Source organism: Pseudomonas triclosanedens, from assembly GCF_026686735.1.
Lineage (GTDB): Bacteria > Pseudomonadota > Gammaproteobacteria > Pseudomonadales > Pseudomonadaceae > Pseudomonas > Pseudomonas triclosanedens.
This window is the reverse complement of record NZ_CP113432.1, coordinates 3,260,909-3,376,251: the sequence shown is the minus strand read 5'-3', so window position 1 is coordinate 3,376,251 and position 115,343 is coordinate 3,260,909. Positions and strand designations below refer to the sequence as shown.

Annotated in this window: 91 protein-coding genes (2 of these 91 running past the window's edge); 31 read left to right on the top strand and 60 right to left on the bottom strand. The window is 64.4% G+C overall.

The annotated features are described in order from the left end of the window. The 3 genes from OU419_RS15425 to OU419_RS15415 all read right to left on the bottom strand — a co-directional run. Positions 1–136 carry the 5' end (the start) of a GNAT family N-acetyltransferase gene (locus tag OU419_RS15425; protein ID WP_254474041.1) on the bottom strand. The gene continues 479 nt to the left of window position 1, outside the view, so 136 of the gene's 615 nt are visible here — the first part of the coding sequence; the start codon lies at positions 134–136; the stop codon falls past the left edge of the window. Positions 137–211: 75 nt separating this feature from the next. Next, on the bottom strand, positions 212–391 hold the full coding sequence (locus tag OU419_RS15420) for a hypothetical protein (RefSeq protein WP_024762799.1): 180 nt from the start codon (positions 389–391) through the stop codon (positions 212–214). A 163-nt stretch (positions 392–554) separates the two neighbouring features. Next, positions 555–968, bottom strand: coding sequence for a hypothetical protein (locus OU419_RS15415; protein WP_254474043.1), 414 nt, complete (start codon positions 966–968; stop codon positions 555–557). Positions 969–1,424: 456 nt separating this feature from the next. Here OU419_RS15415 and OU419_RS15410 point away from each other — a divergent pair, with 456 nt between their 5' ends. After that, the gene (locus OU419_RS15410; RefSeq protein WP_254474044.1) at positions 1,425–1,853 is read left to right on the top strand and encodes a nuclear transport factor 2 family protein; all 429 of its coding nucleotides are present in this window, start codon (positions 1,425–1,427) and stop codon (positions 1,851–1,853) included. Positions 1,854–1,856: 3 nt separating this feature from the next. Here the strand turns inward: OU419_RS15410 and OU419_RS15405 are convergent, their stop codons facing one another. The 9 genes from OU419_RS15405 to OU419_RS15365 all read right to left on the bottom strand — a co-directional run bounded on the left by OU419_RS15405 (position 1,857) and on the right by OU419_RS15365 (position 9,620). Continuing rightward, on the bottom strand, positions 1,857–2,087 hold the full coding sequence (locus OU419_RS15405; RefSeq protein WP_254474046.1) for a hypothetical protein: 231 nt from the start codon (positions 2,085–2,087) through the stop codon (positions 1,857–1,859). Positions 2,088–2,267: 180 nt separating this feature from the next. Then, on the bottom strand, positions 2,268–2,570 hold the full coding sequence (locus OU419_RS15400; RefSeq protein WP_254474048.1) for a DUF971 domain-containing protein: 303 nt from the start codon (positions 2,568–2,570) through the stop codon (positions 2,268–2,270). Continuing rightward, a complete protein-coding gene (locus OU419_RS15395) occupies positions 2,567–3,538 on the bottom strand; it encodes a HEAT repeat domain-containing protein (protein ID WP_254474050.1) in 972 nt (323 codons plus the stop codon). The genes OU419_RS15400 and OU419_RS15395 overlap by 4 nt, the downstream gene beginning before the upstream one ends. Beyond that, positions 3,535–4,386 (bottom strand): ABC transporter ATP-binding protein, encoded by an 852-nt coding sequence (locus OU419_RS15390; protein ID WP_254474051.1) that lies wholly within the window; start codon positions 4,384–4,386, stop codon positions 3,535–3,537. The genes OU419_RS15395 and OU419_RS15390 overlap by 4 nt, the downstream gene beginning before the upstream one ends. Then, on the bottom strand, positions 4,383–5,171 hold the full coding sequence (locus tag OU419_RS15385; RefSeq protein WP_254474054.1) for an ABC transporter permease: 789 nt from the start codon (positions 5,169–5,171) through the stop codon (positions 4,383–4,385). The genes OU419_RS15390 and OU419_RS15385 overlap by 4 nt, the downstream gene beginning before the upstream one ends. A gap of 49 nt (positions 5,172–5,220) precedes the next feature. Next, positions 5,221–6,627 (bottom strand): ABC transporter substrate-binding protein, encoded by a 1,407-nt coding sequence (locus tag OU419_RS15380; RefSeq protein WP_254474056.1) that lies wholly within the window; start codon positions 6,625–6,627, stop codon positions 5,221–5,223. A gap of 201 nt (positions 6,628–6,828) precedes the next feature. Then, positions 6,829–7,074 carry a 4Fe-4S dicluster domain-containing protein gene (locus tag OU419_RS15375; protein WP_254474058.1) on the bottom strand — a complete coding sequence of 82 codons (246 nt, stop codon included), beginning with the start codon at positions 7,072–7,074 and terminating at the stop codon, positions 6,829–6,831. A 12-nt stretch (positions 7,075–7,086) separates the two neighbouring features. Beyond that, positions 7,087–8,874 (bottom strand): fumarate reductase/succinate dehydrogenase flavoprotein subunit, encoded by a 1,788-nt coding sequence (locus OU419_RS15370; RefSeq protein WP_254474060.1) that lies wholly within the window; start codon positions 8,872–8,874, stop codon positions 7,087–7,089. Further along, positions 8,871–9,620: a GntR family transcriptional regulator gene (locus OU419_RS15365; RefSeq protein WP_254474062.1), complete on the bottom strand. Its 750-nt coding sequence runs from the start codon at positions 9,618–9,620 to the stop codon at positions 8,871–8,873. Before OU419_RS15365 ends, OU419_RS15370 begins: the two co-directional genes overlap by 4 nt. Positions 9,621–10,021: 401 nt before the next feature. Here OU419_RS15365 and mqo point away from each other — a divergent pair, with 401 nt between their 5' ends. Further along, a complete protein-coding gene (mqo, locus tag OU419_RS15360; protein ID WP_254474063.1) occupies positions 10,022–11,656 on the top strand; it encodes a malate dehydrogenase (quinone) in 1,635 nt (544 codons plus the stop codon). Positions 11,657–11,718: 62 nt separating this feature from the next. Here mqo and pdxR read toward each other — a convergent pair whose 3' ends face one another. Then, complete coding sequence (gene pdxR / locus OU419_RS15355; RefSeq protein ID WP_254474064.1) at positions 11,719–13,203, bottom strand: MocR-like pyridoxine biosynthesis transcription factor PdxR; 1,485 nt, start codon at positions 13,201–13,203, stop codon at positions 11,719–11,721. A 169-nt stretch (positions 13,204–13,372) separates the two neighbouring features. Here pdxR and OU419_RS15350 point away from each other — a divergent pair, with 169 nt between their 5' ends. Then, on the top strand, positions 13,373–13,843 hold the full coding sequence (locus OU419_RS15350) for a GNAT family N-acetyltransferase (RefSeq protein ID WP_254474066.1): 471 nt from the start codon (positions 13,373–13,375) through the stop codon (positions 13,841–13,843). A 40-nt stretch (positions 13,844–13,883) separates the two neighbouring features. Here OU419_RS15350 and OU419_RS15345 read toward each other — a convergent pair whose 3' ends face one another. The 4 genes from OU419_RS15345 to ccoN all read right to left on the bottom strand — a co-directional run bounded on the left by OU419_RS15345 (position 13,884) and on the right by ccoN (position 17,688). Further along, a complete protein-coding gene (locus OU419_RS15345) occupies positions 13,884–14,744 on the bottom strand; it encodes a LysR family transcriptional regulator (protein ID WP_254474068.1) in 861 nt (286 codons plus the stop codon). Positions 14,745–14,792: 48 nt separating this feature from the next. Continuing rightward, complete coding sequence (locus OU419_RS15340) at positions 14,793–15,932, bottom strand: HPP family protein (RefSeq protein WP_254474076.1); 1,140 nt, start codon at positions 15,930–15,932, stop codon at positions 14,793–14,795. A 104-nt stretch (positions 15,933–16,036) separates the two neighbouring features. Continuing rightward, entirely contained in the window at positions 16,037–16,243 is a 207-nt protein-coding gene (locus tag OU419_RS15335; RefSeq protein ID WP_254474084.1) for a hypothetical protein, read from the bottom strand. Between the two features lie 11 nt (positions 16,244–16,254). Then, complete coding sequence (gene ccoN, locus OU419_RS15330; RefSeq protein ID WP_254474086.1) at positions 16,255–17,688, bottom strand: cytochrome-c oxidase, cbb3-type subunit I; 1,434 nt, start codon at positions 17,686–17,688, stop codon at positions 16,255–16,257. 366 nt (positions 17,689–18,054) lie between these two features. On the opposite strand from ccoN, the gene OU419_RS15325 reads away from it, so the two are divergent. Further along, complete coding sequence (locus tag OU419_RS15325; protein ID WP_254474088.1) at positions 18,055–18,435, top strand: DUF6306 domain-containing protein; 381 nt, start codon at positions 18,055–18,057, stop codon at positions 18,433–18,435. Positions 18,436–18,507: 72 nt separating this feature from the next. Here OU419_RS15325 and OU419_RS15320 read toward each other — a convergent pair whose 3' ends face one another. Beyond that, positions 18,508–21,228: a cation-transporting P-type ATPase gene (locus OU419_RS15320; RefSeq protein WP_254474089.1), complete on the bottom strand. Its 2,721-nt coding sequence runs from the start codon at positions 21,226–21,228 to the stop codon at positions 18,508–18,510. A 304-nt stretch (positions 21,229–21,532) separates the two neighbouring features. On the opposite strand from OU419_RS15320, the gene katG reads away from it, so the two are divergent. Then, positions 21,533–23,719 carry a catalase/peroxidase HPI gene (katG, locus tag OU419_RS15315; protein WP_254474090.1) on the top strand — a complete coding sequence of 729 codons (2,187 nt, stop codon included), beginning with the start codon at positions 21,533–21,535 and terminating at the stop codon, positions 23,717–23,719. Positions 23,720–23,983: 264 nt separating this feature from the next. Here the strand turns inward: katG and OU419_RS15310 are convergent, their stop codons facing one another. Further along, entirely contained in the window at positions 23,984–24,262 is a 279-nt protein-coding gene (locus OU419_RS15310) for a carbon storage regulator (RefSeq protein ID WP_254474091.1), read from the bottom strand. An 845-nt stretch (positions 24,263–25,107) separates the two neighbouring features. Between OU419_RS15310 and OU419_RS15305 the strand changes: the two genes are divergently transcribed. Then, positions 25,108–25,431: a hypothetical protein gene (locus OU419_RS15305; protein ID WP_254474092.1), complete on the top strand. Its 324-nt coding sequence runs from the start codon at positions 25,108–25,110 to the stop codon at positions 25,429–25,431. Positions 25,432–25,499: 68 nt separating this feature from the next. On the opposite strand, the gene OU419_RS15300 is transcribed toward OU419_RS15305, so the two are convergent. The 13 genes from OU419_RS15300 to tssI all read right to left on the bottom strand — a co-directional run bounded on the left by OU419_RS15300 (position 25,500) and on the right by tssI (position 41,758). Continuing rightward, positions 25,500–25,835 carry a hypothetical protein gene (locus tag OU419_RS15300; protein WP_254474093.1) on the bottom strand — a complete coding sequence of 112 codons (336 nt, stop codon included), beginning with the start codon at positions 25,833–25,835 and terminating at the stop codon, positions 25,500–25,502. A gap of 105 nt (positions 25,836–25,940) precedes the next feature. Further along, the gene (locus OU419_RS15295) at positions 25,941–26,324 is read right to left on the bottom strand and encodes a hypothetical protein (protein ID WP_254474095.1); all 384 of its coding nucleotides are present in this window, start codon (positions 26,322–26,324) and stop codon (positions 25,941–25,943) included. 462 nt (positions 26,325–26,786) lie between these two features. Next, positions 26,787–27,095 (bottom strand): hypothetical protein, encoded by a 309-nt coding sequence (locus OU419_RS15290; RefSeq protein ID WP_254474097.1) that lies wholly within the window; start codon positions 27,093–27,095, stop codon positions 26,787–26,789. 599 nt (positions 27,096–27,694) lie between these two features. Beyond that, a complete protein-coding gene (locus OU419_RS15285) occupies positions 27,695–28,117 on the bottom strand; it encodes a hypothetical protein (protein WP_254474100.1) in 423 nt (140 codons plus the stop codon). Between the two features lie 84 nt (positions 28,118–28,201). Continuing rightward, complete coding sequence (locus tag OU419_RS15280; protein WP_254474101.1) at positions 28,202–28,450, bottom strand: MafI family immunity protein; 249 nt, start codon at positions 28,448–28,450, stop codon at positions 28,202–28,204. 127 nt (positions 28,451–28,577) lie between these two features. Then, positions 28,578–29,027, bottom strand: coding sequence for a hypothetical protein (locus tag OU419_RS15275; protein ID WP_254474102.1), 450 nt, complete (start codon positions 29,025–29,027; stop codon positions 28,578–28,580). Positions 29,028–29,452: 425 nt separating this feature from the next. Beyond that, positions 29,453–29,863 carry a hypothetical protein gene (locus OU419_RS15270; RefSeq protein WP_254474103.1) on the bottom strand — a complete coding sequence of 137 codons (411 nt, stop codon included), beginning with the start codon at positions 29,861–29,863 and terminating at the stop codon, positions 29,453–29,455. Between the two features lies 1 nt (position 29,864). Further along, on the bottom strand, positions 29,865–32,282 hold the full coding sequence (locus OU419_RS15265) for an RHS repeat-associated core domain-containing protein (protein WP_268171645.1): 2,418 nt from the start codon (positions 32,280–32,282) through the stop codon (positions 29,865–29,867). Between the two features lie 283 nt (positions 32,283–32,565). Continuing rightward, positions 32,566–32,772 (bottom strand): carbon storage regulator, encoded by a 207-nt coding sequence (locus OU419_RS29030; protein ID WP_408004897.1) that lies wholly within the window; start codon positions 32,770–32,772, stop codon positions 32,566–32,568. 82 nt (positions 32,773–32,854) lie between these two features. Beyond that, positions 32,855–33,322, bottom strand: coding sequence for a hypothetical protein (locus OU419_RS15260; protein WP_254476849.1), 468 nt, complete (start codon positions 33,320–33,322; stop codon positions 32,855–32,857). 2 nt (positions 33,323–33,324) lie between these two features. Beyond that, positions 33,325–38,298, bottom strand: a complete 4,974-nt coding sequence (locus OU419_RS15255) for a DUF6531 domain-containing protein (RefSeq protein WP_268171642.1) — start codon at positions 38,296–38,298, stop codon at positions 33,325–33,327. Beyond that, positions 38,295–39,416 (bottom strand): DUF2169 family type VI secretion system accessory protein, encoded by a 1,122-nt coding sequence (locus OU419_RS15250; protein WP_254476601.1) that lies wholly within the window; start codon positions 39,414–39,416, stop codon positions 38,295–38,297. The genes OU419_RS15255 and OU419_RS15250 overlap by 4 nt, the downstream gene beginning before the upstream one ends. Continuing rightward, positions 39,416–41,758, bottom strand: coding sequence for a type VI secretion system Vgr family protein (tssI, locus tag OU419_RS15245; RefSeq protein ID WP_254476600.1), 2,343 nt, complete (start codon positions 41,756–41,758; stop codon positions 39,416–39,418). Before tssI ends, OU419_RS15250 begins: the two co-directional genes overlap by 1 nt. 266 nt (positions 41,759–42,024) lie before the next feature. Here tssI and OU419_RS15240 point away from each other — a divergent pair, with 266 nt between their 5' ends. Beyond that, positions 42,025–42,354 (top strand): DUF2790 domain-containing protein, encoded by a 330-nt coding sequence (locus tag OU419_RS15240; protein WP_254476599.1) that lies wholly within the window; start codon positions 42,025–42,027, stop codon positions 42,352–42,354. Between the two features lie 2 nt (positions 42,355–42,356). Here the strand turns inward: OU419_RS15240 and OU419_RS15235 are convergent, their stop codons facing one another. Continuing rightward, on the bottom strand, positions 42,357–43,742 hold the full coding sequence (locus OU419_RS15235) for a heavy metal sensor histidine kinase (RefSeq protein ID WP_254476598.1): 1,386 nt from the start codon (positions 43,740–43,742) through the stop codon (positions 42,357–42,359). Next, positions 43,739–44,413: a heavy metal response regulator transcription factor gene (locus OU419_RS15230; protein ID WP_254476597.1), complete on the bottom strand. Its 675-nt coding sequence runs from the start codon at positions 44,411–44,413 to the stop codon at positions 43,739–43,741. The genes OU419_RS15235 and OU419_RS15230 overlap by 4 nt, the downstream gene beginning before the upstream one ends. A 406-nt stretch (positions 44,414–44,819) precedes the next feature. Between OU419_RS15230 and OU419_RS15225 the strand changes: the two genes are divergently transcribed. From OU419_RS15225 to OU419_RS15210, 4 genes are read left to right on the top strand one after another with little or no spacing between them, the layout of a single operon-like run. Next, the gene (locus OU419_RS15225; protein WP_326494056.1) at positions 44,820–46,079 is read left to right on the top strand and encodes a TolC family protein; all 1,260 of its coding nucleotides are present in this window, start codon (positions 44,820–44,822) and stop codon (positions 46,077–46,079) included. A 10-nt stretch (positions 46,080–46,089) separates the two neighbouring features. Continuing rightward, positions 46,090–46,224, top strand: a complete 135-nt coding sequence (locus tag OU419_RS15220) for a hypothetical protein (RefSeq protein ID WP_268171638.1) — start codon at positions 46,090–46,092, stop codon at positions 46,222–46,224. A gap of 39 nt (positions 46,225–46,263) precedes the next feature. After that, positions 46,264–47,514, top strand: coding sequence for an efflux RND transporter periplasmic adaptor subunit (locus OU419_RS15215; protein WP_254476596.1), 1,251 nt, complete (start codon positions 46,264–46,266; stop codon positions 47,512–47,514). A 12-nt stretch (positions 47,515–47,526) separates the two neighbouring features. Next, positions 47,527–50,676: a CusA/CzcA family heavy metal efflux RND transporter gene (locus OU419_RS15210; protein ID WP_254476595.1), complete on the top strand. Its 3,150-nt coding sequence runs from the start codon at positions 47,527–47,529 to the stop codon at positions 50,674–50,676. Positions 50,677–51,268: 592 nt separating this feature from the next. Here OU419_RS15210 and OU419_RS15205 read toward each other — a convergent pair. The 9 genes from OU419_RS15205 to OU419_RS15165 all read right to left on the bottom strand — a co-directional run bounded on the left by OU419_RS15205 (position 51,269) and on the right by OU419_RS15165 (position 60,769). After that, a complete protein-coding gene (locus OU419_RS15205) occupies positions 51,269–52,552 on the bottom strand; it encodes an OprD family porin (protein WP_254476606.1) in 1,284 nt (427 codons plus the stop codon). A gap of 210 nt (positions 52,553–52,762) precedes the next feature. Next, positions 52,763–54,124, bottom strand: a complete 1,362-nt coding sequence (locus OU419_RS15200; RefSeq protein ID WP_254476594.1) for a sensor histidine kinase — start codon at positions 54,122–54,124, stop codon at positions 52,763–52,765. After that, on the bottom strand, positions 54,100–54,765 hold the full coding sequence (locus tag OU419_RS15195; protein WP_254476593.1) for a response regulator transcription factor: 666 nt from the start codon (positions 54,763–54,765) through the stop codon (positions 54,100–54,102). Before OU419_RS15195 ends, OU419_RS15200 begins: the two co-directional genes overlap by 25 nt. Positions 54,766–54,861: 96 nt before the next feature. Next, positions 54,862–55,299, bottom strand: coding sequence for a hypothetical protein (locus tag OU419_RS15190; RefSeq protein WP_254476592.1), 438 nt, complete (start codon positions 55,297–55,299; stop codon positions 54,862–54,864). A gap of 10 nt (positions 55,300–55,309) precedes the next feature. Then, positions 55,310–56,095, bottom strand: coding sequence for a COG4705 family protein (locus OU419_RS15185; protein ID WP_254476591.1), 786 nt, complete (start codon positions 56,093–56,095; stop codon positions 55,310–55,312). A gap of 116 nt (positions 56,096–56,211) precedes the next feature. Beyond that, positions 56,212–57,318, bottom strand: coding sequence for an ABC transporter ATP-binding protein (locus OU419_RS15180; protein WP_254476590.1), 1,107 nt, complete (start codon positions 57,316–57,318; stop codon positions 56,212–56,214). Continuing rightward, positions 57,315–58,817 carry an ABC transporter permease gene (locus tag OU419_RS15175; protein ID WP_254476605.1) on the bottom strand — a complete coding sequence of 501 codons (1,503 nt, stop codon included), beginning with the start codon at positions 58,815–58,817 and terminating at the stop codon, positions 57,315–57,317. The genes OU419_RS15180 and OU419_RS15175 overlap by 4 nt, the downstream gene beginning before the upstream one ends. A gap of 99 nt (positions 58,818–58,916) precedes the next feature. Further along, positions 58,917–59,888: an iron ABC transporter substrate-binding protein gene (locus OU419_RS15170; RefSeq protein WP_254476604.1), complete on the bottom strand. Its 972-nt coding sequence runs from the start codon at positions 59,886–59,888 to the stop codon at positions 58,917–58,919. 221 nt (positions 59,889–60,109) lie between these two features. Beyond that, positions 60,110–60,769 carry a hypothetical protein gene (locus OU419_RS15165; protein ID WP_254476589.1) on the bottom strand — a complete coding sequence of 220 codons (660 nt, stop codon included), beginning with the start codon at positions 60,767–60,769 and terminating at the stop codon, positions 60,110–60,112. Positions 60,770–61,072: 303 nt separating this feature from the next. Here OU419_RS15165 and OU419_RS15160 point away from each other — a divergent pair, with 303 nt between their 5' ends. The 3 genes from OU419_RS15160 (at position 61,073) to OU419_RS15150 (ending at position 68,715) form a co-directional block, all read left to right on the top strand. After that, positions 61,073–63,001, top strand: a complete 1,929-nt coding sequence (locus OU419_RS15160) for an LTA synthase family protein (RefSeq protein WP_254476588.1) — start codon at positions 61,073–61,075, stop codon at positions 62,999–63,001. Between the two features lie 179 nt (positions 63,002–63,180). Then, positions 63,181–64,299 (top strand): HD-GYP domain-containing protein, encoded by a 1,119-nt coding sequence (locus OU419_RS15155; protein ID WP_254476587.1) that lies wholly within the window; start codon positions 63,181–63,183, stop codon positions 64,297–64,299. 36 nt (positions 64,300–64,335) lie between these two features. Next, positions 64,336–68,715 carry a response regulator gene (locus OU419_RS15150; protein ID WP_268171630.1) on the top strand — a complete coding sequence of 1,460 codons (4,380 nt, stop codon included), beginning with the start codon at positions 64,336–64,338 and terminating at the stop codon, positions 68,713–68,715. Between the two features lie 26 nt (positions 68,716–68,741). On the opposite strand, the gene arnT is transcribed toward OU419_RS15150, so the two are convergent. Next, the gene (gene arnT, locus OU419_RS15145; RefSeq protein WP_254476586.1) at positions 68,742–70,457 is read right to left on the bottom strand and encodes a lipid IV(A) 4-amino-4-deoxy-L-arabinosyltransferase; all 1,716 of its coding nucleotides are present in this window, start codon (positions 70,455–70,457) and stop codon (positions 68,742–68,744) included. Positions 70,458–70,824: 367 nt separating this feature from the next. After that, positions 70,825–72,093 (bottom strand): OmpP1/FadL family transporter, encoded by a 1,269-nt coding sequence (locus tag OU419_RS15140; RefSeq protein WP_254476585.1) that lies wholly within the window; start codon positions 72,091–72,093, stop codon positions 70,825–70,827. A gap of 594 nt (positions 72,094–72,687) precedes the next feature. Between OU419_RS15140 and hflK (OU419_RS15135) the strand changes: the two genes are divergently transcribed. The 5 genes from hflK (OU419_RS15135) (at position 72,688) to OU419_RS15115 (ending at position 79,213) form a co-directional block, all read left to right on the top strand. After that, positions 72,688–74,655, top strand: coding sequence for a protease modulator HflK (gene hflK, locus OU419_RS15135; protein ID WP_254476584.1), 1,968 nt, complete (start codon positions 72,688–72,690; stop codon positions 74,653–74,655). A gap of 131 nt (positions 74,656–74,786) precedes the next feature. After that, the gene (gene hflC, locus OU419_RS15130) at positions 74,787–75,695 is read left to right on the top strand and encodes a protease modulator HflC (RefSeq protein WP_254476583.1); all 909 of its coding nucleotides are present in this window, start codon (positions 74,787–74,789) and stop codon (positions 75,693–75,695) included. After that, entirely contained in the window at positions 75,688–76,731 is a 1,044-nt protein-coding gene (gene hflK, locus OU419_RS15125) for a protease modulator HflK (protein WP_254476582.1), read from the top strand. Before hflC ends, hflK (OU419_RS15125) begins: the two co-directional genes overlap by 8 nt. Before the next feature lie 58 nt (positions 76,732–76,789). Next, entirely contained in the window at positions 76,790–78,796 is a 2,007-nt protein-coding gene (locus OU419_RS15120; protein WP_254476581.1) for a heavy metal translocating P-type ATPase, read from the top strand. Positions 78,797–78,961: 165 nt separating this feature from the next. Beyond that, positions 78,962–79,213: a heavy-metal-associated domain-containing protein gene (locus OU419_RS15115; protein WP_254476580.1), complete on the top strand. Its 252-nt coding sequence runs from the start codon at positions 78,962–78,964 to the stop codon at positions 79,211–79,213. 252 nt (positions 79,214–79,465) lie between these two features. Here OU419_RS15115 and OU419_RS15110 read toward each other — a convergent pair whose 3' ends face one another. Then, on the bottom strand, positions 79,466–80,155 hold the full coding sequence (locus OU419_RS15110; RefSeq protein WP_254476579.1) for a GNAT family N-acetyltransferase: 690 nt from the start codon (positions 80,153–80,155) through the stop codon (positions 79,466–79,468). Between the two features lie 175 nt (positions 80,156–80,330). Next, positions 80,331–83,504, bottom strand: a complete 3,174-nt coding sequence (locus OU419_RS15105) for an autotransporter family protein (protein ID WP_254476578.1) — start codon at positions 83,502–83,504, stop codon at positions 80,331–80,333. 415 nt (positions 83,505–83,919) lie between these two features. Between OU419_RS15105 and OU419_RS15100 the strand changes: the two genes are divergently transcribed. Beyond that, positions 83,920–84,276, top strand: coding sequence for a hypothetical protein (locus tag OU419_RS15100; protein ID WP_254476577.1), 357 nt, complete (start codon positions 83,920–83,922; stop codon positions 84,274–84,276). A 63-nt stretch (positions 84,277–84,339) separates the two neighbouring features. Here OU419_RS15100 and arcD read toward each other — a convergent pair whose 3' ends face one another. Together arcD and OU419_RS15090 are read right to left on the bottom strand one after the other, a co-directional pair. Next, entirely contained in the window at positions 84,340–85,812 is a 1,473-nt protein-coding gene (arcD, locus tag OU419_RS15095) for an arginine-ornithine antiporter (RefSeq protein WP_254476576.1), read from the bottom strand. A gap of 43 nt (positions 85,813–85,855) precedes the next feature. After that, positions 85,856–86,935, bottom strand: a complete 1,080-nt coding sequence (locus OU419_RS15090) for an alanine/ornithine racemase family PLP-dependent enzyme (protein ID WP_254476575.1) — start codon at positions 86,933–86,935, stop codon at positions 85,856–85,858. Positions 86,936–87,319: 384 nt separating this feature from the next. On the opposite strand from OU419_RS15090, the gene OU419_RS15085 reads away from it, so the two are divergent. Next, positions 87,320–87,451: a hypothetical protein gene (locus tag OU419_RS15085; protein WP_268171625.1), complete on the top strand. Its 132-nt coding sequence runs from the start codon at positions 87,320–87,322 to the stop codon at positions 87,449–87,451. Positions 87,452–87,495: 44 nt separating this feature from the next. On the opposite strand, the gene OU419_RS15080 is transcribed toward OU419_RS15085, so the two are convergent. The 8 genes from OU419_RS15080 to OU419_RS15045 form a co-directional block, all read right to left on the bottom strand. After that, complete coding sequence (locus tag OU419_RS15080) at positions 87,496–91,314, bottom strand: autotransporter outer membrane beta-barrel domain-containing protein (protein WP_254476574.1); 3,819 nt, start codon at positions 91,312–91,314, stop codon at positions 87,496–87,498. A 258-nt stretch (positions 91,315–91,572) separates the two neighbouring features. Next, a complete protein-coding gene (locus OU419_RS15075; protein ID WP_254476573.1) occupies positions 91,573–92,928 on the bottom strand; it encodes a DUF1329 domain-containing protein in 1,356 nt (451 codons plus the stop codon). Positions 92,929–92,942: 14 nt separating this feature from the next. Then, positions 92,943–94,793, bottom strand: coding sequence for a DUF1302 domain-containing protein (locus OU419_RS15070; protein WP_254476572.1), 1,851 nt, complete (start codon positions 94,791–94,793; stop codon positions 92,943–92,945). A gap of 113 nt (positions 94,794–94,906) precedes the next feature. Next, complete coding sequence (locus OU419_RS15065; protein WP_254476571.1) at positions 94,907–95,923, bottom strand: MBL fold metallo-hydrolase; 1,017 nt, start codon at positions 95,921–95,923, stop codon at positions 94,907–94,909. A 47-nt stretch (positions 95,924–95,970) separates the two neighbouring features. Then, entirely contained in the window at positions 95,971–97,872 is a 1,902-nt protein-coding gene (locus tag OU419_RS15060; RefSeq protein WP_254476570.1) for an acyl-CoA synthetase, read from the bottom strand. After that, positions 97,872–98,825 (bottom strand): fumarylacetoacetate hydrolase family protein, encoded by a 954-nt coding sequence (locus OU419_RS15055; protein ID WP_254476569.1) that lies wholly within the window; start codon positions 98,823–98,825, stop codon positions 97,872–97,874. The genes OU419_RS15060 and OU419_RS15055 overlap by 1 nt, the downstream gene beginning before the upstream one ends. 142 nt (positions 98,826–98,967) lie before the next feature. Continuing rightward, a complete protein-coding gene (locus tag OU419_RS15050) occupies positions 98,968–100,050 on the bottom strand; it encodes a VOC family protein (RefSeq protein ID WP_254476568.1) in 1,083 nt (360 codons plus the stop codon). A 79-nt stretch (positions 100,051–100,129) separates the two neighbouring features. Then, positions 100,130–100,744, bottom strand: a complete 615-nt coding sequence (locus OU419_RS15045; RefSeq protein WP_254476567.1) for a TetR/AcrR family transcriptional regulator — start codon at positions 100,742–100,744, stop codon at positions 100,130–100,132. A 262-nt stretch (positions 100,745–101,006) separates the two neighbouring features. Between OU419_RS15045 and OU419_RS15040 the strand changes: the two genes are divergently transcribed. Genes OU419_RS15040 through OU419_RS15015 form a run of 6 tightly spaced genes read left to right on the top strand, consistent with a single transcriptional unit; the run spans position 101,007 to position 108,209 of the window. After that, a complete protein-coding gene (locus tag OU419_RS15040) occupies positions 101,007–102,629 on the top strand; it encodes a bifunctional 3-(3-hydroxy-phenyl)propionate/3-hydroxycinnamic acid hydroxylase (protein WP_254476566.1) in 1,623 nt (540 codons plus the stop codon). Continuing rightward, positions 102,626–104,272: an FAD-dependent monooxygenase gene (locus tag OU419_RS15035; RefSeq protein ID WP_254476565.1), complete on the top strand. Its 1,647-nt coding sequence runs from the start codon at positions 102,626–102,628 to the stop codon at positions 104,270–104,272. The genes OU419_RS15040 and OU419_RS15035 overlap by 4 nt, the downstream gene beginning before the upstream one ends. 2 nt (positions 104,273–104,274) lie before the next feature. Further along, positions 104,275–104,655 (top strand): hypothetical protein, encoded by a 381-nt coding sequence (locus OU419_RS15030; RefSeq protein ID WP_254476564.1) that lies wholly within the window; start codon positions 104,275–104,277, stop codon positions 104,653–104,655. A gap of 30 nt (positions 104,656–104,685) precedes the next feature. Continuing rightward, positions 104,686–105,759, top strand: a complete 1,074-nt coding sequence (locus OU419_RS15025) for an amidohydrolase family protein (protein WP_254476563.1) — start codon at positions 104,686–104,688, stop codon at positions 105,757–105,759. Between the two features lie 19 nt (positions 105,760–105,778). Beyond that, positions 105,779–106,972 (top strand): amidohydrolase family protein, encoded by a 1,194-nt coding sequence (locus tag OU419_RS15020; protein WP_254476562.1) that lies wholly within the window; start codon positions 105,779–105,781, stop codon positions 106,970–106,972. Between the two features lie 4 nt (positions 106,973–106,976). Further along, positions 106,977–108,209 (top strand): NADH:flavin oxidoreductase/NADH oxidase family protein, encoded by a 1,233-nt coding sequence (locus OU419_RS15015; protein ID WP_254476561.1) that lies wholly within the window; start codon positions 106,977–106,979, stop codon positions 108,207–108,209. A gap of 3 nt (positions 108,210–108,212) precedes the next feature. Here OU419_RS15015 and OU419_RS15010 read toward each other — a convergent pair whose 3' ends face one another. The 3 genes from OU419_RS15010 to OU419_RS15000 all read right to left on the bottom strand — a co-directional run bounded on the left by OU419_RS15010 (position 108,213) and on the right by OU419_RS15000 (position 110,801). Beyond that, entirely contained in the window at positions 108,213–108,860 is a 648-nt protein-coding gene (locus tag OU419_RS15010) for a TetR/AcrR family transcriptional regulator (RefSeq protein ID WP_254476560.1), read from the bottom strand. A 64-nt stretch (positions 108,861–108,924) separates the two neighbouring features. Further along, on the bottom strand, positions 108,925–110,505 hold the full coding sequence (locus OU419_RS15005) for a bifunctional 3-(3-hydroxy-phenyl)propionate/3-hydroxycinnamic acid hydroxylase (RefSeq protein ID WP_254476559.1): 1,581 nt from the start codon (positions 110,503–110,505) through the stop codon (positions 108,925–108,927). Further along, positions 110,502–110,801: a hypothetical protein gene (locus tag OU419_RS15000; protein ID WP_254476558.1), complete on the bottom strand. Its 300-nt coding sequence runs from the start codon at positions 110,799–110,801 to the stop codon at positions 110,502–110,504. The genes OU419_RS15005 and OU419_RS15000 overlap by 4 nt, the downstream gene beginning before the upstream one ends. A 10-nt stretch (positions 110,802–110,811) precedes the next feature. On the opposite strand from OU419_RS15000, the gene OU419_RS14995 reads away from it, so the two are divergent. The 4 genes in view from OU419_RS14995 to OU419_RS14980 are tightly spaced (at most 28 nt apart) and all read left to right on the top strand, a layout consistent with a single transcriptional unit that may run on beyond the window. Beyond that, entirely contained in the window at positions 110,812–112,956 is a 2,145-nt protein-coding gene (locus OU419_RS14995) for a type I secretion system permease/ATPase (RefSeq protein ID WP_254476557.1), read from the top strand. Between the two features lie 3 nt (positions 112,957–112,959). After that, complete coding sequence (locus tag OU419_RS14990) at positions 112,960–114,375, top strand: HlyD family type I secretion periplasmic adaptor subunit (protein WP_254476556.1); 1,416 nt, start codon at positions 112,960–112,962, stop codon at positions 114,373–114,375. Positions 114,376–114,397: 22 nt separating this feature from the next. Further along, positions 114,398–114,868 (top strand): ankyrin repeat domain-containing protein, encoded by a 471-nt coding sequence (locus OU419_RS14985; protein WP_254476555.1) that lies wholly within the window; start codon positions 114,398–114,400, stop codon positions 114,866–114,868. Positions 114,869–114,896: 28 nt separating this feature from the next. Then, positions 114,897–115,343: the 5' end (the start) of a calcium-binding protein gene (locus OU419_RS14980; RefSeq protein ID WP_268171615.1), read on the top strand. 8,157 nt of this gene lie beyond the right edge of the window; 447 of the gene's 8,604 nt are visible here — the first part of the coding sequence; the start codon lies at positions 114,897–114,899; its stop codon lies off the right edge, out of view.

Below are 115,343 nucleotides of genomic sequence, written 5' to 3'. Positions count from 1 at the left end.
CCGGAACCACCGTTACCTTCAGCTCCCACAGTCGGCCATCGGCAGCGGCCGCGAGCAACGCGGGGGCGTGCTCGGCGCGCAGGGGCTGGAGTTCGACGATATCGCCGATCAGGTGGGGGCAGGCAGGGGCGGGCATGTGGGCGGCTCTTGGCGGAATGGTCCCAGAGCGTAACGGATGCCGGGCGCTTTTCGTAGCCGCGCGACGGGAGCCCTAGCGCCCCGGCAGCATCGGCGTGAGATGCAGGATGTTCAGCAGGTGCGGGACACGCAGCGGATAGCAGGCTTGCAGACGCACGCGGGCTTCCGAGAGAGTCATCTGGCGAGAGAACGAGCGCAGCACGGTCTTGCCCAGGCAATGACCGTCCTGGAAGTGGACGAGGAATTCATTCATGGCGGAACTACGACGGGAAACACGCACGAAACGGCGCACAGGCCGCCAATGATAGCGGTTCCCGCAGTCCCGGCGTTGCCATAAATCATTCCTGGCAGGGCTGCTCCGATGGAACGGCATGTCCGGCGCCGACCGATCCGACGACTGGCGAGTCGCAAGCCGGTCAACGCTCCATCGCGTAGTCCAGGCGCATACCGAACGAGTGCATGAAGAACGCTGCCAGTTGCAGCTCCAGCATTCGTCCGTTGAGCGACGAGAGCAGGCTCGTCTGGCGGCGTGTGCGCCGGCTCACCGCGGTGAACTCTTCGTGAATGATGCCCTGGGTATGGGGATCGGCGATGAGCCGGTAACAGCTATCCGGCAGATCGTCGCGCTGCCTGGCGAGCAGACTCAGTTCGGGGTGGCCATCGGCGTTGGTAATCAGTTCCACGCTACAGCGCAAGCCTCGGTCGCGGGCGAAGCGGGAGGCTTCTTCGAACGCCGGCAGAGCCTTTTGCAGGACCTGGATCTCGAAGGCGAGGAAGAACTGATCGTCGATATCGACTTCCGGGGTATTCCGGGCTGCCTGGTTCAACATCGCCGGCATCTCCTGTGTCGATGAAGCAATGAACGTCCGGGGGGCGACGCCGAGGTCGCCGGTTCTTGCGTCTTCGTCATCGCGGCAGAGCCGGGTGCACCGTTGTGGATGCGCGGAATCGCATTGTCCGCCGGCAACGCCATTTGCCTGTATGAATCGCCATGACACTTAACCGCCGCCGGACTGTCAACGAGCATTCCTGCATATGCAGGCGCGTGGCAATAGCCAAGCGTGCTCGGCGTGGCTGTGCGGGGGCCATCGGGCGTTGCCGATGCCCGCCAGCAGGCTGTCGTTCGGACGGGCGGCAGTTCCTCAGGTGTGCAGTGCGATCAGTGATTGGTCATTTACGATCATTGAGCGCCCCGGTGCGTCTCACTATCTTGGGTCCGGACAGGGCACGCCGATGCCCGCACTTGGCGCCGCGACCGCTCGCCGACCACAGCCTGGAGCCTTCCAATGCCGGAACTCAAACTGCAACCCGCCGCCGCCCAGTCCCTGCAGCGCTGGCACGAGATGGTCGCCAATCGCGACCTCGGCGCCTTGCCCGCGCTGCTGGACCCCAAGGCCGTATTCCGTTCGCCGATGGCGCACACTCCGTACCCTGGCGCGCCGGTGGTGGCGACTATCCTCAACACCGTGATCCAGGTCTTCGAGGACTTCCGCTACCACCGCGAATTGGCGACCGGCGACGGCCTGAGCGTGGTGCTGGAGTTCAGCGCGCGCGTGGGCGACCGCGAGCTGAAGGGTATCGATCTGATCCGCTTCGACGAGCAGGGCCGTATCGTCGAGTTCGAGGTGATGGTGCGTCCGCTCAGCGGCCTGCAAGCCCTCGGCGCCGAGATGGGCCGGCGTCTTGCGCCGTACCTGGCGGCGCACAAGGGCTGAGGCTCAGGCGGTCGGCGTCAGCGTCACCATCCAGGTGATGATGCCGGCGTTGACCGCCGTGAACAGCAGTGCGCTGAGGAATACGCTGTCGGCGACGTGCATCATCAGTTGCCCGCGCCGGGTGCGATGGATGCGGTGCACGCGCAGGCTCCAGTAGGCGCAGAACGCCGACACCACGTAGAACATCATGTTGATCGCCACCAGGTCGTCGATGATCAGATCCTGCTGACGCAAGGTCAGTAGCACCCGGATGATGCCGATGACCGTCAGGCAGACCCCCGACCATCGTGGCCGAGACAGAGAAGATGTGGACGCAGATGTCATTGTCCAGCGAGGGTATTTCCGGTTCGTTCATGATGACGGCGCTCGACGGCAACAGGGACACGCAGCAAGCGTAGTTGCTGCCCGCCGCCGCTAGTTGGCGTCCGCGCGGGCCTCACCAGTGAGGCCACGCAGATACTCCCAGGGATAGATGCCGCGATCGTGGCCATCGTCGAAGACCAGTTGCACACCGTAGCCCTGCAGGTGCATGGCATCCAGGCCGACCCCGGCGGCAACCACGTCGATCCGCCCGCGCAGGCGCGCCGCCCGGCATTGCGAGCAGGGGCAGGCCCCACGCAGGCGGGCAATGGCGATGTACTGCTCGCTACCATCCTCCCACTGGATACGCAGCGTGCCTGCCGCACTGCGGCGTTGCAGGGCGACCGGCGCGTTCACACCGGTTGCCCCAGTTGCGCCAGGGCGATGCGTACCGCCTTGCGCACCTCCGGGTCGCCATCGTCCACAGCTTCGCGCAGGGCTTCGACCGCCTCGACGCAGCCCAGCTCGCCGAGTGCCAGCGCCGCTTCCTTGCGCAGGTTGCTGATGGCGTGACCGAGCACCACCTGCAAGCCCGCCAGCGCTGGCCGATGACGTAGCCGGCCCAGGGAGCGGGCCGCGCGTAGGCGGACCTGCCAGAAGTCGTCACCCAGTGCCTGGATCAGCGCCTCGCCGGCTTCCGCCAGGGCCAGCTTGCCAAGGGTGCCGGCGGCTTCCTCGCGCACCTGCCAGGCCGGGTCGACCAGTGCCGCGCGCAGTGCCGGCAGCACGCTGGCGTCGATGGCCAGGCCCAGCGCGCCGACGGCGGCGCGGCGCACGTCGGCATCCGGGTCGTCACAGGTCATGCGCGCCAGGTGTGGCAGCGCATCGGTGCGCTTGAGCCAGCCGAGAATGCCTACGGCTTCGCGGCGAACGCCGGCGTCGGGGTCTTGCAGGGCGCTCAGCGCCGGTTCGGCGGCGTCTTCCAGGCGTAGTTCGCGCAGGGCGCGCAGTGCACTGCGGCGCACGAAGCTGTCGGGGTGAGTGGTCCAGGGCAGCAGGCGCAGACCGGCTTGGCAGGTCTTGAGTTCGCTCAGACTCTGGGCTGCTGCTGCGCGCACTTCGTCGTCGCTATCGGCCAGGGCATGGCAGAGCGCGTCCACCACCTCCGGCTCTTCCCAGGCTTCCAGTAGCCGCGCGGCCTCGGTGCGGACGCTGGCGGCGTCATCGAGGTTCAGCGCGTGGGTGAGCCAGGGCAGGCCATCGGGGTCTTCCAGGTCCGCCAGCTCGATCAGAGCGATGCGCCGCACGCTGGCGTCGGCGTCCCGCAGGCGTGGCTGCAGGGCGAGGATGTCGGGGTTGTCGGTGCTGAGAGTGTGCTGGGTCATATGGCGAATCGCGGTCGGGTGTTTTCGTTGATGGGCAGGCCCAGGGGCGTCAGCCTTGGCAACTGGCGGCCTTCTTCGTGGCGCAGCAGTTCCAGGCAGTGGCGCTTGAGGCGCGAGAATTCCGGGCTGGTGAGCAGGTCGGCGTGACGCGGGCGCGGGAAGTCGAGGCGGATGTCTTCGAGGATGCGTCCGGGACGCGGGCTCATCACCAGGATGCGGTCGGCGAGGAACAACGCCTCGTCGATGTCATGGGTGACGAACAGCACGCTGGTGCGCAGACGCGTCCAGATATCCAGCAGCAGCTCCTGCATCATCATCCTCGTCTGTGCGTCCAGGGCGCCGAAAGGTTCGTCCATGAGCAGCAGGCATGGCTGGTTGATCAGTACGCGGGCGATTTCCACGCGCTGCTGCATGCCGCCGGAGAGCTGCGACGGCCAGTGCTCGGCGAAGCCGGACAGGCCGACCAGCTTGAGCAGCTCATCCGCCCGGCGGTTGCGTTCGGCGCGCGGCACGCCACGCATCTTCAGGCCGAAGGCGACGTTGTCGCGCACCCGCCGCCAGGGCAGCAGAGTGTGGTGCTGGAACACCATGCCGCGTTCCGGCGAGGGGCCGGCGACGGCACTGCCGTCCACTTCCAGATAGCCGCCGCTGGGGGCCAGATGGCCGGCAAGGGCGCCAAGCAGCGTGGACTTGCCGCAGCCGGAAGGACCGAGCACGCAGACGAACTCGCCCGGCTCAAGGTTGAAACTCAGGGACTGCACGGCCTCGAACGTCTCGTGGCCGGTTCCCAGGTGGATCGACAGGCCGTCGACGCGCACGCGCCCCGGTGCGCTGGCGGGCAGGCTCATGGCTTGCCTCCGGCCCGGCGCTGCCAGGGCGTGGCGAGGGCGCCGAGCTGGCGCACCAGCAGGCTGCTGGCCATGCCGAGCACGCCGATGAGCAGCATGCCGACGACGATATCGGGGTAGTTCTGCAAGGTGTAGGACTCCCAGGTGTAGTAGCCGATGCCCCATTGCCCGGAGATCATCTCGGCGGTCACCAGGCAGAACCACGAGGTGCCCATGCCGATGGCAAGGCCGGTGACGATGCTTGGCGCGGCGCCCGGCAGGACCACTTCGCGCAGCAGCGCCAGGCGGCCGGCACCCAGGCTGCGGGTTGAGGCGAGCAGGCGCGGGTCGAGCGCCTCGACACCGTGGATGGTGTTGAGCAGGATGGGGAACAGGGCGCCGGTGAAGGTGATGAAGATCATCGACAGCTCGGAACTGGGGAACATCAGGATCGCCAGCGGAATCCACGCCACCGCCGGGATCGGCCGCAGCACTTCCAGCGGCGGCAGCAGGCTGTCGCGCGCCCATCGGCCTCGGCCGATGAGCAGCCCGAGGAGGATGCCGGCGAAGGCAGCCAGCAGGTAGCCGGCGAGCACGCGCAACAGGCTGCTGCCCAGGTGGCGGCCGAGCTTGCTCGATTGCGCGAGGTTCCAGGCGGCGTCCAGTACCTCGCGCGGGCCGGGCACATTGGCGAAGGTGATGACGCCGAGGTTGACGTGGCGGGCGCTGAGTAGCTGCCACAGCGCAAGGCAAAGCAGCAGCGAGGCCAGGCGCAGGCTCCAGCGGGTGAGGGTAGTGGTGTTCATCGGCTTGTCTCCGCCAGCCCCGGCGCGGGCGCCGGGGCTGGTCCTCGGTTCAGCGGCTGGCCACGGCCTGCTGGCTGGCGGAGGCGAAGTCCGCTACTTCGCCACCGTGTTGGCGAGCGAAGGCGTCGGCCTGCTCGCGCAACAGGAAGGCATCCAGCGAGCCATCGCTACCGCGAACGAACCAGGCCTGGGCGGCGAGCAGCTTGATGCCGCTGTCGCTGGCCTGGGCGTACACCGCACGGATGTCCTTGCCTGCTCGCTTGAGTTCGGCCAGTTGGCCCAGCGCCTCGCTGGCCGAGGCATAGCTGCGCACCTGCGGCTCGCCGCGTACCCAGATCTGCGCCACACGGCGGCTATCGTCGATGGGCTTGCCGGTCAGCGCGTCGTTGCCCGGCAGCGGTTGCTGCGCGTAGTTCTTCAGTGCTGCCTCGTAGTTGGCGCCGGCGGCCTTGAAGGCGGCGCGGATGTAGCGGTCGTCGACGAACTGCTCGACGTTCAGCCCGCGGTCGGCCTTCTTCAGCAGCTTCAGGGTATCGATGGCGGTGGCTACCGCCTGGCGGTATTCGGGCTTCCAGGTGAGGTCGCGGGTTTGCAGGCCGAGCGGGCCGTGGAACAGATAATTGACCTCGGCGGGGATGCCGGCGACTTTCTCGATCAGCTCGCTGTACTTTTCCGGCTCGCGGGCGAGCAGTTGGTTGGCTTCGTAGGTCGCGCGCAGGTAAGCCTCGACGATTTCCGGGTAGCGCTGCGCGTAGTCGGCTTCCACCAGCGCGCCGTGGAAGGTCGGCGCCTTGGCCTGGAACCCGTCGTAGATCTTGCGGGCGAAGCCACGGCTCTCGAACAGCTCGGCGAAGGGCACGAAGTCGGCGTGGGCGGCGATCTTTCCGGCCTGCAGCGCGGAGCCGGCGACTTCCGGCGGTTGGGCGATGATGGTGACGTCCTTTTCCGGGTCCCAACCCTGGGCGGCGATGGCGCGCAGCAGCATGCCGTGGGCGGTGGAAGCGAACGGCACGGAGATGGTCTGGCCCTTGAGCTCGGCCAGCGACTGCACCCTGGACGAGGCGGGCACCACGATGCCGTTGCCGCTGCCCTGGGTGCTGCCCGAAAGCACGCTGATGAACAGGCTGCGCTTGTCGGCGGCTTCATGGGCAACGCCGTTGAGCGAGCCGGGGAAGTCGGCCATCGCGCCAAAGTCCAGCTTGCCGGCGAGCATCTCGTTGGTCAGCGGCGCGCCGCTGGTGAAGTTCTTCCATTGCACGTCGTACTGCGCGTCCTTGTACTTGCCGTCGTGGGGCAGGTATTTGTCGAGCAGGCCGAGTTCGCGGATCAGCAGGCCGCCGGCGGCGCAGTTGATGGTGGTGTCCTGGGTGCCGATGGCGACCCGGATGGTCTGCGCATGGGCGGACAGGCTGGCGATGGCGAGCGCGAGGCCGGCCAGGGTGGTACGCAAGGTCATGGGTGTTTCCCCTCGAATCGTGAGTATTGGAGTCGTCTCCGCCGCTGGTGCGCGGTGGGAAACGAGGGGCGGTGCATCAGGCGTCCGGTCGTTGGCCGGATGGCATTTCTTGTTCGGACATGGCTATCGCTTGGCTCCGCGCAATCCTGCGAAGCACCCGTATCGTGGGTGGAACGCAGCGATATCCGGAAGAGCGATAGCTCAACGCAGCAGGTACGGAATCTCGACCTTAACCGCACCGGTCGGGCAGTCCTTCTCGCAGGGCATGCAGTACCAGCATTCGTCGAAGGCCATGTAGGCCTTGCGGGTGGTCGGGTCGATGGCCAGCAGGTCCATCGGGCAGACTTCGACGCAGACGGTGCATCCCTTGTCGGCGATGCACTTGTCCGCATCCACCGTCACCGGGGCGCTGGAGCGGAAGAAGATTTCCTGGGGTTGGTAGGCCATTGCACGCGGTCCTCATCGTGTCGCTTGCAGGCCGTCGTAGCGGCCGGCTGGTTCTTGCGGCGGTGCCTGGTGCTTCACCCGCAGCCGCTCGTAGGCTTGTTGTTCGTCGTCGTCGAGGGCGATCAGGTAGGGCTCGATGGCCTTCTTGAAGCTGGTCATGGCGCCGTTGGCATCCTTCTTCAGATGGGCGTGGCAGAACCAATCGGCATCGTTGCGTTGCGGATAGTCGACGCGGTGGTGGTAGAGGCCCCAGCGGCTTTCGGTACGGAACAGCGAGGCGCGGGCGGCCATTTCGGCGCAGTCGCGGATCACGCTGACCTCCATCGCACGCATCAGTTCGTGCGGGTTGTTGGCCTTCATCTGGTCGAGGTCTAGGGCGATCTCGGCGAAGCGTTGCAGGCCGATTTCCATCTTCTTCGTCACCTTCGGCGGCTGCAGGTAGTCGTTGACCATGCGCCGCAGCTTGTATTCCACCTGCGCCGGCGGCAGGCCGTGCTCTCGCTTGAGCGGGGCGAAGATGCGCTCGCGCTCGCGCGCCACCTGCTCGCGATCTACCTCGCTGAACTCGCGCCCGGCCACGTACTGTGCGGCGTTGGTGCCGGCGAACCAGCCGTAGGTAAAGGCGCCGAGCATGTAGTTGTGCGGCACCGCGGCCATGTCGCCGGCCGAGTACAGGCCCTTGACGCTGGTCTCGGCCTTCTCGTTGACCCACACGCCTGACGCGGAGTGGCCGGAGCAAAAGCCGATCTCGGAGATGTGCATCTCCACCATCTGCTGGCGATAGTCGGTGCCGCGTCCTGCATGGAACTGCCCGCGGCTGGGCCGTTCGTTGCTGTGCAGGATTTCCTCGATGGTCTGGATGGTCTCTTCGGCGAGGTGGTCGAGCTTGAGGAACACCGGCCCGTTGCCGCCTTCGAGTTCCTGGTGGAACTCCCACATCATCTGGCCGCTCCAGTAGTCGCACTCGATGAAGCGCTCACCCTTGCTGTTGGCGGTGTAGCCGCCCAGCGGGCCGGTGACGTAGGCGCAGGCCGGGCCGTTGTAGTCCTTGATCAGCGGGTTGATCTGGAAGCATTCGAGGTTCGCCAGCTCCGCTCCGGCGTGGTAGGCCATCGCATAGCCGTCGCCGGCGTTTGTCGGGTTCTCGTAGGTACCCATCAGGTAGCCGGACGAAGGCAGGCCCAGGCGCCCGGCGGCACCGCAGGCGAGCACCACGGCCTTGGCGCGGATCACCTGGAATTGCGCGGTGCGGCAGTCGAAGCCGAGCAGGCCGTTGACCGCCCCGTCGGCATCGGTGAGCAGGCGGGTGGCGACCAGGCGGTTGGTGATCTCGATGCGCGCCCGCTTGAGCTGGCGATACAGCACCTTCTTGATGTCGTGGCCCTCGGGCATCGGCAGCACGTAGGCGCCCATGTGGTGGACCTTCTTCACCGCGTAGTCGCCAACCTCGTCCTTCTCGAACTTCACGCCCCAGCGGTCCAGTTGCTGCAGGGTCTCGAAGCTATGGGTGGCGTAGGCATATACCGCCGCCTGGTTGACGATGCCGTCGTTGGCGACGGTGATTTCCTTGGTGTACTGCTCGGGCGTGGCGTGGCCGGGAATGATGGCGTTGTTCAGGCCGTCCATGCCCATGCTGATGGCGCCGCTGCGCTTGACGTTGGCCTTGTCCACCAGCAGCACGCGCAGCTCGCGGTTGGCCTCCTTGGCCTTGATCGCAGCCATCGGCCCGGCGGTGCCGCCACCGATCACCACGATGTCGTAGTCCAGTTCCTTGTCTGCGGGAATCTCGAATCGGCTCATGCTTGGGGGCCCTTGTGGCGGTCGATGCGCAGGCGGTACTGGAAGGCATCGCCACGGTAATAGAGGTGTTCGTAGTCCAGCGGCTGGCCGTCGGCGGTGTGGGTCAGGCGCTCGATGCGCATGACCGGCGAGCCTTCTTCCAGCTCCAGCGCTCGGGCCAGTTCGGCGTCGGCGAGGATGGCGTCGATGGCCAGGTCGGCATGGCCCAGGGGCAGGGCGCAGTCGTTCTCCAGGATCAGGAAGATGTCGCGGCTGACCAGGTCGGCCTTTTCCAGCCGGCGGCCGACGGCTTCCGGCAGGTAGGTGATCTCCAGGGACACCAGTTCGCGGTTGACCAGGCGCGCGCGCTTGATTTCCACCACGCTGTCGCCCTCGGCCAGTTGCAGGCGTTCGGCCACCTGCGCGCTGGCCGGCACCACCTTGAAGCTGCGCAGACGGTTGATCACTTCATAGCCGCGCTGGCTCATGGATTCACCCAGGCCTTGCAGGGTGCTGACGTTCTGGAACGCCTTGGGCTTGGCGACGAAAGTGCCCTTGCCGTGGATCTTGAAGATCAGCCCTTCCTTCTGCAGGTCGCCAAGTGCCTGGCGAACGGTGATGCGGCTGACCTCGAAGAACTTGCCCAGCTCGGACTCCGAGGGCATGCGGCTGTGCGGCGGATAGGTGCCGTCGAGAATGCGGGTGCGCAGCAGCTCCTTGAGCTGGCTGTACAGTGGAACGGGGGAGAGCGGGAGTAGTTCGGCCATAGCTCATAACTTGTTATGACGAGTTGGAGAACTATAGGAGGAATAACTGGCGCAATTGAAGGAATCATTTTGCATAACCTTATGCGGTGTCACGGGGCTGATAGTTGAGCAGAATGGTTGGTGATACCGTGCCGCTTCTATAGAATGGCGAAACGTTTCAGCAGGTCATGCAACCTAGTCACAGGTTATTAGAAGAACAAACCAGGGCCTCCGGCTTTGCGTGTGTCTCTGCGCAGGACGTGTCTCTCACTCCATCAACTGGCCACAGAGCCGGCGGAGGAGGGAAGTGACCCCTGTTTCCATCCCGTCGTACTGTCGCCCGCGCTTCCCTGGAGGCCGCGGGCCTTCACGCTGAATGACGCCGGTGGGGCAGGCCAAGCCCTAACGACGAGATTCCTCTAATGATCAAGAAATTCGGCGGGCCTCTGCTGGGCCTCGCTATTGCTGTGACTTGCGCGCCCGCCTATGCCGAGCAAACCAAGAAGGTCGATGTGCTGCTGATCGGCGGCGGCATCATGAGCACCACCCTGGGCGTCTGGCTGAACGAGCTGGAGCCGGGCTGGAGCATGGAGATGGTCGAGCGCCTGGATGGCGTCGCCCTGGAAAGCTCCAACGGCTGGAACAACGCCGGCACCGGCCACTCCGCCCTGGCCGAACTGAACTACACGCCGCAGGACAAGGACGGCAAGGTCAGCATCGCCAAGGCCATCGAGATCAACGAATCGTTCCAGATCTCCCGCCAGTTCTGGGCCTGGCAGGTGAAGAGCGGCGTGCTGAAGGATCCTCGCTCCTTCATCAACTCCACTCCGCACATGAGCTTCGTCTGGGGCGACGAGAACATCGCCTTCCTCAGGAAGCGCTACGAGGCGCTGCAGGCCAGCCCGCTGTTCCGCGGCATGCAGTACTCCGAGGACCCGGTGCAGATCGCCAAGTGGGTGCCGCTGATGATGGAAGGCCGCGACCCCGCGCAGAGGATCGCCGCCACCTGGTCGCCGCTGGGCACCGACGTGAACTTCGGCGAGATCACCCGCCAGTTCGCCGGCTACCTGCAAAGCAAGCCGAACTTCTCGATGAAGCTCTCCAGCGAAGTCGAGAACATCACCCGCAACGACGACGGTAGCTGGCGCGTCGAGTACAAGAACCTGAAGGATGGCAGCGGCACCGAGACCGACGCCAAGTTCGTCTTTATCGGTGCCGGTGGCGGCGCGCTGCGCCTTCTGCAGAAATCCGGCATCGATGAAGCCAAGGACTACGCCGGCTTCCCGGTCGGTGGTTCGTTCCTGGTCACCGAGAACCCGGGCATCGCCCAGCAGCACCTGGCCAAGGCCTACGGCAAGGCGTCGGTCGGCGCGCCGCCGATGTCCGTGCCGCACCTGGATACCCGTGTGCTCGACGGCAAGCGCGTGATCCTGTTCGGGCCGTTCGCCACCTTCTCCACCAAGTTCCTCAAGGAAGGCTCCTACCTGGACCTGCTGGGCAGCACCAACGTCCACAATTTCTGGCCGATGACCCGCGTGGGCATCGACGAGTACCCGCTGGTGGAGTACCTCGCCGGCCAACTGATGCTCTCCGACGAAGACCGCCTCGCTGCGCTGCGCGAGTATTTCCCGGAGGCCAAGGCCGAAGACTGGCGCCTCTGGCAGGCCGGCCAGCGCGTGCAGATCATCAAGCGCGACGAGGAGAAGGGCGGCGTGCTGAAACTCGGCACCGAGATCGTGGCTTCCGCCGACGGCAGCATCGCCGGCCTGCTGGGTGCGTCGCCGGGCGCTTCCACTGCCGCGCCGATCATGCTCAGCGTGCTGGAGAAGGTGTTCAAGGACAAGGTCGCCACCCCGCAATGGCAGGCGAAGATCCGGCAGATCGTCCCCAGCTACGGTACCAGGCTCAACGATAGCCCGGAGAAAACCGCGCAGGAGTGGGCCTACACCAGCGAAGTCCTGCAACTGGCCCCGCCGCCGGCCATCGACCAGTCCATGCCCGCGCAACCGGTAGACGCCGCGCCGGCCGCCAAGGCTGCCAACGATATGGCGCTCTGAAGCAGCGCTCCATCGCCGTGATACACAAGGCCCGCCACTCGGCGGGCCTTGTGCTTTGTGGTTCAGGTCAGCTTTTCCAGGCTTCGCGCCAGGCCATCCACCGCTCGTTCGAGTTCATCGGTCGTGTACGCCGCGAAGCCCATCAGGAAGCCCGGTTGCGGCGGCCGGGTAACGTACAGGCCGCTCAGGCCCAGCAGTTCGATACCCGCGCCGCGCGCGGCGGCGATGGCCGTGCTTTCCTCCAGCGCGGCGGAGAGCAGGCAGGGCATCTGCAAGCCGCCCGCCGGCACGCGGGGTTGCACAAGCCCGCCGAGTCGCCGTTCCAGCAACTCGGCCAACAGGGCCAGGCGTTCGGCGTAGAGGTTGCGCATGCTGCGCACGTACGCGCCGAAATGCCCGCCGCTGATGAAGCGCGCCAGGGTCAACTGCGCGATGGAGGCGGTGTGGCCATCCTGCAGGGAGCGGGCGATGGTCATGGGCTCCACCAGCGCGGGCGGCAACACCAGGTAGCCGACGCGCAGCCCCGGAAACAGCGACTTGGTGAAAGTGCCGATGTAGAGCGTTCGCTCGTGAGCGTCCAGGCCCTGGACGCAGGCGGTCGGCTTGCCGGCGTAGTGGAATTCGCTGTCGTAGTCGTCCTCGATGATCCACGCCTGCTCCCGCTCGGCCCATTCGATCAGCGCCAGCCGCCGCTCCAGCGAGAGTGTCGTGCCGGTGGGGAACTGGTGCGATGGGGTCAGGTACACGGCCCTGGCGGAGTGAGGCTGGGCTAGCAGCCGGTCGACCTCGATGCCGTGCTCGTCGACGGCAATGGCCTGGCAGTCGAGCCCCGCCGCGACGAATGCCTTGCGCGCACCGTAGTAGACCGGATCCTCGATGAATATCCGCTCGCCCGGGTCCAGCAGGACGCTGGCGCATAGGCCCAGGGCCTGCTGCGAACTGGTCAGCACAAGCACCTGTTCCGCCGTAGTGCGCGCGCCACGCTCAAGGTTCACGTAGTCGGCGATGGCGCGCCGCAGCGGCAGGGCGCCCTGCGGGTCGCCGTGCATCAGGGCCCTGGCGCCGAACTCCTTCAGCACCTGGCGTTGCAGGCGCTCCCAGGTCGGCAGCGGGAAGGTGCGCGTTTCCGGCACGCCGGGCGCGAATGGGCGCGGCGTGAGCTGCTCGCGCACGCCACCGTGGTGGAGTATCGCCTGGCCTCGCTGGCTGAGCCGCGCGGGGCCCGTGGTGGCATGGCGCGGCTGCCTGGGCGTGCGCCGTCCGGGGGAAAGACGGGTGGCCTCGGCGACGAAGCTGCCGCTGCCGACCCGCCGCTCAATGAAGCCTTCGGCGTGCAGATGGCTGTAGGCCGATTCGATGGTGTCGCGGGAAACGCCGAGGGAGCCGGCCAGTTGGCGCGAGGCGGGTAGTGGCGTTCCCGCCGTGAGGGCGCCGTCGAGTATCAGTTGGCGAAGGGCGCGCTGGATCCTTGCGTGCAGCGGTAACGCCAGCAGCTCCGGGTGAATCATCCGTGCCTTGACCGATTCGAGTAGGGAGTTCCTGAACAATTGGTCTGCTCGTCATTCGCATAATGGCGGGGCTATCCATTCCATTAGGGCGATATAAATCAGCCCCGGTCAAGCCGAAGGGCTCTGGCCCGGTCGAGGCGAGCGGCAGCCGGCCGCCCGCCGCGAATACATGAAGGGACAGTTCCCGCAGTAGAGAAGGAGACGTGACATGACTGCCATACAACAGCTCATATCCATTCGCCCGGTGGCGCAGGAGGATTTCGAGAAGTGGTCCGAGTACTGGGACAAGTACCAGGAGTTCTACGCCGTGAACCTGAGCGAGGAAACGACCCGCGCCACCTGGGCGCGCTTCTTCGATGCCGCCGAGCCGGTGCATTGCGCCGTGGCCACCGACGGCCAGCGGCTCTTCGGGTTCGTCAATTTCGTCTTCCACCGCTCGACCTGGGGGCGCAACGACTTCTGCTACCTGGAAGACCTCTACGTTTCACCAAGCGTGCGCGGGCAGAAGATCGGCAAGAAGCTCATCGAATACGTGCAGCGCCAGGCCAGCGAGCGGCAGTGCGAGCGGCTGTACTGGCACACCCAGGAAACCAACCACACGGCGCAGCGACTGTATGACTGGATCGCCGAGCGGCCCGGAGTGATCGAGTACCGAATGGCGCTGGACACCGAGCACTGATGGCCAGGGCGGCGGTGCAAGGCGCCGCCGTCCTGCCGCTTCAGATCATCGGGTCCCAGCGCTGAGACCAGTCCGGGTCCTGCGCCACCACCTCGCGCAGCAGGGTGAAAGCCTGCTGCAGCGCCTGGGAGTCGCGGTCGCGGGAGTACACCAGGTAGGTCGGGTAGCTGAACTCCGGGGCCTTGGGCACGCGGCGCAGCACCTTGCGGTCGAGATAGCTCTGCACCACGCGTGTGCGGAAGTACCCCGAACCGCCGTTTTCCAGGATGTATTGCAGCGCGAGCGGCCCCAGGTTGAAGGTCACGGGCGCCTTGGCCCGCTCCGGCAGGGCGCTGTCGTGCTGCTGGCGGAAGCCTTCGCCCCAGTCGACGTAAACATAGGGCTCGGGGTTTTGCGCGCGCACCAGGATCAGTTTCTCCTCCAGCAACTGCTCCACCTGCATGCCCGGCCAATAGGTCGGGCGGTACACCAGCGCGGCGTCCAGCACGCCCAGCTCCAGTTGCCGCAACAGGCTCTGTCCATCGCCGATCTCCGCATGCACCGCGTGGTCGCCGATCACCTGGCGGATGCGGCTGACCCAGCGCAGCATCAGCGGGTTGCACAGGCTCACCTCGCCGCCGACATGCAGCACGTTATGAATGCCTGCCGGCAATGGCAGGTCGCGCTCGGCGGCTTCCCAGGTCTGCAGAATCTGGTTGGCGTAGGTGACGAAGGCTTCCCCGTCCGGTGTCAGGCGAGCCCCGGCGCGGTTGCGCACGAACAGGGTGCTGTTGAGGTGCGCCTCCAGCTTCTGCACCCGCGCGGTAACGGCGGTCTGGGTGATGTGCATGCGCTCGGCGGCAGCGACGAAGCTGCCGTGGCGGACGATTTCCAGGAAGGTGCGGGTCAGGTCGATGTCCATTGGGCGGTTTCTGCGCGAATCAGGCGGCCAGTGTAACGGAAAGCGTGCCTAGCCCAGGTGGCTGAGCAGGTCGCGCCGCAGCGCGGCGATCAGATCGGTCTGGGTGATCACCCCCACCAGTTCGCCGCGCTCGAGCACCGGCAGGCAGTGCAGGCCGTGGTCGGACAGCAGGGGGATCAGCTCCACCGCATGGCTGTCGGCATCCACGTGGAGCACCGGGCTGCTCATCACCTCGGCCAGCATGCGCTCGCGGTGCAGGCCCAGCCCGCCGAGCAGGCGTTTCAGCCAGCCGCCCTTGCGCCTGGGGGCGAGCAGGTCGATCAGGCTGACGATGCCCACCAGCCGCCGGTCCTCATCGAGGATCGGCAGCGCCTTCAGGTGGTGCCGTACCAGCAGGCGCAGGGCATGGCGCACCGGGGTGTCCGGCGTGGCGCAGACCAGGTCGCGGGACATCACCTGGCGCGCGCGGGTATCGCCCATGCTGCGGCGCAGGGCATGGCGTTCGGTGCTGCGGACGATGCGTTCGAGATCGTCGCGGGTGATATCGACGAAGGCGCCCAGTTCGTCCAGCGCCTGGTCCAGGTCGGTGGACTGGATACCGACGCGCTCGCCCGGCAGCGGGTCCCGGGTCTGGTGATGGTCCGTGGCGAGGCTGCGGCGGCGGGGGTAGGGCATGCGCGTGAGATTGTTGAATAGCAGTGCCAGCAGGACCAGGCCCAACCCGCCGCTGATCGCCACCAGGGGCGCCATCCACACCGGCTCGCCCGGCAGCGGCGCGGCGAAGGCCAGGCTGAAGGCCAGCGCGCCGCCCGGCGGGTGCAGGCAGCGCAGCGGGTACATCAGCAGCAGGGACAGGCCCAGCGCCAGGGCTGCGGCGAGGATTCCGCCCGGCAGCCACCAGCAGACCAGCGTGGCCACCAGCGATGCGCAGAGGTAGCTGCCAAGCACCGACCACGGCTGGGCAAGCGCCCCGGACGACACGGCGAATACCAGGATCGCCGAAGCCGCCCAGGGGCCGGCGAAATGCGGCGGTATCGCCGGGCCGAACAGCAGTTCGCAGGCGATCGCACTGAGCAGGAAACCGAGGCTCGTGCCGCAGGAGGCGCGCAACCACTCGCGCGGCCGGGTATGCGGCATATCGGGCAGGTAGGAGGCGGCGCGCTGCCGCCAGCCGGGCAGGGCGGGCATTGGAAAGTCCGTACTAGAAAGCGGAAAAAACGGGCTCTTGCGGCAAGAGCCCGGCAAGGTGCCGCGAGCGGCACGCGGGGAGGCCCCATCCGTGGGGGGGGAAATCAGGCGCGTAGCCGATAGGGCGGCGGCGGTTCCGGCAGCGGCTCAACGACGCGCTCGCAGTGCCGGCCAGTGGCCGCGCTCATGTGGCGCTCGGCTTCCGGGTCGTCGGCGAAGGGCAGCAGTGCGGTCTGCTCGTCCACGTCGCCGCGGCAGGCACACCAGCAGGCGACGGCGCAGCCGGCCAGTCCGATGAGCGTCAGCAACATCGTCGTGCTCCTCAGGCCGGTGCCATTTCGATCCGGTTCACCGGCTTGCTCCCCCGTACGGTGAGCCAGGTGTTCCAGGCCATCAGCAGCATGCCGCTGGCGAAGGTGGAGCCGCCGATCAGCCGCACGATGTAGCCCGGGTGGCTGGCCGACAGCGCTTCGACGAAGGAGTAGGTGAGCGTGCCGTCATCGTTCACCGCGCGCCACATCAGGCCCTGGGTAATGCCGTTGACCCACATCGAGGCGATGTACAGCACGGTACCGATGGTGGCCAGCCAGAAGTGCGCGTTGATCAGGCCGACGCTGTGCATCTGCTCGCGTCCGTAAAGCTTCGGAATCATGTGGTACAGCGCGCCGATGGAAATCATCGCCACCCAGCCCAGCGCGCCGGCATGCACGTGACCGATGGTCCAGTCGGTGTAGTGGGACAGCGAGTTCACAGTCTTGATCGCCATCATCGGGCCTTCGAAGGTCGACATGCCGTAGAACGCCAGCGACACGACCAGGAAGCGCAGGATCGGGTCGGTACGCAACTTATGCCAGGCACCCGAGAGGGTCATCATGCCGTTGATCATGCCGCCCCAGCTTGGCGCCAGCAGGATCAGCGACATCACCATGCCCAGGCTCTGCGCCCAGTCCGGCAATGCGGTGTAGTGCAGGTGGTGCGGGCCGGCCCAGATATACAGGGTGATGATCGCCCAGAAGTGCACGATGGACAGGCGATAGGAGTAGATCGGCCGCTCGGCCTGCTTGGGCACGTAGTAGTACATCATGCCGAGGAAGCCCACCGAGAGGATGAAGCCCACCACGCTGTGGCCATACCACCACTGGATCATGGCGTCGGTCGCACCCGAATAGATCGGGTAGGACTTCAGTAGCGTCACCGGAATGGCCAGGTGATTGACCACATGGACCATCCCGGTCACCACGATGAAGGCGCCATAGAACCAGTTGCCGACATAGATGTGGCGCACCTTGCGGTGGGCGATGGTGCCGAAGAACAGGTAGGCGTAGACCAGCCACAGCACCGTGACCCACAGCGCGATGGGCCACTCCATCTCGGCGTATTCCTTGGACGTGGTGATGCCCAGCGGGTAGCTCACCAGCATCGCCACCAGGCTCGCCTGCCAGCCCCAGAACAGCAGGTTGGCCAGGCTGTCGGAAATGATCCGTACGCGGCAGGTACGTTGCACCACATAGAACGAGGTGGCGAACAGCGCGCTACCGCCGAAGGCGAAGATCACCAGGTTGGTGTGAATGGGGCGGATGCGCCCGAAGCTGGTCCAGGGCGTATCCATGTTCAGTTGCGGCCACACCAGTTGGGCGGCGATGAACACGCCCATGAGCATGCCGATGATGCCCCAGCCCAGGGTAGTGAGGGTGAAGCGGCGAACGATGTCGTAGTTGTAAGCGGTGTCTTGGTCGAGAGCTATCGCGCTGGTCATCTTGGTTCCGTCGCACTGCGGTTGACTGACGACTCCCCGCGCCGAACGGCGTGCAAGGGGCGAACGCAAGGGAGGCAATTCGCCGCAGGGAGTCAGGACAGTCTGAAGAGCCGCATTGAATGCAACAAACGAATAATAATGCAGCCTAAGTGCATATTTTTTGAACTCAAAAGCGGTGCACGCCATGCGCCGGCGATGGCATTCCATGTCCCGGGTCAATGACGCCGAGCGGCGTACGGAAAACAACCGAGCCTGGCGGCCGCCGGATGTATTAAAAAAAATGCTGCCTAAGTGCAATTCAATTCATTTAGAGGCATATCAGGCGCGGGGCTAGCATGGGCCTTCGCCTTTGCCGAGGAGCCTGCGATGTCCAGCCCGCCCAACGATCTCATCGACTGGCTGCAAACCCTGATGCGCGCCGAGCGCGCGGGCGCCCGGGTCATGCTCGACAGCCTGCGCCAGACCGACGAGCCTCTGGTGCGCCGACGTCTGGAACACCTGCACCAGGGCGAAACGGAGAGCTGCCGACGCCTGCGCACCTGCCTGGAACGCCTGGGCGCGACGCCGGACAGCGGCATCGGCGATTTCCATGCCAGCGCCATGCTCATCGACGACCTGGAACTGCGCTTCGACTTCATCGGCCGCGGCCAGCGCTGGGTGGCCCGGCAGATCGCCCGGCGCCTGCCCGAAATCGACGAACCCTGGTTGCGCGAGGAGCTGGAAGCGGTGCTGCGGCTGCACCAGTAACCAGGCCGCTGCCCTCCATGAAAAAGGCCCCTCGGTTCCGGGAGGGGCCTGTCGAACATTGCAGCGCTGCCCTCAGCCGCGCGAAGCCTTCCAGCGGCGGATCACCAGCTTCTCCAGCTCCACGGCGAAGAACACCAGTACGCCGATACCCAGCGAGATCAGCCAACTGCTGAACGGCAGCGCCACAGTGTGGAAGGCCGACTGCATGAACGGCACGTAGATCACGAAGCACTGCAACAGGATCAGCGCGAAGGTCACGGTCAGCAGCGCGGCGTTGCGCAGCAGTCCGGCGTTCAGCGAGAACTGGTCTTGCAGGCGGCAGTTGAACATGTAGGCCCACTGCGCGGTGACCAGGGTGTGCAGGATCATCGTGCGGATATGCTCGGTGTCCTGGCCGTTGCTGAGCATCCAGGCTTCCAGGAGGAATGCCGCGGCAGTCAGCAGGCCGCCGACATAAAGCACCCGCCAGACCGCGAAACCGTTGAGAATCGACTCCCGCGCATTGCGTGGCGGGCGCCGCATCATGCCCGGCTCGCCCGGCTCGAATGCCAGCGCGAACGACAGCGTGGTGGACGTCGCCATGTTCATCCAGAGAATCTGCAGCGGCGACAGCGGGATCACCGTGCCGGCGAGGATCGCCATCACGATCAGCAGGCCCTGGGCCATATTGGTCGGCAACACGAAGAGCACAGTCTTCTTCAGGTTGTCGTATACGCGGCGGCCCTCGCGCACCGCGTTGGCGATGGTGGAGAAGTTATCGTCGGTGAGCACCATGTCGGCGGCTTCCTTGGTCACCTCGGTACCCTTGATGCCCATCGCGATACCGACGTCGGCCTGCTTGAGCGCCGGCGCATCGTTGACTCCATCGCCGGTCATGCCGACCACCTGCTGGTTGGCTTGCAACGCCCGGACCAGCCGCAGCTTGTGCTCCGGGCTGGTCCGGGCGAATACCGAATACTGCATGGCGAGCGACCTGAGCTGCTCGTCGTCGGCCTGTTCCAGTTCCTGGCCGGTCATCGCGCGCAGATCGTCGCCCATGCCGAGCATGCCGGCGATGGCCACGGCGGTGTCGGGATGGTCGCCGGTGATCATCTTCACCTGGATGCCGGCGCGCTTGCACATCGCGATGGCATCGATGGCCTCGGGGCGCGGCGGGTCCATCAGGCCGGCTACGCCGAGGAAGATCATGCCTTGCTGCAGGTCCTCATGATCGATCGCCTCGTTCTGCGCGGGCACCGGCTTGTATGCCGCCGCCAGCATACGCAGGCCCTGGCTGGCGATATGGCTCATCTCGCGCTCCCAGTACTCGCGGTCCAGCGGCTCTGCGCCGGCAGCGGTCAGTTGCTGCTGGCACATGCGCAGCAGCACATCGGGCGCGCCCTTCAGGTAGATCAGGCTCTGGCCGTCCACGTCGCAGCGGCGGGCCATGTACTTGTAGGCGGAATCGAAGGGAATCTTGCCGAACTTGCGGACCTCGGCCTCCGCCAGGTCCGCCTTGCGCGCCAGCACCTTCAGCGCGCCCTCGGTCGGGCCGCCGACCACGCTCCAGCGGCCCTCGTCGTTGCGTTGCAGGGAACTGTCGTTGCAGATGTCCACGGCGTGGATGAATGCCTCCAGCGTGCCGTGGCGCGACCAGTCCAGCGGCTCGCTCACGCCGCCGAAAGTGATCCGGCCCCTGGGCTCGTAGCTCTGGCCCTCGACGCTATAAATGCCATCGGCCAGCAGCACGCCCTTGACCGTCATTTCGTTCATGGTCAGCGTGCCGGTCTTGTCCGAGCAGATCACACTCATCGCGCCGAGCGTCTCCACCGTCGGCAGCTTGCGGATGATCGCCTTGTTGCGCGCCATGCGCTGCACGCCCAGCGACAGGATGATCGAGACAATCGCCGGCAGGCCCTCCGGCACCGACGCCACGGCCAGGCTTATCAGCGACAGCAGCAGCTCGCCGAACGGATAGTCGTGCCAGAAAAAACCGATGACGAACAGCGCCAGCATCATGCCGACGATCAATTGGAAGATGCGCTTGCCCAACTGGGCGATCTGCCGCAGCAGCGGGGTTTCGCTTTCACCGACGTTGGAAATCATCCGGTTGATGCGGCCCAGCTCCGTTGCCGCGCCGGTTTCGATCACCACGCCACGGGCATTGCCGGAGCTCACGTTGGTACCGGAGAAACCAAGATTGATGCGGTCGGCCAGCAGCGCGTCCTTGTCCAGCGCGTCGGCGTGCTTGCCCACGGTGAGCGACTCGCCGGTGAGCATCGACTCCTCCACCTGCAGGTGATGCACATCGAACAGGCGCACATCGGCGGGAATCTTGTCGCCGGGTTTGAGCACCACGATGTCGCCGGGCACCAGCGCGCTGGCGTCAACCTCCATCTTCCGTCCACTGCGCACCACGTGGGCGCTGCTGCTGAGCATGCCGCGCAGCGCCGCCAGGGATTTCTCCGCCTTGTTCTCCTGGAAGAAGCCGATACCGGCGTTGATCACCGCCACCAGCAGGATCACCACAGTGTCGGTCCAGTGGCCCATCAGCGCGGTGGCCACTGCGGCCACCAGCAGGATGTAGATCAGCACGTCATTGAAGTGCCGCATGAAGCGCAGCCAGAGCGGGTCGCTATCCCTGGCGGGGAGGGCGTTGGGGCCGACGCGCGCCAGGCGTGCGCCAGCCTCGTCGGGGGAGAGGCCCGCAGGGCTGGTCTGCAGCTCCGTCATGGTCTGCTGCACGCTCTTGCGATACCAGCCTCCCGCGCCGGGCTCGCTGGCTTTGTGCTCGGTGGGGTGCATCGTCGTCATGCTCGACTCCCGGCTCATGCCGTATGGAAAGGGAACGGGCACAGCCTAGCCGCCGGGTTATTGCAAAAGCCTGCCATATCTCAAGGGCGCCCGGGACGAGCCTGAACGAACGCTGAACGAACCCTGCATCGGCGTGGGCGGCCAGGACGGGGCAGGGCAGGAGCGGTGAGCGTCATAGCCTTTTACCGTAGCGGCCAATCGATAACTCCTATCGCCGGGAAATAGCGCTGACACGCAGTTGATCTATCTTCTGATGGGATATACAGACAGAGCGCCGGTCCGTGAGCGCAGACAAGGAGCCGTGATGAGTGACGAGAAGAAAGCCAGCTGCCCGTTCAACCACACCGCTGGCGGTGGCACCACCAACCGTGACTGGTGGCCTGATCAACTGCGGTTGGACCTGCTCCACCAGCACTCCTCCAAGTCCAATCCGATGGAGGAATCCTTCAACTACGCCGAGGCATTCAAGAGCCTCGACCTGAACGCGGTGAAACAGGACCTGCGCGCCGTGATGACCGATTCGCAGGATTGGTGGCCGGCCGACTTCGGCCACTATGGCCCGCTGTTCATCCGCATGGCCTGGCACGCCGCCGGCACCTACCGCATCGGCGATGGCCGTGGCGGCGCAGGCCGGGGGCAGCAACGTTTCGCCCCGCTCAACAGTTGGCCGGACAACGTGAGCCTCGACAAGGCCCGCCGGCTCATCTGGCCGATCAAGCAGAAATACGGCAAAAAACTGTCCTGGGCCGACCTCATCGTCCTTACCGGCAACGTCGCGCTGGAATCGATGGGCTTCAAAACCTTCGGTTTCGCCGGCGGCCGCGAGGACGTATGGGAACCGGACATGGACGTGTACTGGGGCGACGAAAAAACCTGGCTCGGCGACAACCGCTACACCGGCGACCGTGACCTGGAGAACCCGCTGGCCGCCGTGCAGATGGGCCTGATCTACGTGAACCCGGAAGGCCCCAACGGCAACCCCGACCCGCTGGCAGCCGCCATCGACATCCGCGAAACCTTCGCTCGCATGGCGATGAACGACGAGGAAACCGTAGCCCTGATCGTTGGCGGCCACACCTTCGGCAAGACCCACGGTGCCGGCCCCGCCAGCAACGTTGGCGCCGACCCGGAGGCAGCCGGGCTGGAAGAGCAGGGGCTGGGCTGGCGCAGCACCTACAAGACAGGCGTAGGCACCGACGCCATCACCAGCGGTCTTGAAGTGATCTGGACCTCCACACCGACCAAGTGGAGCAACAACTTCCTGTGGAACCTGTTCGGCTACGAATGGGAGCTGACCAAGAGCCCTGCCGGCGCCCACCAGTGGCAACCCAAGCATGGTGCCGGGGCCAACAGCATCCCCGACCCGTTCGACCCGAACAAGCGTCGCGGGCCGACCATGCTCACTACCGACATCGCCCTGCGTACCGACCCGATCTACGAAAAGATCTGCCGGCGCTTCCACGAAAACCCCGATGAACTGGCCGACGCCTTCGCCCGTGCCTGGTTCAAGCTGACTCACCGCGACATGGGCCCGCGCGCCCGCTACCTGGGGCCGGAAGTTCCAGCCGAGGAACTGATCTGGCAAGACCCGATCCCCGCCGTGGACCATCCGTTGGTAGACGCCAACGACGTCAGCGCGCTCAAGGCCAAGGTGCTTGCCTCCGGGCTCAGCGTCGCCGAACTGGTCGCCACCGCCTGGGCGTCGGCTTCCACCTTCCGTGGCTCCGACAAGCGCGGCGGCGCCAATGGCGCGCGCATTCGCCTTGCACCGCAGAAGGACTGGCCGGTCAACCAGCCCGAACAACTGGCCAAGGTGCTCAAGGTGCTCGAAGGCATCCAGGCCGAGTTCAACAACTCCGCGCCCGGCGGCAAGAAAATCTCCCTGGCCGACCTCATCGTGCTGGCCGGTAGCGCAGCCATCGAGAAAGCGGCGAAGGATGGCGGCCACGCCATCGAAGTACCCTTCGCACCGGGACGCATGGACGCCAGCCAGGAGCAGACCGACGTGGAGTCGGTCGGCATGCTGGAGCCGCGCGCCGATGGCTTCCGTAATTACCTCAAAGCCAAGTACCCCGTCCTGCCCGAGCACCTGCTGATCGACAAAGCCCAACTGATGACGCTCACCGCGCCGGAAATGACAGTCTTGGTCGGCGGCCTGCGCGTGCTGGGCGCCAACGTCGGACAGTCATCGCACGGCGTGTTCACCAGCACGGTGGGCACCTTGAGCAACGACTTCTTCGTCAACCTGCTGGACATGGGCACGGAGTGGAAACCGACCTCGGCGGCCAACGACCTCTACGAAGGACGTGACCGCAAGAGCGGCAAAGTGAAGTGGACCGGTACCCGCATCGACCTCGTGTTCGGCTCCAACTCCCAATTGCGCGCCCTGGCGGAGGTCTACGCCTGCGCCGATGCCAGGCAGAAGTTCGTCGAAGACTTCGTCAAGGCATGGACCAAAGTGATGAACCTGGACCGCTTCGACCTGCGCTGACCGACGGCAAAAACGCCCCGCGAACCTCAGGCTTCGCGGGGCGTTCTTTTGGCGCAAAGGCCCCAGGCACGCCGCCCTCGGCTTAACCGTTAGCGCAGAGCATCGCCGACGCCGGCCTCGACGAACCACCAGCTCGCTTCCGGCGGCCAGGCCCGTATCAGCCCTTTCCCAAGTAGCGACGGAATTCGGCTGGTGTGGTCCCAGTACTTTGCAGGCAATAAAAACCCAGCGCTTTGGCTGGGTTTTTATTTGGTTATAAATACTTCAATCATTATCAAGCTCTTCCCGCAGAATCTTGATTGAGCCTGATGCTTCGAATGCCAACCTGACACTAAATCCCCTTACGCTGGCCACGGATACACAGATTCCTTCTTCCCTGAGTTCACGAAGCAATTCCTCGTTGCTTGCGTCTGGTTTGGCAGTCAATATAACGCCTTCACCTTCACCTTCACCTTCACCTTCACCTTCACCTTCACCTTCACCTTCACCTTCACCTTCACCTTCACCTTCACCTTCGTTTCGTTGTAGTACTAAATATCCCATCGCTAAATTCCTTTGTGATTTGCTGCTGGCTTATGTCCTGGGCTGCCTTCCGTGGTTTTAGCTTTGAGACATGGCTGTGGTTCTTAAGTTTTAATTTGGAGTGCGTCTATAGCTTTTTGCTAGCCGCTCTTAATGTGTCTATTGAGATTTCGAAGTTTGGATGGGGAAGGCGTCACCCTACGATGTGCTCTCGAAATTTTCAATCGTGGCTGAGGTTAGCTCGACCGGAGATACGCACATACGTTCTTCTCCGGAGTTAGTGGTGAAGTGGTATATGTAGCATTCATCATAGGGGCTATACCCTCCACTGCTATAAATTACAATTTCTCCTTTCTTGAATTTGCAATTTCCTATTTCTGTTTCGCTAATCAAACGATATGAGTTTCCCGAGATTAGAGGGGAGGTCATCATTAATTTCCAATAGGCTGAAAAGCGTTACGTAAGCCGGCAAGGAGTCTGAAAACGGCCTGATTGAGTTGGCGAGGTAGGTGCATTTGAGGATTTCAACTGACGACAGCCAACCCTAACCAACCCTCGCTAGCCGTCTGTGTCAGGCTTTTCCCAAGAGCTTGCGGAATTCGGTGGGAGTCACTTGCAAGCCGTGGATTCGCCGAGCTAGACGCCAATAAGATGGCGACACGTTAGAGGAAGAACGCCGCTCTTTGTGCGCAAGTTCTTGCTCATTCGCATAAATATTCAGACTAGATGACCAACAGAGCGCGATCCCAAAGTGCCGAACGGCGCGGATCGCGCAGGGAGCTTCAACAGACCCAAAAGACGCGGGCCGCCGGTGCGCTAACACCGGCGGCCCGCTAACCACAAAGCAGCTTAAAAGGAGCTGAGTCATGGCTAACGCCGATCATACGTCACACCCCGCCCCAGCAGAACGCCGCGAAGGAAGCCGCTTCATTCCTCTGGGGCCAGCGTCACAACACTGCAAACTCTCTCGCGACGCCACCCTCTACCTGAATACCAATGCCCCGGCCAACGCGCTGTACGACGCGGCGGAGTGCCGCCTGAAATCGGTCATCGAACTGCTCTCGGCGTTGCACCTGGGCCACTCGGAACACCAATCGCTAAGCGGCGTAAGCCGGTCGCTGTTGCTGCTGGTCTCCGATGCGCAGTCGTTGTATCAGGCCGATCACGAACAGCGGGGTAGACGGCGGTAGAAGATCGCGGAAATAAAAATCCCCGGCAGAGGCCGGGGATTTTTTATAAAAGCTCCCAAGTAAGAGGATTATTTAAGGAACATTTCAATGTCGTCCAAAGCATCTGAAACTTGCCCAGATATGTATTCGTCACTTAAATGAGTTTGAAGGGCAGAGAGAACTTTTTCCTTATCAAGCTCGCGATGAATCCTTGCTATATGCCCAAGACATGTGGCAGCGAGTCCTCTAATGTCCGAGCTTTCACTTTCCAGAAATCCTAAGCATTTATCCTGTGCCCATTTCCAGTCCTGCTCGTGAAGAGCTACTGCAACTAGAGCTTCGCAAATGGTCTTCATGTCATTGGTTTCAAAAGCTTCTTCAGCTAGTTTTTTGTTAAGATATTGAGGTGTTTGATATTTCCTCATAACTTCCCATCCAAAATATTGCCTTTTTGGCCAGCCATGCCTTCTTGCTGTCGCGGGCAATAAAAAACCCAGCTCGCTGGCTGGGGCTTTTTACTTCAAGAGGGGCTACCACCACTTAGGATAACTATCGAAAGAATTAACCAAGCCAGCCAGCTCATCGCTGGACATTGGCCTATTTCCTTTTATCGAAGAGCTTCCACCATTCAGATCAGTTTCTGAAATATTCCAGGATATATTTCTGTCAGAAAAGTCAATCTTCAATTCAAAGTTCCTCTTCATATCAACTAGAGTCGAAGCAGACTTTCTCTTCAAAGCTTCAAGAAACTTATCAAAAGCCTCACACTCAAACCATAGAGTCGTGGAAAGTGATAAGTCATACTTAAATCCTAATGGCTCTAGATTTATGGAGGCTTTCAGTGATGGAATATGCTCATCAAAATCGATGAAGTTCATTGATAATTTTACTGGGCTATCAATTTCAATGTCCATCAGTGCGCTCCAGTATATCTGGCATGAATAATTGTAGGCAGCTTGTTACCTTCGGTTGCTGTATTCACGGCAGACTGGAAGCTTCTCAACTGTTGCTGACTGACAATTCTAACCGCATCGGGAGTATGGGTAACTGCTTTAGACGCAGCATATTCAGCCATGTGCTCCGTTGCGTTTCCGTGGACCCAAACTTTCTTACCATTATCTAAAGACATTTCAAAAGACTTAGGTATCACTGACCCTGAATATACAGTTTGAGTGGACTTTATTGAGTCAAATACTGTTCCACTCCCTTCTGCAGCCCCCGCACAACAATCCCCCGCCAACCCCAACGGATCAACCCATCCCATCGGGTTGTGCACATATCCCTGAGACCTATTTCCGCAGCCTAGCCCCAATGGGGAGGGGCTGATGTTCTATCGTAATCAGGTTAAGAGTTACCCTGTAATATAGCTATTCCTTTCATAGGAAGTTTTGCCTGCGCCGGATGTATATAGGGGTAATGTCTTCTCCTGAAAAATCTATTTTTTCAGTTCCCACTCGTACTTCATAACTTATGGCTACAGCTTCTATGCCCATGACTAATGAGTCAAATTCTGTGATGATGTCCTCTATTTCCTCCATGTCTTCCTCCAGTTTCTGATAAATATAGAACTCTATGTGTAGGTCTTTGGCTGTTCTTATTAGAATTGCTCTGAAGTTGTTGGATATGGATCCTAGTAGTGCCTGGGTAAGTGCAACAATTACAGCGTTTCTGATATTTATGTCCATTTAGTCTACCAATTTTGGGTTTGGGCTGGTTGGGACAATGCTAGGGCTCTTTGTGCCTTTTATGATCACGAAGCAATTCCTCATCGCCTGCATCTGGTTTGGCAGTCAATATAACTCTTTCGCCTTCGTTTCGTTGCAGTACCAAGTGCCCCATCGCTAAATTCCTTTGTGAGTTGCTGCTGGCTTATGTCCTGGGCTGCCTTCCGTGGCTTTGGCTTTGAGACATGGCTGTGGTCCTTAAGTTTTAACTTGAAGTGCTTCTATTGTTTTTTCTACTGACCATTCTTCATTTTTATCTATGGAAATAAAACATCCTTCGAATGAGCCGCTTGTCAAGGTTATCCTGCCTCCTTCATATTCAGTGATGACTAGCGTTGAGTAAGGCCCTTCTATTCGCTCCAATTATTTTGTATTTAGGGTCGTTAGGACGAAATCAATAAACTCGTCAAGCCTCTCTTCTTCGTATTCATTCAAGAAAATAAAGTGGCTGTGCTCAAAGCTGGACTCGGAAAAATTTTCATGGGCCATATTCTTCGTCCATATTTGGTGCGGACCAAAATGTCAATCCACTGGCGCCTAGCCGCGTGCAGTGTGGTGATTTAGTTAAGGTTAACTTCGCCAGTATATTCTATGGAATACCAGTTGACGGCGATCAAGTAGCTGGTTTCTTGATTTGAGATGAAGTACTCCATGCCAAAAGAGTTTTCTATTACTTTTGATAATTCTCTGGCATCTGAGATTATGAAGACAGTATTTTTGTCTATTTGATTTTGCTCGAAGAAGACATACGCTTTCTCCTCTTTTAGGTTTCTTGAGAATGAAGATTCGTACTCATCTGTGGGGATTCTTCTTGCCGAGCTACTAATGGAAAAATGCCCGCTGGTTTTTCCAGGTTTGTATTTTTCAAATACTTTTTTTATGTAATTTCTGGCTATCTCATCGGTTATAATTTCTGCGTCGATGCTAAGTTCGGTGGCGGATCTAAATAATTCTTTTGCTTTGCTAAATTCGTGTAATTTCATATTTGCCTCGTTGCGGGTATGAAACCATATAGGTATATGGGGTCAGACTCGCAGTTGCTGCGTAATTAGCTTTCCGCAGCAGAGCTACAGGATTTTTAAATCTTGTAGCTCCTCAATATTCATTCCCATGACTCCTGCGGCCACTGCAAGCTGTTCTTTGACTCTAGCTGGAATAGCTATGTCAAACTCTACTAGCTGAGAGTAAATGACTTCCAGCGCAACTCCAGGCTCTCCGTAGGCGAGAAGTTTTTTGATATTTCTTTCTGTATCGTTTTCAAAGCAGTCTGATATCTCTTCAAAGGCTACTTTTACTATTTCTTCCGGTTCGCGCATGCTGTGCCTCTACTTAGGATATGCAGTAATAATACCTTCTTCATGAAGTTTGACTACTACACGTATGTTCACGCCGCCACGTACATCGCCTATAGCCCGCTGAGCGGGCTAGTCTTTAGAAATTAATCTATTTTCTATTTCCGGTTATGTAGCCTTCTGGGTCTGTAATAAATTTGGCTGAATTGGAGTTCAGTATTTCTTCTCTAAGTAGTTTTATTTCCGGCTCTATCAACCTTCCGCTGCCATGTATGACAAGTAGGCAGTTCATTCTTTTTGCAATATCTAGGGTTGCGAGTATTAGTTCGTAGTTTATTTTCCTGATATCTATAATGCAATCTATGTCATTGTTCCATGTTTCAATTCTGTCTCCGGATTGGGTGCCGTACATTCTTGCGTCTTCACTCCAAGAGTTCATTTCAGGAAGAAGCCCCGATAGCTCTGGGATATGCTCGGAAATTATATTTTCGAAACCGTCCCAGTAGTTTGGAGTATCTGTTTGGTCAAGTGCAGTTGGGTAGTCTGACCTGTTTCCATACTCCGGAAATGTTTCGACTGGATATTTCAGTTTGTTTTGCAAGCCAAGCTTGGGTATGAGTGAGTAGCAGAATTGCCAGATTGCCAGATTGCCTCCATTATCGCCTTGGTCGTGGTTGCTTAATAGTGCCGGCAGCATCCGGCACGTTTTGTGGGGTGATGTTTCGTCCCTTTTGCTGCTTAGGGCTCTAAGCCCTCGCGTTCCATCATAGTCTTCAACTCCATCGTTATCGCTAATGCCTCATCCATAGGGGTTCCAGTCCTTAACAAATACTCTTGTCAGTCAATTAGGGCAAAAGACTCCCGAAGACATGAGAAAATCAACTCTAGCTCTCGCGAGGTCAAGCTAAGCAAGATGTCTTTTTCAGCGTTTTTTTCAGATCCATAATGATCTCAATATGGGGCGGTTTGAGTAGGAAGAGTAGAGGTATATTCTTTCCAGTTCTGTGGCTGGGATGGTGTTATTGGTTACCAATTTGCATTGCATTTTATTCCTAGTATGTCTCTATTTGTTATGGCGGCTGTGATTCTTGAAATATACCAGCTGAAGTCTGGTATTTTTCCGGTAATATATATGGTGTTGATTGATATCGAGAAGCTCATTAAATTGCTTGATATTAAGAACTCTCCTCCGTGCTTTCTTTTATATACTAGGCTTATTCCTGCTCTCTTTTCTATTTCTAGCTCTTCTAGGAATAGTGGCATATTGAATTCTTTGAATGAAGATGTTATCCATTCGAATTCGTTGATGTTTTTTCCCGGAATAAACATAACTTCGCCATCAAAGTTAGCACTCCAGCCATTACTAATTAGATCTGTAAGAATAGCTGCGGGGTTCTGCTCTTTGTAAAATATATCGATGCTGGCTTGTCTTGACATGTCAATGCTCTCTAAATGGTATTCCTTTTTTTGTTAGCCAATCTTTTATGTGCTGGGGTATTGGTGTATTTGAGTGAACTTCATATGTGGCTCCAGCGTCATTGGCGATTCTCTTATGCGCGCCTATGTCGGACTTGAACTTTGTAAGCCCAGCAGTGTTCTCTGCTGCATAGTCTTGCCAGTATCGACCTGATTTTGCTTCATACCATATTTTATTATCCTTTCCGTAAGCACCATCAAATTCTCGGCCTTTATAGTAAAAGCTCCCAGTGCCACCAAGAGTTTCATGCAAGTATGCTTCAAACTCCTTCCCGCTCGATTTCGTCCCCCCCGCACAACAATCCCCCGCCAACCCCAACGGATCAACCCACCCCATCGGGTTGTGTACATACCCCTGAGGTCTATTCCCGCCGCCCAATCCCAATGGATCAGGGGTGAGGTATTGCGCCGTGTGCGGATCGTAGTAACGGTGGCGGTTGTAGTGCAGGCCGCTCTCGGGGTCGTGGTATTGGCCGGGGAAGCGGAACGGGCAATCCCAGGTTTCCCCTTCGTCATTGGCCGCCTTCCACAGCCGCGCCAAACCCCACACCTGCGGGCTGTTGGACCAGACGACCTCGCCCTGTTCGCTGAGCAGTTCGCGGGGGCTGCCGAGGTGGTCGGTGACGATGTAGCAGAGCTTGCCGTTCTGCCGCTGGGCCAGCGGAGTAGTGCCGCCGGGGGCGTAGATCCAGGTGGTGGCTTGCTCGTAGAGCACGTCGCCGTTGGCGCACAGCGGGGCGGCCTCGATGAGTTGTTCGCCGCTCCAGAGGTATTCCTCGCCGATGATCTGCCGCCTGGACTCGGGCGTGGTCGTGACCACCCGGAACTTGCACACGCGCCGGCCAAAGGGGTCGTACTGGTAGCGCCAGATTTCGCCCGTGGGCGTACGCAGCTCGATGAGCCGGTTGTCGACGTTCCAGCGGTAGTTCCAGCGCTGCGGACGGAAGCCGTTGCGCTGCACGAGCTTTTCCACCAGCCGGCCACAGGCATCGTATTGGTAGGTGTCCGGGCCGCAGCGCACCACGCGGCCACCCTGTTGGACGACGGGCCGGGCAGTGCCGTCCGCGCCGGAGGGCAGGGCCTCGCTGATGAGGTCCAGCGCCTTGTCGTATTGCCAGTGTTGCGGCTGGGCGCCGCCCAGGTGCGCGGCGATGATCTGGTCGTTGACGTTGTATTGATAACGGCTGTTGCCCCAGCGCTTGTCGTCCACCTGGATGGGGTTGAATGCCTTGTCGTAGCTGTAACTGCGTTGAACGTGGGCGTGCAGTTCTTGCGGCAGGTCGGTTGGGTTTTGGGCTTGGCCGGCAGTTTGCGAAGTAAGCAAACCGACTCGGTCGTACTGCTGCCGCAGCAGAAAGCCCGCCGGGCTGTGGCGCTGGGTGTTACGCCCCAGGGCGTCATGCTGGAAGGCAAGCGGCGCGTGCTCGCCGATGCGCAGGCTGGCCAGCCCGCGATGGTCGTGCTGCCAGTGGATAGCGGGCTGGCCGGCACGGGTTTGCAGGTCGGTTTCCGGCTCGCTGAAAGCCCCGGCCTGTAGCTGGATCGGCAGGCCGCTGTCGCTGGCGAACTGCTGGTGGATTTCCCGGTGGTTGCAGCGCTCGACCACGATGCGCCCGGCGGCGTCGCGCCGGTACTCGATGAGCACGAAGAGATTGTACAGGCTGGCCAGCCGCCCATGCTCGTCATAGGCCAGGTGGGTGGAGCTGGACGGGCCGTTGGCCGGTAGCTGATCGACGCGCTCCAGCCGCCCGGAGGCTAGGTGGTAGTGGTAGAGCACGCGGCCACCGTCGGCGCAGCGCTTTTCCGTCAGCCAGCCGGCGGCGTTGTAGCCGTAGCGGGTGATGCTGCCGGCGAAGTCGCGCTCGGCCACCAGGCGGCCAGCGCCGTCGTATTGGTAGTGGTAGTGCTGGCCCAGGCCGTTGGTAACGCGTACTAGCCGCGTGAGCTTGTCGTAGGCCAGTTGCAGCGTCTGGCCGCCGGGTTGGGTGAGGGTTTCCAGCAGGTCGAAGGCGCCGTAGCGGTAGCGGGTGTTGCGGCCTTCGCCGTCGGTGAAGCAGGCAACGCGGTGCTCGCTGTCGTATTGCCAGTGTTGCTGGGTGCCATCGGCCAGGGTGAGCTGGGTGACCGAGCCGCGCGGATGGGCGTGGCTGGCGTAGCTCAGGCGGGTGGTGTGGCCCAGCGGGTCGGTATGGGCGAGGGGCCTGCCGAAAACATCCAGGCTCAACTGGCTGGTGTGGCCGCCCGGTTGTTCGATGGCGCACAGGCGGTGGTGCTCGTCATGGCGATAGCGGACGACGCTGCCGTCGGGGTTGATCCGCTCCTGCGGTTCGCCGTGTGCGCCATAGCGGTAGCGGGTGGTGCGCCCATCGGGGAGTTGCACGCTGGCGGTGTCGCCGCAGGGGCTATGGAAACTGCCCAACCGCCAAGCGGCTAACGAGGTACTCGCTAGCCCAAGCGCAAGCAGGACGGTAGCAACGATGGAATAGAGACGACGCATTGAATAAGGCCAGCAGGCTGATAGCCAACCCTAGCGAGGCTCTGCGCTCACCCTGCGTCAGTCTTTTCCCAAGTAGCAACGGAATTCGGCTGGTGTAGTCCCAGTATTTTGCAGGCAATAAAAACCCCAGCTAGTTGGCTGGGATTTTTATTTGGTTATGAGTAGTTCAGTCGGTCTCAAGCTCTTCCCGCATAATCCTGATTGAGTCTGGTGCTTCGAATGCCAACCTGACACTAAAGCCCCTTATGCTGGCCACGGATACACAGATTCCTTCTTCCCTGAGTTCACGAAGCAATTCCTCGTCGCTTGCGTCTGGTTTGGCAGTCAATATAACGCCTTCACCTTCGTTTCGTTGTAGTACTAAATATCCCATCGCTAAATTCCTTTGTGAGTTGCTGCTGGCTTATGTCCTGAGCTGCCTTCCGTGGCTTTAGCTTTGAGACATTGAGTTGGCCCTATCTCTCTATGATGTAAATAGTATCCGGAGGACCGTCGTTAATGGAGAAATCATCTAGGATGGTCCTTTCAAAGTTGTGGATTTTGATCGTCTTTATTTTTGAAACCTGATTTGAATCGGTTATTGCGATAACCATCTTTGAGGTTTTGGATATATTGAACATTTCTGTCAAGGTGTTGGTGAGTATTTTTAGTCTTTCAGTGGGGTTGCTTGGGAAGCCCGTTGTGGATGTGAAAGGATCATATTCATAGTAATCAGTTAGATAAGTTGCGTTTTTGCTTCCAGGCCTGTCTCCAATTAAAAATATGTACGAAGACTCTGATGGCTTTAGTTTTTCTGGGTAATTGAATAGTTCTTCTGGCTTTATCTCTTGAACTCCAATTTCTATGCCTTCTATATATTTTTTTAAGGCGTTTGTATTTTCGAATTTAGGAATTTCAATATAGCCGCATACGTCGTTGGACATTTTTAATCCTCTTTTATCCACGGGCCAATAACATTTCCATTCCCGTCGATTTCTCTATATAGGCGTTCTTCTACAAAGCCTCTGGAGTTGTAAATTATACGGTGCTCATGCGGTTTGGCTCTGCCGTCAGTGCCATATCCCAGATTCCCGTGCGACCGCAATTGGCCATAGTCCTCTCTTGAGAAGGCTCTTCCTTGATCGTCATAGTAGGTTATGCTTTTACTTCCGTCGGCGCGCGATACTTCATAAATAGAGTTTGGTGTATTTGTTTTTGGAGCTTTTCCTGAAGGAACAACCGTATGAGGGGTTGGATCGTTCGCACCCCCCGCACAACAATCCCCCGCCAACCCCAACGGATCAACCCACCCCATCGGGTTGTGTACATACCCCTGAGGTCTATTCCCGCCGCCCAATCCCAATGGATCAGGGGTGAGGTACTGCGCCGTGTGCGGATCGTAGTAACGGTGGCGGTTGTAGTGCAGGCCGCTTTCGGGGTCGTGGTACTGGCCGGGGAAGCGGAACGGGCAGTCTATCGATGAGTCGTCGTTAGCCGCCTTCCACAGCCGCGCCAAACCCCACACCTGCGGGCTGTTGGACCAGACGACCTCGCCCTGTTCGCTGAGCAGTTCGCGCGGGCTGCCGAGGTGGTCGGTGACGATGTAGCAGAGCTTGCCGTTCTGCCGCTGGGCCAGCGGAGTAGTGCCGCCGGGGGCGTAGATCCAGGTGGTGGCTTGCTCGTAGAGCACGTCGCCGTTGGCGCACAGCGGGGCGGCCTCGATGAGTTGTTCGCCGCTCCAGAGGTATTCCTCGCCGATGATCTGCCGCCTGGACTCGGGCGTGGTCGTGACCACCCGGAACTTGCACACGCGCCGGCCAAAGGGGTCGTACTGGTAGCGCCAGATTTCGCCCGTGGGCGTACGCAGCTCGATGAGCCGGTTGTCGAGGTTCCAGCGGTAGTTCCAGCGCTGCGGACGGAAGCCGTTGCGCTGCACGAGCTTTTCCACCAGCCGGCCACAGGCGTCGTATTGGTAGGTGTCCGGGCCGCAGCGCACCACGCGGCCACCCTGTTGGACGACGGGCCGGGCAGTGCCGTCCGCGCCGGAGGGCAGGGCCTCGCTGATGAGGTCCAGCGCCTTGTCGTATTGCCAGTGTTGCGGCTGGGCGCCGCCCAGGTGCGCGGCGATGATCTGGTCGTTGACGTTGTACTGATAGCGGCTGTTACCCCAGCGCTTGTCGTCCACCTGGATGGGGTTGAATGCCTTGTCGTAGCTGTAACTGCGCTGCACATCGCCACTGCCAACGCTCTGCTGGGTAAGCAAACCGATGCGGTCGTACTGCTGCCGCAGCAGAAAGCCCGCCGGGCTGTGGCGCTGGGTGTTACGCCCCAGGGCGTCATGCTGGAAGGCAAGCGGCGCGTGCTCGCCGATGCGCAGGCTGGCCAGCCCGCGATGGTCGTGCTGCCAGTGGATAGCGGGCTGGCCGGCGCGGGTTTGCAGGTCGGTTTCCGGCTCGCTGAAAGCCCCGGCCTGTAGCTGGATCGGCAGGCCGCTGTCGCTGGCGAACTGCTGGTGGATTTCCCGGTGGTTGCAGCGCTCGACCACGATGCGCCCGGTGGCGTCGCGCCGGTACTCGATGAGCACGAAGAGATTGTACAGGCTGGCCAGCCGCCCATGCTCGTCATAGGCCAGGTGGGTGGAGCTGGACGGGCCGTTGGCCGGTAGCTGATCGACGCGCTCCAGCCGCCCGGAGGCTAGGTGGTAGTGGTAGAGCACGCGGCCACCGTCGGCGCAGCGCTTTTCCGTCAGCCAGCCGGCGGCGTTGTAGCCGTAGCGGGTGATGCTGCCGGCGAAGTCGCGCTCGGCCACCAGGCGGCCAGCGCCGTCGTATTGGTAGTGGTAGTGCTGGCCCAGGCCGTTGGTAACGCGTACTAGCCGCGTGAGCTTGTCGTAGGCCAGTTGCAGCGTCTGGCCGCCGGGTTGGGTGAGGGTTTCCAGCAGGTCGAAGGCGCCGTAGCGGTAGCGGGTGTTGCGGCCTTCGCCGTCGGTGAAGCAGGCAACGCGGTGCTCGCTGTCGTATTGCCAGTGTTGCTGGGTGCCATCGGCCAGGGTGAGCTGGGTGACCGAGCCGCGCGGATGGGCGTGGCTGGCGTAGCTCAGGCGGGTGGTGTGGCCCAGCGGGTCGGTATGGGCGAGGGGCCTGCCGAAAACATCCAGGCTCAACTGGCTGGTGTGGCCGCCCGGTTGTTCGATGGCGCACAGGCGGTGGTGCTCGTCATGGCGATAGCGGACGACGCTGCCGTCGGGGTTGATCCGCTCCTGCGGTTCGCCGTGCGCGCCGTAGCGGTAACGGGTGGTGCGCCCGTCGGGGAGTTGCACGCTGGCGAGGTTGCCGCGCGGGTCGTAGGCCAGCGTCCAGGTCGCGCCTTCGCTGTTGCGGTAGCGGGTGAGGTTGCCCTGGGCGTCGTAGTCGCTGACTTGCCGGCTGCCGTCGGGGTTGATCTGGGTGAGCAGCTCGCCGGCGTCGCTGTAGCGGTAGCGGGTGACGCGGCCCAGCGGGTCGGTTTCGCTGATCTTGTTGGTGCATTCGTCCCACTCGGTGTGCCATTGCTGGCCCAGCGGGTCTACGCGCAGGGTGACGAGGTTGTTGTGGTCGTAGTGGAAGCGGCTGTGGCCGCCCTCGGCATCGTAGTAGTGGGTGCAGCGGGCGAGTTCTTCGTATTCGAAGCGGTCGTTGTAGTAGCCCTGGGGCGTGCTGACGGTCAGCGCGCGGCCCTGGTCGTCGTAGGTGATGTCGACTTGGGTGCTATCGCTGTCGCGCCATTGCAGCATGTGCCCGCGCTTGTCGTAGGTGTGCTGGAGCCGGCCGAACTGCTGGCTGTGGCAGTTGGTCAGCAGGTCGAGGCCTTCGTAGCGGCATTGCAGGAGGTTGCGTTCGCGCTGCCCGGGTTCGTGCAGGGTGATGGTTTCGAGCAGCCCGGAGCTGGTGTGGCGGATGCTCAACTGGTAGCCGTCGCTGTGGGTGATGCGCCGCAGTTGGCCGTTGTCGTAGTGGAAGCGGATGGCGTTGCCGTTGCGGTCTTCGATGGCGCTCAGCGGGCGGTTGGCGGTGTCGCCGCCGGGGGCGAAGTGCAGGGTCTGGCCGGTGCGCCGGTCGTACAGGCAAAGGTTGGCGGAGCGCCGGCCTGAGAGCTGGTAGCGGCCATTGCGTCGGTTGTGGGCGAGGACTTCATCCTCGGCGGCGAGGTAGACGAGGGTGGTACCGTCGCCGGCGTGGTAGGTGATGCGCTGCGCGTCCAGTTCCAAACGCTGGGACCACTCGTCGCCCCATCTGGCGCCGAACACTCCACGGGGTTTCTGCCGCGAGCGGTAGTACCGGTTGAGGCGTAGCGGGAGGGTGCCGGGGATATCGAGCACGGGCCAGGTTTGCAGGTATTCGCCGGTGGCGACGTCTACCGGCTCGCTCGCCAGCCCGCACTTGCTTGGCTCGGTCCCTTGGCCTTCGGTGGACGAGGTGCCGGGCTTGTCGCCCGTGGCCTGGCCCTCGGGTTTGCCGGCTTCCACATGCACGCCATCGCCTGCGGAGGGTGTGGCGGTTCCGGCATCGCCCGCGTGGCTGGCTTCGCTACCGCCCTTGGCAGCTCGCCCGGCTTCGGCGGCCCTGGCGGCTTCGGCGGCCTTGGCGGCTTCCGCGGCCCTGGCAGCTTCCGCGGCCTTGCCGGCCATGCCCGCGATGCCGGCCTTGACCTCTGCCAGGGGGAGGGTGGCGATCTCCGCTGCGCCGCGTGTGACGGCTTCGCCGTAGTCGCCTTTTTCCCAGGGTACGACCACCGGCTTGACTGCGGCCTTGCCGATGTCGATGGCGCCTTGCCGGGCGTTCGCGTAGACGGTGCCGGGCGTAATGTTCCCCAGGCGGATGTCCTCCGCGAGGATCTGCTGATCGAGTATCAGGGCCTCCACGCCGGTGGGCGTGCCGATGCTCTGGGAGAACTTGGCGACGTTCTTCGCCCCGGTGTAGGCCAGCTCGCCGATACCCAGGGCGGCGTCCTTGGCGAACCCCACCGCGCCACGGGCGACCTGGGCGGCGGCCTGGTTGACGAGGGGGATGTGCTCGGAGAAGGGGATGCCGGGGATCGGTGCGGTCCGGATGCTGGCGATGCTGTCGTCGAGGGCTTTGTGGAGGTCGCCGAAGCGCACCACGCTGTCGGCGGCATCGATGTTGATCAGTTGCTCGTCCAGTGCCTTGCGTCGGGCCTTGAGTTCTTCGAGGGCGGGGCTGGTGCGTTGCCCGGGCGGGGCGTCGGGGTTGCTGGCCTGGTGCGCGGTATCGTCCGGGGCGACGCTCTTGCGGTTGCTGACGATCTTGCCGAGGGTGCCGCCCTGGCCCTGGGCGTCGCAGTTGATCAGGCAGGCGCTGTCGTGCCGGGCCACGGGGATGCCGTTGACCTTGACGTTGCTGTGCCCGTCCAGAAGCTTGACGTGCCCGGTGCCCAGCGAGGTGCCGGCGACGATGTGCTGCCCGGCGTCGGCCTGGACTTGCTGGAACAGGTCACCCACTCGATAGACCGGCGTGCCCTGGGCCTTCACGTTGGGGGAGGCGGTGACGTGTTTGTCCAGCGTGGCGAATGAGTCGAAGGCAATGACCGCCGGGCCGACCCGGCAGAGGTCGGGCATTACGCTGATGGCCATCCACTGGGGGCTGTCGTGGGCGATGTGGCGTTTGCTGCCCCCGGCTGCCGGCGCGCCTTGCAGGGCTGCGCGCTGTCGTTGCAGGCCGGCGAGTTCGCCTTCTACCCGCTCACGGGTGGCCTGTTCGGCGGGGCTCAGTGGGCGTAGCGCGGCCAGTTGGTCGAACTTGCCGAGCAGGCTGCCGGCCAGGGCTTCGCGGCTGGCGATGTCGCTCAACTGGCGTGCGTCGATGAGCTTCTGCTCTGCGGCGGCGTCCTGTGCGGCGGAGGAAATACTCAAGCGGTCGCTCATGGCCGCGCCCCTTTTTTGCCAAACGTTTGCAGGGCCGAAACCGCCACCAGGCCGATGCTCAGGCGCCTGGGGGCCGCCTGCTGCGCGAGGGGCAGGCGCCACAGCAGCGTCGCCTGCCGGCGGTCGAGGTCGATTCGCACGGTGTCCAGCGGCGGGAGCTGGGCGTGGCCGGAAGGGCTGCTCTCGTCGATGAGAACCAGCGGCGCCACGCCGGGCAGGCGCATGGAGCATTCGCCTTCGACCAGGCAGCCCTTGAGCCGGACGATTTCGTCGCCGCCCAGGTACGGGGTGGCAACCAGGCTGGCGGGGGCGCTCTGGTAGAAGCGCGGGTCGAAGTCGGCGGGCAGGAGCGGGGAGCGATGCTGCTGCCACTGCTCGTCGAAGGTGCCCTGCAGTGAGACCCTGGGTTCCCACCAGCGCGCGATGGGGCCGAAGCCTTGCGGGGTGAGCTTCTGGTGAGGGGGGGTGAGGGGGTCTTCCAGTTGCGGGGCGGGCAGACGGCGGATGAGTGACACCTGTTTCTCGATGCGTTGCCGCACGTCGCTATCCAGGCGCTTGAAGTCGGCTGAGCTGGGCAGCCAGCCACATCCGGCGGCGTTCATCGGGTAGTGGACGCTGGCGGCTTGCGCGCCTTCGGCGGGGGCCTCGGGGTCGTAGAAGCAGCCGCCATAGGCGAGCCGGTAGTCCAGAGGTACCTGCTCCACCGGGGTGGCTTCACCCAGCCGCCAGCCGGTGAGGGAGTCGCGTATTTCCCTCGGCCCGTTGACCCGGATCGTCTTGCTCAGGGAGCCCAGGCTCAGTTCGGCCTGCCAGAGTTCGGTCGGGGTGCCCTTGCGCGGGCGCAGGTGGCCTTGCATCAGTACGTCGGTGCCCGGTTTGCCGAGCACCAGGTCGCCTTCCTCGGCGATCACCGCCTTGAGCGGCTGGCTGCTGACCGGGCCGTCGTAGCGGTCGCCCAGGAGGATCGGCCGCTGTTCGGTGGCCAGCGCCATCGGTTCGCCGTCGCGGGCGAAGTCGAAGGTGCCGCGCAGCACCAGTACATCGAAGCGTTCGCCGGACGGTGCGGCCTTTTCGTAGAGCAGGTGCGGCAGGCCGCTGTGATTGTCGATGCGGACCATTACCAGCACCCCTTCGGAGTCTTGACTTTGTCCAGCGGATCGGCACCCGCGAGGGTGGTGCCGCCGCCGCCGAGCATTCCCATCGCCGCGCCGGCAACTCCCGCCAGGTCGCCGCCCAGTGCGGCTTGCGCCAGGTTGGCCAGCCCGCCGGCATCGCTCAGTGGGTTGAAGCCCGAGAAACCGTTGGACGCGGCCTCGACAGTGATGGCCGGCGCGGCCTGCGCACCGCCGCTGTTGAGGTGTACGTCGTCGGGGGCGTCGGCGTTGACGGCAGTGGCGGACTTGATGTGGATGTCCGGGCCGTCGAGGAAGATGCCCTTGGCGGTGATGACGATCTTCGTGGGGCCGACCTGCAGGGTGATGCTGTCGGCATCCATGTGCAGGCTGGAGCCCGGCGATTGCGCGGCGTCGGCCTGTGCCGCAGCCGCGTCGGTTTTGCCGCTGGCAGGCGCGCCGCCAACGTCGAGGGTCATCGAGGTGCCGATGGTGGTGCGGCGGTTCCTGCCGATGCTTTCCACCTGGTTCATGCCGACGATGGTGTTCAGGTGCAGCCCCACGTTCTGGCTGTACACCGTGCCGATGTTCATCATCTTGGCCAGGCCGACGTTCTGCAGGTAGGTGAGCTTCACCGTCTCGGTCTTCATGCGGTCGACGGTGATCGACCAGTTGCGCCGGATGTGGTCGGTCTGGTGCTTGTCCACAGTCTTGCTGCGGTTCTTGTGGACGGTGATCTTTTCGTTGCCGTCCACCGTTTCGGTGCGGTTGTTGCCGATGTGCACGGTTTCGTCGTGGTCGACGGTCTTCTTGCGGTTGTGCCCGACCCAGTGGCTTTCGTTGTGCTCGACGGCGATGTCCTGGTCGCGCTGGGCGTGTATGTAGATCTGCTCGGCGCCCTTGCGGTCTTCGATGCGCAGTTCGTTGGAACCGCCGCCGCCGCGGCTGCTGTTGGTCTTGAATACGCTGCGCGTCTTGTGTTCGGGCAGCGCGTAGGGCACCGGGCGGAGCTTGTTCGGCAGGCAGCCGTGGACCAGTGGCTGGTCGGGGTCGCCTTCCAGGTAGCTGACCAGTACTTCCATGCCGACGCGGGGGATCACGACGTGGCCATAGCCGTCATGGGCCCAGCCGCTGGCGACGCGCACCCAGCAGCTGCTCTTGTCGTCCAGCTTGCCGTCGCGGTCCCAGTGGAACTGCACCTTCACGCGCCCGTAGGCGTCGCAGTGGATTTCTTCGCCGGGCGGCCCGGTGACCACCGCCGTCTGGCTGCCGAGCACGCGCGGCTTGGGGTGGCGCAGTTGCGGGCGGTGGATGGTGAAGCCGGGGATGGCCTCGAAGTGGTTGCGGTAGCCCTGGGGCGCGTCGCTGCTGGCATGTTCTTCGAGTACTTGCGGCTGCTGACCCCGGTGGCTGACGCGGGCGACGGTCCACAGTGCGTTGTTGGCCTCGGCGGGGTGCTCGCTGACGCTGATCAGGTGGCCGCAGTGCAGGGGCCGGTCGCCGCCGCCGATGGCGCGCTGGCGGTCGGCGTTGTGGCGTTGCAGGGCAATCTGGCTGAGCTGCTTGCCGCGCCCGCCGTCGAGGAAGTGGCCGGGGTAGTCGTAGTCTTCGAGGTCGGGCTTGCCGTCGCCCTGGGCCTTGCCTTCCAGCAGCACGGAGGGCTTTTCGAAGTTGTAGTCGCGCCGGGTGACCCGCGAGGTGCGCAGTGCCGCGCCGGCGCCGAAGTAGTTGAGCACCGGGGTGTCGGCCACCAGGCCGGTGTCGCTGTGGAATGGCACCTTGCCAAGGGTGGCCCAGGCGGCGGGGCTGTCGCCGAATACCAGGGTGTGGTCGCCCGGCGCGTGTTCGAAGTGGAAGTGAATGCCTTCCTCTTCGCAGAGCCTGGAAACGAAATCCAGGTCGCTTTCGTCGTACTGCACGCAGTACTCGCGCTCGGGCGGCGGCGCGGAAAGGCGGAAGGCAAAGGCGCTCAGGCCGTGCTCGCCGAGCAGCGTGGCGATGATCTGTTGCGCGTTGCGGTGCTGGAAGATGCGCTGGTTGTGGCGCAGCGCCAGGTTGGCGAGCTGCGGTTCGAGCACCAGGCGCGCATGGCAGAAGCGCGCGTCGCTGGCCCCGAGGCTGGCCTCGCGGATCACGCCGTGGATGCCGTTGAGCTGCTGGTCGAAGGCGAGGAAGGCTGTTTTGCCGAGCAGGCCCTCGGGTGATGGCGCTCGCTCGCAGACGACCTCGATCTCGAAGCGGTACAGCTCATCGAGTGCTTCGTCGCCGTGGAATTCAAGCACCCGCAAATCGCTTGGGGCGTCGCCGATGAACAGTTGGAACTGTGCCTGGTTGGCCGACTGGAACATACGTTTCCCTCCGAAAAGTCCGTGCTAGAGCGGCGGAATTTAGGGAGGGCCGATGCGCTTGGGGAGCCGCAGAACGCGGTATCAGAAGGTGCGTACAACCATTGCGGAAATACCTCAGATTGTCCCGGGCGAAGGCAGGGCGTCGCCCGTCGCACGCGGCGGCACCTTCGGGCATTACCGAATCGTCATGCTCGCCTCAGCTTGCTGTTAGGGGCGGGGCCGTAATGTGGAGTCACTCTCCTGACCACACCGACGAGGTGACTGCCATGAAACTCCAACGCGTACTCCTGCTTACCGCTCTGCTGGGCGCTTCCAACCTGGCGCTGGCTGATGGCGGCGGCGACATCACCTTCGCCCGCATGGAACAGGCGCGCATCCAGGTCATGCAGGCCCGCACCACGCTGCCGGCGCAGGTGGCCGAGGCGAGACAGTACACCTACGGGATGGATCTCGACATCGCCGAAGTGGTAGCGGTGACGGCCATGAGCAACGACTGCGGGGTGGTGCCGATGCAGATGCGCTACAAGGATTCGGCCGGCAACGAACAGACTGTCCAGTACCGCGCCGAGCGCCTGGCCTGCCGCGCCACGCGCTGAGGTCACGACAGCGCGGGCGGGAAGTTCAGGCTGAAGCGCGTAGGGCCTTGCGGCGTGCTTTCGGCGCAGGCCTTGCCCTGGTGCAGCTCCATGATCGAGCGCACGATGGCCAGCCCGAGGCCCGTGCCGCCTTCCGCGCGCGAGCGGTTCTTGTCCACCCGGTAGAAGCGCTCGAACAGATGTGCCAGATGCTCCGCAGCAATACCGGGGCCGGGGTTCTCCATCAGCAGCGCCACTTTGTCGCTGTCGCTGCGCACCCGCACGCGGATTCGCCCACCGACCGGCGTGTGTCGGATGGCGTTGGACAGCAGGTTGGAGATGGCGCGCTGGATCATCAGGCGGTCACCCAGTACCAGGCCGTGTCCGTCGATATCGATTTCCAGCGACTTGTCTTCCGCGCTGATGGCGAACAGTTCGGCCACCTTGCGCGCTTCCGTGCCCAATTGCACCGGCTCCATCGGCAGCAGCGCCTTGGGGTGGCTGACCTGGGCGAGAAACAGCATGTCGCTGACGATGCGGGTGACCCGCTCCAGCTCTTCGATGCTGGATGCCAGCACTGCTTCGTATTCGTCCTTGTCACGCGGACGCGACAGCGTCACCTGTGCCTTGCCCAGCAGGTTGCTGATCGGTGAGCGCAGCTCGTGAGCCAGGTCGTCGGAGAACTGGGTGAGCTGCTGCACGCCGTTGTCCAGCCGATGCAGCATCACGTTCAGCGCGCGTGCCGCTTCGCCCAGCTCCCGGGGCAGGTGCTGCACCGGGATGCGGTGGCTGAGGTCCTCGGTGGAAACCAGCGAGGCGACCCGCCCGAAGCGGCGCAGCGGTTGCAGGCCGCGCTTGGCGACCAGGCGCGCGCCAAGGGCTATCAGCAGTAACAACGGTGGCATCGCCAGCAGGGCGGAGCGCAGGAAGGCGCCAAGCAGGGCGTCGTCGTCACGGCGGTCGAGTGTCAGGAATACCCGCAGCCGGTTGCCGTCGCGCAGGTCTACCAGCATGCGTCCGCTCAACAGGCGGCGGCCATCAGGAGCGGTCCAGCCCAGGGGCTGGCCCTCGCCGCCGAAGTCGTCGAGGGTCGCAAGGTCTGCCACGGGCCCGCTGTTGAAGCGCACCGGCTGGCCGTGCGCGATGTCGAAGAGGGCGGCACTGAGGTTGTCATGCCCCAACAACTGGTCCTGCAGCGCGTGGCCCTGCAGTGGCAGCGCGGCAAGGCCGGGATCGGCTTCCAGGCTGTGGCGCAGTTGTCCGAGCTTGTCCTGCAATGCCCGTTCGGCGCGGGCGTCCAACTGGTGATCGAGGGCCAGGTAGGCGAGCGCCGCCAGCAGGAGCATCAGCACCGAACCGAGCAGCCCGACCCACAGGCCGATGCGTAGCGACAGGCTTGCCGGCTTCATGGTCGGGTCTCCAGCACATAGCCGACGCCGCGCAGGGTGTGGATCAGCTTGGTGGGGAAGGGGTCGTCGATCTTCGCGCGCAGGCGGCGGATAGTGACTTCCACCACATTGGTGTCGCAGTCGAAGTTCATGTCCCACACCAGGGAGATGATCTGGGTACGCGAGAGGACTTCGCCACTGCGGCTCATGAGCAGATGCAGCAGGGCGAATTCCTTGCTGGTCAGGTCGATGCGCTGGCTGTCGCGGAATGCCCGGTGGCGCCCGGGGTCCAGTTCCAGCCCGCCGATCTGCAGCACTTGCGGTTGCGGAATGCGTTCGCTGCGGCGCAGCAGCGAGCGTACCCGCGCCAGCAGTTCGGGGAATTCGAAGGGCTTGAGCAGGTAGTCGTCGGCACCCAGGTCGAAGCCTTTCACCCGCTCGGTCAGGCGGCCGCGCGCGGTCAGCATCATCACGCGCATGTCGCTTTGCCGGCGCAGGCTGGCGAGGACGTCCCAGCCGTCCATCCGGGGCAGGTTCACATCGAGGATCAACAGGTCGTAGCTGCACTGACGGGCCAGGTGCAGGCCGTCGAGGCCGTTGTCGGCGCGATCGATCACATAGCCGCTTTCGCTCAGGCCCTGTTGCAGGTAGTCGGCAGTCTTGTCGTCATCCTCGATGAGCAGGATTTTCATGGATATATACCCGGTGTTCGATTAAATGATGGCGCCGGTATTTCAGGCAGGCGGAAAGTTCGCCGAAGTGGCGGAGGGCGCGCAGTCTAAAAGCTGTAGCGACTTCAGGGTCAACGATCCGGACGTTGCGATTTTTTGCTGGAGCAGAACCGGAAATTGTTCGTATCGCCTTGTTTTTCAATGAGTTGTGGCGATAAGGGTGTTGGCGGGAAATACTCGAATTGTTTCCTGAAGTTTCGCGAAAATCGCTGGGCGTCTTTTTAAATACATACAACGAGAACTAAGCGGCTGGCTAATTACATGTTTGTAATTATCCAGTCACCTTGTCGCTAGAGAGGTGAATCTAGATTCGCCGGTGGAAATGACGGAGTGCCGTCGAAGTTGAATCCACTGAGCGAGGTTCATTGTGCGTTCGAGTCGTGATGGAGGTGCCGCGCGCCGGGCTGGCCGGGTGTTGGGGGTGCTGCTGCTGGGGGGCCTGCCGGTGTGGGCCGAGGCGCGTGACATTGGTATCGAGGATGCGCTGCAGGCCGCTTTCGCCAATAACCCTGACCTGGCCGCCAGCGGCCGCGAGATCGGCATCGCCCAGGGGCTGCGCGAGCAGGCCGGGCTGCTGCCCAACCCCACGTTGTCGTGGGAGCAGGAAGGTACCGAGTCCGCCAACCGCACTACCACCATCGGCCTGAGCCAGCCGCTGGAGCTGGGCGGCAAGCGAGGGGCGCGGGTGGAGTTGGCCGAGCGTGGCCAGCAGATCGCCGCGCTGGGCGTGCAGGCGCGGCGCAACGAGCTGCGCGGCGAGGTGATCGCCGGTTTCTACGCGGCGCTGCGGGCCCAGGAGCGCGAGCGCCTGGCGCAGCAGTCGGTCGCCCTGGCCAGCCGTGGCGCGGAGGCGGCCGAGGGGCGGGTACGCGCGGGCAAGGCTGCGCCGCTGGAGGCCAATCGTGCGCAGGTGCAGTTGGCCGAGGTGCGCCTGGAGCTTTCGCGCGCCCGTCGTGAGCGCGCCGATGCCTACCAGGCGCTGGCCGCGCTGATGGGAGCGCCACGGCCGGAGTTCACCGGTGTGCTCGACAGCGCGGGTGATCGCCTGCCGCGTCTGCCCGCCGTCGACGAGTTGCTGCAGCGGCTGGGCGACAGCGCGCAGATGCGTCTGGCCCAGACTCGCATCGACGAAGGCGAGGCTGCGCTGCGCCTGGCGCGCACCCAGCGGATTCCCGATCTGGATGTCAGCCTGGCCAGCCAGGACACCATCGAAGACGGCAGGAGCGACCGCGTTGCGGTGATCGGGCTGAGCCTGCCGTTGCCGCTGTTCGACCGCAACCAGGGCAACATCCTCGCCGAGGCCCGCCGCGCCGACCAGGCGCGCGACCTGCGTAATGCCACCGAGCTGCGCCTGCGCCAGGAAACCCAGCAGGCCCTGCAACAGTGGGGCACCGCGCAACTGGAGGTGAAGGCGTTCCGCAGCACCATCCTGCCCAGCGCGCAGAGCGCCGTGGAAAGCGCGACTCGTGGCTTCGAGATGGGCAAGTTCGGCTTCCTCGAAGTGCTCGACGCCCAGCGCACCCTGATCACTGCACGTGAGCAGTATCTCCAGGCCCTGGCCCAGGTGAGCGATGCCTGGGGGCGTATCGAGCGGGTTTACGGCGATGTCGGCGCGGCGGTGCGCTAGGAGCTGGCGGGTGCTGGTCGCTCTGTCGCTCGTGTCGCTGGCGACTTCCGCCTCGGCGCCGACCCGCGGCTGGGCCGGCGGGCACTGGTGCATCCACGACCTGTTCCAGCAGTTGAACACTCTTTCCAACAGCCCCGGCACCTGACGCTGCGATGCGTCGCCGCCGGACATTTCCGGAGTTCCCATGATCAAGAGAACCCACATCGCCGGCGCCGTGATACTGGTGTCGGTATTGGGCGTCAGCGCCTTCACCTGGCAGGTTGGCGAGCGCCCGCCCGCCAACCACACGGACGACGCGGCGCACCAGGATGGCGAGCATCACGACGCGAAAGCCGCTGGCGGCCACGGCGAAGCCGAAGCCCACGCCGATGGTGAGCACCATCCGGCTGAGGCGGGCGCGGAGGAAGGCGAGGTGCTGCGCCTGAGCGCCGAGCAGATCGCCGCCGCCGGCATCCAGTTGGTGACGGCCGGTCCGCGCGCGCTGGATGAGACATTCAGCCTGCCGGGAGAGATCGGCTTCGATGAGGACCGTACAGCCCACGTCGTACCGCGCACGCCGGGCGTGGTGGAGTCGGTGGCGGTGGAGCTGGGTCAGCGGGTGGCGAAAGGCGACCTGCTGGCGGTGATCGCCAGCCAGCAGGTCTCCGAGCTGCGTAGCGAACTGGCGGCGGCCCAACGTCGCGTGGCTCTGGCGACCACGACTTTCGAGCGTGAGCGCGAGTTGTGGCGGGAGAAAATTTCGGCGGAGCAGGACTATCTGCAGGCGCGCCAGGACCTGGAGGAGGCGCGGATCGCGCTGGCCAACGCGCGGCAGAAGACTGATGCGCTCAGTGGCGTGTCGGTCAGCGCTGGCGGCAATCGCTACGAGCTGCGCGCCCCGTTCGATGGTGTGGTGGTGGAGAAGCACCTGGTGCCGGGCGAGGTGGTCAGCGAGGCGACGGCGGCCTTCACGCTGTCCGATCTGTCGCGGGTCTGGGCTACCTTCAGCGTCGCGCCGCAGGACCTGGCCCGGGTTCGGGTCGGCAAGCCGGCTCGGGTCGAGGCCCCCGACCTGGATATGCGAGTGGACGGCCACGTGGCCTACGTGGGCAATCTGCTCGGCGAGCAGACCCGCAGCGCCGTGGCTCGGGTCACCCTGGCCAACCCCGATGGCGCCTGGCGCCCTGGCCTGTTCGTGAATGTCCGGGTCAGCAGCCGCTCGCGGCAGGTGCCGGTTGCCGTGCCGGAACTGGCCGTGCAGACGGTGGAGGGTAAGCCCGCCGTATTCGTGCGCGGCGCGGAAGGTTTCGAGGCGCGCGCGGTCGATCTCGGCGCCCGCAGCGATGGTCAGGTGGAGGTGCTGGCGGGCCTTGCCGCGGGGGACCGGGTGGCTGGTGAAGGCAGTTTCGTGCTCAAGTCGGAGCTGGGCAAAAGCTCAGCGTCCCACGCTCACTGACGGGGCGCCGACATGTTTGAACGTATCATTCGTTTCGCCATCGAGCAGCGCTATCTGGTTCTGCTCGCGGTCCTGGGCATGGCCGGGCTGGGTGTGGCCAGCTACCAGAAGCTGCCTATCGACGCGGTGCCCGACATCACCAACGTGCAGGTCCAGGTCAACACTTCCGCGCCGGGGTTCACGCCGCTGGAGACCGAGCAGCGCATCACCTACCCGGTGGAGACCGCGATGGCCGGCCTGCCCGGCCTGCTGCAGACGCGCTCGATCTCGCGCTCCGGGCTGTCGCAGGTGACGGTGATCTTCAAGGACGGCACCGACCTGTTCTTTGCCCGCCAACTGGTCAATGAGCGCCTGCAGCAGGCTCGCGAGCAACTGCCCGAGGGTGTCGAGTCGGCGATGGGGCCGATCTCCACCGGGCTGGGGGAGATTTTCCTCTGGACGATCGAGGCCGAGGAGGGCGCGCGCAAGGAAGACGGTACGCCATACACACCGACCGATCTGCGGGTGATTCAGGACTGGGTGGTCAAGCCGCAGTTGCGCAACGTGCCCGGTGTCGCCGAGGTCAACACCATCGGTGGTTTCGCCAGGCAATTCCAGGTGGCGCCGGACCCGCGCCGGCTGGCCGCCTACCGGTTGACCCTGGCCGATGTGGTCGCCGCGCTGGAGAAGAACAATGCCAACGTCGGGGCCGGCTACATCGAGCGCAACGGCGAGCAGTTGCTGGTGCGTGCGCCGGGCCAGGTGAAGGATCTGCAGGACATCGCCAGTATCGTGGTCAGCAATGTCGACGGTACGCCGATTCGCCTGCGCGATGTCGCCGAGGTCACGCTGGGGCGCGAGCTGCGCACTGGCGCGGCTACCGAGAACGGCCGCGAGGTGGTGCTCGGCACGGTGTTCATGCTGATCGGCGAGAACAGCCGGACTGTTGCCCGCGCCGCCGCCGGGAAGCTTGCAGAGATCAATCGCACGTTGCCGGCGGGCGTGAAGGCGGTGACCGTCTACGACCGCACGCAACTGGTGGACAAGGCCATCGCCACGGTCAAGCGCAACCTCACCGAGGGAGCGATCCTGGTGATTGCGGTGCTCTTCCTGTTCCTCGGCAACATTCGCGCGGCGCTGATCACCGCAATGGTGATTCCGCTGGCGATGCTGTTCACCTTCACCGGCATGTTCAGCAACCGCATCAGCGCCAACCTGATGAGCCTCGGCGCGCTGGACTTCGGGATCATAGTCGACGGCGCTGTGGTGATCGTCGAGAACGCCATCCGCCGCCTGGCCCACGCGCAGCACCACTACGGCCGCATGCTGACCCGCAGCGAGCGCCTGCATGAGGTCTTCGCTGCGTCGAAGGAAGCCCGCAGGGCGCTGATCTACGGGCAACTGATCATCATGGTGGTGTACCTGCCGATCTTCGCGCTCACCGGCGTCGAAGGGCGGATGTTCCATCCGATGGCCTTCACCGTGGTGCTGGCGTTGTTGGGTGCGATGATCCTGTCGGTTACCTTCGTTCCCGCCGCCATCGCGCTGTTCATCACGGGCAAGGTGAAGGAAGAGGACAACGTGCTGATGCGCGGCGCGCGCCGTGCCTACGAGCCGGTGCTGGGCTGGGTGATGCAGCGGCGCGCCTGGGTGTTCGCCGGCGCGGCATTGCTGGTGGTGCTGTCCGGGCTGCTGGCCAGCCGCATGGGCAGCGAGTTCGTGCCGAGCCTGGGCGAGGGCGACTTTGCCCTGCAGTCGCTGCGCACGCCGGGTACCAGCCTGTCGCAATCGGTGGCGATGCAGGAGCGCCTGGAGCGCGAGGTGCTGGCCAAGGTGCCGGAGGCCGAACGCATGTTCAGCCGTACCGGTACTGCGGAGATTGCTTCCGATCCGATGCCGCCGAATATTTCCGATGCCTATGTGATGCTCAAGCCGAAGGACCAGTGGCCGGACCCGAAGAAGAGCCGCGCGCAACTGGAAGCGGAAATCCAGGCGGCCGCCAACGGCGTGCCGGGCAGCGCCTACGAGCTGTCGCAACCGATCCAGTTGCGTTTCAACGAGCTGATATCCGGCGTGCGCAGCGACGTGGCGGTGAAGGTGTTCGGTGATGACATGGCGGTGCTCAACCAGACCGCCGAGCAGATCGCCGGCGTGTTGCGCCAGGTGCAGGGGGCGTCCGAGGTGAAGGTCGAGCAGACCAGCGGCCTGCCGGTGCTGACGGTGAACATCGACCGCCAGCGCGCCGCCCGCTACGGGCTCAATGTCGGAGATATCCAGGACACTGTGGCGGTGGCTGTCGGTGGACGCCAGGCCGGTACGCTGTTCGAGGGCGACCGTCGCTTCGACCTGATCGTGCGCCTGCCCGAACACCTGCGCAGTGACATCGACGCCCTGGCACGGATGCTGATCCCTGTGCCGGCGCCGGCCAGCGCTGCCGATTCGCGCATCGGTTTCATCACTCTGGGCGAGGTGGCGCGGCTGGAACTGGTACAGGGGCCGAACCAGGTCAGCCGCGAGAACGGCAAGCGTCTGGTGGTGGTCAGCGCCAACGTGCGTGGGCGGGATATCGGTTCGTTCGTTTCCGAAGCCAGTGCGAGCATCGAGCGGCAGGTGAAGCTGCAGGCGGGCTACTGGACTAACTGGGGCGGCCAGTTCGAGCAGTTGCAGTCGGCCTCTCAGCGCTTGCGGATCGTGGTGCCGGTGGCGTTGCTGCTGGTGTTCACGCTGCTGCTGATGATGTTCAACAACGTGCGCGACGGCCTGCTGGTGTTCACCGGGATTCCCTTCGCGCTCACCGGCGGGGTGGTGGCGCTATGGCTGCGCGATATTCCGCTGTCGATCTCCGCTGGCGTCGGTTTCATCGCGCTGTCGGGCGTTGCGGTGCTCAACGGTCTGGTGATGATCTCCTTCATCCGCAGCCTGCGCGAGGAAGGCCGCAGCCTCGACTCGGCGATCCGCGAGGGCGCACTGACCCGGCTGCGCCCGGTGCTGATGACGGCGCTGGTGGCCTCCCTGGGCTTCGTGCCGATGGCGCTGGCCACCGGTACCGGAGCGGAGGTGCAGCGCCCACTGGCCACGGTGGTGATCGGCGGTATCCTGTCCTCGACCGCTCTGACGCTGTTGGTGCTGCCGGCGTTGTACCGGTGGGTACACCGCAAGGACGAGGATGCGCAGAGCGCCTGAGACGGCATCTGCCTTGCAGGAGCGGACTCCGTTCGCGATTGACCCCGCCGTGGAGTCGATCGCGGACGGAGTCCGCTTCTGCGTGGAGGCCCCGGCTCTTACGTTCGCGCAGGAGCAACCGCTTGGCAGGTTCGTAGGATGGGTGGAGCGAAGCGATACCCATCCTACGGTGAGTCTCAATTGTGGGAGTCGATGCGCTAGTAAGAGCGGCCTCGGCGCTTTCGTTCGCGCAGGAGCAACCGCTTGGCAGGTTCGTAGGATGGTGTGGAGCGAAGCGATACCCATCGTGCGGTGCAAAGCGGTGAGTCTCTGCGTGAGGCTGCTGATTTCGCTCCACCCGTCGTGCGGCTGGCTTTGACTTCGGCAGGCACGAACAAGGAGGCGTTCTGCAGCGAAAAAAAGGCGCCCATTCGGGCGCCGAGTGTTCCTCTCCCCCCAAAGGGGCACGTGGAGCGCCAGGGAGAGGAGCGGTTTGCAAGGGAGATCATCAAAGCCTTGGGGGCGGTGACACGTTCTGTTATACGCGGCGGCGCCTAACGGGAGGCTGAGCCGGAGCTGACAATTCCGACATCTGCCCGCAACGCGCCCCGCTTCACAGCACGTACAGCGGGTATTCGACGATCAGCCGCACTTCGTCCAGGTCGGACTCGAAGGCGGTGGCGCGGGTGGTGGCCTGGCGTACGCGCAGGGAGAGGTCTTTCAGGCGGCCTTCCTGGAATACGTACTTGGCCTCGATATCGCGCTCCCAGCGCTTCTGGTCGGTGAGTGGGGCGCCGTTGCCGTCGCGGCGCATATAGACGTCGTTGGCGTTGGAGTAGTCGGCATCGGTGCCGCGGGCGTAGCGGGTCATGAAACTGAGGCCGGGAACGCCATAGGTGGCCATGTCGAGGTCGTAGCGGACCATCCAGGAGCGTTCCTTCGGTGAGTTGAAGTCGCTGTACTGGATGGAGTTGTCGAGGTAGATGGAGTCGGCCTGGCGCAGGTAGTCGAAGTCGTTGTTGCCGTTGTTGCGCTGGTGGCTCACGGCGATGCGGTGCGCGCCGAAGTGCACGCCGGCGCTGGCGCTCCAGATGTTGGTGTTGAACTCGCCGAGCAGCTCGCGGCCTTCGTCCATCGACTTGTAGTAGTTGAAGCCGCCGAACAGCTCCACCGACTCGCTCAGCGGGAAGTTCAGTGCGGTGCCGAAGTAGTACTGGTTCCAGGCGTCCTTCAGGCGGCTGCTGTAGAGGCTGACACTGGCGTTGTCGTTGATACTGTAGTCGCCGCCGCCGTAGGCGATCCACGGCGAGTCGAGCGGACCGGCGTAGAAGGTTTCGAAGCCATCATCCATCTGCCGCGACTGCGGCTGACTCATCGAGTGCAGCCGGCCGCCTTGCAGTGTCAGGCCCTGCAGGCTGGTGTTTTCCAGGGTGAAGCCGCGGAACGATTCGGGCAGCAGGCGCGAGTCGCCGTAGTGCACCACGGGCGTTTCGGGAAATACGTCGCCTACCTTCAGCACGGTATCCCACAGGCGCACCTTGGCGGCGCCGCCGGCCTTGGCGTAGTCGCTCTCGGTGCGGCCATCGTTGTCGGTCGGCAGTACGTCCACCGAACTGCCGGCGCCGTTGCGGCCATCGCCGGTATCGAGCTGGAATCCGAGCATGGCAAAGGCGTCGACTCCGACGCCAACCGTACCCTGGGTGAAGCCGGATTCGAACTTGCCGATGATTCCGTGCGCCCAGACCTCCGAGTAGCCGTTGCCGCGTGGCGGTGCCGACTGGCCGTGGCGGCTATCGCGGTTGAAGTAAAGGTTGCGGTTGAGGATTTCCAGACTGGCGCCGTCGAGGAAGCCTTCGGGCTTTTCCTCGGCCAGCGCTACCGGCGAGGCGACACCCATTGCGAGCAGCGAGGCTGCCAGGGGGAGTTTGCGTTGAAACATGGTGTGCTCCTAAGGGCAGGATGGTTGGTTACCGCCTGCTGTTGTTGTTTTCGCCCAGGCGTGGCGAGGGCCACGAGAATCGTGAAGGAGCACGGATAACGGGCAGATGAGGCGCAGGTGACAAATTTGTCAGCTGGGAATGGTGCTATTGCCGGGCTGGCGCCCGGCTCACGCGGGGGAGTGTTGCGGCGGCAGTTCCAGGGTGACGCACAGCCCGGTGCGAGCCGCAGGATCGGTGAAGTCCAGGCGTACCGTCAGGCCGATGCGGGTGGCGATGGCCTTGACGATCGACAGCCCCAGCCCCGAGCCGATTTCCTGGCTGCCGGGCACCCGGTAGAAGGCATCGAACACGCGTTCGCGTTCGGCGTCGGGGATGCCGGGGCCGGTATCGCGCACTTGCAGCGCCACGTGGTCGCCCTGGCGCAGTACCAGCAGGTCGACCTTGCCGCCTGCGGGGGTGTAGCGCACCGCATTGTCGACGAGGTTTTTAACCAGCGCCTGCAGGTCGAGGGGGTTGGTGACGATCTGGCAGTCGTCGCCATCCACGCCGATATCGATGTGCTTTCTCTCGGCGACGGGGAGCAGGTCTTCCAGCACCGCGCGGTAGATCCCGTGGACCGACACTGAGGTCTGCGCCCTCTGTGGGGCGGACTGCGCGCTGGCGAGCATCAGCAACTGGTCGATCAGGTTGCGGCCACGATCTATGCCCTGGCGCAGCGTCACCAGCCGCTCTCTGGCTTGCCCGGACATGTCGGTCGCTGCCAGGCGCTCGGCCTGGAGCGACAGCGCGGCGAGCGGCGAGCGCAGTTCGTGGGCGGCGTCGGCGACGAAGCGACGTTGCGATTCGATGGTCCTGGACACACGCCCGAGCAGGCGGTTGATCGCCAGGGCGAACGAGCGCACTTCGGTGGGGAGGTGGCGCTCGTCGATTGGCGCCATGTCCTGGTCGTCGCGCCGGTCGATTTCCTCGGAGAGCGTGGCGATGGGGCGGAACAGCTTGCGCACGAGGTCGGCGACTACCAGCAGCAGGACGGGGATCAGGATCACCAGCGGCAGCACGCCACGCCAGGCGCTTTCCCGTGCATCGCGCTCGCGGCTCTCGGTTTCCTGGGCGATGGCGATGCGTTCGCCGCTGGCCGTGGTCCTGACCAGCACGCGGAACTCCTCGCCCGCCACGCTGGTGGTGGAAAGACCGTCCGGGAGGTCGGTCGGCAGTGGTAGCGGCAGGCTGTTGTCGCCGCTACCCGGTGCCTTGGCACCATCGGCGAGGTACTGGACGACCACGCGGGTTTCTTCGTTGTCGCCGGCGATGGATTGCGTGGCGCCCGGGTAGTGCAGGGTCATCTGCTGGCGCTCGAACAGCGCGGCGACCTGCTTGAGGGTGTTGTCCTGCATTTCCAGTGCTTCGTCGTAAGCCGAGACGAAGGCGAAGATGCCCGCCAACAGTGCGACGATCAGGATGGTCACCGAGAGGGCGGCGGAAAGACGGAGCTGTACCGACTCGCTCAGTCGCCTTTTGAGACCATCCATCCCATGCCCCTGACGTTTCTGATGATGTGGTTGCCCAGTTTTCGCCGCAGTGCGTGGATGAGGAATTCGACCGCGTTGCTCTCCACTTCGTGCCCCCAGCCGTAGATGCGGTCTTCCAGTTCGCTGCGCGAGAGTATGGCACCTGGCCGTATCAGTAGGGCCTGCAACAGGCTGAATTCGCGGTTGGAAAGGAGAACGTCGCGCGCCTGGGCGGTGCTGGCCTGCTTCGATGCGGGGTCGAGGGTGACCACGCCATTGCTCAGCAGGGGCGAGCCGCTGCCGCCCTTGCGGCGCATCACCGCGCGCATGCGGGCGAGCAATTCGGCCATCTCGAAGGGTTTGAGCAGGTAGTCGTCGGCACCGCCGTCCAGGCCTCGCAGGCGGTCGTCGAGGCTGTCCCGTGCGGTGATGATCAGCAGCGGTACGGGGTTGTCCCGGCCCCGCAGGGTTTCCAGCACGCCGAGGCCGTCTTTCCTGGGCAGGCCGAGGTCGAGCAGGACCTGGTCATAGGCGTGGGTGCCGAGGGCTGAGAGCGCCATCAGCCCGTCGTTGACCCAGTCGACGGCGTACCCGGCGTCCTTCAGGGCGCCTTCGATGGCTTCGCCGATCATGGGGTCGTCTTCGACCAGCAGAATTCGCATACCGTTGCCTCGGAGCGCGTGACGGGCGAGGCCGGCCAGCTACCACGGCTGCTGTGCCTCGCCTGGATCATCCGACAATAGACTGGATTCGCGCAATCACGCCTGGCGTTTGCCCTGCAGCATGTCGAAGGTCTTCATCAGGTCGTCGATCGCCGCCTTGCAGGTGGCCTGCTGCGGGCTGCCGTCGCGCAGTGCGTCGAGGGCGCGGTCGATGGCTTTGTCGAGGGCGTGCCAGTCGCTGACGGCGCGGGGCTTGATGCCTGCTTCGGCGGAGTCCCAGGCAAGTTCAAGGTCCTTGATCCGTGCCTTGGCCTTGGCCAGGTCGTTGCTGTCCACCAGCGCGGAAACATCGGCGGCGATAGCGCGGAACTCGGACAGATCACCCAACTGGGTGGCGCCACGCGGCGCCGTGGCGGCCTGCGGGCTGGCGGCGTTCCCGGGCTCTTCGGACTTCGAGCAGCCGGCGGCCAGCCCCAGCAGGGCGATGGCGCAGGCGAGGGCGATCTTGCAGGTCACTTTCTTGATGTACGGCATGGAGTTTCCTTCAGGAGGCATTGGAGTGGGTGAGTTGGGCGGATTTGCCCTTGTTGGCGCCAAGTTGCGCAACCGTTACCAGGATGAGAATCACGCAGAGGAAGATGGCGCTGGTCCAGGTGGCGCCCATTCCGAGGCCGCCGTAGGTCTTCGCCTGGGTGAGCAGGTCGCCCAGCGATGCGCCGAACGGGCGGGTGAGGATGTAGGCGATCCAGAAGCACAGCACCGCATTGGCGCCGAAACGCCAGGCGGCGAACGTGGCTGCGATCAGCGCGCCGAACAGTACGACACCGAGGGTGAAACCCATGCTCAGGGCTTCCGTGGCGAGGTCTCCGGCGGCGGTGCCCAGGGCGAACGTGCAGAGCACCGTGGCCCAGTAGAACAGTTCGCGGCGCGGCGTGACGATCTCGCGAATCGAGAGGTTACGCTCCACGGCGTACCAGACCATGAAGTTGATGGCGAGCAGGACGGAGAACACGGCGGTGCTGGCGTACAGGCTTACATCGAGCTCGTCGGTGAGGATGTCGGTCAATTGCGTGCCGAGGATGCTCACCACTACCACTGTCAACCAGTAGATCCAGGGGGTGTAGGCGCGGGTGCGCAGTTGCGCGGTGAGTGCCGCCAGCAGCAGGAGCGCCATTGCAGCGGTGGTGATACCCAGCCCGAGCCCGGCATCCACGGCCAGGAAATCGGCGAAGGTTTCGCCAACGGTGGTGGACATTATCTTGATGACCCAGAAGGCCAGGGCGACCTCCGGGACCTTGTTGAGCCAGTCGGCTTTTGTCGTGGGGTTCATGGCGAGGCGTCTCGTTGGCTGCGCGTCGGTTGGCGTGGTGGAGAGCCTACGGAGCGAAACTTAGCTGAGACTGAGGGCGGCGCCCGGTTGGCGCCGCCGTGCCGGGAGCCCTCTGCTCAGCGGCCCCGGGCTTGCGCGCGCCAGTCGAGGCCGCTGGCCGGGAACAGGTGCGCGCCACCGCTGACGAACAGGTGTACGCGGTCGCCGATTCCCGGGCAGTGCATCGCCGGTACCCTGACGTGGATCGCCAGTTCCGGCGAGTCGGCGGAGGCATCCGCCGCCTCGAGGCGGACCAGCACCGAGCACTTGTCGCCACCGAAGTCGCTGCCCAGCACCGTGCCGTAGCAGCCATCGGCAGGCTGGCGGATCATTTCGCTGTGGCTCAGGTGGATCTGCTCCGGGCGCAGCAGGATCTGCGCGTGGCCGCTGGCCCCCGCGTCGTCGACCATGACGTTGCCCAGCGGGCAGCGCGCCCAGCCGTCATTGATGTAGGCGGGGAACACCAGGGCGTCGCCCAGGAAGGCGGCGGTGTCCTCGTCGACGGGCCGGAAGTAGAGGTCCTTGGGCGCGCCTGCCTGGACCAGGCGGCCCTGACGAATGACGGCCAGGTGTTCGCCGAAAGACAGAGCCTCTTCCTGGTCGTGGGTGACCAGGATCGCGGTAACGCCGGCATCTTCCAGCACCCTGGAAACCGCCTTGCGCATGGAGGCGCGCAGGCCGCTGTCCAGCGCCGAGAACGGTTCGTCGAGGAGCATCAGGCGCGGGCTCTGCGCCAACGCGCGGGCAAGCGCCACGCGCTGTTGCTGGCCGCCGGAAAGCTCATGGGGCCAGCGCTGCGCCATGTTGCGTGGCAGGGAAACCATGTCCAGCAGTTCGTCGATGCGCCGCGCTCGCGCCTCCATCTTCTTCGGCAGGCCGAAGCCGATGTTGTCCGCCACCGACATGTGCGGGAACAGCGCGCCGTCCTGCGGGACGTAGCCAATGAGCCGGCGATGGGCAGGGATGAAGGTGGTGTCGTCCGCCAGCGTGGTTTCGCCAAGGCTGATGCTGCCGTGGTCGGGTACCTCGAAACCGGCGATGAGGCGCAGCAGGGTGGTCTTGCCGGAGCCCGAGGGCCCGACGATGGCCGCTCGGCCGCCGGCGTGGATTGTCAGGCTGAAGTCTTCGATCGCGGCATAGGCACCGAAGTACCGGGAGACGGACTTTAGTTCGAGTGTGCTCATCGACCTGCTACTCGCTTGGATTGATGGTAGAGAAGCCCGGTAAGCGGAAGTGAAAGCAGGATCATCATCAACGCATACGGCGCGGCTGCGGCGTAATCGATCTCGCTGGTCTTCGACCAGAAGGCGGTAGCCAGCGTGGCGGTGCCGCTGGGTGACAGGAGCAGGGTGGCGGTCAGTTCGTTGACGATGGCAAGGAACACCAGGGCGACGCTTGCCGCCGCGCCCGGCGCCGCGAACCGCAGGGTGACGCCGCAGAGTGCCTGCAGCGGTGAGCGGCCAAGGCTGCGAGCGATGTTTTCCAGTTCTACCGGAGCCTGGGCCAGCCCCGCGCGCAGGCTGACCAGCGCCCGTGGCAGGAACATCAGCACATAGGCCAGCAGTACGGTGAAGACTGTCTGGTACAGAGGCTGGGCGAATTTGATCGTGACGCTGACCAGCGCCAGCGCGACGACGATACCCGGCAGCGCGCTGGCAACGTAGTTGCTGCCTTCCAGCATGCGTTGAAGCCTGCTCGGCGCACGCACGGAAATCCAGGCGATGGGGATCGCGGCGGCGGTGGTGAGCAGCGCGCCCGCGGTACCCAGCAGCATGGTCTGGCCGAGGCAGAGCAGCAGCTCGTCGGAACGCCATACCGCCAGCCCGCCAGCGGCTAGCCACTGTCCGAGGGTCGCCAGGGGCACGCCGAGGGAGAGGGCCGTGAAGGCGGCGCAGCAGGCCAGGGCGAACAATGTGGCCGGTGCGCCCAGGCGATACTGCCGTGGCGGCCTGGGACTGCCGGCGCCGATGCGCGCGTAGCGAGCCGAGCCGCGGGTGGTCGCTTCGAGCGTGAGCAGCGCCAGGCAGGCCAGGGCCAGGACACCAGCCAGCATGTTTGCGGCGGGGCCGCTGAAGGACGATTGGAACTGGTCGAAGATCGCTGTGGTGAAGGTGTCGAAGCGGATCAGCGCGAACAACCCGTACTCCGCCAGCAGGTGCAGTGCGACCAGCAGCGATCCGCCCCAGATCGCCACGCGCAGTTGCGGCAGCACGACGCGCAGGAACACCGTGGCCGGCCGATCACCGAGCGATTCGGCCACGTCTTCGAGCACGGGGTCCAGGCGGCGGAGCGCCGCCGCCGCGGGCAGGTAGATGAAAGGCGAGTAGGCGATGACCGAAACCAGCACGGCGGGGAACAGGCCATGCAGCGACGGCGCCAGGCTGACCCAGGCGTAGCTGTGGACGAACGCCGGGATCGCCAGCGGCGCGACGACCAGAAGCGACCACCAGCGCCTGCCGGGAAGATCGCTGCGCTCGGTCAGCCAGGCCATTGTCACGCCGTGCAGCACGCATAGAGGGACGGTCAGTGCGATCAGCAGCAGGGTGTTGTACAGCAACTCCGCTACCCGTGGCCGGAACACCAGCTTGGCGATGAGCGGAAATCCTGCCTGGATGGCGGCCATCGCGACGAAGGCGAGCGGAAGCATGGCAAATACTGCCACCAGGATCGCCGCCGCCAGCATCCAGCGCTGGCCGCCAGCCCTGGCCGCGCGGCCTCGGGCGAACGCGGGGTTGGCCCTCCGGGAGGTGTGCGCCTGGGGGCCGAACTGTTGCGCCGTCACTTACAGCAGACCTGCCTGGGTCATCAGTTCCACGACTTTCTGGCTGTCAAGTTTGGAAACGTCGACTGCGGGCGCGTCGAGGCGGTCCAGCGGGACGAGCTTCGGGTTGGACGCCACGCCTTCGCCCACTGCGTATTCGAACGAGGTGCCATCCCTGAGGACAGCTTGTCCGTGCGGGCCGGTGATCCATTGCAGGAACGCCTGGGCCTCTTTCGGGTGCTTGCTGGACGCCAGCACACCACCGCCGGAGAGGCTGGTGAAGGCGCCGGGATCCTTGTGCCCGAAGTAGTGCAGCGCTGAGTTGTTGCTGTTTTCGCCGGTCTTGGCCTGGTCGCCGAAGTAGTAGTAGTGATAGATCACGCCGCCATCGATCTGCCCGGCGTTGACTGCCTTGAGGACCGCGTTGTTGCCGCGATAGATTTTCGCGCCGGACTTCATCGATTCCAGCCAGTCGAGGGTAGCGGCTTCGCCTTTCTGCTCCAGCAGTGCGCCGACGATGGCCTGGAAATCCGCACCGGCCGGAGAAGCGGCCCAACGGCCGATCCACTGCGGTGCAGCCAGGTCGAGGAGCGACTTGGGCAGGTCCGCTTCCTTGACCATGTTCCTGTTGTAGACGAAGACCGTGGAGCGGGCGGCGATGCCGACCCATTGCCCATGCGCCGGGCGATATGGGACGCCGACCTGTGACAGGGTCGAGGGCGCGACAGGGGCGAGCAGGCCGGCGTGATCGACGAGGACCATCGCGGGCGAGTTCTCGGTGAGGAATACATCGGCCGGGGATGCCTTGCCTTCCTGCACGAGCTGGTTGCCCAGTTCGCTGTCGTCGCCATTGCGCAGGGTCACCTTGATGCCGGTCTCACTGGTGAACCCTTGGGCCCATGCCTTGGTCAGCGATTCATGTTGTGCGTTGTAGACGACGATTCCGTCGGCATCCGAGGCGGCCATCGAGCCCCTCGCGCCCATCAACGCCATGCTTGCGACAGCTACCAGAATGACCAACGAGGCACCGCGTATTTTCATCAATCGCCACTCCATCAGGTTCTTTCAAAGGCGATATCCGTGGGGACGTCGCTTGCGAGTGGCGGCGATGATCGCTCCGGAGTCGTTAAGAAATTGTCATTCTCATTTGATGCCGAGGCGCATTGCGCTGCTGGCATTGGCCGGCAGGCCCGCGCAGCAGGGCTGGGGAGGACTCATTTGCGGAGGATGTAGACGCGGACGCCAGCCACCCCGGGGGTGAAGTTGTAGTGCTTGATCTGCGAGAAACCGACGCGCTGGAACTCCTGTTCCAGGGCCTTGGCGCTGGTGGAGTCGGGCATCAGGGCGTGCTGATCGGCACTGCAGGTGCATGGCGGTATCGCGCCGGAGAGGGACGAGCGGCTGCCGACGCGGGCGAAGAGAATCACCGTGTCCCGCGTGACCCGGCTGAGCTGGCCCAGCAGGCGGATGTTCGCCGCGTTGCACGACGAGGACGGGACTTCGGATATGAGTATGCAGTCGACCGACCCTGCGCGCAGTTCGGCGTAATCCACGGGGCCGGGCAGGGTCTTGATGCGTTGATTCATCCCGCTTGGCAGCTTCCGGTGCGCCGCGAGCAGGGAGTCGGTTGCCGGGGAGGTGGCGACGATGATCCGGTTGTTGTGCTCCATCAGCACCGGCCAGAAGCTGCCGGGTGATTGCGAGACTTCGAGCATGAGGATCGGCTCTTCGGCCATGCGCAGGGCGAGCCGCAGCAGGCGTTTCTTCCTCCAGTCGGCGATGCGCGTGCGCAGAAAGGCGCTGAGCGTTCCGCTGGCAACGCCGCCGTTCTCGTGGTGTTCAGCAGAGGCTGATAGGCGTTGGGGTTCGTTCATGGGCCGCGACTCGATGGTTGCCCTCATTATCGAGTCGTCCGATCAAGCCGCCGTCAAAGACATGTGAAAAAGACGTGGTGGCGCTGTGGGAAACCCCGCCGCTGAACCGTAACGGCCCAACGCTGCACCGATGGCTCCGGCGAGCCGCTGGCTTCGGGCGCTATTACACAACTTGAAATAATCACTCGCCGCGCTTTGACAATTTCTTTTCCTTTCACTTTATAGAGTCGCGCCGGTAGCCGGATTCGGCACTTTACAGCGCGATTGCCGCCCAGGTTCGCGCATAACAACAAGGGTGTTTCCATGCAACTTCTGCGTTCGGCTCCGGTGCGTTTCCTCGCACTGATCGCCTTGCTGTGGCTGATCGTTTTCTTCCTGACCCGCGCTGTCCTCATGGCTGGTCACCTGCAGGATCTAGGCGCAGGCCAGTTGGCGGTGTTCGCCATAGGCTTGCTCTACGACCTGAGCTTCCTGGTCTATGCCCTGCTGCCGCTTGGCGTGGCGCTGCTGCTGATGCCGGCGCGAGTCTGGCGCGCAGCATCCTGGCGCTGGCTGCTGTCCCTCGTCCTGTTCGCCAGCGTTTACCTGATGCTCTTCACGGCAGTGGCCGAGTGGCTGTTCTGGGATGAGTTCGGCGTTCGGTTCAACTTCATCGCGGTGGACTATCTGGTCTATTCCGATGAGGTGCTGAACAACATTCTGGAGTCCTATCCCGTCGGGACGCTCCTGGGCGCCCTGGCCCTGATTTCGCTGGCGGTCACCTTCGGGATGTCCAGGGTCGTGCGTGGTATCGCCACATCCCCGGTGCCGAACCTGGGCAGGAGCCTGGCGGGATGTGCCGGCCTGCTGGCGCTGGCGCTGGCCGCGCTGTTCCTGGTCGACCAGGATCGCCCGCGCTCCGAGGGCGGCAATACCTATGCCCGCGAGTTGTCGAGCAACGGCCCGTACCAGTTCTTCGCCGCGTTCCGCAACAATGAGCTGGACTACCCGCAGTTCTATGCCACGTTGCCGGCCGAGGAGGTGGCCCGGCGCATGCGCGCGGAACTCGCGGAGCCGAACGCGCGCTTCATTGGCAGCGACCACCTGGATATTCGCCGGCGCATCGAAAATCCGGGGACGCCGAAGAAGCACAACATCGTCCTGGTCACCATCGAGAGCCTCAGTGCCAAGTACCTGGGCAGCAATGGCGATGGTCGGAATCTCACCCCGAACATGGACGAGCTGCGGCGCAACAGCCTCTATTTCAACAACTTCTACGCCACCGGTACCCGTACCGACCGCGGCCTGGAAGCCATCACGCTGTCGATTCCGCCGACACCGGGACGCTCCATCGTCAAGCGCATAGGCCGGGAAAGCGGCTTCGCGAGCCTGGGCCAGCAGTTGCAGGCAGTCGGTTACGACGCTGTGTTCGTGTATGGCGGCCGTGGCTACTTCGACAACATGAATGCCTTCTTCGGCGGCAACGGTTACCGGATCGTGGACCAGTCGAGCGTGAACGAGGCCGACATCCACTTCAAGAATGCGTGGGGAATGAGCGACGAGGACCTGTATGCACAGGCGATCAGGCTGGCGGACGAGAACTTCGCCAGGAACAAGCCTTTCCTCCTGCAATTGATGACCACCTCGAACCATCGTCCATACACCTACCCGGAAGGGCGCATCGACATCCCCTCTGGCAATGGCCGTGACGGTGCGGTCAAGTACACCGACTATGCCATCGGCAAGTTCCTGCAGGACGTGAAGGGCAAACCCTGGTTCGACAACACCATCTTCGTGTTCGTGGCCGACCACACGGCCGGCAGTGCGGGCAAGGAAGACCTGCCAGTGGCGAACTACCAGATCCCGCTGTTCATCTACGCGCCCAAGCTGTTGCCCGCTGGCGAGCGTGGGGAGCTGGCCAGCCAGATCGATCTCGCGCCCACGCTGCTGTCGATGCTGAACCTGAGCTACGAATCGACCTTCTTCGGCCGCAGCCTGATGACGCCCAGCTCGCTTGAGCCGCGCGTGGTCATTGGCAACTACCAGCACCTGGGCCTGTTCGATGGCAAGGACCTCGCCATCCTGAGCCCGCGTGCCGTCCTGCGCCGGCATAACCAGGCCCTTGGGGCGAGCGAGGAAGTGGCCGCCAGCCTGAGCGACCCGCTGGTGGACCGTGCGGTGAGCTACTACCAGTCGGCGAGCTATGGCTTTACCCGCCATCTGCTGGACTGGAAGCCGACGGCGACCCAGTGATCTTCCTTCACCCTGATCGAGGTTCCGATCCGGGCTGGAGGTAGACCGTACCCGCGACGGTGAGCGGCGCAATGCTGCCGCGCACCGTGCGCGTGCGCCCCGTGTGGCGCTGGCTATACTCATTTCCGCGTGCAAGCGGGATGAGCTGTAGGCGCGTTCACTTCGGCGGAGGATGGTCAATGAATGAGCCTGGTCCCGTTGTCCGGCCGACGATCCTGATCGTCGACGACACCCCGGAAAACCTCACACTGCTCACTGAGCTGCTCAAGCTGCTGTATCGCGTCAAGGCAGCCAGGACCGGCGAGAAGGCGTTGCAGATCGCCACGTCCGACGATCCGCCGGACCTCATCCTGCTGGATGTGATGATGCCTGGCATGAGCGGCTTCGAGGTATGCCGGCGGCTGCGCGAGCAGCCACGGACGCGTGATATTCCGGTGATCTTCGTCACCACCCAGGGTTCGGTCGAGGATGAAATCCGGGGCCTCGACCTGGGGGCGGTGGACTACATCACCAAGCCGATCAACCCTCCCGTCGTGCTGATGCGGGTGGACAACCAGTTGCGGGTCAAGGCCGCGGCTGATTTCCTGCGCGACCAGAATCACTTCCTGGAGCAGGAAGTGCAGCGGCGCACCCGGGAGCTGGCAGCCATCCAGGATGTCACCATCCTGGCGATGGCCTCGCTGGCGGAGACCCGCGACAACGAGACCGGCAACCATATCCGGCGCACCCAGCACTACGTGGTCGCCCTGGCCAGGCACCTGCAGGCGCATCCACGCTTTGCCGCCGAGCTGGACGACGAGACCGTGCGGCTGCTCTTCAAGTCCGCCCCCCTGCATGACATCGGCAAGGTCGGGATTCCGGACTACATCCTGCTCAAGCCGGGGCGGTTGACCAGCGATGAGTTCGAGGTGATGAAAAACCATACCACGCTCGGGCTGGAGGCCCTGGAAAAGGCCGAGGAACGCTTGGGCATGGACGTGCCGTTCCTCCGCCTGGCCAAGCAGATCGCCTACAGCCACCACGAGAAATGGGATGGCAGCGGCTACCCCCAGGGCCTGGCGGGCGATGCGATTCCCGTGGCGGCGCGGCTCATGGCGCTGGCGGATGTCTACGACGCACTGATCAGCCAGCGCATCTACAAGACCGGCATGCCCCATGCCGAAGCGATGCAGCTCATCGAGATGCAGCGTGGCCGGCACTTCGATCCCGACGTGGTGGATGCTTTCGTGGCCCTGCACGGAGAGTTCCAGGGTATCGCCGAGCGTTTCCGCGACAGCCGGCCCCAGGGAAAGCCTTGAGCGCTCGAGCGCAGGTCCGGTAAGGGGGTAGGTTCGATGAGTCCGCTCGGATTTCTCCAGCGCCTGCCGCTGCGTACCCGACTGTTGCTGGGCTTCGGTGGCACGCTGCTGCTGGCGCTGGTCATCGGCCTGTACAGCCTGAGCGTGCAGCAGAAGCAGAACGAACAGATCAACCAGATCTATGAGAAGGAAATGCTCGGCCTCTCGCATATCGAGGCGGCACGGGTCGCGTTGGCCGGGTTGGGCCGTAGCGTCCGCCAGGCGGTGCTGGCGTCGGATCCGGGCGGTCGGGAACTGGCGTTGCAGGAACTCAAAGAAGGACAGGTGACCCTGCGCCAGGAAATCGAGCAGGCGCGGCCGCTCATCTATCGTTCGCGGGCGCAGGACGGGATGGTTCGTTTCGAGTCGGCCTATGAGGAGTACCAGGCGCAGATCGAACGTGTGCTGGAACTCGATGGCCAGGCTTCCGGTATGGGGCGTTCCTCGGACCTTGCGGCGATCTCGCTGCTGTCGTCGGCGGCGCTGCAACGCCCCGGCGAGGTGGCCAACCAAGCGCTGGCCGAGGTGGCGCAGATCAAGCGCGCCGGCGCCGACCTGGAGGTCAAGCTGGCTTCGGAGCGTTTTCGCCGCAGTGTCGAGCTGACCTTCTGGCTGATGGCCCTGGGGGTCGGCGGTGGCCTGTTGTTCGGCATCCTGATCAGCCTGTCGATTCGCCGGCCAGCCGATTCGCTGCGCAACTCGGTTGATGCACTGAGCAAGGGCGAACTGGACATACGGGTGCCGTTCCAGGACTACCCCAACGAAATCGGAGATATGGCGCGGGCCATCACCGAATTGCAGTCCGAGGCACGGCAGATGGCCAGCCAGCGCTGGGTCAAGACCCAGGTGGCGGCGCTGAGCAGCGAGATGCAATCGGTGGCGGGTTCCAGAGAGTTGGGCGACCGGATCCTGGCTGTCCTCGCCCATTCGCTGCCACTCTTCAGCGCGACGATCCACGTGCAGGCGGAGGGCGAAAGCGACCTCCTGCTGCTGGGCAGCTATGCCGCGTCGGCCAGTGTGCCGCGTCGCCTGGCGCCGGGAGAGGGTCTGGTCGGCCAATGCGCGAAACAGCGTCAGCCCATCAACCTGAAGCTGCCGCCACCGCCGGAGTCGCACGAAGGCGCGTGGGCGGCATTCAGCGAACTGCTGCCGCTGATACACGGCGAGCGCCTGGTGGGCGTGCTCGCGCTGGAAGTCACCGAGGCACCGGGCGCCAGCCAGCGTTCATTGCTGGATGAGTTCGTGCCCCTGCTGGCGATGAACCTGGAAATTCTCGAACGGACATCGCACACCGGGCAGCTTCTCGCGGAAACCCTTGCCCAGGCGGAACTGATGGAGCGTCAGGCCGCCGACCTGCAGGCGCAGACTCGCGAACTGGAGTCGCGGCAGTTGGAAATCCAGGCGACCAAGGCCTGGTACCAGGGCATCCTCGAATCGGCGCCCGACGGCATGCTGGTGGTAGACCAGGAAGGCTGCATCATCCTGGCCAATCCCAGGCTGGAGGTGCTATTCGGCTACTCCCATGACGAGCTGCTCGGGCGCTCGGTGGATGAACTGGTGCCGGAAGCCCATCGGGCGAGCCACGGGCGTCTGCGCGGCGGGTTCTTCGCCGAACACAGCAGCCGCCAGATGGGCCGGGGCGGCTCCGACCTGCTCGGATTGCGCAGGGATGGCAGCCAGTTCTCCGTGGAAATCGCCCTGGCGCCGTTGCCGGATCTGCTCGGGCACGGGCCGTGCGTGTGTGCCTCGGTGCGTGACATCAGCGAACGCCGGGTAATGGAGGCGGCGCTGCAGGACAGCGAGCGCCGCCTGCAATACATCCTCGATTGCAGTCCGGTGAGCGTGGCCATCGCGACGCATGGGGAGATTCACCTCGCCAACCCGAAGTTCGTCGAGACCTTCGGGCTGAACGTTGGCGGGGAAACTGTCGCGCTGTACGTCGATCCCGCCGATCAGCAGGCCATCTGGGACCATATGCGCGCCGGTGAGCAGTACCTGGAGCGTGAATGTCGGATGTTTGACCGCAACGGCAACGAGCGGGAAATCCAGGCAACCTGCCTGCCTATCCAGCACCACGGCGAGTTCGCCGTACTGGGTTGGTTCTACGACATCACCGAGCGCAACCTCGTCGAGCGCGAGATGCGTCGCGCCAGGGACCTGGCCGAAGAGGCGACGCGGGCCAAGAGCGAGTTCCTGGCCAACATGAGCCATGAAATCCGCACGCCGATGAATGTCATCATCGGCATGAGCAGCCTGGCCTTGAAAAGCGATCTCGATCCCCGCCAGCGCAACTACATTCACAAGGTGCATCGTTCCGCCGAAGGGCTGCTGGGGATCATCAACGACATTCTCGACTTCTCGAAGATCGAGGCGGGGATGATGACGGTGGAGCGCATCGACTTCCGCCTGGAGGATGTGCTCGACCAGTTCGCCAGCCTGATCGGCTTCCGCGCGGAAGAGAAGTCGCTGGAACTGTTGTTCCAGCTGAGCGCCGACCTGCCGACCGCGCTGATCGGTGATCCGTTGCGCCTCGGCCAGGTGCTGCTCAACCTGGGTAACAACGCGGTGAAGTTCACCGAGCGCGGCGAGATAGTTCTCGGCATCGAGGTGGCGGCGCTCGCTTCGGACAGCACGGATCTGCACTTCTGGGTGCGCGACACCGGGATCGGCATGACTGCCGAACAATGCGGACGCATGTTCCAGTCTTTCATCCAGGCCGACTCGTCGACCTCGCGGCGCTTCGGTGGTACCGGTCTGGGCCTGTCGATATCGAAGAACCTGGTGGAGCTGATGAACGGCAGGATCTGGGTGGACAGCGAGCCCGGGCGTGGCTCGGTGTTCCACTTTCTCGCCCGCTTCGGCCTTCAGCCGGGGCCTGTGCCGCGCCGGACCCGGCGGGCGGATGAATTGCTTGGCGTGCGCGCGCTGGTGGTCGATGACAACGCCTCGGCGCGGGAAATCCTCTCGTCGATGGCGGTGAGCTACGGCCTGGAGGTGGATCTCGCGCGGGGCGGAGTGGAGGCGCTGGAGTGGATAGCGGAGGCTGACGAACGCGGCCTTCCGTATCAATTGATGCTGGTCGACTGGCAGATGCCGGGCATGGATGGCATCGAAGTCGTCGAGCGGCTGCGGGCGGCGGACGCGGCAAGCGTTCCTGCGGTGATCATGGTGACCGCCTTTGGTCGCGAAGAAGCGTTGGCCGAGGCTCGGGAGCGTGGCGTGGATCTGGGCATGGTGCTGACCAAGCCAGTCACGCCATCCACGCTGCTCGAAGCGATCAACCTTGCGCTGGGCCGGCAGGCGCTGCTCGATCCGCGCAGCCGCGAGCGCGAGACCGCCAAGGCCGATGCGCTGGCCGGGGTGAGCGGCAGCCGGATGTTGCTGGTGGAAGACAACGAGCTGAACCAGGAGCTGGCCCTGGAGCTGCTCGGCGAGGCGGGCGTCGAGGTCGTTCTTGCCTGCAACGGCCAGGAAGCGATCGACCGGCTGACGGTGGACAGGGATTTCGACTGCGTGCTGATGGACTGCCAGATGCCGGTTCTCGATGGTTATGCGGCGACTCGCGCGCTGCGGCAGATGCCCGAGCTTAGCCAGTTGCCGATCATCGCCATGACTGCCAACAACATGACCGGCGACCGCGAGCTGGCGTTGGCCTCGGGAATGAATGACCACATTGCCAAGCCGATCGACCCGGGTGTCATGTTCCGCACGCTTTCGCGCTGGGTCGTGCCGCATCGCCGAACAGTGGTAGGCGCACTGCCAGTGCCTGGTCCCGACGCCGCCGGTGCGCCGCTGCCGGGGATCGATACACGTGCGGGGCTTGCTACCTGCGCGGGCAAGGCCGCCCTGTACGAGCGGCTGCTGCGCCGCTTCCACGGGAACTACCAGGATTTCGCCGCCCAGTTCGAGGCGCTGGACGATGAAGTCGACCCGTCCGCGAAACGTCGCTCGGCTCACTCCCTGCGCGGGGCGGCGGCGAACATCGGCGCCCTGGCCGTGGCCAGGGCGGCGGAGGCGCTGGAGGATGCGTGCCGACAGCACTTGCCGGCGCAGGTGGTGGCGCCATTGCTGGCCGCGCTGCAGGTGGAGCTCGACCTGGTGCTGGCCGGATTGGCGCTCCACCTCATGCCCCCCGGGGAGCCCGCGGCGGAGCCTCCCTGCGAGCCAGGTGATGGGCCCACCTTGCTGCGTGAGCTCGCTGGGCTGTTGCTGCGCAGCGATACCGCTGCCGAGGATGCCATCGCCAGGCTCGGCGGGATCTACCGGGGCAGGCCCGAGGCTGCGCAACTGGCTGGGGTGGCACTGGCGATCGAGTCGTTCGACTACGACCTGGCTCTTCAACGCCTGCAGGAACTCATGGGGCTGGGCGGCCGGTGATGGGCGCCGTCTGCGTGCGCGCCGGGTCATGGCGCCGGCGCTGTCCGGCTGATTACGATGAGCAGGTTGTTTTCACGGAATACCTGCGAGCCCGGCGGAATCCACGAGGGTGGCGTGCCGCCCTCCTTGCCGGAAAGGCTCAGCACGATACCTACCGGGCCGTTCGCAATGTGCCGGGCCAGCCAGGCCTGCACCTCCTGAGTGGTGATCCGGCGGTCGCTGGCGTCGGGATAAGCGAGGCCGTACTGCAGCTCGCCCGTCACGTCGAGCAGCGTCACGTCGCTGCGGTTCAATCGCCAGGCCAGTGCCGATGCGGCGCCAAGCTCGTTGCTCAGCAGGCTCCTCGACGCTTTCAGCGCGTCCAGGTGGCGAGCGATGAATTGGTCGGGCATCTTGTTGTCGACCACCGAGGAGGGCATCGCGGCGGGCAGCAGCGCGATCAGCACCCATAGCCCGAGAGCGGGGGCGAGCCAGTAGCGCGACGGACGTAGCCACTGCGCAAGGCCGCACAGTACCCATGTCAGGCACACCAGCACTGCCAGGGCAATTTGCAGGGGCTGATGAAGGTAGACCGGGTGCACCGCCTGGACGACGCCCAGGCCGAGCAGCGCAAAGCTTCCCAGCATCAGGTTGAGCAGTCCGTTGCCGCGCAGTGCCAGCAGGTCGCGCTGGCGCAGTTTGTCCACCAGGGTGTTCGCCATCAGCAGGGCCAACGGTACGAAGCACGGCAGGATATAGGTCGGCAGCTTGCCCTTGCTCAGGCTGAAGAACAGGAAAGGCATGGCGAACCAGAGGGCGAGATAGGCGCTACGCCGCTCGCTGCGTTCGCGCCAGCTGCGCCGGAGGCTGGGCACCACCAGCAGCGCCCACGGCAGGGCGCCGGCGAACAGCAGGGGTATGAAGAACCAGATCGGCGCGGCGTGCTGTGCGTTGCTGCCGGCGAAACGGCGGATATGCTCGTTCCAGAAGAAGAATTGCCAGAAGTCCGCTTCGCGCCGACTGACCGCGATGGCCCACGGCAGGCTCAATAGTATGGCCAGCAGTATCGCCAGCGGCCCGCCCTTGAGTACCTCGCGCCAGCGCTTGTGCAGCAGCGCGTAGGGTGCCACCACGATGACCGGCAGCAGCCACGCAAGAAACCCCTTGGTCATGAAACCCATCGCGCATGCCACGCCCAGCAGGCCCCAGCCCGACCAGCGTTCGCGCGCGTTGACGCCTTCCAGCGCGTACCAGCAGGCGACCAGGCCGAGGGTGATCCACAGTGTCAGCTGCGGGTCGATGTTGGCGTAGCCGGCCTGTCCCGCGGCGAGCCCGAAGCTCATGTACAGCAGGCCGGCAGTCCAGGTCTTCCAGGTGTCGTTCCACAGTTTGCGGGCGAGCAGGAAAATCAGTGCCGCGGTGGCCGCGCTGGTCAGCGCCGAGGCGATGCGTGCGCCGAACAGGTTGTCGCCCAGCAGCGCCTGGCCGAGCGCGATCAGCCAGTAGCCGCCGGCGGGCTTCTCGAAGTAGCGCAGCCCCATGAAGTGGGGCGCCACCCAGTTGCCGCCGTGCAGCATTTCCTGGGCTGCCTGGGCGTAGCGAGTCTCGTCCGGTATCCAGAGCCCGTGGAAGCCCAACGGCGCCAGGAAGAACAGGGCGAAGACCAGCAGCAGTGCCGGGTAGGCCAGCGCCGGCAGCGCGCGCTCGATGGATGGATAAGGGGATTTCGGGATGCGCTGCGAAGTGAGCGTTATGTCCGTCATCGGGTCGTTCCTCGATGGTCTCCTGCGCCCGCGTTGGCGCGATGACGGAGGCTACGAGGCGAAACTTAGCTGGGACTGAGGGCGGCTTTCGACGCGGCGTTCAGGACTTCGGCAGACGGCGCTGCTTCAGCGGCGGCAGGCCGAACCCGCGCTGGCGCGCACGGCAGAATGAGGTGGCACGCCGATAGCCCGGTTCGTTGGCGATCTGGCCGACAGGCAGGCTGGAGTGTCCCGCCCGGCGCCGGCGTATTTCGTCGGCGAGTCGATGCCATCGTTGGCCAGGCGCCGCTGGAGCTCGCGCGGGGCAGGGTGTGGAGCTCGTTGTGGCCGACGCTGCCTATCCTGTTGTCGTGCTGGGGCTGCCGGCTCAGAAGCGCCAGGTGGCGCCACCGCCGATGATGTGCAGGGCAGCATCTTTGTAGGTGCCGGAAAGCGTCGTGCCGGAGCGCGACTTGGTCTGTTCGACGTCCATGTCGCCCATCCACACCAGGGTGTAGGCCAGGTGCAGATCGAGCCCTTCTTCCACCTGGTAGTTGATGCCGGTGGCCAGGCGCCAGGTCTCGCCCATCGGGTTGTCGACCGTGCGGTCCTTGTCATCCACCGCCGAGCTGTCGTAGCCCAGGCCCATGCTCCAGCGCAGGCGGGGGTTGGCCTGGTATTGCGTACCGAGGGAGGCGTGCCAGGTGTCCTTGTATTGGCGGTCGACGGTGCGGGACACGCCACTGGCATCGGCATCCACGTCCACACCGATGTTGCCGAACTCGCTCCAGTCCTGCCAGCCCAGGCTGCCCAGCAGCTTCCACTGCGGATCGAGCTGGTGCGCCACGCTCAGCAGCACTGTCTGCGGGACATTCACATCCAGCTCCAGCGAGTTGACGTCCAGGCGGCGCAGCGCGGCGTTGATGACCGGGTTGCTGACGTCGCGCACGTCGGGGCTGTCCTTGAATTCCAGTTTGACCTTGCTGGTGTACGCGAGACCGACCTGGGTGCGCCCGCTGAACTCGTACAGCAGGCCGAGGTTTACCCCGGTGCCGACGTCGGTGTCCTTGTACTCGAGCTGGCCGTCGGGGCGGTCCGCCAGCCCCAGCAGGTTGTTGTTGATGGCCATTTCGGTGCGGTAGTAGCCATACATGATGCGCGGGCCGATACCAACGGAGAGCTGGTCGGTGAACTTGTGCGCGATGGTGGGCTGGAACGACACGCCGATGATTGCGGCTTCCTGGTTGAAGTAGCGGCCGGCCCAGTCGTCGTCGTAGTTCAATGCCAGGCCGAAGTTGCCGTACATGCCGAAGCCGATGGCGGAGCGGTCATCGACCTGATGGCTGATGAACAGGCTCGCGCCGGGCAGCCATTGCAGTGCATTGCCGCCTTCGTTGCCGTCGAACTGGTTGTTGCTGTCGCGGGAGAAGTGCAGGTCGCCGAGGATCAGCTGGGCGTTGGCGCTGATCTGCGTGCCGGCCAGTCCGGCGATGCCGGCGGGGTTGTTCATCAGCACACTGGGGTCGCTGGCCAGTGCGGCCGCGCCAGCGTTGGCCAGGGCGGCGCCTTCCTGTCCCGCTTCGTAGATCATGATGCCGCCAGCGAACGAGTTCCCGGCGAACAGCCCGCAGACCAGCCCCAGAGCGCTGGCACGCATGTTTGCCTTCATTTATTTCCCCCGCAGTTCTGCTATCGGACACGACGATGCTTCGACGGGCCTCGCTCCGAATGCGAACTGGAGGCGGCGATCCATCCCGGTTGGGAAGGGCCTTGAAGGACAGACTAGATAGCGATGGGCGATGTGCAACTTTCCCGGCGAAGCCGATGCGCATTTCATGACACCTGGCGGCTCGCAAGAAGCCCCAACCCTTTGGATGCGCTGGGAATGGATGTCAGCCGCCGTTCAGCCAGCTCCTGGCAGTATCTGCGCATTTCCCGAACGCGGCCTGTCGCGAGAAGAGAAGCATTGGGAACAGGATGGCTAACCGATGAACGCATCTGGCGAACCTTCGGGTCTGATACTGCATCGATCGGCCCGCGCGATGGAGCGCAGGTTGCAGTGCGGGGGGGCCGGGCATCCATGATGTCGCGCAAGAGCGGGGATTGATCATCGGATCGGAATATCCATGAACAATTTCTTCACCTTTTTGGTTATAACATTGCTTTATTTTCTTGCGGCCGCCCACCGGGACAGGCCGGTATTGACCTGTTCCGCTTGCCGCCAGTTACGCCTGGCATTCCTGGAGTCTTCATGAGAGTCGATCTGGACACCGAGGCAGGGGGGCTCGATGGGCTTCCCCGTTTCCAGCGATCGGTGGTTCTGGCGCGCCGCTTGGTGCTGCTGACCTGCCTGCCGGCGGTGACCGCGCTACTGTTCTGGCTGCTGGGCTACATCGTCGGCCTGTTCTCGCCCGACTCTCACTGGACCGCGCTGCTGGCGGTCAACGCGGCGGCACTCTTCCTGCTGGCCGCAACGGCGCAGTCGGCGTGGCGGGTGGTTGGCTGGCGTGTCGCCGCCATCGGCCATACACCGGCGCCATTGGCGTTCTGGCGCGGTGCGCCTGCCGAGCAGGGCGAGCCCGAAGTGCTGGCCGGCTACGAGCGCTGGCTCGAACGCATGGTCAGTGCCTGCCGGCGGCAGGTCGAGCGAGTCGGTGGCGATGCGCTGTGGCTGATCGGGCTGGCGGGCGTGGCGCTGTTGCTGGTCAGGAGCATCTGGCGTTTCGATCTGCCGGTGCCGCTCGCCTCGGGCCAGGTCACCTGGGTCGCGGTGGGCATCCTGGTGGTCTCTGCGTTCTGCCTGGTGGTGGTCGAGCGCCATCTGGCCGCCGAAAGCGATACCGCCTGGCCCGAGGCCGAGGCGCTGGCCGCCATGTTGCGGTTGGTCATCATCGTGCAGGTGGCGAGCGTCGCCAGCCTGGTGTTCATTGATGGCGTGCGCGCATGGCCAGGCCGGCTGGCGGTACTGGTCGGGGCATTGCCCGCCCTGGCTGCACTGGAGTTGATGGTGCGTGCGGTACTGTCGGTGTTCAGCCCCCGGCGCCCGCGCGAGGAGCCAGTACTGGTGGCGCGCAGCCTGGTCGCCGGGCTGCTGCAATGGCCACCGCGCCCGCTGGCGGTGCTGCAGGGCGAGCTGCATCAGCGTTTGGGCATCGACCTGCGCCAGGTCTGGGCGTTCGACTTCATGCGCCGGGCATTCCTGCCGGTGGCGGCGCTGGTGGCGGTGGTCGGCTGGCTGCTGACCGGCATTGCGGAAGTGCCGATGAACGCGCGGGGCGTATACGAGCGTTTCGGCAAGCCCGTGGCAGTCTATCCGCCGGGACTTCATGTCGGCCTGCCGTGGCCCTTCGGCAAGGTGCTGAGCGTGGACAACGGCGTTATCCATGAGTTGGCGACATCCGGCGCCGATGCCGCGTCGGAACCGCTGGCCGGCGCCGAGGGCGCGGCACCGGTCACGGCCAACCGGCTGTGGGATGCCAGGCACCTGAGCGAGAATTCGCAGGTCATCGCCGGCGTCGATGGCGCTCGCCAGGGCTTCCAGATCGTCAACATGGACGTGCGCTTCATCTACCGCATCGGCATGAGTGACGAGGCGGCGCTGGCGGCGACCTACCACAGCACCGACGTCGCCCAATTGCTGCGCAGCATTGCCAATCGCGTGCTGGTCCACGACTTCGCGGGCCGCTCTCTGGACGGTGTGCTGGGGGCCGAGCGCGAGGCGCTCGGGCGGGATATCGGCCAGGCCGTGCAGGCCGACCTCGACCGACTGGGCAGCGGTGTGGAACTGCTGGCGACCTCGGTTGAGGCGATCCACCCGCCTGCCGGCGCTGCCAATGCCTACCATGCCGTACAGGCCGCGCAGATCACGGCTCAGGCGCTGATCGCGCGCGACCGCGGGCTGGCCGCCCAGCGGGCCAACCTTGCGCAACTCAACGCCACCGCACTGACCGACAAGGCCACCGCCACCGCCCACGAAACTACCGCCCAGGCGCGCACCGCCGAGCTCCGTTTTGGCGCGGAGCGCACTGCCTGGCAGCGCGCCGGCCAGGCCTTCATTCTTGAACAGTACCTGGGGCGCCTGTCCCAGGGGCTGGCAGGCGCGAACAGCCTGATCATCGACCACCGCCTGGCCGCCGACCAGGCTCCGACCCTCGACCTGCGCGGTTACGCGGTTCCGGCCGACCCCGTATCCAGCCGCACCCAGGAGCGCACCAATTGAGCTCGAACTCCACGCATGCCCACGATTGCGCCCATGGCCATGCTCACCAGCACTCCCACGATCATTCCCACCAGGGGCATTCCCACGACGGGCCTGACAGCCCCGCAGGGCCGGCCTGGCGACGAATCGGCATGGCGGCGCTGCTGGTGCTGGCGATGGCCGCGACGGCGTGTTTCGTCCAGGTCCGCGTCGGCGAGGCGACCGTCATCACGCGCTTCGGCAATCCCGCGCGGGTGCTGACCGATCCGGGCCTGGCGTGGCGCTGGCCGCTGCCGTTCGAGGCGGCGGTGCCGGTGGACCTGCGGTTGCGGACCACCTCCAGCGGCTTGCAGGATGTCGGTACCCGCGATGGTCTGCGGATCATCGTGCAGGCCTATATCGCCTGGCAGGTGGCGCCGGATTCGGAAAGCATCCAGCGTTTCATGCGCGCCGTGCAGAATCAGCCGGACGAGGCCGCTCGGCAGATCCGCACGCTGGTCGGTTCGGCGCTGGAAACCACCGCCAGTGGCTTCGAGCTTGCCGACCTGGTCAACGTGGACGCGAGCCGCGTGCGCATCGACGCCTTCGAGCAACGGCTGCGCGAGCAGATCGAACGGCAACTCATCGACACCTATGGGGTGCGGGTCGTCCAGGTGGGGATCGAGCGCCTGACCCTGCCCAAGGTGACGCTCGACGCTACGGTCGATCGCATGCGCGCCGAGCGCGAGACCATCGCCACCGAGCGCACCGCCGAAGGCAAGCGCAAAGCCGCCGAGATCCAGTCCGCCGCCGAACGCGATGCGCGGATAATGGAAGCCGACGCGAATGTGAAGGCCGCCGAGATCCAGGCGCAGTCGCAGGTCCAGGCGGCGGAAATCTACGGCAAGGCCTATGCCGGCGCGCCGGAGCTCTACAACCTGCTGCGCTCCCTCGATACGCTCGGCACCATTGTCACGCCGAACACGCGGCTGGTGTTGCGCACCGATGCGGCGCCGTTCCGTGTCCTGGTCGACGGACCTGCGCTTCCTGCCCACGCCGGCGCCGGTCACGACCATGAGTAGCGCTCAGCGGGGAAGGGCACGCGAAACTGCGGGCGGGCCCTGGTTGCAAGCCGGACGCATCGGTTTCATCGCGTTGTACGCGGTGACGTTGCTGGCGGCTCTGGGCTGGCTGTTCGGCAACGTTCGCGAGGTGGGGCCGGAGAGTCGTGCGGTAGTGCTGCGGCTGGGAGCCCAGGACCGTATCCAGAACGCCGGCCTGCTGCTGGCCTGGCCGCGACCGTTCGAGCAGGTTGTGATGCTGCCGTCGGCGGGACGGGTAACGGAGCGCCGGGTGGAGCTGCTGCTGCGTTCGGAGCTTGCGCAGAAGTCCGACTACGACGGATCGCTGGCCAACGATGCCACGGCCGGCTCGGGTTTTTTGCTCACTGGTGATTCGGGGACGGTGCAACTGGACGTCCAGGTGTTCTACAAGGTCAGCGATCCTTATGCCTTCGCACTCCAGGGGCCGCATGTGGAGCCGGCACTGGACCGCCTCGTGGAGCGCAATGCGGTGCAGGTTTGTGCGTCCCGCGACATGGACGCCATCCTCGTCGCGCGCCCCGAACTGGTCGGTGGCGATGCCAGCCTGGCGGAGCGCCGCGAGCGGCTGCGCGGCGACCTGCAGCAGGGTATCAATGGCAGCCTGGCGCGATTGCGCGAGGCCGGCGCCGGCCTGGGCATCGAAGTGGTACGGGTCGATGTGCAGTCGTCGCTGCCGCTGTCGGCGGTTAGCGCCTTCAACGCCGTGCTGACGGCCAGCCAACAGGCCGAGCAGGCCGTCGCCAAGGCCCGCAATGAAGCGGCGCGGCAGCTCCAGCAGGCCACTCAATCCGCCGACCGCACGGTCCAGGTAGCACAGGCCGAGGCGACCGAACGGCTGTCCCGCGCCCGCGCCGACACAGCGAGCATCGTCGGCCTGTCCCGGCAGCAGGGCCCGGAACTGTTGCTGCGTCTCTACCGCGAGCGTGTACCGGCCATTCTTTCCCGTGCCGGCTCGGTGAGCGCGGTGAACCCCGACGACGCCGGGCGCTTGATCGTACCGGGGCCGAAGCCGTGATCGAACCGTCCTTCCGTCCGGCGCCAGTGCCAAACTCTCTTTGCAGGAGGCGCCCGGTATGAGCGCTCACCACCACGGGCATGGCCATCACCATCATGCCCACACGCATCTCACCTCCGGGCTGCTGTCCGCCGACGAGCGCCGGAGTGCCGCGCGCCAGTTGAGCCTGGCGATGCTTGCCCTGGGGCTGCTGGTCCTGGGGTTGATCTGGCGTTGGCTGGCGCCTGCCCAGGAGGGCGTTACCCAATTGCTGCTGGGCGTCGCTTCCCTGCTGGTGGCCATTCCTGTCCTCCGCTCGGCCTGGCACAGCCTGCGCCAGCCGAGCCTTCACGGCATCACCGACCAACTCATCGGCCTGGCCATGCTGGGTGCCTGGGCTACCGGCGACCTGGCCACCGCGGCGTTGCTGCCGATCATCATGATCTTCGGCCACGTGCTCGAAGAGCGCAGCGTGCTCGGCTCGCAGGAGGCGATCGAGGCGCTGGGACGCCTGACGCGCAGTCAGGCGCGCCTCATCGAGGCCGATGGGCAGGTGCGCGAGGTTGACAACGCCCGCCTGAAGGCGGGAGACCAGGTGGAGGTCCGCGCAGGCGACCGCGTGCCGGCCGATGGCCGGGTACTCGAAGGGCAGGCCAGCCTGGATACCGCGCCCATCACGGGTGAAGCGGTGCCGGTGGAGGTGGCTGCGGGCGCCGATATCTATGGTGGCGCGATCAACCTCGACGGCCTGCTCCGTGTAGAAGTGACACGCACTGGCGACGACTCCACGCTGGGCAAGGTGATCGCGCTCATGCAGCGTGCGGAACAGGCCAAGCCGCCCATCACCCGCCTGCTCGAACGCTATGCGGGCCGCTATCTGCTGCTGGTCCTGCTGATCGCCGCCGTGACCTGGTTCATCACCAGCGATGCCCAGGCGATGCTTGCGGTGCTGGTGGCCGCGTGCCCATGCGCGCTGGTGCTGTCGGCACCGGCCACGGCGGTTGCCGGTATTGCCGTCGCGGCGCGCCACGGCATCCTGATACGCGGCTCTGCCTTCCTCGAAGAACTGGCCGACCTCTCCTCGCTGGTGATCGACAAGACCGGAACGCTGACCTATGGCGACCTGCGCCTGCACAGTGTCATCGTGGAAGCGGCGGCGGAGTCGGAAGCCGACGTCATGCAACTGGCCGCCAGCCTCGGTGCGGCCAGCAGCCACCCGGTGAGCCGGGCACTGGCGGCACTGGTGCCTCATGAGCGGCAACTGCCGCTGAACGAACTCCATGAGCGCCAGGGTTTCGGCGTGGTCGCTCGAACGAGCGGGGGCGAGGCGGCGCTGGGGCGTCCGGAGCTGTTCCAGCAGTTGGGCATTGCCATGCCACCGATTCCCTTGCACGAAGGGCCTATCGCCGGGCTGGCGCTGAATGGCCGCTTCCTCGCCTGGCTGCTGCTGGCGGACAACGTGCGCGCAGAGTCTGCCGAGGCAATGCAGCAATTGCGCGAACTGGGCCTGCGCCGTCAGTTGCTGCTGACCGGAGACCGGCGCAGCGTGGCTGAAACCATCGCCGGGCAGGTCGGCATCACCAGCGTCGTGGCGCAGGCGCTGCCCGAGGACAAGTTGCGGCAAGTGAACCAGGAACTTGAGGTCGGCTTCCGCCCGCTGGTGGTCGGCGACGGCATCAACGATTCGCTGGCGCTCAAGGCTGGCGTGGTCGGCGTGGCGATGGGCGCGGGCGGCGCGGATATCGCCCTGGCGGCGGCGGATATCGTGCTGATCAATGGCGACCTGCGCCGGCTGGGCACCTGCATCCGCCTGAGCCGCCTGTGCCGGCGCACGCTGCAGGTGAACGTGCTGATTGGCCTGGGTTGGACGCTCGCCATCGTGGTGGCGGCAGCCTTCGGTCTGCTGGGGGCGGCTGGTGCGATGGTCGCGGCGCTGTTGCACAACCTCAGCACGCTGCTGGTGCTGGCCAATGCCGGCCGCCTGCTGCGCTATGACGAGAAGCTCCCGGAGCGCAACGTAGCGGCGCCGCGGCAACTGGGCGGCGGAGCGTCAGAGAGGCTGGATGGGGTGCTGCCCGGCAGTTAGACAGGGCTATCGGGTGGGCACACCGGCATACATCGTTTCCGCCGCTGTCGTCGCGGTCACCCCGCGAGGTCGAGGTCGCCAGATATTTTTGCTGAATGTGTTGACCTTGCCATGATGTCAAGGTTGAGACTGGTTCCGTCAACTACTCAACCGGAGTCTCAATACATGATCAGCATCGAAGTCAAAGACATGACCTGCGGCCACTGCGAGTCCACTCTGCGCAAGGCAATCGCTGCGGTGGATGCAGGCGCAACGGTGAAGGTCGATCTGCCAGCGCGTCGCCTCGATATCGAATCCTCGGCCGCGGCCAGCGACCTGCTCGAGGCTGTGCGCAGCGCAGGCTACACTCCCGGCTCCGTCCTCAGCGCCGCCGCAAAGGCGCCGGCTCAAGGGCAGCGAGGTTGCTGCTGCGGATAATGGCTGCACGGCGTCGGCCCGGCGTCGACGCCTTCCTCCTCCAGGCGATGCAAACCATCGAATGAATACGCCAGGGACTTCGCGGCGGGGGCTCCGGGCCTGCTTCGCCGCCTCGGTCGCAATGCCTCGGGCCGCAAGGTGTTCACCGGTCGACAAGGGTTCCAGCGGAATCAGCATGCTGCGCCCGGCGCTCTCTTTCACGTCTGATCCGGGGCGATTGCCCGGCCAAGGCTTCCTGGCTGGGTTCGATCATCAGTGCAGAGTGGGGAAGCGCTCCTTGACCAGTACCTGGGCCTGGTAGGCCATCTGGTCGAGCAGGCGATCACGCTTTTTCTCGGCTTCGCTCATGGCCTTCTTGCCGTGTTGTTGCAACAGGTAGGCATGGATCTGCCGCACTTCCCTCGATTGGTATATCGGTGCCAGGTCCTGCACTGCCACCATGCCGTCCGAGCGATGGTCTCGGGTATTGAGCAGCACGTGCGGCCCTTGTGCTGCCAGTACGTGAAACCCCATCGACTCGAAGATCGGCACTTTGTCCGCCGCACAGGCCAGCTCGACATGGGGCCGCTGCCGGACTACACGTTGCAGCATGGCTCGACCAATACCTCGCCGGCGGTGGCTGTCCCTGACGGCGACATAGGCCAGCGTGGCGGCTTCGGTATCGTCCAGGCTCGGCAGGTAGAGCGCAAACCCAAGCACCTGTGAGGGATCTTCATCGTCCAGCGCCAGGATCAGCCTCGCAGTGCCTTCCGACGCTGCGTTCATGGCTTGCAGATACAGGTGTGTCTCGTAGCCGATCACGTACTGGTACAACTGGAAAAGCGGATTGCTGGGCGTGAGCGGCACCGGGCTGACGTCGCTGAAGTAGTCCACCATCATCTGTAGAACCTGATTCTTCAGGGATTCGGGCGGGGAGGTGTCGAGGTGGGCGAGGGTGAACATCTGAAGCTGGCTCCGTGCGTGCCCGATCCGGGGAATCGGCGCGGGCGCCATTGTAGCGCCCGGGAGCATCGGGAGGTTCCGCTGCTGTCAGCCTCGCAGGCAAAAAGGTCAGGCACTTCCTGCATGCCTGACCTGCCAGGCCGCTCCTTGGCGTCACCGCAAGGGCGGGGCGTTTCTAGTACAGGTACCGCAGTCCTCCGTTGAATACCCAGGATTCCACGCCTGCGCTGCCAATGTCTTCCTGGCGAGACACCTCGCCATACACTGAGAACTTGTCGTTCATCGTTCCGTTGACGCCCACCGCGAGCCGCAGCGAGTCTCCATACTTCCCGGCACGGAAATCGGTATCCCCCACCGCGACCGTACCGCCATCGACGAACCCGTGGATCACATCCGCTCCCACGTATGCCGTAACCACACCTCCCAGGTCGACGTTGAACGGGCGAGTCACGCGGGCACCGAAGCGACCGGTGACTTGATTCTGCGAGCCGATGTTCACATCCAGGCCATCGGCGTCCTCGCGGCGATCGAAGAGCAGGCGCTGCGCGATCACTTGTACCTGGGGTTCCAGGTTGAAGTCATCGCTCAGCGCGAACGGATAGCCCGCTTCGACCGAGGCTGCGTAACTTTCGCCGCGCAGGTCCAGGACCTTGCCACGCGCTTGTGTCCTGACGTCGCCCGAATAGTGGGCGGCAGAGAGGATGGAATCCACATACCATCCCTGCTGGCTCTGGTAGGTCGCGTAACCGGAGAGGCGATAGATGTCTGTCTTGCTCGTGCTTTTGCCATCGACCGCATCGGGCGAAAAGTTCAGCCAACCCACCGAGCCCGCTGCGCCAAAACGCCAGGTCCCCATGTCGTCGCGCATCTTGAAGAGGTTCCCGCCAAGCTGGACGGCGCTGTAGTCGCCGTTGGCGTCATAGCCGAACTGTTTGAAGCTGCGCTCGGTGGAGTAGTCGAAGTCACCGCCATAGGCACGAAAGAACATTTCGCCGGGGCCCGTGTCCCGGCTTAGCGTCCGATCGTCGCGGACTTCGCCCAGCCGCCGATGCAGGGAATCCAGGTCGGTGACCGTTGCGTACTGCAGGGCAATCGGTGCCGTCAGATACGCGGCAACCTGCGGTGCGACGGCCGGGCGCGCGTTGGGCGGGATGATGCCTTCTTCATCCGGGTCTCCAGGGGAGGGCGTATCGGGATCTACAGGGCCGTCGGGGGTGACGAATGAGCTTTGCAGCCGATAGTCCCAGAAACTGGCGCCATTGCCGACCAGTGACTGGCTGGGGTCCGCCGCACCATGCACGGAACCCGGCCCGTAGGCATACAGGCGATAGGCATAGGGCGAGTCGTGCGTGACGGCATAGCCGCCGGCCAGCGTGAACGCCCGCTGTGTGGATTCTCCCGCTACCTGCACGATGGATATCCCTTCGTGTGCGTTCAGCGACCCGTCGAGCGTGGTCAATCCCCCGGGGCTCCCCGCTACCGGCGTCACCCGGATATAACTGGTACCCGATGCGTCTCCTGCGATCAGCAGGCGGTCGGTATGCTGTGCAGCCAAGGCACCGCCAGCATTGAGATAGGTGTTGATTCCTATATGGCCCTGCGAACCGAAGTAATTGCCGGTGACCTGAAGCCGCCGATAGGACGCGGCGCTGGTCGGGTTCTGGGCCACGTCGGCGGCGGGGTGCAGATTGATCGTGCTGTCGGTGTTGTTCAGTGTGGTGACGATGGAGTCACCGGTGACCTTCCACAGGCTGTCCTCCGTCAGGGAGAGATTCGTCGTACTGCCCGGCTGCGTGAGGATGCGCCCGTCGATCTGCGTGTTGCTCGCGCTGATGTCTGCCGTTGCGGCAGCGTTCGTGCCGATATTGATGGCGGCATTGCCGCCCGTTATGGAAGATCCGCTCAGTATGAGTGTGGCCGGGCCACCGGTCAGGTGAATGCCGTCGGCTTGTGCGGAATCGATCGTGGTATCGGTCAGTTCGAAGACCTTGGCGGCGGTTCCGGCAGTGCCGGTCAGATGCAGGCCCTGGGCATTCGCCCCGGTTGTCTGCAAGGTGGCGCCCGTGGCGCTGAAACGGGTGGCGTTGGGTGATACACGTACGGCATCGGCCCCCGTGCCCTGGGTGCTGACGAGCGTGCCGGTCGAGCCGTCGCGCCCGAGGTTGATCGTTCCCCAACCCTCCACATGCACACCGTAAGACGCCTGGCCCACGGTACGCACTTGTGCTCCGTTGATGGCCATGACGGCGCCCGACTGGTTGCGTACTGCCACCGAGTTGTTGCCCTGGGTCTGGATGACTCCACCGGTAACGGTCGCCGGCGGGGAGCCATTGATGAAGAGCGCAAAAGTGTTCGGGTCCACGACGGTGACCTCGGTATCCTTCAGCGTCACCTGCCCTCCATTGGCGTAAACACCATAGCTATGGTCGGACTGTATGTTCATTCCATCGGCTGCAAAGACGCCATTGCTGTCGACATAGACCCCCATTGCGCTCGGGCCCTCTGCGTGCACGACGGTGCCGGTGCCCGAGAACTTTCCGCTCGCTTGAACAGTGACGGCGTGAGCCGACGCGCCTTGTGTCGTGATGGAGCCATCGGAGGTCCGGACTTCGCTGCCACTATGGAAAACGTGCACGCCGTATGCCTTTTTGCCCTCGGTCAGAATGGCCGTGTCGCGCAGTTCGACTTTGGCGCCCTGCCAAACTTCGGCGCCTTTGGAATCGTCGCGCAGCGTTGTCAGGGTGGAGTTCCGCAACACTGTCGTCGCCATCGACCCGTAGGTACGCAATGCGTATGAGTCGACGTAGTCCGTGGTGATATAAAGATCGGCGCCGTCGAACTGTGAGCTTTGCGCCGTGGTGCCCACGTTATAAATTCCTCGCACGTCGCCACCCCCGGCATATATATATGTGCCACCGGGATTCACGTTGATCAATCCGCCACTGACATATAGCCCGTCAATTGCATCGCCATTTACGTTAATTCGAATTGGGGTGCCCAGGCCGAGTTTGGGATCAAGAATGGCGGTGCCACCGAAAACCTGAATGCCCGTTCCGCCCAGTTGGGCCGGATAAGGCGGAGTGGGGCTGATGACTGTGCCGCCAACGAAGGTTTTTTCATCACCCGCGCGGATCTGGAAGGGAGTGCTGTAATTATTGACGGGCACTTCATCCGCGCTTGCCGATGCACTGCCGATAGCGGCCAGAATGGCGAGGCTCAACGGAGTCGGGCGGAACAGGGAGCTGGGGCCAGTGCAGTTTCGTCCACGGCGGAATGCCACCCGTAGTGCTGCAATGCGAATATCCGATGACAATTCCCTTAATGCGGTTGCCAGCTCTGTATATCTCATGAGGCGCTCCATTCTGAATCCAAGCCAAAAGAACCGTGGATGGAACGCAGCGACTACATATGATGGTGCGAACAATCCTTGTCAGTTCGCATTTCAAGCTAGTACGGCTTTAGGGGTAGGGCAAATTGGCGGATATATAAGTCCCGGAGTTTCGACGATTTTTATGGATTTCGGCTGCGCTGCGCGAAGTGGGGTCCGATTTTGAAATCAATGGAACCGATAGGTGAGGTTATATGCTGGCTATATGGCATATGCCGGGTAGCCGCGCGGGGCGTTTCTTTTCGCTGGAGCATTTCGATCGGCAGGAAATCGAGGTCTTTGGGGCTGGATATCGAGTGAGCGGCTTGGCCGATTGCTGGTGGATGCGCTATCCGGGAAAATCGCGCCTCAGATCAACTGACCCTCCAGAGTGGAGATGCGTTTCTACCCGGTTCTCATCGCCTTGCTCATGATCTCCGGCCCAGCCACGGCCTCTGTTCCAGACCAGGGCACCGCGCAACCTGAAACCCAGGCGGTCCCCAGGGCCTGCATCAATTTCGGCCTGCGTGCCGGTCAGGTCATGGCTGCGCGGCAGGCTGGCGAGCCATTCCAGCAGATCATCAGCGAGGATGCCCGCCGCTATCCCTCGGCCGCATCGAAGGCTGTCGCCGACATGCTCATGCAAGCCCTGAACGCCCCCATCGAGGAGACTGATGCCGCCAGGCAGCAGCGCGTACAGGAGTTCGCGACCTACTATCTGAGCCGGTGCTCGCAATGGGCACAAAACCGCTAGCCCTGGAAAGAAAAAGGCGAAGCCACGTGGCTTCGCCTTTTTCTCGTCCTGTACCGCAGCGGGTCAGGTGAGGGAAAGCACACCAGTCGACAACAGGTAGGACGCATAGACACCGGCACCGACCACCAGCAGCGCCAGGACCACTTCCACCGGCTTGAAGATCTGCGCACCTTTTTCTTTCCGTGCCCAGATGTAGAACGCGATGCCCACCGCGTAGAGGATCATCGACAGCAGCAGGTATTCCAGGCCGGCGGCATAGACCAGCCAGGCGCCGTAGAGCGTGGCCAGCGCGCCGATGATGATATCGCGGGTGACGGCATGGCCTTCGCCAGCCTTGTAGCCATCCTTCTGCACAGCCACCTTCAGTGCGTACAGACCACTGAGGAAGTACGGAATCAGGATCATCGAAGTAGCCAGCAGGAGCAGGGCGAGATAACCGGCCTGTTCGAAGTGGGCGATGATCAGGAACACCTGGGTCAGGCCGTTGGTGAGCAGCAGTGCGTTGATCGGCGCCTTCTTGGCGTTCTCCTTGCCGAGGAACTTCGGCATGGTGCCGTCCTTGCCCGCCGTGTAGGCGGTTTCAGCCGACAGCAGGGTCCACGCCAGCAGGGCGGCACCCACGGAAACGATCAGGCCGATGTTCATGAGGGCGGCGCCCCAGGGGCCGACGGCGGCGGCCAGAACTCCAGCGGTGGAAGGGTTTTTCAGCTCTGCCAGTTCCGGCTGGGAAAGAACGCCGAGGGACAGCACGGAAGCCGCGACGAACAGCAGGATGGAGATGAAGAAGCCGATCATTGTGGCCTTGCCCACATCGGATTTCTTCGCGGCGCGGCCGGAATACATCGCAGCGCCTTCAATGCCGATGAACACCCAGGTGGTCACCAGCATGATGCCTTTCACCTGGTCCAGCACCGAACCGAGCTTCGCGTTGCCCCAGAAGTCGATCTTGAAGGTATCGACCTTGAAAGCCAGTGCGACCAGCACGATGAACATGATCAGCGGGACCACCTTGGCGATAGTGCCGATCAGGTTGAGCAGCGCGGCGGTCTGTACGCCACGGCAGATCAGGAAGTGCAGGCTCCAGAGCAGGATCGAGCTGACGATCAGCGCTGACAGGGTAGTGCCGTCGCCGAAGAAGCCCAGGGCGCCGAACGAGCCGAGCGCCGAGCAGATCACCACGTAGTAGGAGACGTTGCCGATCCAGGCGGAAATCCAGTAGCCCCAGGCCGAATTGAAGCCCATGTATTCGCCGAAGCCGGCGCGGGCATAGCCGTAGACGCCACCTTCGATTTCACTTTTGCGGTTGGCCAGTGTCTGGAACACGAAAGCAAGCATCAGCATGCCAACGAAGGTGATGCCCCAGCCGATCAGGATCGCGCCTGCACCGGCCTTGGATGCCATGTTCTGTGGCAGGGAAAATACGCCGGCGGCGACGAGTGCGCTGACGACCAGGGCTGTCAGCGCCGGGAGTTTGAGTTTGCCTTCGGTCTGGGCAGTGGTGGCTGCCGCGATCGGTTTGCTTGTGTCGGCGGTCATGGAGATTCTCCTTAACCTAACGAGTTGTGTTTCCAAGTTTCAGTTAAAAGTAACCGTATTGCTTTCCAACATATTCGGATGTCATGCACTGCAATACGCCACTGTATCCAAGGGAGAAATAGACGACGTCTCCGACCTGGTATCCAGACTTGGAGTTGGTTACATCCAGTATCAGGTGATCTGAACTGGCGCCAAGGACTTTTACGCCCGGGTCAAGCGGTCTTAGTTGGGGAAAGGAAACATCTTGCTCGCCAATCGCACCTAGCGCGCGACGGTGTACTCCAAGATTTTCGAAGACAGGTTTTCTACCCATCGCATCCAGTGCCGTGGAGTGTTCCGGGACGGAGGGTTTGTCTTTCAGTTCGATGATTTCCACGCCAATTCTCACGGCATCCTGGCGGGTATTGGGGATGGGTTCGTCATTCAGGCCGAAGCCCATGATCAGCGAGGCGCCCAGGCGTAGTTGATTGACGCCTTCGGGGAGCCCGCCATTCATGAGCAGGAACAATGCGGAAGAACTTGCGCCGGAGATGGTGCGCAGGCGGGTGCCGAGTTCATCCTCGATCTCGCGGGCGAGGTCGACCAGCCGCTGCTGGTTCTCGGTAGTCGGCTCCACACCACCATAGCAGGCGAGGTTGGCGCCCAGGCCCTCCAGGGTCAGGCCGGGCAGTTCCTCATGGGCGAGATGGGCCAGGCGTTTGGTTTCCCGGGGGTCGAAGCAGCCTTCGCGCAGGTCGCCGAGGTCGTGCATGATGATCACGCGGTGTTTCTTGTGCTGGGCAACCGCCGCAGCGGAAAGAGCCCTCAGGGTATGTTCTTCGGAATTCAGCGAAATATCGGAGTAGGCGACTATGTCATGCGCCATGCTTATTTGCGGAAGGCGCAGGAGAAGTTTGTCTACGGGCAGGTTTTCAATCTTCTTGAGGTTCTGAATCCTGGAGTCGGCGATGGTCTTTATGCCGCCCTCTATCATCGCTTTTGCAACATTCGCCGCCTCACAACTCAATTTATTTACGCCGATTGGCTCAACGCCGTGTTCTCGACATAGTTCGATCATTGCCCGGGTGTTGTCCCTGATCACGGTCAGGTTGACGAACAGGCACGGAAAGTCCTGAGTTCTCATATTCGGTCTCCTAGCATGAGAATCTGGTTACTTTTGGTGATGGCCGGGCCAGGAGGAGTGTGGTCAGGTCGTCTGCATCTGTCCGCCTTGTTGCCGGTGGCGACAGATATGTTGATGAACTGAAGATTACTCGCTTGCCTTGTTCACGGTAGTGCAGCTTTGCGGAAGATTGATTTGTGGCAACTTGGCAAGTTCGGGATATTGATATCGGACAATTATTTTCAGGTGAATTATAAGAGCGTAATTTCTAATGCCTGTTCCTGTATATACAAGTTGGCTGGGCGGCTTTCCTGCGCCGGATGCACCGGGGCATGGTGAGCTGCCGCGGTGCGCCCTGCGCACCATCAGCGACAGCTTGGCCGGTCGTGGAGAATGGGGGGGCCGATGATTGCCAAGGGCGACAGCAGCAAGCACGCCAAATCCGGCACCACCACGTTCAATCGCGCGGTCATCAATAGCTGCAAGGGCATTGCTGATCTGCCGCTCAAGGCCGTTGCCGACATCGTGTGCAAGTAAACTTGCCCAGCGCGTGCCGTCGCCTGACTGATGCTTTCGACAGCTCAGAACCAGTACTTGAACCCGAGCATGGCATCGTAGCCGTGGCTGTCGCCGTCGAAGGCTTCGCGGTAGCCGGCCGAGACGGTGAAGGTGGTGCGTTCGCTGGCCTGGTAGTCCACGCCCAGGTTCACCTCGCCCCAGGTACCGTCGATGTTCGCCTCGAATGGGATGTACCCCGATTGCGAGGAGAATTCGGTCTTCGGCTGGCCCTTGAATTCGTGCCACACGCTGGGTCGGATCCAGCCCTGGGTGCGGCGCCGGGTCTTGTCGCTGCCTTCGGTTTCCCAGTCCTTGGCGATGCGTATGCCCAGCCGGCCGATAAGTGACTCCACATCGCGGAAGCGTACGTCCGCGCCGATGTCGTCGCTATCGTCCAGGTCGATGTAGCCATAGATCACCTGGGCCTGTGGCTCGACCCACAGGTCCTTGTCGGCCTCGTAGGGATAGCCGCCTTCCAGGGAGGCGGTATAGCCCCAGCCTCGGGTCTTGAGCTTCGACAACTGGTTGGGGCGTGCCTCGATTTCATAACGGCTGGCCTGCAGTACGCCGTCCAGGTACCAGCCTTCCGGGCCGAAGTGCGTCCAGTAGCCGCCGAGGCTGTAGGCGCGCAGGGTGTCGTCGCCGGCACTGCGCCCGGTGTAGTGGCTGACGCCGGCGTCCATGCTGCCTACACCGAGGGAAAAACCCGCCTGGTCGTGGCTGCCGTCGGTACGCTCCTTGCGGTAGAGGTCCGCGCCGACCTGGAAGGCGGTCAGGTCGTAGTTGTATTGCGGCGTGTTGCCGACGGCGTCCTTGCGGTCGCCGTCCTGCTTGCCGCTGCGGTAGATCACCCGGCCCCAGCCCATCGATGGACCCCAGGTCGCCTCGTCCTTGTCGACGGGCGAATCCCAGGCATTGGGCCGCTCCTCGCCGACACGCTCATGCAGGGTGTCGACCATCGTGCGCCCATACACCAGCGCGAGGGCCGGAATCGCTCCGTAGAGCGAGACTTCGGGGCGGAAGTTGGGTGTGTGATGGTGGGGCTCCGGCGGAGCCGGTGGCGTCGGTTCGATATCAGAGCGCAGGTACCAGGTGTCGGTGCCGCTGCCGTCTTCCGCGCCGCGATACAGTTGGTATTCATAGGGCCCGGCGACGACCCGCCGGGCCAGGCTGAAGGCACCGGGGTCGCTGGCCGCGGGGGAGGAGTCCAGCAGGTTGACCACGGCGATGCCGTTGCCCTCGGTGAGTTCGCCGCGGCCGCCGACGTTGTTCACCAGCAGCCCTGTGGCGCCGCCGCTGCCGGTGCTGGTCGAGTCCACCACCAGCATGTCGGAACGGCTGTTGGCGCCGCCTTCGTTCAGCTCGGTGTTGAGCACCAGGCGGCCGCCGTTGGAGACGAACACGCCTCCGCCAGAGCTACCGGCTACCTGGGCGTTGCTGATGAGCAGCACGTTGCCGACGGCCTTTGCGCCGCCGGTCAGGTCGATGGTGCCGCTGTTGCTGAAGCTGCCCACGCCCAGCAGTTGGCCTTGCACCGCGCCGCCCTGGGTCGGCTGGTTGGCGGATTGCCCCAGCGGCAGGTAGGCGCCGGTGCTGTCGAAAGCCTGGATACCGCTGGCCGGTTGGGCTGCGAGGGTCAGGGTGCCGCTGTTGTCGACCAGGTTGCCGCTGGCGCTGCCCAGGTTGCTGAGCGCCACGCCCCAGGTATCGCGGCTGCCGTCGCCGTTGCTGTCGGCATAGTTGCGCAGGGTCCAGGCGCCCTTGTTGGCGACGCTGACCTGGGAGGTGGCGGCATTGACTGAGCCGACGATCAGGCCGCCGTTGTCGATCGTCACCGTTGCATCCGGGCCGCTGGCGTCGCCCAGCACGGCGCGGTCGCTCAGTGCGCCGATGGAGCCGGTATTGGCCAGTGTCTGGGTTTCCCCAGCGAGGGATACGCCGGTGCTGCTGCCCCAGCCGCCGAGGATCGCCGCGCTGTTGCTGACGCTGGCGGAGCCGCCCTGGGTCAGGGCGTTGATGCCGGAGGCAATGCTGCCGCGGGTGGTGATGTTGCCGCTGTTCTCGACCGTGATACTGGCCGCGCCCGACGCCAGGGCGAGGATGCCCTGGCTGTCGACGTCGCCCTGGGTGGTGATCGCGCCACGGTTGACGATGTGCTGGTCGCCAGTCACCGACAGGGTACGGATACCGCGCTGGGAGTTGCCGCGGGCAATCAGCTCGCCGCTGTTGTCCACCATGATGGCGCCCTGGCCGTTGCCGGAGGCGTAGGTCGTGCCGGCGAAGATCGCCGCGCCGCTGCCGTTCACGTCGATGCGCGAGCCAGTGAAGGTGACGCTCACGTCATCATTGCTGCTCTGCGCCTGCAGGCCGAAGGAAAGAACGCCGCGCCCTTCTCCTGCGTCGGTGGCGGAGTGGGTGGTGATGCTGCCCGTGGCGTTGATCTGCACGGTTCCCTGGGTGGTCGTGGCATAGATGCCGTTGGCGTTGCTGTTGAAGGTCTCGATGCTGTTGCCGGTGTAGTTGACCCGCACATCGCTTCCCGTGGAGTCCGCGCGGATACCTCCTGCCCCCGGGCCGCTGGCGCTGATGTTGCCGCTGTAGTCGACGAGGATCCTGTCCGTCGCGGCGATGATGATGCCGTAGGCGCGCGAGGAGTTGATCCCGCCGTGCACGCGGATGTCGCCCTTGCCGGTCACCGTGGTGCTCCCGGTGCCGCGTTTCATCACGTTGATGGCGCGGGAACCGGCCGAATTGGGCGTGGCCCCGACTTCCAGGAGTCCATCGTTCTGGATGCTGATGTTGCCGGTCGCACCTACGTTGTCGTTGACGTAGATGCCGTGACCACCTTCGCCGGTGGTGGTGATGTTGCCGCTGTTGACGACGTTGATGCTGCCGCTGGTGGCGATCGAGCGAATACCGAAGCCATTGGTGCCGTTGGTGTTGATGCTGCCGGTGTTGGTCAGGCTGGTATTGCCGGCGCCACCCTCGGTGAAGATGCCGAAGGCGTTGGTGCCCATGCCACGAATGACGGCGGCGTTGTTCACCGTGGTGTTGCCGTTCACTGCGCGGGTATGCACGCCGGCATGGTTGCCGGTACCCGCCGTGGGGTTGCTTTCGTCACCGATATTCGGGTCGCCCGCCGACAGCGGGTCATTGTTGTCGACCGTGAGGCTGACGGCCGAGCCCACCGTGGCGTTCACGTTGCCGCTGCCGATGGCCTTCAGCCAGATGTTGTTGCCGCCGTAGGTGGTGATACTGCCAAGACCGTTGTGCTGGAAGCTGATATCGCCACCCCCGCTGGCGTTGATGTCGATACCGTCGTGTTCGCTGCCGCCGACGGTGTTGCGGATGTTCAGGCCGGTCCCGTTGGCCACCGAGAAGCTCGACGGGCCGAGGCTGGCGTTGCTGATGCCGATACCGTCCAGCCCAGCGCCGCTGACCTGTACGCTACTGGCGCTGCCGATCAGTTGGACGCTGGCGGTGCTCTGCGCCGCCGTTCCCAGGATCTGCACCAGCACGCCGTTGGCCGCCGTGGTGGGCGTGTGCTCGATCGTCGTGCCGTCGAGCAGGAGCGTGGCGTCGGCGTTGGTGGTGCGTTCGAGAAGGCTTACACCGGTCGAGTTGCGGATGACCGTACCGGCCTGGGTGCTGAGGCTGCCCGCGCTTCCGGCGGTTGGCGTGCAGGTCTGGCTGGCGGTGTAGGTGCTGGTGGCGAGTGTGCCGCAGGCGGCGAGGGCCGATCCGCCGGGAAGGATGGCCAAGGCACTGGTAACGGCCAGGAACAAGGCACTGTAGCGGGCGTCCGGCAGTGCAATACCACTGCGTGAAGTGTGAATCGACATGCCACCTCCATGTAACCGATGCGTCCCTTGGAACAGCTATCCCGCCATCTCCAACGCCGTACATCCTGCTCGTCGCGGCAATCGACCGAATATCTCCGGGGTGTCTGGTACACAGAATGTAGATGACCGATGCGAAATTGCTACGTGGCCGTTACAGCTGACCGTAATGCGTGGCGAAGGCGGCGGGAGATGCTTGCGGGGTGGCCGGCAGCCCCATCCAGAGGCTGCCGGCGTACTTCGCTCCGGAATCGCAGCGTATCAGCGGATACCTGCGTTGCGCAGGGCGGTAGGGGTGTAGTCGACGCTGCTGGCCTTGAAGCCGAACTCCACCTGAGTCTTCTCCTGGTTGGTCATGCCCGACACCAGGTAGCGGCCATTGATGAGGTCGTAGATCGCCTCTACGCCGAGCCAGGGGATCTGCTTATCGTACAGTGGCGTCATGAAGCTTTCGCCAACGCGCCAGAGCGTGCCGCGGCCGTCATAGTGGTCGGCGAGCACGGCCTGCCAGGTGTCTTCGTCGAGGAACAGTACGCGACGGGCGTAGATGTGCCGCTCACCCGGACGCAGCGTGCCCTCGACTTCCCAGACGCGGTGCTTCTCGTAGCGCATCAGGTCCTGATTGAGATGGCCAGGTTTGACCAGGTCTTCGTACTTGTGCGCGGTGGATTCGAGGCCGAAGGCGTTGTAGGGGATGTAGATCTCCTTCTTGCCCACGAGCTTCCACTCGTAGCGGTCCGGCGCGCCGTTGAACATGTCCAGGTTGTCTGCCACGCGCAGGCCGTCAGAGGCCGGGTAGGGGCCGTCGTAGGCAATCTGCGGGGCACGCCGCACACGGCGCTGGCCGGCGTTGTAGATCCAGGCCATGCGCGGTTCGCGTACCTGGTCGAGGGTTTCGTGGACCAGCACCACATCGCCGGCCAGGCGTGCCGGCGCGGTAACCAGTTGCTTGTAGTAGAAGAGGACATTGTTGTCCTTGTCGGGGCTGTAGTCGGTCAACTGGTCGCGGTAGCTGAACTGCTGCTGGAAGTAGGTGGGCGTGTAGGCCCCGCTGGCGGTGGGCGTGGCCTGCACATGCAGGCGCTGGGCGCTGCCGCCGCGGTAGCGGGTGATGTGGTTCCACAGCGCCTCGACGCCACTTTGCGGAATAGGGAAGGGGATTGTCGTGCGGAAGTCCTTCAGGCCGTTGCCACCCTCGGCCAGGCTGGCGCTGCGGGCATTGCTCGCCACGGCCTGCAGCACCTCGGCCGGGTAGGTCGCGGAGCGATGGGACGGGTAGACGGTGAGGTGGTAGTCCGGGTAACGCTGGAGCATTGCGCGTTGCCCGGGTGTCAGGTTCGCCGCGTACTGCGCCATGTTCTGCGCGGTAATGGTGAACAGCGGTTTGTCGGCGGCGAACGGGTCGCTCAGCCGGCCATCGGCGCCACGGCTGCCGGCATTGACCGGCAAGCCACCGTCCCATGCCGGAATGCTGCCGTCGGCGTTACCGGCTCGCAGCGCGCCCAAGGGGGTGAGTTCGTTGCCCAGCTTCGCCGCTTCCGTTTCCGGAACGGCGGCCTGGAGGCTGAAGGGCAGGGCCAGGAGAAACAGGGAAGCGCACGCAAGTTTCTTGTTCATCGGGTTGTCTCCGCTTAGAACGACACGCCAAGGCTCAGGGCAAGGAAGTCCCGGTCGGTATTCACGTTGTACTTACCGCCGAAGAAGTTCGTGTAGGAAAGGCTCATGTTGTAGGTGTTGAGGTAGGTGCCATCGATACCGACGCTGATCGCTCGCGCGCCCTGGTTGAAACCCGGCTCCGGGGCATAGCCGTGGACGTCGTGGGACCAGGCAAGGTTGGGGCGCACGGTGGCGCCGTCGATGAGGTTGGCGTACTCCCAGATCGCTCGCGCCTGATAGCCCCAGGCGGTGCTGGTGACGAAGCCCGAGTCGTTGCAGTACTGCGGGGTGGCGCTGTTGCCAGTGCAAAGGCTGTTGTCGGGATACAGCGCGCCCTGGCCGAACACCGGGCTGCGGCCGTAGCGCAGTTCGTCGTCGCCACCCAGGCCGCCAACGTGGGTGACGCCAATCTCGCCAATCACCGTCAGGCGGTCGGCGCCCATCACCTGGTCGAAGAAATGCGTGGCGGTGACCTGCGCCTGCGTCACCTCCTTGCGCCGGTAGCCCTTGAGCAGCGTGTCGTTGGACGGCGCGGGGGCGTCGCCGTACACCGGCGTCAGTGCCGGAATGCCCAGGGTCGCGGTGACGAGGTCGACCGGGTTGATCTGCACTGGCATGTTCGGCCGATAGCTGATCTCGCCGGCCAGCGTGGTGCCGGTCGGCAGGCTGGTGCTGAAGCTCAGACCGTAGAGCTGGATGTCTTCGGGGTAGTCGGCGAAGTACTCCGCGCTGCCCAGGCGGTAAGCCGGGGTCAACTGCTGCCCGGCGGCGCCGCTCATCAACGCACCGCACATGGCGCCCGGCACGCCGAGGTTGCCGCACAGTTGCGGAGCGAAGCCCAGGTCGGCGGCATGCGGCCCGCTGCGCACGCTGAGGTAGGGCTGGCGGCTGTGGTAGTTGATGAAGTAGCCGGCGAACTCGCTGTCCAGCTCCGGGGCGAACCAGCGCAGCGCGGTGCCCCACTGGCCGCCGTCGCGGGCCTCGCGGTCCTTGGCGCGGGGAATGACGATGCCTTCGTCGGTCAGGTTGACGCCCAGTGGCGCCAGTGCCTGGACCGCCAGCGGGTTCTGGTTGATCACCGGGCCTGCGGCCAGGCCGTCGCAGCCGTCGGCCATCACGTCGGTGGTGGAGAAGAAGGTGCCGCAGTTGTCGATCACCGTCTTCTGCCACTGCAACTGGTAGAACGCCTCGGCGGACAGGTGCTCGCTGAAGTTCTGCGAGACGTAGAACATGTTCACCGGGATCAAGCCTTCCTTGATCTCCGAGCCGGGGCGGCGGAACGCGGCGACGTCGATAGGGTTGATGGTGTTGATGCCGCCCTGGATGAAGGTGCTCTCGCCCCAGCTCACCACCTGCTTGCCCAGGCGCACCGTGCCGGGCAGCTCGCCGATGCTGTAGTTGTGGTAGAGGAAGGCGTCGAGGAACTCGCCGCCGGACGACTTGGCGCCTTCCTCGCGGCCGTGATCGTCGATGTCCTTGAAGTGCAGGTGCTCGTCCTTGAGCTTGAAGTCGTACCAGTACTTGCCACGGACGAAGGCGCCGGAGTCGCCGTACTTCAGCTCCAGATCATGGATACCCTTGAACACCTTGGAAAAGGTGTCGCCCTCGCGGAAGTTGCGCTTGCCATCGTCGGAACTGTGGCTGTGCAGCAACTCCGCATCGGCGTTGCGCATGGCCCAACTGGCGCCAACCGAGAGGCTGGAGTCGAACTGGCCCTCGATCTCGCCGAGGGAGAAAGTGAATGCGTGCGCGCTGTCGCCATAGCTGGCCAGGCCGATGGCGGCGGGTAGCGCGAGCAGGTGCAAGGCGGTTGATTTGCGGTTCATCTGACACGACCTCTTGTTGTTGTTCTGTCGTATGCCGGCCACTTTTCGGGCGCAGCAGGTCCCCGCTGGCCCGAATCGCGCGGGCCAGTTGATGAAGTTGTCGCGGTATCGCTCTAGAGGCTCAGGTCGAGGGCGTCCTCCCCGAGCGTGATTTCGCCCGAATACTCATCGGCCATGCCGCTGACGAAAAGTCGCCGGGCGAGGAAGTTGTCCGGGGCCGGAATCAGGTGGGTGAGCAGCAGGTGGCGGACGCCCGCACGCTGGGCCATGCGCGCCAGTTCCAGGGTGTCGGCGTGGTAGTCGAGTACGTGCAACGCCTGCTCCGCGCGGGTTTTCTGGCCCGTGCGTTCGAGGGCGGCGGCACCTTCGTGGATGAGGTGGGTGTTGATCGCCTCGTGCACCACCAGGTCGGCGTCGCGCATCGCCTCGAAGTAGCGCTCGCTGACGCGGGTATCGCCGCTGATGAACAGCTTCTTGCCCTGGTAACGCAGCACATAGCCGTAGGCCGGATCCACCGGGAAGTGGTCGACGCGGTAAGCATCGATGGTCACGCCGCCCTCGTCATAGACCCGCACCGACTCCTGCCCGGCGGCGATCTCCACCCGGCGCGGTTCGGCGAAGGCCAGTTGCCGCGACGTACTCGGCAGGCCGTGGGCGCTGCGGAAGCTGGCGTCCTGCCCGTAAGCCTGGGCCAGCCCGCCGACGACCGCCTCGACGCCTGGCGGGCCGTAGACCAGGAACGGCGTCCGCCGGCCGTCGACCCAGCCGTGGTTGATCAGCGCGCCGAGGCCGTTGAAATGGTCGGAATGCCAGTGGGTGATGAATACCTGGGAAAGCGCCTGTACCGGCACGTGGCTGGTTTCCAGGTTGCGCATGGCGTTTTCGCCGGCATCGAAGAGGAACAGCCGGCCGCCGGCGGCCACCAGTGTGCAGGCCTGGCCGCGCGTGGCGTTGACCTGGGGCGACCCGGTGCCGCAGAGGATCACCCGCAGGCCGTTGCCCGATTGCAGCAGGGACTGGTCGCTACGGTCGCGTGCCATCGCATCCAGGGCCGCGTCCTGCACGCGTTCGCAGCCGGGCAGGATCAGGACGAGCAGCAGGGCGAGAGCAGGGGAGAATCGGTTTCGCATGGCACTTCCTTTGATTATTGTTGTTCTGCGGTGCGTAGCGGGGTGGGTCAGCCGTGCCAGTCCACCGCGAAGCTGTAGCGGCCCAGCGCGCGGGCCAGGGCATCGCGCCCGGTGCCGGCGCGGACTTTGGCCACCATGCCGCGCCGTGCGTCCTGCACCACCTCCACGGCGATATCGGCGAGCCCCTGGTTGTCGGCCTCCTGGCGGATCACCCGGGCGATCTCGCGCTGCTGCAGCGCCGGCTTGAAGATCTTGCCCACCGGCGTCACCGGAAGCGCGTCGAGAATCTCGATGCGCTTGGGCACTGCGGCTCGCTCGCTGATTCGCTGGTTGGCGAAATCCAGCAGGTCGGTGCTGTCGGCGCGCTGGCCGGTGGCGAGCTGGACGTAGGCCACGGGAATCTCGCCGGCGTGCGGGTCGGGACTGCCCACCGCGGCCACCAGGGCCACCGCCGGGTGGGCCTGCAGCGCTTCCTCGATCTGCTTCGGATCGATGTTGTGTCCACCGCGAATGATCAGTTCCTTCTTGCGTCCGGTCAGCCAGAAGTAACCCCGCGCATCCTGCCGGCCGAGGTCGCCGGTGTTGAGCCAGCGGCGGCCTTCGATGTCGATCCACAGCCCCTTGTTGTGGCTGTCGTCGAGATAGCCGAGGAACACGTTCGGCCCGTGGATGGCGATTACCCCGACCTCATCGGTGTCGGCGTCGCGGCGATAGGCACCCTGTTCGTCGAGGATCACCGCGCGCATGCCCTGGTAGGCCAGGCGCAGGCCGATGGAACCGATCGGCCGTTCGCCGTCCGGCGGGTTGCTCGATGAGACGCAGGCGCCTTCGGTGAGTCCGTAACCCTCCAGAATGCGCACGCCGACGACCCGCTCGAACTCGCGGAACAGCTCAACCGGCATGGGTGCCGCGCCGCACAGCGCATATTGCAGGCTGGACAGGTCGTGGCCGGCGCTGGGCTGTTGCAGCAGGGCCGAGTAGACGGTCGGCACACCGGAGAAGAAGTTGATGCCGAAGTGCTGCACCATCGCCCAGAACGAGGCGATCACGCCGTCGCCGCGATAGCCCTGGGGCGTGCCGATGATCACCCTGTCGCCGTGGGTCCAGGGCATCAGGCCGGTGACCAGTTGGCCGTTGACGTGGAACAGCGGCAAGCCGCAGAAGATCACCTGGCCGGGGCGGCGTGGCTGCATGTTGGCGGCCATCGCCCAGGCGTTGAAGACTTCCGAGCCGTGGCTGCGCATGGCGATCTTCGGCAGGCCGGTGGTGCCGCCGGTGCAGAAGTACGACGACGGCTCTTCCGCGCGGATGACGCGCCCGCTGCTCAGGCGCTCGCCGCTTTCACGCCGCATCAGCGTCTGCAGGTCGTGGATGCGCAGTTCGCGGTGGCGCTTGCGTTCGCGCCGGGCCATCCAGCGCAGCGCGAGGGCGGGCACGGCACCGACGTAGGGCGCCATGCTCACCCACAGCACATCGCGTATGCCGGGCAGGCGATCGAGCTGGCTGGCGAGCTTTGGCCACAGGTCGGTGCCGGGCGTCGGCGCCAGGGTCACTACCACGCGGGCGTCGGCGGCGCGCAGCAGGTCGGCGATCTGCGTGGCCTCCAGTAATGGGTTGATCGCCAGGACGATCCCGGCGGCCTCGCCGCCCCAGATGACGAAGTGCGTTTCCGGCAGGTTTGGCAGGAGGAAGGCGACCACATCCTTCGGGCCGATGCCCAGGCGGTGGAACGCATTGGCCGCGCGGGTTATGTCGGCGAAGAGTTCGGCGTAGCTCCAGTCGTGTGTACGGCGGAATTCCCTGGCTTCGAGGAAGAAGCTCAAGGCGGTCGCCGGACCATGCTGCGCGGCGCAGCGGCGCAGAGCTTCGTAGGTGCTGGCGGGCAGTTCGCGGCGGGCCAGCGGAACGCTCTCCAGCTCGTGGATGTCGGCTAGGGTCTTGACGGCCATCAGGCTTGCTCCACCACGCGGTTGCGCTGTACGCCCAGGTCGATGGCGCCGTCAGCGCTGCGAATGCTTGCCTCGACCAGGTCGCCGGCCTTGAGGTATTGCGGACGCTGGGCCTGGGCCTTGAGGAAGGCTTGCCACTTGACGCGCTCGGGCAGCAGCGCAGCGATGCGCTGCTTGGCCGGCGAGGGGATCGACAGTGCGCAGCCGGCGGGGGTGCCGGTGGCGATCAGGTCGCCGGCGGCGAAGTCCTGTACGCCGGACAGCTCGCTCAAGGTTTCTGCCGGGCCATGCACCAGGTTGGCGGTGCTGTCGTTCTGGCGCACCTCGCCGTTGACCGTCAGGCGCAGTTGCAGGTCCTTCAGGTAGCGCATGTCGTTCTTCTGCAACAGGCACAGGTAAGGGCCAACCGGGCCGAACGTACGGAAGCTCTTGCCCTTGTAGAACTGCATCTGCGGTATCTGGATGTCGCGGGCGGAGTAGTCGTTGACGATCACCACGCCGGCGATGAACTCGTGCAGGTTGGCGTCGTTCACCGTGACCTTGCCGGTGATTTCCCGGCGCAGCACCAGGCCCAGCTCGATCTCGTAGTCGAGGAAGCGCACTTGGCGCGGTTTGATCAGGTCACTGTCGGCGGCCACGATGCAGCTCTGCGCCTTGGTGAAAATCATGTTGAAGTGCTTGGCGTCCGGGTCCATGCCGGACTCGATCATGTGCTGGCGGTAATTCGCGCCCTGGCAGACGAACTGTTGGTCGCGGGTGACAGGCGAGAGCAGCTTCACTGACTCTACCGCCAACTCGTCGCCGCGCAGGTCGATCAGGTCCTCGGCGCGCACCTGGCGGATCAGGTCCCCGGTACTGGCGAAGTTGCCGGGCAGGGGCGTGATGCGACCCTGGCGGATAACGCCCCAGCGGGTTTCGTTCTGGTGTTCGAAGCGGACTACGTGGACAGGCATGGGAGCGACTCCTGGTACAGCGGTTGGCCGCGCCGGGGCGGCAATTGTTGTTGTCTGGGGTTGTCCGCCGCGCCCCTGCAGCGCCGCGCCGATGAGCAGGACGGCGCAGCCGGGCGGACGGCGGCGGAGCACGCGGGCTGTCCTAGCCGAACATCCTCGCCAGCGTGACCAGCTTGCGCAGCGTGAGGTCCGGGCTGTGCCGCAGGTTGTGCAGCAGGGCGCGGAACTTCTGCAGGTTCATCGCCGGCTTGGTGAAACTCCGGGGCATGCGCTGGCCCCATTGCGACATGGCCTCGGGGCTTACCGCGTGCAGGCCGGTGGGGCGTTCGGCGGTGAACAGGTCGCCGTCGCAGTAGTGCTCATGCTTGTCACCCCACGGGTCCTGCCAGTAGTCGAAGATCTGGCTGCCGAGGATGTGCCGGCCCATGCCCCAGGCATGCTTCCAGCCGCGCTCGCGCAGTACCCGCTGGCCCATGCCCACGGCGTCGGCGTCCACCACTTCGTAGGCGCTGTGGCTGTAGGCGGCCATGAAGCCCTGAGCCAGAGCCAGGGTGTGGTGGTCGGCGGGGGCGTCGCCCAGGTCCAGGCGCATGAAAGCCACCGCGGGGGAGCCGTCGGGCAGCACCTGGACATCGCTGGGTATGAGACCGAAGTGCTCGGTGTACCAGGCGCAGGTGGCCTGGTAGTCGGCCACTTCGAGCACCACGTGGCCGAGCTTGATGATCTCCGGCGGCGCCACCGGCGGGCGCTGGGTCGCGTTGATCCGCGGGGTGTCGTCCACCTGGTTCAGCGGCAGGGCCGGGCGATGCACAAGCTCCTGTGCCGGCTGCTGGCCGTGGATCGCCTCGACGACGAATCCCGACGGGTCGCGCAGGCTCACCCGTTCGCCGCCCCCCGGAGTGGTCAACGGCTGGATCGGTGTGGCCCCCGGCAGCCGGGCCAGGCGTTGCAGGTCGTCGCGAGTCGCCACGCAAAGGCCGAAGCCGACGAAGCGCGCCTGTTCCCCCCGTTCCACCCGATAGCAGTACGGCGCCGGCCCGGTGCCGCGCAGATACAGACAGTCGGCATCGCGGCGGGCCAGGTTCAGGCCGAAGTCGCCGAGAAAGCGTTCGGCCTCGGCGAGATCGGGCCGCTGAAATATCAGGTGGGCCAGCGCGCGGGCCTTCACCGTCGGCTGCGGATGGCGGCTCGGCTGCGGCGTGGCCAGAGTGGCGTGACGGCTCATGTTTGTTGTTCTCCGTGGCTTTCGTCAGGCAAGGCTTCGCCTGCGCCCCTGAAAAGGGGCGTTGGCTGATGCGTGGGTATCAGTCCGGCAGCGGTAGCGCCGGCAGTTCGCCAGTGGACAGGCTGCGTGCTTCCTCCGGCGCGATGCCAAGCGCGCGCAGGGTCAGTTCCGCCGCGTCGCTGCCAGCCTGGCGCCAGGTACGGTGACCCTCCAGAACCAGGAACATGGCGCCGAGCACGGAACCGGCGATCATCGAAATGGCCGAGGTCAGTTGCTCCTCGCGGAAGTTGTAGCGCCCGCTGGCCAGACCGCTGAGCAGGTCGGCGGTCGGCGGGCCGTACCACATGCCGCGCAGCGACTCGTCGCTCATCGAGAAGCGGTTGATGAACGCTCCCCAGTGCGGCTCTTCGTGGGCGCGGCGAATGAAGAAGCGCATGCCGTTGGCCAGGCGCAGCGCCGGGTCGGAAGTCGCGCCGAAGCTCTTCACCACGCGCTGGTGCATCTCGTTGGCGAGATGGCTGGCCACATGCTGGAAGAGATCGTCGATCGATTGCAGGTTGTTGTAGATGGTGCCCCGGGCGACGCCGGCTTCTTGCGCCAGGTCGCTGATATTCACCTGATTGGCCCCTTTCTCGGCGAACAGGCGCAGCGCGGCCTGGTGGATGCGGCGTTGTACGGGGTTGAGGGTATCCATGAAAAGACGGCTCCAACGTCAAGCTTGGAGCGATTGAACACGTGCGTTCAAAATAAGTCAATAAGGTCTATCGGTCGCCAGTTTTTCCGATTTCCGCAGCCTCTCCGCGCTGTCTGGCGGAAAAGCGGATTCCGAACGAATGCGAGGAAGGCTCTGGCAGACGGGTCGTGGGCGGTTGCTGGTGGAAGAGTCGATCTCCGATTGACTGAATTGAACACGAGTGTTCAAAATGGCTCGGCGATGTCTTCCCTTGGAGCAAGCAATGCAAGAGTCCACAACAATTACAACATGTGACGTCATCATCGTCGGCCTCGGCCCCACCGGCGCCGTGCTGGCCAATCTGCTGGGCCGCTATGGCTGGTCGGTAGTCGGCCTGGAGCGTGACGAGGATCTTTACTACGCGCCGCGTGCTGTGCATTTCGACGACGAGATCATGCGCATCTTCCAGTTCGCCGGCCTGGCAGAGGACATCGGCCGTACCAGCGAATCGTTCACCGACATGGAGATCATCCTGCGACCTGGCCGCAAGCCGGTGTCCCGTTCGCGCATCGGCAGCCAGGATCGCCGCTATGGCCATCCCGGAGCCTGGTGGTTCCACCAGCCGACCCTGGAACGGCACTTCCACGATGGACTCAAGCGCTATCCCAACGTCACGCCGGTCTATGGATGCCGCGTCACCGCGGTGGCCCAGGACGCCGATGGCGTGCGTGCCACCGCCGTGCAGCGCGATGGCAGTGAGCGGGTGTTCCACGGCCGCTACCTGATCGGCTGCGACGGCGGCAAGAGCTTCGTCCGCCGCGAGGCGGGGCTGCGCCTGGAGTCGGCCGACTTCGATGAAGCCTGGGTGGTGGTCGATACCAAGACCCGCTCCGGGCAGAAGGACGCGCTGCTGCCCGCCAACCATTCGCAGGTGTGCAACCCGGCCCAGCCGGTGACCTACGTGCCGATGGCCGGCCCATACTACGAGTGGCAATTCATGGTGACCGGTGGAAAGTCCGAGCGCGAAGCGACCGATCCCTATCTGGTACGCCAGCAACTGCGCGAGTTCGTCGATCTCGACAAGATTGAAATCACCCGCATCGCCTACTACAAGTTCCACGGCCTGTGGGCCAACGACTGGCGCAACGGCCGGATCATCCTGGCCGGCGATTCTGCACACCAGATGCCGCCGTTCCTTGGCCAGGGCATGTGTTCGGGTGTCCGCGACGCCAGCAGCCTGTGCTGGCGCCTGGACCTGGTGCTGCGCGGCATCGCCCAGGAGCGGCTGTTCGATGACTACGAGGCGGAGCGCTCGGCGCATGTGCGGGAAATCATCAATGGCGCGATGTTCCTGGGCAACATCATCCAGACCCGCCACCGGGGCGTAGCCTTCCTGCGCGACTGGCTGCTGTTCCGCACCGCCGGCCTGCTGCCATTCGTCAACAAGGCGTTCGCCGACAAGGCCAATCGCAAGAAGCCTCTGGCCGCCGGTTTCTGCGGCTGGGGCCACAGGCTGTCCGGGCACCTGGCCCTGCAGCCCCGGGTAAGCCGGGGCGAGGAGGGCGAACAGGTGCTGCTCGACAATGCCCTCGGCCACGGTTTCGCCGTGCTGGCCCGGCGTGGTTGCCTGGACGGGCGGCGTGCGGTGCTGGAACGCCTGGCGCAGGCGGTGGACCTGCGCCTGCTGGAGTTCGCCGACGACCCGGCCGGCGCGGTGCTGGGCGACCCCAGCGGTACATTGCGGCACTGGTTCGACGAAGCCGACATGGACTTCGTGCTGATCCGCCCTGACCGCTATGTCTTCGACGCCGGCCGCGCCGGCCAGCTCGGCAGCGTTGCCGAACGCTTCCTCACGGGGCTTGCGCTGGCCCGCCAGACCAATCAACTGCAAGGAGTGGCGGCATGATCGACATCCCCGTTCTCATCAGCGGCGCCGGCCCCGTGGGCATGACCCTGGCGCTGAATCTCAGCCGCCTGGGCGTGCGCTCGGTTCTGCTCAACGACCGTCGGGAAACCACCAGCCATCCCAAGCTGGACGTGGTGAACTGCCGTTCGATGGAAATCTTCCGCCAACTGGGCCTGGCCGAGCGCATCCGCGCTGCCGGCAACCCGGTGGATGCCAACCAGTATTCGGCGCTGGCGGCTTCCGCCAGTGGGCCGTTCTATTCGGTGATGTCCGACCGCCACCTGATCTATCAGCCGGTCAGCCAGGCCGAGCAGGCAATCCGTGCCTGCCGCGACGGCAGCCTGCCGCTGGAGTCGATGCAGCGTATCGCGCAGATGTACCTGGAGCCGGTGCTGATGGCGGAGGTCGAGGCCGACCCCAACATCGAGCTGCGCATGGGTTGGCGCCTCTACGGCTTCGAGCAGAGCTCCACCGGGGTCGTGGCCCTGGCCCATGAGGTGGATAGCGGTGAGTCGCAGCAGTTCTTCGCCCAGTATCTGGTGGGTTGCGACGGCCCCAACAGCCGTGTGCGCAACTTCCTCAACATCGATTACGACGGCACGCGGGACCTGGTTGGCGAGTTGTTCATCATTCACCTGCGCTCGGACGAGATCGCCGGGCTGTTCCCCAACGCCCAGCCGTACTGGCACACCTGGCTGACCCGTCCGGGTTTCGGTGGCCTGCTGGTGTCGCCCGATGCCAGCCGTAACGACTATGTGCTGCACAGGCCCTTCGCGCCGCGTCCGGGAGAGTCGCTGGAGAGCGTGATCGACAGCGCCCTGGGTGTGAAGCTGAACTACCAGATCGTGCAATCCGGGCCGTGGCGTCCGCAATTCCTGGTGGCGCGTTCATTCGGCCGGCAGCGGGTGTTCATCGCCGGCGACGCTACCCACCAGTTCATGCCCACAGGCGGCCTGGGCATGAATACCGGGGTGGCGGAAGCGCACAACCTCGCCTGGAAGCTTGCCGCCTGCCTGGCCGGTTGGGGCGGGCCCCGGCTGCTGGAGAGCTACGAAGCGGAGCGCCTGCCAGTGGCGCGGCGCAACCGCGACCACGTGAAGAAATGCGCGGCGGCGACCTTCGAGGCGCAGATGCAGGTGGACCACGCCCTGCTCGCCGATGGGCCGGTTGGCGACGCGGCACGCCTGGCCGCGGGCCGCGAGTTCGAGCGCAAGGTGTCGCGGCTCTACGAATCGCTGGGTGTGGAGATCGGCTATCGCTACCACGGCTCGCCGGTGATCGAGGTCGACACCGCCAGCGAGCCGCCCTACGAGGAAATCCACTACAACCCTACAACCTGGTCGGGTGCGCGCCTGCCCAGCGGATTCCGCGAGGATGGCACGGCGCTGTTCGACCAGTTGTCCCGCACTGGCTTCACCCTGCTGGCGTTCGGCGCAGATGCTTCCTCCTGCGTGCCGCTGCAGGAGGCCGCCCGTGAGTGCGGGGTGCCGCTGGAAGTGCTGCCGATCCATGAGAAAGACCTGGGTGCGCTGTACGAGCGGCGCTTCGTGCTGGTGCGCCCGGACCAGCATGTGTGCTGGCGTGGCGACAGCCTGCCGGTCGATTGCTACTCGCTGTTCAACCGCCTGCGCGGAGCCCGCTGACCATGAGCCTGTTCTTCGATTCGCTGAAGCTGCGCCTGCTGTTGCTGGCGTCCATTCCCCTCTTGCGTCGTGCCGAACGCCGTTCGGCGCGCCTGCGCGAGCTGCTGCACGAGGAGTCCTTCGTGCTGCAGATTCGTACCGCCGATGGCGTAGTCGGCTACTACCAACTGCGTGGCGGCGTGCTCAGCCTGCACCGTGGCGAGCATCGCCGGCCGGATTTCGTCCAGCACTGGCAGACCGCCGGCGATGCGCTGCGGGTGATGCTCAGCCGCGACGAGACCGACATGCTGCGCGCCATCGAGGCTGGCCAGTGCCGGCTGCAAGGGCGCTTCGCGGTAGCCCTGTGGTTCAACGAAGCCATGAAGATAGCGCGGGCCGCCTGAGGCCCGTCGGATCATACAAGGACAACAATAATGACGATCCAACAAGGTCGAATCGACGTGCACCACCACATCATCCCGCCGGCCTTCGTCGAGACCATGACGAGCAAGGGCCTGGACATGGTGGCCGGAGCGCCGCTGCCGAAATGGACAGCGCAGAAGTCCATCGAGGTGATGGACCTCAACGGCATCCAGACGGCGATCACCTCGCTGTCTGCGCCGGGTGTGCACTTTGGCGGTGGCGTGGTGCAGGCCCGCGAGCTGGCCATGCGCTGCAACGATTTCGCCGCGCAGATGCGCGACGATTATCCGGGCCGCTTCGGCAACTTCGCGGTGCTGCCGACACCCTTCACCGAAGCCGCGTGCCGCGAGGCGATCCGCGCCCTGGATGAGCTCAAGGCCGAGGGCGTGGTGCTGCTGGGCAGCACCGATGGTGTATTCCTCGGCGACGCTCGTTTCGATGAGCTGATGGCCGAGCTGGACCGCCGCGCGGCCATCGTCTTCGTCCATCCGAACATGCACGAGACCAGCGAGCGGCTGGGCATGGTCGCGCCGGGCTTCCTGGTGGAGTTTCTCTGCGATACCACGCGTGCGGCGGTCAACCTGATGCTTACCGGCACTCTGGAAAAGTACCCGCGCATTCGCTGGATTCTTGCCCACGGCGGCGGCTTCCTGCCCTACGTGGCCTGGCGCGTTTCACTGGCCAATGCACTGCCGCAATTCCAGGACAAGGCGCCGCAAGGGGTGATGACCTACCTGAAGCGCTTCTACTACGACACCGCGCTGTCGCCGTCGCGCTATTCGATGGCTGCGCTCAAGGAGCTGGTCGAGCCATCGCAGATTCTCTTCGGCAGCGACTTCCCGTTCGCTCCGGCGCCGGTCACGACCTTGTCCTGCCAGACCCTGGAGGAGAACCCTCTGTGGTCCGACGAGCAGCGCTACGGGATCAGCCGCGGCCATGCGCTGAGCCTGTTCCCGCAGTATCGCCAGGCCGACGAGCGCGTGGTAGCGGCGCCGATCTACAGCGGCGAGTCCTTCGCCAGCCGCATGAAGCGCAGCCTCACACGGCCCCTGGGCGCCTACGTCGAACGCGTGCGCAGCCGCTGAACCTGGCCGGGAGAACAGCATGAAACGCCGTGAATTCGTGATTGGTGCGGGTGTGCTCGCCAGCGCCTCGCTGCTTGCCGACGAATTGCCGAAACTGGCTCCGGGCGCGGTTCCGGGCGATGCGCCCGGACCCTCGCCGGCGGCCGTGCCGCTCGCTATAGGGCATATCGACGTGCACCACCATATCGTGCCGCCGTTCTATGCCGAGGCGCTGCGCCGCCAGGGGCTGGAACGAGTCACCGGCGTGGGCCTGCCGGAGTGGTCGGCGGAGCGCTCGGTGGCCCTGCTCGATGCGCAGGGTGTGCGTACGGCGATCACGTCGCTGTCGTCGCCCGGCGTCTGGTTCGGCGATGCTCGCGCCGCCGCCGGCCTGGCACGACGCTGCAATGAGTTCGCCGCCGAGCTGGGCCAGCGCCACACCGGGCGCTTCGGCAGCTTCGCCTGCCTGCCGTTGCCGGCTACCGACGCCGCCTGCGCCGAGGCGGTGCACGCCCTGGATGTGCTCAAGGCCGACGGTGTGGTGCTGCTGGCCAGCAACGATGGAGTGTTTCTTGGCGATGCCCGCTTCGATGAGCTGATGGCCGAACTGGACCGCCGCGAAGCCAGCGTGTTCCTCCATCCCAACCTGCACCCGAGCAGCGGGGAACTCGGCCTGGCCGCGCCCGGCTTCCTGCTGGAGTTCGTCTGCGATACCACGCGTGCCGCGGTGAACCTGATTCTCAGCGGGACGCTGGAGAAGTATCCGCGCATCCGCTGGATTCTCGCCCATGCCGGCGGCTTCCTGCCCTATGCGGCCTGGCGCATATCGCTGGCCAACGCCTTGCCGCAGTTCCAGGAACAGGCACCGTTGGGGGTGATGAGCTACCTGCGGCGCTTCTACTTCGACACCGCGCTGGCCCCGGCGGCGCCATCGATGGCGGTGCTGCGCGAGCTGGTGGAGCCGAGCCAGCTGCTGTTCGGCAGCGACTTCCCGTTTGCCCCGCAGCTGCTGGTCGCCGAGCAGATGACGACGCTCGCCGCCAGCGGCATATGGAGCGCCCAGGCGCTGGCGGGCATCCGCCGAAGCCACGCCCTGAGCCTCTTCCCACGCTTCGCTGCGGCGGGCGAGGCGGTGGCGGCGGCGCCGCGTTTCGAGGAAGAGTCCACCTTGCACTGGCTCGGCCGTAGCGCCGGAAAGCCGTTCGCCGCCCTGGCTCAACATTTGAAGGATTGAACCCATGAGTACATTGTTCGAGCCGCTGCGCCTGCCCAACGGGCAGGTGATCCGCAACCGCATCGCCAAGGCCGCGATGGAAGAGAACCTGGCCGACGCCGACCACGCGCCCGGCGACCGTTTGTTGCGCCTGTACCGCCGCTGGGCGGAAGGTGGCGCGGGTTTGATCATCACCGGCAACGTCATGGTCGACCGCCGTGCGCTCACCGGTCCGGCCGGGGTAATACTGGAAGATGATCGCCTGCTGCAGCGTTTCAGCCGCTGGGCCGAGGCGTGCCGTAGTCATGGTGCGCAGGCGTGGATGCAGATCAACCACCCGGGTCGCCAACTGATGGCCGACCTGGGCCAGCAGGCGCTCGGGCCTTCGGCCATCGCCGTGGACATTCCCGGCCTGAAGAATGTGTTCGCCCAGCCGCGCGCACTGTCGGGCAGCGAGATCGACGCGTTGATCCAGCGCTATCTCGACGCTGCGTTGCTGGCCGAGCGCGCCGGTTTCAGCGGCGTTCAGGTACATGCCGCGCATGGCTACCTGTTCAGCCAGTTCCTCTCGCCGCTGAGCAACCGGCGCGAGGATGACTGGGGCGGCAGCCTGGAGAACCGCGCGCGCATCCTGCTGCGTACGGTGGAGGCAATCCGCGAGCGGGTGGCTGCGGAGTTCTGCGTGGCGGTCAAGCTCAATTCCGCCGACTTCCAGCGTGGCGGCTTCGAGGCGCAGGATGCCGAGGCGGTGATCCGCATGCTCAACGGGCGCGGGGTCGACCTGGTCGAGATTTCCGGTGGCAGCTATGAAAGCCCGGCCATGCAGGGGCAGACTCGCGATGGCCGCACCCTGGCGCGGGAGGCGTATTTCCTGGAATTCGCCGAGCGCATTGCGGCCACCGCGCGGATGCCACTGATGGTCACCGGGGGCATTCGCCGGCGCGAGGTTGCCGAGCGTGTGCTCAAGGGCCGGGTAGCGATGGTCGGGATGGCCACGGCGCTGGCGGTCGACCCGGCGTTGCCGCGCCGCTGGCAGGCCGGAGAGGGCGCTGGCGTCGAGCCGATCGTGGTGGCCTGGAAGAACAAGGCATTCGCCGCCGTGGCGACCCAGTCGGTGGTGAAGAAGCAACTCGCGCTCCTCAGCCAGGGCCGCCCGACCAACCCGCGCACTTCTCCGTTGCTGGCTTTGATCGGCAACCAGTTGAAGCTGCGCAAGCAATCGCGTCGCTACCGGCGCTGGGTGGAACAGGCTCGCTGAGACTCAGCCGTCCTGCGGCAGGGGCAGGGCGGCGATCTTCCGTGCCCTGGCCGGGGTGGCGCCGAGCGCCCGCAGGACCATCTCGGCGAGCAGGATGTCCTGCTCGTCGTGAGTGCGGCCTTCCAGCGTGGCGCGGATGGCGCCGGTCGCGCAGGAAATCACCAGGTCCAGGGCGATGTCTTCGTTCGCATAGTGGAAGACGCCTTCGGCCAGGCCACCGCGCAGGTCGTCGCGCACATGGCTGGCCAGCGTGGAGTGCATCGCCTGGTCGAAGTGGATCACTCGCAGCAGCGCGCTGGCCCATTGCGGGTCCGACTGGGCGCGCAGGACGAACATGCGGACACCGATGGCGAGCCGTTTCGAGCCGCTGTCGATGTGCCTGCTGAGCTCCGAGATGGTCTCCGAGAACTCCCCGGCAAGCTCGATGCCCACGGCCTCGGCCAGTTCCTCGCGAGTGCGGAAATAGTTGTAGATGGTGCCGGTGGAGACCTCGGCCTCCACGGCGAGGTCTTGCAGCGCGGTCGCCGCGACATCCTGCCGGGCGAAGACGCGCAGGGCCGCGTCGAGCAGGCCCTGGCGGGTGCGTGCGCGTTTCTTGTGGCCGCGGGTGAGCGGTGCGGTGCTGTCGTCGCGTGTATGGCGGTCGGTCATGGCGCGTGTCTGTCTGCGGGGCTGCGTCGATGATACGGGAAGCCTGGGGCCGACCGGTACTCGCTCATGCCTGGAGCAATGCCTGGCAGTGGCGCAGCATCTCGCCGGCCTGCTCGGGTGCGCCCTGGTGCATGATGATGCGGTCTGGCCGTACCACCGCCAGCGTCGGCTGCGGCCAGGACGCGAGCAGGGTGCCGTCGAGGCTTTCGGCGAAGTCCTGGACGCCGTCGCCACGGCCGTGGCCGATCTGCAGGAAGCCGCCGCCCAGCTCCAGCCACCTGGCTTGCTGCTGTGGGTCGAGCCAGCGCCGGGGGTCTGTGCCCAGGCCGACCAGTTGCAGGCGGTCCCCCAGCAGTTGATCGCTCAGGCAGATGCGCCCGCCGCTGCGTACCCAGGCCTGGGGAAACAGCCCGCCGCTGACGGCGCGCAAACGTCGCGAACCGCGAACGAACAGCCCTCGGCGATAACGGTTCTTCGGCTTGATGTCCAACTCCTCGAAATGCCGCCGGGCCGCCGGAATGATGCGCAGGGTCTTCATGAACCCGTGGATCAGCGCCGCAGCAACGGCGTTGCTCGGCATCACCAGGCGCCCCATCAGCTTGGCCAGGTCGATCATCTCCCGTGCGTGGGGTTGGCGCTCCTGGTCGTAGCTGTCGAGTATCCCTGGCGAGGCACGTCCCTGGAGTACCCAGGAGAGCTTCCAGGCCAGGTTGGCGACATCTCGCAGGCCGGCCACCAGGCCCTGGCCGACGAAGGGCGGGGTGATGTGCGCGGCATCGCCCACCAGGAAGACCCGGCCTTGCTGGAAGCTCTCGCAGCAGCGGGCATGGAAGCGGTAGACCGCCTTGCGCTCGATCCGTAACTGCTGGGGTTCGATCCAGGGGGCGAGCAGGGCGCGGATCCGCTCCTGGTCTTCCATCTGGTCGCGGGTCTCGCCGGGCCTGAGCATGAACTCCCAGCGCTCGCGCCCGCCCGGCGCGGGCATGTGCGGCGTTGGGCGGCGGTGGTCGCAAAGGAATTCCACGTGGTCGATGGCCTTGCCCTGGCGCGACCCGGCATCGACGATGAGCCAGTCTTCGGCGTAGCTCTGGCCATTGAACTCCTGGCCGATCAACCCGCGCACGCGGGAACTGGCGCCGTCCGCGCCCACCAGGTAGTCGCAGCGCACGCGGTGCTGGCGGCCCGCTTCGTCGCGCAGCAGCGCGGTCACACCGGATGCATCCTGGGTGAACTCCTGCAGTTCCAGCCCGCCCAGGCTGCGCAGGTTGTCGAAGCGCCGAGCCTGCTGGCGCATGGCTTGCTCCAGGTCCGGCTGATAGAAGGTCACCAGCTTGTGATGGCCGTCGATGCGGCCGCTGGTATTGGCCTGGCCGAACTGGCCGACGATGGGGCAGTGCATCTTCACGTGGGGAATCACCACGGTGTCGAAGGCGTCTTCTTCCAGCCCGGCGAGCTGGAGGATGCGCAGGGCTTCGTTGTCCAGGGCGATCGCGCGTGGCAGCGGCAACACATCGTGGGCCTTGTCGACCACCAGGGTGTCCACGCCATAGCGTCCGAGCAAGGCGGCAAGCGTCGCGCCCACGGGGCCGTTGCCGACCACCAGGACATCGACCGATTCGGGGGGGAGATCATTGTTGTTATTCATTTGGAATCCCGGTCCAGTGGAGTGCCCCGTGCACCGTTGTGCCAGGGTAGGTGAAATCTAGCAAAAATGACGAAATACTCAATATTGGTGATTGATTCATTTATCCGGGTGATTTCGCACGCCCGGAAACGGTCGTGAAATGACTCGTTACAGGCGAGGAGGGCCGGGCTGAGAAGCGCATCACGAATCCATTTTTGCGCCGTTTGACGGAATTTCGCCGCCAGATTTAGCTGTCGTACGCCCGCACTGCGCCAGCAGGGATGCGCCGGGTCACCCAGCAGATCGCTGATTTTCAAGGACGAAACGATGTCAGCAGACGTACCTCCCGAGGAGCCCGGAAACTCGTCACCGGACTCCGGGCTAGTCGCCCTGTGCATGCTCGCCAGGTTCCACAACATCGCGGCGTCGCCAGAGCAACTGGCCCATGACCACAGCCCCGATGGCGCTCCATTCGAGTCGCCGCAGATCCTGCTTGCCGCGCGTGCCCTGGGGTTGAAGGCGCGCTCCGTGCGCAGCGCGCCCAGGCGCCTGCCGCACCTGCCGTTGCCGGTCATCGCCGCCGATACCGCCGGAGGGTTCTTCATCATTGCCCGCCACGACGACGGCAAGGTGTTGATCCACGATCCGCGCGTCAATCGCCCCGAAGTGCTTGGCCTGGAGCAACTGGCCGCACGCTGGAGCGGCGAGGCGATCCTGGTTCAGTCGCAGGCGGCGGCTGCCCGCGAGCTGGGGCGTTTCGACTTCACCTGGTTCATCCCGGCCATCGTCAAATACCGCAAGCTGCTCGGGGAAGTGTTGCTGGTTTCTTTCGTGCTGCAGATCTTCGCTCTGCTCACGCCGCTGTTCTTCCAGGTGGTGATGGACAAGGTGCTGGTGCATCGCGGCCTCACCACGCTGGATGTCGTGGCCATCGGCCTGCTCGGCATCATGCTGTTCGAAACCCTGCTGTCGGGGCTGCGCAGCTACGTGTTCTCCCACACCGCCAGCCGTATCGACGTCGAGCTCGGCTCACGGTTGTTCCGCCACCTGGTGACATTGCCCCTGGCGTACTTCCAGGCGCGCCGCGTCGGCGACTCGGTGGCGCGCGTGCGCGAGCTGGAGAACATCCGCAGCTTCCTTACCGGCAACGCCATCACGCTGGTGCTCGATGTGCTGTTCTCGGTGGTGTTCATCGCGGTGATGTTCTTCTACAGCGGCTGGCTGACCCTGGTGGTGGTGCTGTCGTTGCCGCTGTACTTCATCATTTCCCTGGTCATCACGCCGATCCTGCGAGCGCGGCTCGACGAGAGTTTCAGTCGTGGCGCGGAGAACCAGGCGTTTCTGGTGGAGACGGTCAATGGCATCGACACTCTGAAATCGATGGCGGTGGAGCCGCAGATCAACCGCAAGTGGGACAACCAGCTCGCCGGCTACGTGGCCGCCAGCTTCAAGACGCAGAACCTGTCCAACATCGCCAACGAGGCGGTGGGCCTGGTCGGCAAGCTGGTGACGGTGGCGACGCTCTGGCTCGGTGCACGGCTGGTCATCGACGGCGACCTGAGCGTAGGCCAGTTGATCGCCTTCAATATGCTTGCCGGGCGGGTATCGCAGCCGATCATGCGCCTGGCGCAACTGTGGACCAGCTTCCAGCAGACCGGCGTATCGGTGCAGCGCCTGGGTGACATCCTCAATACCCGCACCGAGCAGAACGAGGCGGGGCGCAGCGACTTGCCGCCGATCAAGGGACGGATTGAATTCGACCAGGTGCATTTCCGCTACCGCCCGGATGGTTCGGAAGTGCTGCGCGGCGTCAGCCTGGTGGCCGCGCCCGGCGAGGTGATCGGCATCGTCGGCCGGTCCGGGTCGGGCAAGAGCACCCTGACTCGCCTGCTGCAGCGGCTGTACACGCCCGAGCGCGGCCGCGTGCTGGTGGACGGCACCGACCTGGCCCTGGCCAACGTGGCGTCGCTGCGTCGGCAGATCGGCGTGGTATTGCAGGACAACATGCTGTTCGCCCGTTCCATCCGCGAGAACATCGCCCTGGCCGATCCCGGCGCGCCGATCGAGGCGGTGATCCAGGCGGCCAGGCTGGCCGGTGCGCACGAGTTCATCCTCGAACTTCCCGAAGGCTATGACACCGTGGTCGGCGAGCACGGCGCCTCGCTGTCCGGCGGGCAACGGCAACGCATCGCCATTGCCCGCGCGCTGATCGGCGACCCGCGCGTACTGATCTTCGACGAAGCCACCAGCGCGCTGGACTACGAGTCGGAACGGGTCATCCAGCAGAACATGAAGGCCATCTGCCGGGGGCGCACGGTGATCATCATCGCGCATCGCCTGAGCGCGGTGCGCGAGGCCGACCGGATCGTGGTCATGGATCGCGGGCAGATAGTCGAGCAGGGCTCGCATGCCGAACTGTTGTCCCACCAGGCGGGCCATTACTCCCGTCTGCATCGTCTTCAGCAGGGGTAGGGCATGGGAGCCAAACGTGAATTGCTGCGCCGCTACCGCAGCGCCTGGCGCCAGTCGTGGAGCCAGCGAAAACAGATGGACAGCCCGCCGCGGCTGACCCATGAGGTGCAGTTCCTGCCTGCCGCCCTGGCGCTTCAGGAGAAGCCGCCGCACCCGGCGCCACGCTACATCCAGTGGGCGATCCTGGTGTTCTGCGCGCTGGCCCTGCTGTGGGCATGCATCGGTGAGATAGATGTGGTCGCCACCGCCAACGGAAAGATCGTTCCCAGCGGCAAGACCAAGGTGATCCAGCCGAGCGAGGTCGCCGTGGTGAAGGCGATCCATGTCTACGACGGTCAGCAGGTCAAGGCTGGGGAACTGCTGGTCGAGCTGGACTCGCAGATCACCGGCGCGGATGTCGAGCGCCTCAGGAGCGACCTGCTGGCGGCCCGTATCGACAGTGCGCGTGCCAGTGCGCTGCTCACCGCCATCGAGAGCGGGCGCGAACCCGGCCGGGTCGCTGCGCTGCTCGATGGCGTGGACGCCAAGCGCATCGATTCGGCGCAGACCTGGGTGCAGGGCCAGTACCTGGAGCTGCGTTCCAACGTGGCACAAATGCAGGCAGGCATCGAGCAGCGCAGCGCCGAGATCGAGGCGGCGCAGTCCAGCATCGCCTCGCTGCAGAAGTCCCTGCCCATTGCCAGGCAACTGGCCGAAGACTACCGGCGCCTGCTGGAGCGGAACTTCGTGGCCAAGCATGCCTCGCTGGAAAAGGAGCAGGCACTGCTGGACCAGGAGCGTGAACTGGCCGTGCAGAAGGCGCGGCTGCTGGAGCTGCAGGCATCCCGCCGTGAGGCGGAGGAGCGCAAGGAGGGCGTGTTCGCCCAGGCCCGGCGTTCCATGCTCGACCTGCAGCACGAGGCTGACCAGCGCCTGGCGGGACTGACCCAGGAATTGCTCAAGGCACAGCAGCGCGACCGGCTGACGCGGCTGGTCGCACCCGTGGATGGCACGGTACAGCAACTGGCGATTCATACGCCCGGTGGCGTGGTGACCGAAGCCCAGCCGCTGATGGCCATCGTCCCGCGCGACCAGCCGGTGGAGGTGGAAGCGATGCTGGAGAACAAGGACATCGGCTTCGTGCGTGCCGGCCAGGAAGTCGAGGTGAAGGTCGAGACATTCAATTTCACCAAGTACGGCGTCATGCACGGCGTCGTGCAGAGCGTATCGAGTGACGCCATCGAGGATGAGCGTCTGGGGCTGGTCTACAGCACGCGGATACAGCTCAAGGAAAACCTTATCCGGATCGACGAGCGGAGCGTGCTCCTGTCGCCCGGCATGGCCGTGCGCGCCGAGGTCAAGACCGACCGGCGCAAGGTCATCGACTACTTCCTGAGCCCCTTGCAGCGCCACCTGGATGAAGGTCTGGCAGAGCGCTGAACCACCAACTATGGATGAACCCATGAAAAAGACCCGCCTCGCACTGGCCTGCCTTCCCGTGCTGCTGCTCGACCTGACCCTTGCCCGCGCCGATGAGCTTTCCGGCATCCGGGCGGCTGCGGAAAAGGGAGAGTGCGTCATCGTCCACGAAGGACGAGAGGAACCCGCCGTTGCGCTGACCGCATCGGCCTACGACCTTCCCAGCTCCGACAAGCAGGAAGTCCTGAAACTGATATCGGTATTCCTCGCCCACGGTTGCTCCATTGCGCAACCCGATAGCGCGGGGATGTCGCCGCTGAACGTTTCGGTACTGACGGCTGAACCGGATCTGTTGCGCTACCTGCTCAAAGCCGGTGCGGACCCCTCCGAGCGGATCTCCGGATCGCGCCCCTGGGCCAATGGGAAGAACAGCGTCGAACTCGCCCAGGCATTGAACAAGGTAAGCCCCAGCGAGCGGCGCAAGGAAGTGCTGGAAGTACTCAACTCGAACTGAACGTTGCATTGCCGGAATGGAGGCTGCGATGGGTACGATCAAACGTGCGGCGGATGCTGCAAAAGAAGCGATGGAAGGCGGTAGCGAGCCATATTCCTATGAGAACCCCGGCAATGCCGCCGAGGTGATCGACGATCTGCTGGATGTACTGCCGGCGGGCCGGCTGCTCCCCGACGAGTTCTCGGAAAAGGCCGTCAGGGATGTGCGCAGGCTGGGTACCCACGACGATATCGAGCGGATGGAGCGCGAGATGATGGGCAATCCCGACTCGCTGCCCACTCCCGAAACCCCGCCGGACAACGACACGCCGCCACCGCCTCCGCCGCCGGCGCCACCGGAACCTCCCCGCGACCCGCTGTCCATCGACATCAATCGCGACGGCACTATCTCGACCCTGCACAAGGACCACGGCGTCCACTTCGACCTCGACAACAGTGGCTTCGCCGAGAGCACCAGTTGGGTCGCCTCCAGCGAT

Excerpts from the sequence above, each read along its gene's own strand:
- OU419_RS15420 (WP_024762799.1), bottom strand. The coding sequence starts at position 391 with ATGAATGAATTCCTCGTCCACTTCCAGGACGGTCATTGCCTGGGCAAG.
- OU419_RS15415 (WP_254474043.1), bottom strand. The coding sequence starts at position 968 with ATGTTGAACCAGGCAGCCCGGAATACCCCGGAAGTCGATATCGACGAT.
- OU419_RS15410 (WP_254474044.1), top strand. The coding sequence starts at position 1,425 with ATGCCGGAACTCAAACTGCAACCCGCCGCCGCCCAGTCCCTGCAGCGC.
- OU419_RS15395 (WP_254474050.1), bottom strand. The coding sequence starts at position 3,538 with ATGACCCAGCACACTCTCAGCACCGACAACCCCGACATCCTCGCCCTG.
- OU419_RS15390 (WP_254474051.1), bottom strand. The coding sequence starts at position 4,386 with ATGAGCCTGCCCGCCAGCGCACCGGGGCGCGTGCGCGTCGACGGCCTG.
- OU419_RS15385 (WP_254474054.1), bottom strand. The coding sequence starts at position 5,171 with ATGAACACCACTACCCTCACCCGCTGGAGCCTGCGCCTGGCCTCGCTG.
- OU419_RS15380 (WP_254474056.1), bottom strand. The coding sequence starts at position 6,627 with ATGACCTTGCGTACCACCCTGGCCGGCCTCGCGCTCGCCATCGCCAGC.
- OU419_RS15375 (WP_254474058.1), bottom strand. The coding sequence starts at position 7,074 with ATGGCCTACCAACCCCAGGAAATCTTCTTCCGCTCCAGCGCCCCGGTG.
- OU419_RS15370 (WP_254474060.1), bottom strand. The coding sequence starts at position 8,874 with ATGAGCCGATTCGAGATTCCCGCAGACAAGGAACTGGACTACGACATC.
- OU419_RS15365 (WP_254474062.1), bottom strand. The coding sequence starts at position 9,620 with ATGGCCGAACTACTCCCGCTCTCCCCCGTTCCACTGTACAGCCAGCTC.
- mqo (WP_254474063.1), top strand. The coding sequence starts at position 10,022 with ATGATCAAGAAATTCGGCGGGCCTCTGCTGGGCCTCGCTATTGCTGTG.
- OU419_RS15350 (WP_254474066.1), top strand. The coding sequence starts at position 13,373 with ATGACTGCCATACAACAGCTCATATCCATTCGCCCGGTGGCGCAGGAG.
- OU419_RS15345 (WP_254474068.1), bottom strand. The coding sequence starts at position 14,744 with ATGGACATCGACCTGACCCGCACCTTCCTGGAAATCGTCCGCCACGGC.
- OU419_RS15340 (WP_254474076.1), bottom strand. The coding sequence starts at position 15,932 with ATGCCCGCCCTGCCCGGCTGGCGGCAGCGCGCCGCCTCCTACCTGCCC.
- OU419_RS15335 (WP_254474084.1), bottom strand. The coding sequence starts at position 16,243 with ATGTTGCTGACGCTCATCGGACTGGCCGGCTGCGCCGTCGCCTGCTGG.
- ccoN (WP_254474086.1), bottom strand. The coding sequence starts at position 17,688 with ATGACCAGCGCGATAGCTCTCGACCAAGACACCGCTTACAACTACGAC.
- OU419_RS15325 (WP_254474088.1), top strand. The coding sequence starts at position 18,055 with ATGTCCAGCCCGCCCAACGATCTCATCGACTGGCTGCAAACCCTGATG.
- OU419_RS15320 (WP_254474089.1), bottom strand. The coding sequence starts at position 21,228 with ATGACGACGATGCACCCCACCGAGCACAAAGCCAGCGAGCCCGGCGCG.
- katG (WP_254474090.1), top strand. The coding sequence starts at position 21,533 with ATGAGTGACGAGAAGAAAGCCAGCTGCCCGTTCAACCACACCGCTGGC.
- OU419_RS15310 (WP_254474091.1), bottom strand. The coding sequence starts at position 24,262 with ATGGGATATTTAGTACTACAACGAAACGAAGGTGAAGGTGAAGGTGAA.
- OU419_RS15305 (WP_254474092.1), top strand. The coding sequence starts at position 25,108 with ATGGCTAACGCCGATCATACGTCACACCCCGCCCCAGCAGAACGCCGC.
- OU419_RS15300 (WP_254474093.1), bottom strand. The coding sequence starts at position 25,835 with ATGAGGAAATATCAAACACCTCAATATCTTAACAAAAAACTAGCTGAA.
- OU419_RS15295 (WP_254474095.1), bottom strand. The coding sequence starts at position 26,324 with ATGGACATTGAAATTGATAGCCCAGTAAAATTATCAATGAACTTCATC.
- OU419_RS15290 (WP_254474097.1), bottom strand. The coding sequence starts at position 27,095 with ATGGACATAAATATCAGAAACGCTGTAATTGTTGCACTTACCCAGGCA.
- OU419_RS15285 (WP_254474100.1), bottom strand. The coding sequence starts at position 28,117 with ATGAAATTACACGAATTTAGCAAAGCAAAAGAATTATTTAGATCCGCC.
- OU419_RS15280 (WP_254474101.1), bottom strand. The coding sequence starts at position 28,450 with ATGCGCGAACCGGAAGAAATAGTAAAAGTAGCCTTTGAAGAGATATCA.
- OU419_RS15270 (WP_254474103.1), bottom strand. The coding sequence starts at position 29,863 with ATGTCAAGACAAGCCAGCATCGATATATTTTACAAAGAGCAGAACCCC.
- OU419_RS29030 (WP_408004897.1), bottom strand. The coding sequence starts at position 32,772 with ATGGGATATTTAGTACTACAACGAAACGAAGGTGAAGGCGTTATATTG.
- OU419_RS15260 (WP_254476849.1), bottom strand. The coding sequence starts at position 33,322 with ATGTCCAACGACGTATGCGGCTATATTGAAATTCCTAAATTCGAAAAT.
- OU419_RS15255 (WP_268171642.1), bottom strand. The coding sequence starts at position 38,298 with ATGAGCGACCGCTTGAGTATTTCCTCCGCCGCACAGGACGCCGCCGCA.
- OU419_RS15250 (WP_254476601.1), bottom strand. The coding sequence starts at position 39,416 with ATGGTCCGCATCGACAATCACAGCGGCCTGCCGCACCTGCTCTACGAA.
- tssI (WP_254476600.1), bottom strand. The coding sequence starts at position 41,758 with ATGTTCCAGTCGGCCAACCAGGCACAGTTCCAACTGTTCATCGGCGAC.
- OU419_RS15240 (WP_254476599.1), top strand. The coding sequence starts at position 42,025 with ATGAAACTCCAACGCGTACTCCTGCTTACCGCTCTGCTGGGCGCTTCC.
- OU419_RS15235 (WP_254476598.1), bottom strand. The coding sequence starts at position 43,742 with ATGAAGCCGGCAAGCCTGTCGCTACGCATCGGCCTGTGGGTCGGGCTG.
- OU419_RS15230 (WP_254476597.1), bottom strand. The coding sequence starts at position 44,413 with ATGAAAATCCTGCTCATCGAGGATGACGACAAGACTGCCGACTACCTG.
- OU419_RS15215 (WP_254476596.1), top strand. The coding sequence starts at position 46,264 with ATGATCAAGAGAACCCACATCGCCGGCGCCGTGATACTGGTGTCGGTA.
- OU419_RS15210 (WP_254476595.1), top strand. The coding sequence starts at position 47,527 with ATGTTTGAACGTATCATTCGTTTCGCCATCGAGCAGCGCTATCTGGTT.
- OU419_RS15205 (WP_254476606.1), bottom strand. The coding sequence starts at position 52,552 with ATGGGTGTCGCCTCGCCGGTAGCGCTGGCCGAGGAAAAGCCCGAAGGC.
- OU419_RS15200 (WP_254476594.1), bottom strand. The coding sequence starts at position 54,124 with ATGGATGGTCTCAAAAGGCGACTGAGCGAGTCGGTACAGCTCCGTCTT.
- OU419_RS15195 (WP_254476593.1), bottom strand. The coding sequence starts at position 54,765 with ATGCGAATTCTGCTGGTCGAAGACGACCCCATGATCGGCGAAGCCATC.
- OU419_RS15190 (WP_254476592.1), bottom strand. The coding sequence starts at position 55,299 with ATGCCGTACATCAAGAAAGTGACCTGCAAGATCGCCCTCGCCTGCGCC.
- OU419_RS15185 (WP_254476591.1), bottom strand. The coding sequence starts at position 56,095 with ATGAACCCCACGACAAAAGCCGACTGGCTCAACAAGGTCCCGGAGGTC.
- OU419_RS15180 (WP_254476590.1), bottom strand. The coding sequence starts at position 57,318 with ATGAGCACACTCGAACTAAAGTCCGTCTCCCGGTACTTCGGTGCCTAT.
- OU419_RS15175 (WP_254476605.1), bottom strand. The coding sequence starts at position 58,817 with ATGCTGGCGGCGGCGATCCTGGTGGCAGTATTTGCCATGCTTCCGCTC.
- OU419_RS15170 (WP_254476604.1), bottom strand. The coding sequence starts at position 59,888 with ATGGCGTTGATGGGCGCGAGGGGCTCGATGGCCGCCTCGGATGCCGAC.
- OU419_RS15165 (WP_254476589.1), bottom strand. The coding sequence starts at position 60,769 with ATGAACGAACCCCAACGCCTATCAGCCTCTGCTGAACACCACGAGAAC.
- OU419_RS15160 (WP_254476588.1), top strand. The coding sequence starts at position 61,073 with ATGCAACTTCTGCGTTCGGCTCCGGTGCGTTTCCTCGCACTGATCGCC.
- OU419_RS15155 (WP_254476587.1), top strand. The coding sequence starts at position 63,181 with ATGAATGAGCCTGGTCCCGTTGTCCGGCCGACGATCCTGATCGTCGAC.
- OU419_RS15150 (WP_268171630.1), top strand. The coding sequence starts at position 64,336 with ATGAGTCCGCTCGGATTTCTCCAGCGCCTGCCGCTGCGTACCCGACTG.
- arnT (WP_254476586.1), bottom strand. The coding sequence starts at position 70,457 with ATGACGGACATAACGCTCACTTCGCAGCGCATCCCGAAATCCCCTTAT.
- OU419_RS15140 (WP_254476585.1), bottom strand. The coding sequence starts at position 72,093 with ATGCGTGCCAGCGCTCTGGGGCTGGTCTGCGGGCTGTTCGCCGGGAAC.
- hflK (WP_254476584.1), top strand. The coding sequence starts at position 72,688 with ATGAGAGTCGATCTGGACACCGAGGCAGGGGGGCTCGATGGGCTTCCC.
- hflC (WP_254476583.1), top strand. The coding sequence starts at position 74,787 with ATGGCGGCGCTGCTGGTGCTGGCGATGGCCGCGACGGCGTGTTTCGTC.
- hflK (WP_254476582.1), top strand. The coding sequence starts at position 75,688 with ATGAGTAGCGCTCAGCGGGGAAGGGCACGCGAAACTGCGGGCGGGCCC.
- OU419_RS15120 (WP_254476581.1), top strand. The coding sequence starts at position 76,790 with ATGAGCGCTCACCACCACGGGCATGGCCATCACCATCATGCCCACACG.
- OU419_RS15115 (WP_254476580.1), top strand. The coding sequence starts at position 78,962 with ATGATCAGCATCGAAGTCAAAGACATGACCTGCGGCCACTGCGAGTCC.
- OU419_RS15110 (WP_254476579.1), bottom strand. The coding sequence starts at position 80,155 with ATGTTCACCCTCGCCCACCTCGACACCTCCCCGCCCGAATCCCTGAAG.
- OU419_RS15105 (WP_254476578.1), bottom strand. The coding sequence starts at position 83,504 with ATGAGATATACAGAGCTGGCAACCGCATTAAGGGAATTGTCATCGGAT.
- OU419_RS15100 (WP_254476577.1), top strand. The coding sequence starts at position 83,920 with ATGCGTTTCTACCCGGTTCTCATCGCCTTGCTCATGATCTCCGGCCCA.
- arcD (WP_254476576.1), bottom strand. The coding sequence starts at position 85,812 with ATGACCGCCGACACAAGCAAACCGATCGCGGCAGCCACCACTGCCCAG.
- OU419_RS15090 (WP_254476575.1), bottom strand. The coding sequence starts at position 86,935 with ATGAGAACTCAGGACTTTCCGTGCCTGTTCGTCAACCTGACCGTGATC.
- OU419_RS15085 (WP_268171625.1), top strand. The coding sequence starts at position 87,320 with ATGATTGCCAAGGGCGACAGCAGCAAGCACGCCAAATCCGGCACCACC.
- OU419_RS15080 (WP_254476574.1), bottom strand. The coding sequence starts at position 91,314 with ATGTCGATTCACACTTCACGCAGTGGTATTGCACTGCCGGACGCCCGC.
- OU419_RS15075 (WP_254476573.1), bottom strand. The coding sequence starts at position 92,928 with ATGAACAAGAAACTTGCGTGCGCTTCCCTGTTTCTCCTGGCCCTGCCC.
- OU419_RS15070 (WP_254476572.1), bottom strand. The coding sequence starts at position 94,793 with ATGAACCGCAAATCAACCGCCTTGCACCTGCTCGCGCTACCCGCCGCC.
- OU419_RS15065 (WP_254476571.1), bottom strand. The coding sequence starts at position 95,923 with ATGCGAAACCGATTCTCCCCTGCTCTCGCCCTGCTGCTCGTCCTGATC.
- OU419_RS15060 (WP_254476570.1), bottom strand. The coding sequence starts at position 97,872 with ATGGCCGTCAAGACCCTAGCCGACATCCACGAGCTGGAGAGCGTTCCG.
- OU419_RS15055 (WP_254476569.1), bottom strand. The coding sequence starts at position 98,825 with ATGCCTGTCCACGTAGTCCGCTTCGAACACCAGAACGAAACCCGCTGG.
- OU419_RS15050 (WP_254476568.1), bottom strand. The coding sequence starts at position 100,050 with ATGAGCCGTCACGCCACTCTGGCCACGCCGCAGCCGAGCCGCCATCCG.
- OU419_RS15045 (WP_254476567.1), bottom strand. The coding sequence starts at position 100,744 with ATGGATACCCTCAACCCCGTACAACGCCGCATCCACCAGGCCGCGCTG.
- OU419_RS15040 (WP_254476566.1), top strand. The coding sequence starts at position 101,007 with ATGCAAGAGTCCACAACAATTACAACATGTGACGTCATCATCGTCGGC.
- OU419_RS15035 (WP_254476565.1), top strand. The coding sequence starts at position 102,626 with ATGATCGACATCCCCGTTCTCATCAGCGGCGCCGGCCCCGTGGGCATG.
- OU419_RS15030 (WP_254476564.1), top strand. The coding sequence starts at position 104,275 with ATGAGCCTGTTCTTCGATTCGCTGAAGCTGCGCCTGCTGTTGCTGGCG.
- OU419_RS15025 (WP_254476563.1), top strand. The coding sequence starts at position 104,686 with ATGACGATCCAACAAGGTCGAATCGACGTGCACCACCACATCATCCCG.
- OU419_RS15020 (WP_254476562.1), top strand. The coding sequence starts at position 105,779 with ATGAAACGCCGTGAATTCGTGATTGGTGCGGGTGTGCTCGCCAGCGCC.
- OU419_RS15015 (WP_254476561.1), top strand. The coding sequence starts at position 106,977 with ATGAGTACATTGTTCGAGCCGCTGCGCCTGCCCAACGGGCAGGTGATC.
- OU419_RS15010 (WP_254476560.1), bottom strand. The coding sequence starts at position 108,860 with ATGACCGACCGCCATACACGCGACGACAGCACCGCACCGCTCACCCGC.
- OU419_RS15005 (WP_254476559.1), bottom strand. The coding sequence starts at position 110,505 with ATGAATAACAACAATGATCTCCCCCCCGAATCGGTCGATGTCCTGGTG.
- OU419_RS14995 (WP_254476557.1), top strand. The coding sequence starts at position 110,812 with ATGTCAGCAGACGTACCTCCCGAGGAGCCCGGAAACTCGTCACCGGAC.
- OU419_RS14990 (WP_254476556.1), top strand. The coding sequence starts at position 112,960 with ATGGGAGCCAAACGTGAATTGCTGCGCCGCTACCGCAGCGCCTGGCGC.
- OU419_RS14985 (WP_254476555.1), top strand. The coding sequence starts at position 114,398 with ATGAAAAAGACCCGCCTCGCACTGGCCTGCCTTCCCGTGCTGCTGCTC.